Source organism: Xylanibacillus composti (genome assembly GCF_018403685.1).
Classification (GTDB): Bacteria; Bacillota; Bacilli; order Paenibacillales; family K13; genus Xylanibacillus; species Xylanibacillus composti.
In genome coordinates this window covers 1-100,617 of sequence record NZ_BOVK01000007.1, presented here as the reverse complement: position 1 = coordinate 100,617, position 100,617 = coordinate 1, and the positions used below count along the sequence as shown (strand labels likewise).

The following is a 100,617-nucleotide window of genomic DNA, read 5'->3' as shown; positions in this document are numbered from 1 at the left end:
GGAATTAGGGGGTCTGACCGTGACGAGGTGGGAATTACCCTCTACCATTAAATTAGGGTAGGAAAGTAATAAATTCGCACCATATAGTGATCTCCGAGGCTGAATTATTACCCTTTTACCATTATTAGTGGAAGCCAACGTAATAATAAATAGTAAATGGGTAATTCATGCGCGACTTTGGGTGATTTTCTCCGATATTAGTGAGATTCCTATCAATAATTAATGATAGTAGTATCATAATGATGTGAAAACGAGCAATGGTTCATGGATACGAGCCTTTCGCAGCGAACGGTGGCACGAAACCGCCGCAGGCCGCCCGACAACGAACGGTCGGAACAAGTCGCAGCAAGCATGCACTGTCTGAACAGGACGAAGCTCCACCCGGCCACAATGGCGCATGGACAAGAACAGGGCCGTCGGGCTTGCTTGCTATCGGAGAACTGCCAGTAGATAGACAAACTGTCCATATCGCGGGAATTCCATCCGGTGTGATATAATGGAGAGCGGATTACCAAGAGAGGGAGTGGCAGCATGCGTTATCGTGAATTGGGGAAAACCGGGCTCAAGGTCAGCGAGATCAGTTTGGGTTGCTGGGCGATCGGAGGACCTTCCTGGCGGGATGGCGAGCCGGTCGGCTGGTCCGGGAACAACGATGAAGAATCGATGGCCGGCTTGCGCAAGGCGATAGAGATGGGCATCAATCATTTGGATACGGCAGATGTTTACGGTGACGGGCATTCGGAACGCTTGATCGGCCAGCTGCTGAAGGAAGTGCCGCGCGATCGGCTGATTATAGCCTCGAAAGTCGGCTGGTTCAAGGGGACGGCGCCGCATGCGATGCATCCATTGCAAATCCGCCATCAGTTGGAGCAAACCCTTTCCAATCTGGGCACGGATTACGTTGATCTTTATTACTTCCATAATGCGAACTTCGGGCCGAATGACTGCTACTTGGAGGAAGCGGCCGAGCTGCTTCGCCAGTTCAAGAAAGAAGGGAAAATCCTACATATCGGTCAATCTGCCTATAATTACGCAGATTTCATGCGGGTTCTGCCCGTAACGCAGCCGGATGTGCTGCAGTTCAGCTACAGCGCTTTGGGCAGCGAGTATGATCAGGAGGAGACCAATCTGTTCCGCTGGGCAGACGAGCGCAATCTTGGCATGGTCTTGTTCCAGCCTTATCAGCAAGGCCTGATGCTGGATAAATTCGATCCAGACAACCCGCCGCAATTCGGCGAGGGCGATATCCGCGCATCGAACGGTCGCTTCACGCGGGAAAATCTGCTGGACATTCGCGAAAAGCTGAAGCCGATCAAAGAGCGGTTCGGCAGCGACACGCAGTCGCTTGCAGGCGTAGCGGCGCAATATGCGTTGGCGCAGTCGAAGCATGCCTGCGTCATTCCGGGCTTCAAGAACGCGCGTCAAGTGGAATCCAATGCGAAGGCTTCCGAAACGACCTTGTCCGCGGAGGACGTCGCTTTTGTCAAAAAGGCGATGCAGGGATAACCCAACCTCAGCGCATGGGAGCGCATCGCGATCCCTATTTAACGAGAGCGAGTTACCGGACTGCATAGCGGGCCGTTGATCGGGCATAAGCAAGCAGCAGGCGATGTCCGCGGCAGTGGCGGGCATCCGTGCATCCATGAATGTGTAGGCAAACATCCCGGCGAACCGCCTCTGTCGCGCGCGTCGGGATTTTTCTTGGATAGGAGAAAGGGGGAGCGTCCATGTCGTGGCGGTCCTGGAAATGGTTCACTGTGCTTGTGCCGACCTGCCTGATCGGCGGATTCGAGTTCGTCAGGCACGAGTATTTGCTGGAGCAGCTCTCGATGGAATACGGCAACCTGTTTATCACCTTGCTGACCTTTTTAATCTCCTGGCTGTTCGCCCAAGTGATGTTCCGGCGGCTGCGCATCATGAACGAGCGGGTATATGCCGAAAAGAACAGGCGCGCCATCCTGGAGGAAAGGGAAAGGATCGCACGTGAATTGCATGACCAGCTGGCGCAAAACCTGTTTTATATCAACACGATGCTAAGCCAGGGGAAAAAAGAAGAAGCGCGCGCAGCCGTGGCGGAGACCGATCAGCATTTGCGGCAGGCAATTTTTAACCTGCGAACTGGGACCGACAAGCCGTGCTCCTTGCATGAGCGGTTGCTTGGCTGGCTCGAGGAGTGGCAGCGCGCGTCAGGCATTGCGGTGACGCAGCAGATTGAACTGGAAGCGGGCATGCTTAAGCCGGATGAGGAAATCCAGCTGTTCGCCATCGTGCAGGAGCTGTTCACGAACATCCGCAAGCATTCTCATGCCGACCGCGCTTCCATCGTGCTGAAGCTGAATCGGCGGGAAGGACTCAGCCTGATAGTGGCTGATGACGGCCGGGGCTTGCAGCAGACAGACGGCGGCAAGGCGGCTTATGGCCTCTCGATTGTGCGCAAGCGGGCGGCTGAGCTGGGAGCAGAGCTGGACATCCGCGGCAATGCGGACGGCGGAACGACAGTGGAAATCAAAGGGAAGAGGGGGGTGGACGAATGATCCCGTATCGCGTGCTGATCATTGACGATCATCCGCTGGCCAGACTGGCCATTCGCAGCGTGCTGGAGGATTCGGAGAACTTTGAGGTGTGCGGGGAGGCCGCTACAGGCGAGGAGGGCATGGCTTGCTGCGAGCGGGAAGAGCCGGAGCTTGTGCTGATGGACATCCAGATGCCTGGCATGGATGGTTTGGAAACTGCAAGAAGGATCAAACGGCGCTTTCCGAACATCAAGATTGTCATGCTGACCGTATCCGACGATACAGCAGATTTATTCGCGGCGCTGCAATATGGGGCTCAAGGCTACCTGCTGAAAAATATGGACCCCGCAGAATGGACGGGGTATTTAATCGACTTGTGCGAGGAGCAGGGCAAGCCGACGCGCGAGTGGTCGGACCGATTGTTCAGGCGATTTCGCCAAGGGGATGCGCATGCCGATCCAGGACAAGCGGCATCGGATGAAGTGTTTCTCACCCAGAGAGAGCTGGAAATTGTGCAGCACGTCGCGCGGGGCGAGACGAATCGGGGGATTGCGGAGCGGCTCTGCATTTCGGAAAATACGGTGAAGAATCATCTGAAAAACATTATGGACAAATGCAAGGTGGACAACCGTACGCAACTGACGGCGTTTGCCGTTCGCAACGGCTGGGCGGAGCGTTGACAGCATGGGCTGGCAAGGCTCTGATTTTTTATGCCAAATCAAGAAAGCGCTCTCATTGTCGACCGGTCATCGAGAGAAAAAGTCGAATCTGCGCGAGTAATCTCGAATATACGCGGGGCTTGTCACAAATTATTCATGTCGGGCAAGGGGAAATGGCTCATTCGGGCTATTATCCTGAATCTGCAGCGTGTGTATAGTGAAGATGGAAAGCGTTATCAAGCTTATCCAGAAGAAAGGAGGTGAAAACGTGGAGCGAGCCAAATTGAATCAGCAGTCAGGCGGAAAGGAGGAGAGAAGCAGGAGGCTGGAAACGAAGCGAATGTCCGGCGCGACAAGGCGCACCCTTCCCGGCATGCGGGTAAGCGCAGCGGTGAGGGAAGCGAACGGACAAGAAAAAGGATCGGAGCAAAAGCTGCAAAACAAGGAGGGAAATAGAGAGACTACTATCACACATCACGAGACAAGACAGAATCGGCAGCGGTCACAAATCGTCTTTCTGAGAAGCCGGCTTCGCCGTCGCGGCGGGATGAGTCTGTGGCTGGTTGGCCTATTATTGTGCTGCTTGTACTGGGGCGCGGCATCGCCCGTGAGCGGACATGCTTATGTGACAGCCTCTAACCCCGAGCCCGGCAAGCGCTTGGAGCAAATGCCGACCGAGGTGTCGCTCACCTTCAATGAGCGGGTGGACAACAGCCTGTTCGAGCTGACGGTGCTGGACCAGCATGGCCGGAATGTAGCCGCCGATCCGGAACTGGACAGCAAGCGAGTGACATTGCGCGCCGAGCTGACCACCGATGCTGACGGCCTCTATACGGTGAATTACCGTGTCATCTCGCTGGACGGCCATCCGGTTGGCGGCACGTACGTCTTCGCGGCAGGCCTTGAAGCGAGGGATGGGGAAGATGCCGAATTGGAGGCATCGGGCGAGCAGGCGCATGACTCTTCCTCATCGGCTGCTCATAGCGAGAACGGCAGCCTGTCAGCTGTCCGCGGCGGCTACTTGGCTGCACTGCTGCTTCTGACAGGCAGCGTGTGGTGGCGGCGGCAGGATATGGCTGTGCCCTTGCGTCCGCAGCTGCTTACCGCGATTGTGCTGGTGCTGTACGCCGGAATGTTCGGCCAGCAATATGGCGCTTGGCTGCTGTCGCAAGGCGTCACCGAACTGGCCGCCTTCGCCGTCTCGTCTGCGGGCTGGCCTTGGACGCTGCAGCTGCTCCTGCTGGCCGCGGGATTGTGGCTGTCCGCCGCAGGAAGGACTATCGCGCTGGTGTGGGCAGGCGCGCTGCTCGCTGTCGAAAGCGTGCAGGGACACGCCGCCAGAGGACCAGCCGGCATGGGCTTTTTGGCCGATTTCGTGCATCTGGGGGCGGCCGCATTATGGACGGCCGGATTGGCCGGACTGCTCTGGACCTTGCTGCGCAAGCGCCAGCAGTGGCGCGAGCGGGCGTCTAAGTTTTCCCGGACTGCCGTATGGAGCATGGTGCTGCTTGTATTGAGCGGCCTTGTGCAGGGCGTGTTCATTTGGGGAGGCCGTTGGGACGAGCTGGTCTATACGGCATGGGGGCAGCTCGCCGTGCTCAAAGTACTGCTGACCGCAGCCGTAGTCCTGACCGCTTCCGCCATCTGGCTGCTGCTGCGCAAACGCTGGAGACCGACAGCGATCGGAGCTTTCGCGATCGATCTGCTGCTTATGTGCCTGTTGATCGGCACGGCGGCCGTCATGAGCTTTCGCACGCCAGCGCCCGTCAGCGAGCCGCTGCATTGGCACACCATGGCTGATCGGGTGCATGTCGAGATGCATATGGAGCCGAAGCGGTTAGGGGAGAACCGCATTGCCCTGTCCATTTGGGCTGACAGCGAAGTGCCGCTGCCGGAACAGGTAGGGCTGGTGCTTATTCATCTGGACCGGGAGGAGCTGCAGCCGCTGGAACTCGAACTGCAGCGGCTAGAAGTGGAGGAGTCCGAGGAGGAGGAGGAAGCCTCGGCATCCGTGCACACCCATCAATACAAAGTGGAAGAAGCGCTGATCCCGATGGTCGGCCGCTGGGAAGCAGTGCTGACCTGGACGGGAGAAGAGGGTGAGCCGGAGACGCTTCGCCAGCCGTTCCGGGTGTTTTCCGGAAAGTAACGGTTGCTGGCAAGAGAATGTGAATCATGAAAGGAGCAATAAATATGAGAAAAATGGGGGCGAACCAAACCATGAGAAAAAACACACGTTGGGGATTTACACTGGTGGCGGCTCTGCTGTTGTTCAGCATGATGGCGGGAATGGCGCAAGCGCACGTTGTCGTCTATCCGAGAGAAGCGCATCAAGGAACCTATGAGAAGTTTGCAGTACGCGTGCCGACCGAGATCGAAGCGCCGACTGTTCAAGTGCGTGTAGAGATTCCGGAAGATGTGGACATTACGCGCTTTGAACCGAAGTACGGCTGGAGCTACGAATTGGAGCGGGACGACAGCGAGAAAATCATCGCTGTCACCTGGAACGCGGAGGGCGAGGGACTGTCCGCCACAGAATTCGGCGAGTTCTATATGCAAGGGAGAATTGGCAATGAAGCAGGCGACCTCGTCTGGAATGCGATCCAAACCTATGCCGACGGAACGGTTGTGGAATGGACCGGGCCGGTGGACGCGGATCGTCCGGCTTCTGTGACCAAGGTGCATGAGTCGGCTGTTGCAGTGGACGGCCACGGCCACGGCGCGGCGGCGGATGACAATGGTGCGGGCACAGGCTGGCTCCAGTGGCTCACCTTGGCCCTATCGATCGGTGCTTTGCTGCTGTCGTTCATGGCAATGCGCCGCGCGCAACAGCGATAATCAGACGCGAAACGCCCGAAGCGGGCATAACCAAGCTGTCTCCTCAGTCTGCTAACAGACTGGCGGGACAGCTTTTTGCATGGGATCGAAAAGAACAGCGTCTTTGGCTGTGCAGCAAATGACATTCACCCAACAAGCCCCGGAACCATATGGTAGCAGTAAACGCGAAAAAGGAATGACGGTGCGCATGGCACATATTAACAATATTTACAACTTGAAGGTGAATGGGGTTGCGAATACCGGGTCCATCAACTTCGGGAACGTCATTCACAAAGGCCATCAGGCGAACGTCAAAGCCAATATCGGTTATCTTCAGCAAGGGGACAATATTAACAGTCCGCTGCAGTTCAACAATGCCAACCTGAGTACCGATCCAGATGTGCAAGATCAGGCGCAAGGCCAAATTTAGTCGGACGAAGGAGCCGTACATCATGATTCATATCCATATTCAAAATATAAGAATCAACTCCATCAGCACGATTGGGTCGCTGAACATTGGCAAGGCCGTGTTGTGCCACAACCAATCGTCCTATACATCGTATCCGAAAAGCGGCTGTGCGGAACAATCAGCCGACAGTGAAGAGGAGTCGGCGGGCCACGCCGCTGATGCCGAAGCGGAGAAAAAGGAGGATGGGAGATGAATCCAGGGGCGTTTGAATGGCTGCAGCAGTATCGTTGGCATATTCAGCAGGTGCAGGAGCGGTGCGAACGGCTGTGCAAGCAGCTGGAGGAACAGGAAGAGCGAATGCGCAAGCATGAGGAAGAGCTGGAAACGCGTTTGCAGCATCTGGAAGGCAAGCTGGAGCTGCTGAAGCCTGTTCATATTGAGACCATCAATTACAAAGTGCAGGAGCTGCATGTGCGGGAGCTTAGCGGAACTTTGGTTGCAGGCCTGTCCGCGTTGGCAGATGGGGAAGCCGTGAAGAAGTGGCTCGGAGAGGAAGGGGGCGGCGAGGTGCAGCTGGCCGACCTGGAAAGCGCGACACAGCCGCCGACCCATGAAGGCAGTGGAGCTTAATAGTGGAAAGAAGGTGGGCGCATGCCGGTAAGCCAGTGTGTGCGATGCGGGAACAAGCCGGAAAAGAATGAAAAATATTGCAAAAGCTGCGGCGCTCCGCTTGTGAATCGCTGCACCTACGACGGGGGATTGACGGGCGAGCCTTGTACGAAGGAAAATCCGGCCGACGCGGCCTTTTGCGTAGCATGCGGCCAGCCGACCATGTTCAACCGGACGGGGCTGCTGCAAACGGGGTATACCTCCGTTTCACCTGGCGAGGAATGGGAGGAATTTCATCATTTCACGTACCGGTTTTTCGAGCCGTGAGTAGTTTGAAGGCCATGCCGCACAAAGCTAGTGGATGGAAAAGGAGGAGAAGCGCATGGGAGGACAAGGGCGCGAAGAGTCGCCTATGGATTGGTCGAAGTTCGAGGAGTATTTCCAGCACATCTTTCCGAGCGCGCTGCCGAAGCAGAACGATTCGGCATGGTTGAAGGAATGGATCGGCACTTCTATGGGGAAGGGGCTGGAACATGTTCCGTTCGCATTTGCCGGCAGCCAGCCGGAGGTATTTGAAACGCATCGGCTTGTAGTCGTTCGGGCCAATGTGCCTGATCCGGCAAGGCTCGATCATATGCGCATCCGGTTGTCCGAGAACGTGCTGCTTCTGGAGGGACTAAGGCGGGAGGAAGTGCGTCTGCCGCTGCCAGCTGCAGTCAAGCCGCGGACAGCAAGAGCTGTTTATCGGGACGGGGTATTGCAAATTACGGCGCGCAAACGCTATGCGGACATCTCTTATCACGAGGTTCCTATCGCGTACTAGCGTTTGACCGGAGGCCGGTTGTGCTGCAGGCATGTTCGGCTATGCCGCCATGCTCAGATCCGGGCTGGACAGGCTCAGGGCCAGAGCGATTGGCTTGGAATGGTGGCGGAGATAGGCTCGGGCCTCATGCTATGGGAGAAAGCCAGGCTGGCTTACATATACCGCGCCTTCCGGGAGGGCGTTCTTGAGAAGCGCCAATATCCGGCGATAGGCATCGGGCTGGTACCATTCTTCCGCGTCCAAATCAGCGAAGATGGGTTGCAGGCCGAGCTGCTTGGTCCGCTTCCCTCCGCTGCCGTCGCCCATGAAGAAGTCGTCCAGCACGACCCGGTCCGGCGCGAGCCTGGCCAGCTGTCCGGCGAAGCGGTCCGTGCAGGGCAGAAGCGGAGAGACAGCAATCTGCAGTGGAATTCCCGCCTCGCGCAAGGCCAGGCAAGCCTGTCGTCTTGCAGCCAGCGGCGGGGTGCCAGGCGAGAAAGCTTGACGCACATCCTCGCGGTCCGTCTCGATTGTCATGCTTACCCGCACATGCGGCCGGAGTCGCCGGATCAAATCGAGATCGCGGGTGACGAGCGGACTTCGGGTCTGGATGAGGAGAAAGTCTGGCGGATCGGCAGCCATGGCCTCAAGGAGCGCGCGCGTCACTTGCTCCTTCGCCTCCAGACGCTGGTAGGGATCGGTGGCCGAGGACATGAAGATGCGGACAGGGCCTTTGCGCTTCTTGCGCGCGAGCTCAGCCGCGAAGCGGGACGGGTCTGCTTCCTTCACATCGACCCACTCTCCCCACGGCAATCCCCGAAACAGCGCGGGAGGCATGCGGCGCACATAGCAGTAGGAGCAGGCGAAATCACAGCCTGCATATGGATTCAACGTATGTGTATAGCCTGTCAAGTAACCGCCGGTTGGGGTCAGCCATTGCTTGGTCGGCCTGTGCCGGATAACGACCTTATTAGGCTTTGATGAACGCATCGCCAGATATCCTCCTTTGAGCGCAATAGCGCGTGCTTTCTGCGTCTTTGGCAAGTATAACAAATTTTTGTTGACATTCCTTAACACCCCGTGGTACATTACAGCATGTAAACTTTGGAAATACACATTGCGCCGTACTGCGCATGTATTCTGATTATTAGCAAATTTGCGAGAGGAGGTTTCCCGTCATGCGTATGTTGATTGTCATTTTGGGCGTGCCTTACGCCATGAATAACTGCATATCGTCAGGGGAACACTCGCAGCCATGCAGGACAGCTGTCTGAACAGCTGACCATACGCCAGGAATATGCAAGCGCAAGGTTGCCTGACAACGCAGCCTTGCGCTTTTTTGATGATGAATCAGACCTTGCGCAGCAGGTATATGTGCAGGGTCTTTTTCTATAGATCTATAGAGAAAAAAAGGAGGGGAACCCCAATGCTGGCAGTATTGCAAAAGCTGGGCTGGTTTTTCAAGCAGGAACAGAAGCGGTATATCACAGCGATCATGCTGCTGACGATTGTCGGCGTGCTGGAGATCATTCCGCCCAAGCTGATCGGGCATACAATCGATCTCATAAATGTCAATGAGCTTACCTCTGGGACATTGCTGCAAATCATCGTGTTTTACCTGGTGCTCCTGGCAATCATCTACGGCATCACTTATATATGGGTATACCAGCTGTTCGGCGGCTCCTTCGTCGTAGAGCGGCTGTATCGCTCGAAGCTGATGAATCATCTGCTGCTGATGACGCCGACATTTTTTCAGCGCAACCGAACCGGAGATCTGATGGCGCGCGCGACCAATGACTTGCGGGCAGTCTCCAACACAGCCGGATTTGGCGTGCTGACGCTGATTGACTCTACTGTTTTTTTGGCAACGATTATTTTAACGATGGGCTTTCTCATCAGCTGGAAGCTGACATTGGCAGCGATGCTGCCGATGCCGATCATGGCGATACTCATTCAGCTGTATGGCAAGATCATTCACAAGCGCTTTATGGCAGCGCAAAACTCGTTCGGGGAATTGAACGATCAAGTATTGGAATCGGTTTCCGGCGTGCGGGTCATTCGCGCCTATGTGCAGGAGATTGCCGATCAAGGCAAATTTCATCGCTTGACCGAAGAGGTGTACGGCAAAAATATGCAGGTGGCCCGCATCGATTCGTTGTTTGAGCCGACGGTAAAAATATTGGTCGGCCTCGCTTATTTGATCGGAATCGGTTACGGCGCAACCCTTGTGTTCCATAATGAGATAACCCTCGGCGAGCTCGTTTCGTTCAATGTGTACTTGGGGATGCTCATTTGGCCGATGTTTGCGATTGGCGAGCTGATCAACATTATGCAGCGGGGCAACGCCTCCCTCGACCGGGTGAACGAAACACTATCCTACAAGCCGGACGTGGACAATCCGAAGCAGCCGGCAGCGCTGGCTGAACCGCCGAAGGAGATCGTCTTCCGCCAGTACACGTTCCGCTATCCGACCGCGAATGCGGACAATCTTGCGGATGTGACGGTTACGGTGAAGCGCGGCATGACGCTCGGCCTTGTCGGGCGAACCGGCAGCGGCAAGACGACGTTTCTGCGCCAGCTGCTGCGCGAATATCCGATCGCGAACGGCGGCATTGCGGTAAACGGCGTGCCGCTGGAGCGCATCCCGCTGGAGCAATGGAAAAGCTGGATCGGCTATGTGCCGCAGGAACAAATCCTGTTCTCCAAGACAGTACGGGAAAATATCTTGTTCGGGGCGGGCATCACGCCAGAAGAAAGCGCAGTGGACGAGAGCCGCTTGCAAAGAGCGCTCGACATATCGTGCTTCACCAAGGATTTGCCGTTTCTCCCTGACGGCCTTGAGACACTTGTGGGCGAGAAGGGGGTCGCCTTGTCCGGCGGACAGAAGCAGCGGGTAAGTATAGCCCGTGCGCTGATCGCAGATCCGGAAATCTTGATCTTGGACGATGCGATGTCGGCCGTTGACGGTCGGACGGAAGCGGAAATTATCCGTCATATTCGGGAAGAGCGCGCGGGCAAGACGACCTTTATTTCCACTCACCGCCTAACCGCGGTGCGCCATGCGGAGTGGATCGTGGTGCTGGATGCGGGCCGTATTGTCGAACAAGGCACGCACGAGGAACTGTTGGCCAAGGACGGCTGGTACCGGGAACAGTATGAGCGCCAGCAGTTGGAGGCAGAGTTGGACGGACCGGCACCGTCAGAGAATCGGGAACAGAGATAAATGAGGAAGAAAGGCGGTGATGCCATGAGCACGGCATCGAGATTAGTGCAGTACGCCAAGCTGTACCAACGAACGATATGGATCGCGCTGACGCTGCTGACCGTATCCGTCTTCGCGGAGCTGGTCGGTCCGTTTATCGCCAAGCATATTATCGATACACATATCTTGGGCATTGAGAAGCCCTGGTATCAGGTAGAAGAAGCACAGGGCGGGGTGAGCTATAAGGGCGAGCGCTTCAAGCGACTCGACCATCTGGAGGAAGGCGAGCCGCATGGGCGCGAGGTGCGGATCGTCCAGGTCGGGCGCGGCTTCGCGTATGTAGATGGGCCCGTTCACCTGGAGGGCAAACGCGCTTGGAGGGACGGCCTGCTGGTCGTAAGCAGCGGCGAGCAAGAGCAAAGCTACGAAGCGGTGCCGTTAAGCCGCAGCGAGCTGTTCGCTTTCTTCGCGCCTCAGATCAAGCCGATCGTGCAGCTGCTGGCGATGTTCTTCGCCATAACGGTTGTGTCGGCGGTGTTCCACTATGGTCAGCGATATATGCTGCAAGGCGCAGCGAACCGGATTGTGCAGAAGCTGCGCGAGGATGTGTATGCCCAAGTGCAGCGCCTGCCTGTCTCGTACTTCGACAACTTGCCGGCAGGCAAGGTTGTCTCGCGGATTACGAACGATACGGAGACGATTCGCGAGTTGTATGTCACGGTGCTGGCCACGTTTTTTACGAGCGGCATTTACTTGACGGGGATCTTCATAGCCTTGTTCCTGCTGGATGCTCGGCTGGCCGCGATCTGCCTGCTGCTGATCCCGATCATGGTTTTGTGGATTGTGCTGTATCGGCGTTTTGCGACCCAGTACAACCGCGTCATTCGGGCAAGGCTGAGCGACATCAACGGCATGATCAACGAGTCGATTCAAGGCATGCCGGTCATTCAGGCGTTTCGCAGGGAGAAGGAGACCCGTCAGGAATTTGAGGAGATGAACGAGGATCATTTCCGCTACCAGAACAAAATGCTCAATCTGAATGCCATAACCGGCCACAATTTGGTCAACGTGCTGCGCAACGTAGCGTTTGTCGTTCTGCTCTGGTACTTTGGCGGGCAGTCGCTCGGCATTGGCACGGTCATCGAAATCGGCGTGCTCTATGCATTCGTGGACTACTTGAACCGTCTCTTCCAGCCAGTCATGAATATTGTGAATCAGCTGGCCAACATGGAGACGGCGCTGGTATCGGCGGAGCGTGTATTCGAGCTGATGGATGAACCGGGTGTGGATGTGGACCGGGGCACGCTGCCGCGTTACAAGGGACACGTATCGTTCGAGCAAGTGTGGTTCGCCTATAAGGGACAGGAATATGTGCTCAAGGATATCAGCTTTGAGGCGAAGCCGGGCGAGACGGTTGCTCTGGTCGGCCATACGGGCTCCGGCAAGAGCTCCATCATGAATGTGCTGTTTCGGTTCTATGACAGTCAGAAGGGGAGGATTCGCATTGACGGCATGGACATTCAGTCGCTGCCGAAGCAGCAGTTGCGCTCGCACATGGGAATTGTGCTGCAGGACCCGTTCCTGTTCTCGGGCACCATTGCGTCCAACGTCAGCCTCAACGACCCGGCTATCAGCAGAGATGCGGTAGAGCAAGCGCTGAAGGCTGTTGGCGCAGAAGGCTTGCTGCGCAGCTTGCCGAAGGGACTGGATGAGCCGGTTATGGAGAAGGGCAGCACGCTGTCTGCAGGGGAACGGCAGCTGATCTCCTTTGCGCGCGCGCTTGCTTTCGACCCGGCCATTCTGATTCTCGATGAGGCGACTGCCAGCATCGACACAGAGACGGAGGCGGTCATCCAGGAGGCGCTGGAGGTGCTCAAGCGAGGCCGAACGACGTTCGTGATCGCGCATCGCTTGTCCACGATTCGCAATGCGGATCAAATTCTGGTGCTGGACCGCGGTCAGATCGTGGAGCGCGGAACGCATGATGCGCTTATGCAGCGCAAGGGCAAGTATTATCAGATGTACCAGCTGCAGCAGGGAGCGCAGACGATCGCCGGATAAATATAAGTGAGTCGCACCAGGGCGCCTTCCCGGCGTTCGGTGCGGCTTCGCATGTCGGCAGCCAACTGCATATTGTCCAAATTTGGAAAGTGTGACTGGTCATATGACGGCAGTAACTGTTCAGCGCGAGGGGCGGTATTTATGATAGAGGGAGAGCGGGCAGCAGCGCTGCCGCTTGCGAAAGGAGAGATTAGGATGAATCCGTCCGGCACTGTTTATCGCAGCACTTCATTTTCGCCCGGTTTTCTCGGGGTGCTGCTTCACGCGCCGTCGTACTGGAATGCGCTTTATGCGCTGCTTGCGATGCCGCTCGGGATTGTATACTTTGTCTTTATCACTACAGGGTTGACTTTGTCTGCCGGCTTGGTCCCCTTGTTTCTGCTTGGGCTGCCGCTGTTCCTTGGCGTGGCGGCGGGGGCTGGCGGCATTGCGGCTTTTGAAGCGAATATCGCCGGCAGAATGCTGGGGGAACCGAAATTTTATCCCCCTGCCATTTCGTTGGAAGGAAGCTCATTCTTTGATCGTGTCCGTCGAGTGCTTGTCAATCCGGTTACGTATAAGAGCTTTTTCTTCCTTCTGCTGAAGCTGCCGCTCGGTCTCTTTCTGTTCGTGCTGGCCGTGCTCGCTTTCTCCGGCTTCGCGACACTGCTGGCGCCTATCGTATGGGTGGTGCTCAAGCAGACCATTCAGGTAGATATTTACGAGGAGCAGTACCTGTTCCTCTCCTGGTTCGGAATAGAAGCAAGCCCGCTCCTGCCCATGTTGCTCAACATTGGCATCGGCCTTCTGCTTAGCGCAGTAAGCCTGCATATGGTCAATCTGTTAAGCGTCATCCAGGCAAGACTTGCCCTATGGGCAGTCTCTCAAGAAGGGGACGAGAGCTGATCCTCAGGTTTCTTGGCTCATCGCGTCTGTCCCCTGGATTGCTTTTCACATGAGCGCTCCCGCAAAGGCAAAGCGGGGGCAGAGGCTTCGCCGATTAGCCGTTCCGCTCCAGGATGAAGGTTTCCACTACGTGGCAGACTCCATCCTCGTTGTTCGTGCGCGTGATGAAATCGGCGATTTCCTTAAGCGGCTCCACAGCGTTGCCCATAGCCACGCCGAGTCCGGCAACCTCCAGCATCTCCTTGTCATTCCAGCTGTCGCCGATGCCGATCACTTCAGACAAGGTGCATCCGAAATGCTCGGCCAAATAGGCAACGGCATGGCCTTTCGTTCCTTCCTTATGCATAAACTCCAAAAAATTCGGTTTCGATTTCGTTATATGCACTTGATCCCCCAGCTGGTTGGCCAGCTCCGGCACCATCGCATCAAGCTTGTCCGGCTCGTCAATGATAATGACCTTCGGCATAGGCAAGCTGCTTAGCTTGCCAAGATCCGGCTCGATCCGGTACGGCACGTCGGACAAGCGGGAATAGGCCTGAATCTTCTCATTGTCTTCCTTGACGTATAGCTCGTCGTCGACATACGCCTGAATGTGCAGGCGATGGCGTTCGGCATATTCGAACAGGTGCTGCACGGCCTCCTTCGGGACATGGCGTTCGTATAGAACGGTGTCGTCCTCGAGGTTTTTGATCAGGGCGCCCTGGTAGGAAATCAAGGGTACGTTCAGCTTTAACTGGGCTGCGATTTGCTTGGCGGACGCATGCATGCGTCCAGTGGCCAAGGTAACCTTGACGCCCATAGACAACGCTTCGGCCAAAGCCTGCCGGGTATTGGCAGAGATGCGCTTCTGGTCGTCTATGAGTGTGTCGTCCACATCGATAGCAAGCATTTTGTACTTCATGGGGCTCTCTCCTTTTTATCTGTAAGTATAGGTCTCGATTGCCGCTGCAAGCGCAGGATGCACGGGGGTGCTTGCGCGCGGCGGAAGCTGCTTATTATTGTACATGATTTCCCCGCTTCTGGCGATGTACCGCATAACGGTGGTACAATGTAGACGGGAGAGGAGAGTGGGAACTTTGAAATGTGTACTGATAGCGGGCTCCAATCGCAGACAAGCATCCAGCACGCTGCTGCTCCGCTATATGGCGAAGCGTCTGCAGGAAAAGGGTCACGAGGCGGAGGTTTTGGAACTCTTTCAATTGAAGCTTCCTCTATATAGTCCGGACGATGATTACGCGGGCAACCGGGAGGTTGCCGCATTGGACAAGTCGGTCGCGGATGCGGATGCGATCATCCTGGCTACGCCGGAATACCACGCGGGGATGTCCGGCGTGCTGAAAAATGCGCTTGATTTTCTCGAGAAATCTCACTTCAGCGGCAAGCCGGTATTGCTGGCCAGCTCAGCCGGCGGGGCAGTTGGCGTTTCGTCGCTTTCGCAAATGCAGACAATCATCCGAAATTTGCACGGACTGGTATCGCCGGAATGGGTATCGCTGGGCGGCGACGCGCGGCAGTTTGGAGACGACGGTGAACCTGCCGCTTCCGGCGTGAAGGAGCGGGTGGAACGAGCGCTTGAGGCGTTCGAGCAGCTGGCTGTCCGCATGAGCAGGTGAGCGTGGCTTCGGGCGGAATAATCGCGGTTTCTCCCGGGCATGTTACCTGCATGGAGGATGTGGCTGGCATTCGATCAATGCCATGCCAAGTCTCTATCAAGCAGAAAGGAATGTGCACGGGATATGCAACAGGAAACGGAGCAAAAGGTAAGCGCCTATAAGATCGGCCTCGGCCATATGCAGGAGCATCAGTCTGATGTCGTTCAGGCGTTCCATGCCTTCACCGGCGAGTGCTTTAAGGAAGGGCGGCTGGATGCGAAGCAAAAACAGCTGATCGCAATTGGCATCAGCTTGTTCGCGAATAACGAAGTATGCACCTTTTATCATGTGAGCGAGGCTTTGGAGCAGGGGGCCGACGCGGAGGAAATTATGGACACGGTCGCGGTTGCGGCGGCGATTGGCGGGGGGCACGTCATGTCCCAAGGCGCAACGCGTGTGCAGCAGGCGCTGGACCGAAGCAGGGCTCATTAGCCTATCGCTGTTTTTCGCGGATTTCAGCGCACAGCGTCAGGTTGTTTCGCACCGGACAACGCGAGTGAAACGGGAAGGAGCTGCAACCGTACAGGGAGCGGCTCCTTTGCTTTGCGACTTTCAAGGGAGCGCGCTTCTCCTAATCGTTTCGGATCACGAGGTAGACGATCAAGCCGAGAATCGGGAAGATCAGCGTAGCGACCAGAACGATGATGGCGTACTCTTTGCTCTTGCCTTTGCGAAGCGAATCCCGATAAGCCCATACGCTGGTGACGATGTTAAGAATGAAAAGAGCCGCTACCAGAAGCAGAAAAAAGATAAAGATAAATGCGAGGCCACCAAAAACATCCATGGAACAATCCTCCTTTGCAGCAGTCATACCAGTATCATATCATGACAGCAACGTGTGCGAAACATGACCGTGATCACTACAGTCACATGACTCTTTTTGTATATGATGGACATAACCAAAATAACAGCATCATGCATGGCGTGCTAGGCGAGCATGCGGCTGGGAGGGACGGGACATGAAAAACAATTATTTGGCAGGTGTTTTATTCGTGCTGGCAGGCGTTCTGCTGCTCGTATGGACGATAAATGGAAAGGTTTCTTTTTTTCAATGGCCGACCGGAGAGCGTGAGCTCCTGGAGAGCCGGGAATTTGACGGCGCTTTTCAGGAGCTGAACATACAGACGAACAGTACGGATGTGATCGTTCAACGCAGCGACGACGATGCGCTGAGAGTTGAAGTTTACGGTTACCGGAGTCAACAGAAGCATTACCGGCTGGAGATGGAGGATACCGGCGAATCGCTGCAGGTCCTGTATCGTCAGAACAATCGCGAAAGCTGGTTCGGGTTCAAGCGCGGACATCGGCTGGTCATTGCCCTGCCTGATCGGGCCTTTCGCGATATAGCCGTCCTAAGCTCGTCTGGCGATGTTTCCGTGGAGACCGCTTTGGAAGCAGACCGGGTGAAGCTGGAGACGTCGAGCGGCGATCTCCGCATCGGACATGTCCGCGCAGACATGTTTACAGTCACAACGAGCTCAGGCGATGTGTCGGCAGATGCAACGATCGATGCGGCACAGGCGGATTGGCATACATCGAGCGGCGACATATTCGTTCGCAGCATCCAGACAGGAGCTTTCACGGTCAGGACGAGTTCCGGCGAGCTGGAGGCCGGCACGATTACTGGAGATTCGGTGTCCATTACGGGATATAGTGGCGATGTGGAAGCCAGGAACTGCGAGTGCGGTCTTCTGCAGATTGAACTGACTTCTGGCGATGTGGATATTGATGCGATGTCAGGCATGGCGAATGTGGAGGTGAGCTCCGGATCGGTCGAGCTCAACAATTGGGACTTGACTGGCGACTCCTCCATCCGGGCAAGCAGCGGCGACGTAGACATCAGCCTGCTGAACGGGGAACAGGCAATGGAAATAGATTTGCGTGCAGGTTCAGGCAGCATGCAAGTGGCGCTTCCCGGCTTCGAAACGGTTGAGAAGACGAACAATCGGCTGACAGGCCGGATCGGCAACGGGGGACCGAAGCTCACCGTCCAGACCAGCTCCGGCGATATTTCAGTAGAATAATGCGACATGCGAAAGTTCCGTACATTCGCCGCTCGCTGTCACGCTAACGGGCGACAGCGGCGGCGGTTTTTTTTCAGGTTATCCGGTTATCTGGATCGCGCGGGACGTTCGGCATCGTCCTCTTCGGGGAAATACTTCTTGACCATATGATTAAAGTCCAGAATGTCGCCTTCAGAGGATTTGCCTGTCCACTTCATCTGAGCGTATTCGTTCAAGCGGTTGACGAAATCACGGTTGGAGGTGATAAATACCTCCAGTACTTGGGGATTGAGCTCCCGCACCTTCATGGCAATTTTTTGCTTCAGCTCGCTGGACAAATCGGAAGGAAGCGGCTGGGTATAGTAGGAGTTCGTATCCGTCACAACCTTGCGGGGATCGATATGCGAGGAGCCGTCCTTGATATCGTAGACGCCCTCCGATTCCCCTGCGTTGTTGACGTCGATCGCATTGCGCTTGCCGGTTGTGCCGGTAGCCGTTGCGTCTGTTACAACGCCGACATAGGCATTCCGGTCCGTCAGCATGACGTATGCCAATGCAACCCCATTCATCCGCCCGATCTCATCGCCAGTATCCAGGCTGAGCATCATTCGCCGATTGTCGTGATGCGGGACACCTTTCATTTGATACCCGTACATGCGGTCGCCTTTGGTCAGGATGTCATTCTGATTGCGGCTGCTCATATCATGGTCGCTCTTGCGGAATTGCTGCTCATAGTGGCCGCATCCGGCTGTAAGTACGGCAGCCGTACACAGGACAATGGCTGCCCGCAAACCGAACTTTCCCTTCAATCTAATGCTGGTCAGCATGATGAAACCTCCCAATCTTAAGCGATTAACTCGGGTCGCAGTGTTTTTCTTCAATATATAGAGTGGTGATCATTCAGGCGATTTTATGCGTGGATGAATAATCCAGCGGCAAGCTGGAAATAACAGTTAGGGCAGATTTGAGAACAATTTGTGAACTTGCCCAGGAAGATTGACAAAAAACTTTAACGTATTTATAGTAAATGAAGTGACTTTCCTCACTGTGGCAGGGCATGGAGAGTCTCAGATCGACAAAATACGAATAGATAATGGCGGGGATTCGCTGGCGAATCTCCTTCAATATTTTATTTCACTAAAGCGGGGTTGATAAATGTGAGTCGGTGGAAGGGAACAAGACGAATCATCCCATTGCTGGCGGCCTTTATGCTGTTATTGGCTGGCTGCGGCATCACGGGAACCGAGCCAAATCCGCTGGAGCCGAAGGGTTCGGTTGCAGAGGATCAGTTGTTCCTGATCAAGTTGTCCTTGGGTATTATGATCGGCGTACTAGTCATCGTGTTTGCTTTATTCTTCTATGTCCTCATCCGTTACAGAAAACGCCGCGGACAAGACGACATTCCGAAGCAAGTGGAAGGAAACCATATTTTGGAGATCGTATGGACGGTCGTTCCGCTTCTGCTGCTGCTTGTGTTGGCTGTGCCGACTGTTTATTACACGTTTAAGTTTGCAGAAGACTATCGGGAGCATCAGGACGCGCTACAAGTGAATGTAACCGCGCATCAATACTGGTGGGAATTTGAATATCCCGACTATGGTATTATTACAGCTCAGGAGCTGTACATACCGGTGAACAAGACGGTATCTGTCGATTTGATTTCGGCTGATGTCATTCACTCGTTCTGGGTACCTGCTCTGGCGGGCAAGATGGATACGCTGGTCGGAATGAACAATCACATGTACTTCGATGCAAAAGAAGAGGGCGTTTACAAAGGGAAGTGTGCGGAGCTGTGCGGCGCCTCCCACGCGCTTATGGATTTCAAGGTCATTGCAGTGTCGCAGGAAGAATTTGAAGCCTGGGTGGACAAAATGCAAAATCCTGGCTATGCGATTGCAGAAGACACTTCGCAAGGACAAGAGCTGTTCAAAAATAAGTGTATGGCCTGTCATGCGATTGATGCCGGTACGCCGGGTCTCGGACCGAACTTGACGAACTATGCAGACCGTGCGCTTGTTGCGGGCTTCCGTCCGAACGATTCGGAATGGCTGCATCGCTGGATTGACAAGCCGGACGAGATGAAGCCAGGCACGACGATGCCGGAGGTTCCTCTGTCAGAGGATGAAATCACGGAAATCGTCAATTATCTGCAAACCTTAAAATAATAATTCGCGGGTATGTAAAGAAGGAGGGTACAGCCTTGGCGCACGCGCACACGGTGAAACGATACAGTGGCTTGATGGATTGGCTGACTACCGTCGATCATAAGAAAATCGGCATTTTGTACTTGGCCGCAGGTGGATTTTTCTTTCTGATCGGTGGCTTGGAGGCTATTCTGATTCGGATTCAGCTGATGAAGCCGATGAATGACTTTGTCAGTGCACAAACATTCAATGAATTGATTACGATGCATGGTACAACCATGATTTTCCTGGCGGCCATGCCGATGATATTCGGTCTGATGAATGCGGTCATTCCGTTGCAGATCGGGGCGCGCGACGTCGCGTTCCCGTTCTTGAACTCGCTTGGTTTCTGGACATTCTTCTTTGGGGGACTGCTGGTCAACGTCAGCTGGTTCCTTGGCGGAGCGCCAGACGCGGGATGGACAGCCTACCCGCCGCTGTCCAGTGAAAGATATAGCGGAATGGGGATAGACTTCTATGCCATCGGCCTGCAGATTGCGGGTATCGGTACGCTGGTCGGGGGGATCAACTTCCTCGTCACGATCATTAACATGCGGGCTCCGGGCATGACCTTCATGCGCATGCCGATGTTCACATGGGCGTCTTTCGTCACTTCCATGATCATTCTGTTCGCATTTCCGGCACTCGCTGTCGGCTTGATTGCACTAACCTTTGACCGCTTGTTCGGCGGCAATTTCTTTGATGTCAGCGGAGGCGGCAACGTCGTGCTGTGGCAGCACATTTTCTGGATCTTTGGACATCCTGAAGTATACATTCTGATCTTGCCTGCATTTGGTATCATTTCTGAGATTGTTAGTACGTTCTCGAAGAAGCGCTTGTTTGGATACAGCTCGATGGTATTCGCAACGGTGCTGATCGGCTTCCTCGGATTCATGGTATGGGTGCATCACATGTTCACCGTTGGCCTGGGTCCGGTAGGCAACGCGCTGTTCTCGATAGCGACGATGCTGATCGCCGTTCCTACAGGCATCAAGATCTTCAACTGGATCTTCACGATGTGGGGCGGACGCATATCATTTACAACGGCTAGTCTTTATGGCATGGCCTTTATTCCGACCTTCGTCATGGGCGGCGTTACCGGCGTTATGCTGGCCGTTCCAGGCGCGGACTATCAGTATCATGATACCTACTTTGTCGTAGCTCACTTCCACTACGTTATTGTAGGCGGCCTGATTCTCGGTATCTTCGGCGGTATTTTCTACTGGTGGCCGAAGATGTTCGGACGCGTGTTGAATGAAACGCTGGGGAAAGCAAGCTTCTGGTTTTTCTTCATCGGCTTCCATTTGACGTTCTTCGTCCAGCATTTTCTCGGTTTGTGGGGCATGCCGCGCCGCGTATACACATACTTGGAAAACCAGGGCTGGGATGACCTGAACTGGATCAGTACGATTGGAGCCTTCGCTATGGGTGTTGGTACCTTGCTTGTGCTGATCAATATCTTTATCACTGGCCTGAAGCCGCGCAACGCAGACAGCGATCCGTGGGATGGCCGCACGTTGGAGTGGACGATTCCGTCGCCTCCGCCGGAATACAACTTCAAGCAGCTTCCGCTTGTTCGCGGTTTGGATGCGCTTTGGAAAGAGAAGAGTGCCGGCAACAAGGAAATGACGCCGGCGGAACCGATCGGTCCGATTCATATGCCGTCGCCTTCGCTGCTGCCGTTTATCATGTCAGTAGGCTTGTTCATTGCCGGTCTTGGCTTCATGTACAAGAACTACGACTTTACGAATGGATTCATGAGTATGCTGTTCGGCTACAATATCGTGTCCATCGGCGGATTGGTGATTACATTTGCATGCATGTTCTTGCGTTCGGTCTATGACGATCACGGCTGGCACATCGAGCCGGAAGAACTGCAAGATAAGGGGGTAAAAGCATGAGCCAGACACACGCTCACGGTCATCATGGACCGGAAACGCTCCCTCCGGAACCGGAGAAGGCGACCCTTGAAGGACGCAATAAGATTTTGGGTTTCTGGCTGTTCCTTGGCGGCGAGACGGTGCTCTTCGGCACACTGTTCGCTTCGTACCTTGCACTGCGCAATCAGATCAATGACGGACCTTCCGGGGAGCAGCTATTCTCCTTGCCGCTGGTTGCGGTGGCAACCTTTATTCTGTTAACGAGTAGCTTGTTCAGCGTTATGGCCATTCAGGCGCTGCATCGCCATGATCTGAAAGGCATCCAGTTCTGGCTGGGCGCAACGGTATTGTTCGGCGTGCTCTTCCTGGGCTTGGAGATTTACGAGTTTTTCCATTATGTACATGAAGGACTTACGTTTAGTACAAGTGCCTTTAGTACATCCTTCTACTCATTGGTAGGTTTCCACGGCGCTCACGTGCTGTTGGGCGTACTGTGGATTGCGTTGTTGATCGTACAGCTTTCCAAGAAAAAGCTGACGGTCGTCACCGCGCCAAAGGTGTATGTGGCTGCTTTGTATTGGCACTTTATCGACGTCGTGTGGGTATTCATCTTTACCGTTGTATACCTCATGGGAAAGGTGGGCTAATACGATGGAACAAACGAATGGACAGCAGCAATCCGGCAAGATCAAGCGCGGTCCAGCGCATGAAGGTCCGAAGAATCACTTCATCGCCTTTGCCATTTCATTGGTGCTGACGCTTCTGGCATTTGTTGCTGTTGCGAATCCGAATCTCAGCGCGATGTTCAAGATTTGGTTTATCGTCATATTGGCGATGGTCCAGGTCATCGTACAGCTGGCGTATTGGATGCACATGAAGGACAGGGGACATGGCTACGCAAGAGTCGGCTTGATATTTGGATTTGTCGTATTTCTTACAGCATTGGTGACCGTAACTTACTGGACTTGGTGGTAATCCGGTTGGGATAGCAAGGAGCAAAGTCGGGGGCGGACTAGTAGTCGTGAGCTCCCGGCTTTTTCATTAACTGTCAGAGACAATTCTTTCAGGAAAGGGGAGCATCACTGTGATCAGTTTTTGGGATTACTTTGATTTTCGTGCGATGTGGAGTCCATATCTGATGCTGCTTCTAATCGGGGTCTATGTAGTCTATTTGCTGATCACAGGCCCCTGGAAGCACGTGGTTGGCGGTACAGAACAGACAAGCTTGGGGAAAAAGACTTTGTTTGGACTTGGCCTGCTGCTGCTGTACACGGCGCTTGGCAGTCCGCTGGATCTGATGGCCCACATATCATTTAGCGCGCATATGTTGTCGATGGCCGTTGCCTATATTGCAGCGCCGCCGCTTCTGCTGCTGGGCATTCCGAACTGGCTGTATCAACGAATATTGAAGATACGGGGCATCTCGCGGCTCAGCTTTCTGATGCGGCCTATTTTTGCAACGATCCTGTTCAACGGCTTGTTTTCTCTCTATCACCTGCCGGTTGTGCATGACTACGTTATGACGAATTACTTCGTGCACACTGTGTATTACTTCGTGCTGCTGGTCACGGCCCTCATGATGTGGTGGCCGATTGTCAATCCGCTGCCGGACACGCACAGCCTGACGGATCTTCGCAAGCTTGCCTATGTGTTCATAAATGGCGTACTGCTGACGCCTGCCTGTGCGATGATTATTTTTGCTGATCAGGCGATGTATGCCACCTACACGAATGCGGAGTTATGGGCAATAGCAATGGGCTACTGTGTGCCGGCGGGCTCGGAAGCGATTTTGGCGAACTTCGGCGGTCCAGAGTTTTTCATGTCTTATGAGCCCCGCGCAGACCAACAACTGGGCGGCGTAATCATGAAACTGTCACAGGAGTTTATTTATGGCATTATCCTGCTGTACATCTTCATCAACTGGTACCGCAAGGAGAACAAGGAAGAACCGATTGAGGAAAGCTGGTCGAACGGCAATCTGAACCGGGCTTAAGCTAGAGTTATTGATCGAAGCATCTCCTACTTTGGGAGGTGCTTTTATTTTATTAAAGCGGAGACCGTGCTCTTGTTGGGAAACTTACAACTGAATCGTGCTCCTCGCTTCCGTTAGTGCCATCCCTATGTTGCGAGTGCTGTGGAGGGAGGTTGCGCATGAATGTTGGGAAAAAGTATTGCACACGTGGCAACACACTGTTATACTGTGCATATCAATATATACAGTATAAACACATCTCTGAAAGAAGGATGCTTATGTGGAGCAATATCCGATACTTAATCGGCATCGAGTACAAGCGCTTGCGGTTTGCCTATGTGTTCTGTCTGCTGTTCACCTTGCTATACGGCTGGCTGACCGCGCAAATCGCTTTGGGCGTTGATCATCGTGGAACGGATAGTACGCGGCTTGAGCTGGCCTGGAGCGTCATTCCCCAAGATATTTTCTTCCTGCTGGTCGTGCCGACAGTGAGCTTCTTGCTGCAGCGCAAAATGTTCGGCGTGTACTGGAAAACCGACATGTACAGCCAAAATCTCCAGTACATGAAGCGATTCCCCATTCATGCGAGGGAGATCGTCTACAGCCGATTGATCCGGCATGCCATCAATACTGTGGTGCTTCTGGCTATTTTCTTCACCGCTTACACATTGGGGTACAATGCGATGAGCGATCAGGACCTGTCTGTGGCGACAGCTGTCTCGTTTGGATGCATTTGGCTGAGTTATGCGTTGGTTGCAGGAGCAATGTTTGTGTACTGGGAAATGATGATGAACGGCAAGCAATACTTTCGATTGACCCTTTTGACGATGGTCATTACACCGTTGTTCATGATTCCGTTTTATCTGGGTACAGGTTATTCCATCGTCCATTTGACATTGGACTTAGCGAGGAGCCGGTTGCAGTTTGTGTGGAGCGGCTTGCTGCTGATGCTTGCTGCGGTATTGACGATGATCGCAGGAGTTGTTTTGGCCAATAAGCTGCAAAAGCGTGATTTTTGCTAGAAGGCGGGTGAGTATCCATGCGTATCCCGATTCATGTATCTCCTGACAGCCCGGAGCCGATGTATCATCAGATCGAAAATCAGCTGCGTTCGCTCATTTGGAACGGGCAGCTGGCAGCGGGATCATTGATGCCCTCCATTCGCGAACTGGCACAGGACTTGGCCTGCAGTGTCATTACCATTCGACGGGTGTATCAGGATTTGGAAGGAGAAGGGCTGCTGCGGACGAAGCAGGGGACGGGGACATTTGTGGTGGGAGTCAGTGAAGAGAAACGGAGCGGTTACCAGATGGAAACGGTAGTGAAAGCATTGGAGGATGCTGTGCGAACAGGCTTCCGTCTGCAGTGCACGTCTGAGCAGCTCCGACAGTGGTTTGAGCAAGTGCTGGCGGAACAAGGAGCTGCGGATGCGGGGAAAGGAGGAGCAGAGCATGCATAACGAAGCATTGCTGGAGCTTTCGCAGGCAACGAAGACGATTGGCGACTATCAATTGGGGCCGATAAACCTGCGTCTGGAGCCAGGAACGATTACCGCGGTGGTAGGACCGAATGGCGCGGGGAAGAGCACGCTGTTCAAACTTATGATGAATATGGCGCAGCCGGATAGCGGCACGGTGCATCTGTTCGGCGGTTCATACGAAGAAGATGAGGTGAAGCTGAAGCAGCGGATCGCCTACGTGCCGGAAACATTTTATCATCCGGACGATGGCATGACGGTACGCATGGAGACTTCCTTTGTGAAGCGCTGGTATCCGCGTTGGAATGAGGCGCTCTATCAGGAGTTGGCAGCCAAGTACGAACTGCCCCTGGACAAGAAGCTGAAGGATTGCTCCAAGGGCACGCTGCGCAGGATGGAGCTTGTGCATGCGCTGGCTGCGGAGGCGGATGTGCTGCTGCTGGATGAGCCGTCCTCGGGGCTTGATCCTTTCGTCTGGCGGGATTGGATCGATGATTTGCGAAGGTGGATGGAGCAAGGGGAGCGAAGCATCGTTATTGCTACCCACATGATGGAAGAGGTTAAGCGCTTGGCTGATTACATCGCCATTCTTCATAGAGGCGAGCTTCTCGATATCTATGAAAAGGATGCCTTGCAGGATGGCTGGCGCAAGCTATGGCTCGATGGGCCGCTTCCTGTCAACAATCTGCCGGGTGTGATGCATGTTCAACATGAGCCTGCGCCGATGGTAGTCACGAGCGATCAAGCTGCCATTGAGGAAGTGCTGCAGTCACTCGGCATCCGGGTGCGCCAACGGCAAGCGTTAGAATTGGATGAAATTTTCTCCTATATGATTCGTAAAAAAGATAGAAGATAAGAAAGAGGAAGGAGCTTGAGATGATGGTACCTTTACGTTTGGAGCAAGTATCGAAGCAGTACGGAGACAAAACAGCTGTGGACCGTATTGAGTTTGAAGTGCAGGAAGGCGAAATTTACGGGCTGCTCGGCGCGAACGGAGCGGGCAAAACAACGACGATGCGCATGGTGCTCGGTTTGATCTACCCGGATGAAGGACAGATTTCGTACAGCGGGAAGGGGTACAGCGAAGAGGTCATTGGCCAGCTGGGATATTTGCCGGAGGAGCGCGGACTCTACCCGAAGGTGCGAGTCTGCGATCAGCTCATCTATCTGGCACAGCTGAAGGGGATGAAGCGGAAAGACGCGGATCGCGAGCTGAAGAGATGGCTGGAGAAGTTTGAAGTTACGGACTATTACGGCAAAAAGGTCGAGGAGCTCTCAAAAGGGAATCAGCAAAAAATTCAATTTATCGCAGCGGTGCTCCATCAGCCGAAAATTCTTGTGCTGGATGAGGCTTTCAGCGGTCTTGATCCCGTCAATGTCGAGTTGCTGAAAGCAACAGTGAAGGAACTGAGGGACAGCGGCACAAGCATTTTGTTTTCCACCCATCGGATGGAACATGTAGAAGAGCTGTGCCAGCGCATTACCATCCTTCATCGCTCCAAAACGGTGCTGTCCGGTACGATCAAGACAATTAAGCAATCGTTCCCCAAAGAGAAAATTGTGCTGCGGACTGAAGAACCTGTTCAAGGTCTTGAGCAAATCGCAGGCGTGAACCGGATTGAGGACACCGAGCAGGGACGGGTCGTTTATATGGACCGGATAGACGCTGCACAGGAGGTGCTGCAGAAAGCGCTGGCGCAAAGCAGTGTGCACCGCTTTGAAATTATGGAGCCGACGCTGAATGAAATCTTTATCAAAGCAGTGGGGGGAGAAGCCCGTGAATAAGTTCTGGACAGTCTTGGCCTTTACCGTGGCGAATAAATTTCGTACGAAATCTTTTGTCGTCACTTCCTTGATTATTGCAATCGTCATTAGCATCGGTTTGAATGCGCCTTACTTTATCTCGAAATTTCAAACCGACGAAACGGTCAATGTTGGCGTCATTGAAGGCTCGTCCGAGATGCTGCCCTTGCTTGATCAGCATGTGGGAGGTCAAGAGCGAGCCGGGTTGGAGCTGGTAGTCGTGCCAGATCAAGGCTCTCTGGAGGACAATGAACGCGTATTGAAGGAACGCATCGCCGCTGGCGAAATCGCAGGCTACTTGCTGTTCGGAGAAGCGGATGCCAATGGCTTCCCGATGATGACCTACAAGTCGGAGAAAGCAATGGATTTCGGCACAGTCAACCAGCTGCAGCAGGCGCTGCAAGCGATCAAGGTGCAGGTTGTGGCGCCCGCGCTCGGGTTGACGGCAGAGCAGGTGAACCAGATCAATGCGCCCATTGCACTGAACAAGGTGCAAATCTCCGTTGGGGAAGGAGCGGGCAATGTAGGGGATGCAGGCAAGACAGAAGGGGAAATTGCCGTCGCAACCGGGTTCGTGTACGTGATGGTCATTGTGCTCTTTATCGGCGTTATGGCATCAGGACAGTTGATCGCGACGGAAATTACCGCAGAAAAAAGCTCGCGTGTCATGGAAATTCTCGTCACTAGCGTTTCTCCGCTGAAGCAAATGTTCGGCAAGATCTTCGGGATGTTTATAGTCGGCATCTCGCAGCTTCTGCTGCTGGGGGCAGTCGCGCTCGCGAATATTGCGCTGCCGCATAATCGCTCCCTGTTTGCTGATATGAACATAGATTTGAGCAGTGTAGGGTTTCTGCTTATTTTCTACGCCGTATTGTTTTATCTCATGGGGTATTTCCTCTATGCAGCGATGTTTGCTGCGGTCGGTTCGATTGTGAGCCGGACAGAGGATTTGGGGCAAGCGATCATGCCTGTGACGTTCCTGTCCATGATTGGCTACTTTATCGCGATCTTCGGAATATCCGCGCCGGACTCGACATTGATTACGGTTACTTCCTTCATCCCGTTCTTCTCGCCGTTCATTATGTTCCTGCGCGTTGGGCTGACTGATCCGGCAGTGTGGGAAGTATGGCTGGCGATTGGGCTGCTGGCGGCAACGATCTTCGTCACGGGGTGGCTGGCCGCGAAGATTTATCGCACCGGCGTGCTGATGTACGGCAAGCGGCCTTCCTTGAAGGAACTGCGCCGGGCTATGCGGGCGTATAAGATTTAAGGGTTGCGGGATGTACGTAAGCGGAGGAGGTAGAACATGAGCCAGACGAGTGCAGGGCCGGATGGCCGGCCACGCTGCCGCTGGTGCCTGGAGACGCCGGAGATGATTGCCTATCACGATGCCGAATGGGGATTTCCGGTCAATGACGACCAGCGCTTGTTCGAGAAGCTGTGCTTGGAGAGCTTCCAATCCGGCCTGAGCTGGCGAACGATCCTTGCCAAGCGGGACCATTTCCGCAAGGCATTCGATGCGTTTGCTCTCGACAAGGTTGCGGGCTACACGGAGCAGGATATCGAGCGCTTGCTTCGCGATGAAGGGATCGTCCGGCATCGCGGCAAGATCGAAGCGGCCATCAACAATGCGCGGCGAGCGCTTGAGCTTGTCGAGTGCGAAGGATCGCTGGCCGCCTTCTTCTGGCGCTACGAGCCCGATGCGAAGCCGCGGACGGCCTCGGTCTCGGCCTTGGCCGGGTCCGCGAAGGAGCAGCTGTCTGAGCCGCTGAGCATATCGGTCACAGCCGAGTCCGCGAAGGAGCAGCTGTCTGAGCCGCTGAGCATATCGGTCTCGGCCGAGTCTGCGAGGCTGTCGAAGGACTTGAAGAAGCTGGGGTGGACATTCGTCGGACCGACCACGCTGTACTCGTTCATGCAAGCGATGGGGCTGGTGAATGATCATGCCGAAGGATGCGTTATTCGCGCAGATGCCGAGCGGGCACGCGGGCTTTTTCAGCGGCCTGTGCGCTAGGGGCGGAGTTGTCTCTCAGTCATAAGCGGCTGGGAGGCAGCTTTTTTATTTGAATAGTCTCTGAACGTCAAATATGAAACAACATAGCTATTCGGTGTGTTGAGTGGCTGGGGATGCCGGCGAGTTCGCTGAACGTTGCGTCGCCTGCGCGAAGGTTCATACAGAGCTAGCCAGCTGCCGCGTTTGTACGATTTTTCATACAAAAAGAGTTCAACAAGGCATGATTCCACAACGTTTGTACGAAATATCGTTCAAATGCTGCGTTCTGAAGGGTGAAGCTGGCGCGTTTGTACGAAAAATCGTTCAAGTGCTGCGTTCTGGAGGGTGCGACTGGTGCGTTTGTACGATATTTCACACAAAAAGAGTTCAACAGGCATGATTCCACAACGTTTGTACGAAATATCGCTCAAGTGTTGCCTCCCGAACGGTGCGGCTGGGTTGAGTCAAACTTAGAATTGCGGCCTATTTCTGGCGCAACAGCAGGCCATCGAGGAAGCGGCAGTTCGGGCAGGTAGGGGACATATGGACAGGTAATAAAAAAGTAAATAAGTAATGACAGCAAAAAAGTGACGTGATGAGCGGCCAAGAAAGCGGAAATCGAACAAAATGTAATTGAATGGAAACAAAGCGGCGATGAGATGGACGGGCAAGGAAGCGAAATTCAGGCAGTAGAAAACTTCCTGAGCGGTCAAGGAATCGACAAGATGTGCAGGAAGTTGCATCACATGAGAATGAAGCAAACCGGAGCATGTTGAATAGATACAAGCAAAAAACCTTGGAACTGCGCAGAACATGCATATAGTGCCAAGGTTTTTTTATAGTACTGTTTGGGGGTTCCGCTACTATTGGCCGAAGCTAGCTTGCCTTCTGCCGCCGCAGCAGGTAAAGGAAGTAGGGGCCGCCGATGATCGCTGTAAGGAGGCCGCATGGAATTTCGGTCGGGGCGAGCAGGGTGCGTCCCAGCAAATCTGCAGCGAGCACGATCAAGCCGCCGACAAGCGCGGCAGCAGGAAGCAGCCTGGCGTGCGATACGCCAGTGAAGCTTCTGGCGAGATGCGGCGCCATCAGGCCGACGAAGCTGACGGTGCCGACAACGGCCACGGATGATGCGGCCAGACCGACGCTGGCGAGAATGATCAGGAAGCGCTTGAGCTCCAGCCTGATGCCAAGCCCGCCCGCAAGCTCATCGCCCAACGCCAGCACGTCGAGCTGCCGGGTAAGGGTGAAGGCCAGCAGCATAGATGCGACGAACCAGGGCCAGTAAGGGGTGAAGTGCTCCCATCCTTTGCCGTACAGGCTGCCAGTCATCCAAATTGTGGCCTGCGAGACGGAGCGGATTTGCCCGTATGTAAGCAGAATCGTAATCAGCGCCTGGCAGACCGCGGCGATGCCAATGCCGATCAGCACGAGTCGGATGGAGGACATCCCGTCCCGCCAAGCGAGCACGTAAGAGCATGCGGCGACCAGGACGGCACCGGCGAAGGCCGCGAACGGAAGCCAGGCGATCGGGACATCCGTGAAGGCGACGATGACCAGCACGGCCGCCGCCGCTGCCCCGGCATTCAGGCCCAGCACGCCGGGAGAAGCCAGCGGATTGCGTGTGAAGCCTTGCAGGAGCGCGCCGGATACGGCCAAGCCGGCACCGGTCATAAAGCCAAGCACAGCTCGGGGGAGACGGAGCGTGTGGACGATGAAATCGTGCTCCGCATTGCCAGCTCCGATAAGCGAGGCGGCTACCTCCCAGGGAGTGATGGTGAATTGCCCCAGCCCGATGTGCAGGAGGAAGACGAACAGGTTAAGCGCAAGCAGAGCGACGAGCAGGATAGGATAAGGCAACCGCTTCACAGGCTCCACACCTTCTTTCTCGCCAGATAGATGAAGAAGGGAGCGCCGAGGAGGGCGGTCATGACGCCAATCGGCACCTCGCCCGGATGAATGACCAGCTTGGACGCCATGTCTGCCAAAAGCAGGAGGCCGCCGCCGAACAGGGCAGACAGCGGGACGATCCAGCGATAGTCGGTGCCGGCGAGGGAGCGCACAATATGCGGTACGGCTAAGCCGATAAACCCGATCGGGCCCGCAATCGCGACGCTGCCTCCGGCAAGCAGCACGACAGCGGCGAAGGCCGCAAGCTTCGTGCCTCTGACCGACACGCCAACGCTGGTGGCTGCATCGTCGCCCAGCTGCAGCCGGTTGATCCGCCCGGCAAGCAGAATGGCCAGGATCAAGCCGAACGCGAGAAATGGCAGCGCCTGTCCGAGCTGACTAAGCTCCCGTCCGGCCACAGACCCAGCCAGCCAAAACCGCATCTCATCCAAAGATTGCTCGTGCAGGACTAGCACGCCCTGGGTGAGGGAGGAAAGCAAAATGGAGACAGCCGCCCCTGCCACGACTAGCCGGAAGGGCGTAATCCCTCCGCGGCTGCCGTCGCTGCCAAGCAGAAGTACGATGCCTGCCGCCACGGCCGCGCCGAGAAAGGCAAACAAGGAGTATACCCATACGTACGGGACCTGCAGCCAGAACATCGAAAGCACGACAAACAGGCCGGCACCGGCATGAATGCCTATCAGGTCAGGTGCGGCCAGCGGATTTCGCGTCAATGCCTGCATAACGGCGCCTGCTGCGGCCAGGCAGGCGCCAATACAGACTGCGATGAGGGCTCGCGGCAGCCGGATCGTCAGCACGACCAGCTCGTCTGTCGTCTGGCCGCCGTTCAGCAGCGCTCCCATGACAGTGGAGGGGGCAATCGGCCTGGCACCGGTCATCAAATCCAGCACAAAGCCTAAAAAAAGCACGAGAAGGCCAATGGCCAAGCAGAAAAGCCGCTTATGTCGCTTCCACATCTACATTCACCTACAACGAAGAATAAAAACAACGGTTGACAGAAAAATCAAACTGCGATTATACTCAAAAACGAAGAGAATGATAATCGTTATCATTCAGGGAAATCATATCATTTAGGGGAGTGGAGTGTCAATTGAGAATGGGGAAAAAAGGCATATTGCTTGTCATGCTGCTCAGCCTGGCGCTAGCATTGGCCGCATGCGGCGGCGGAAGCAATCAACAGCCTGATGCGTCTCAAGCGGGCAGTGAAGAAGGCAGTGCAAACGGGCACACGGAGGACGAGCATGAAGCTGGAGACAGCGAGGCAGCTGTTGGCCGGACGGTTGCCCATGCGATGGGTGAAGCGATCGTTCCCGAGCAAGCGGAAAGGGTGGTAGTGCTCGACAACGGGGCACTTGATAATGTGCTTGCCCTAGGGGTGAAGCCGGTGGGAGCGCCAACAGTGTTCCTGGACGATCCGTTTCCCGCTTACTTGGTCGATCAGACAGAAGGTATCCGGAATATCGGTTCAATCGATGAGCCGAATCTGGAAGTGATCGCCGAGCTGCGCCCAGATGTTATATTGGGCAGCAAGGACACGCATGAAGCGATCTATGACAAGCTGGATCAAATCGCGCCTACTGTATTTGTCGAAACCTTGGGCTATACCTGGAAGGAAAACCTGTATCTGCAGGCGGAGGCGATTGGCAAGATGCAGGAGGCGGCTGATGTGCTCCAGGCTTACGGAGAGCGGCTGCTGGAATTTCGCGAGCGGATGGGCGACCGTCTGACAGAGACAGAAGTGTCCATATTGCGCCCGAGATCCGATCATATTCGCATTTATTTGAAGCAATCGTTCAGCGGCACAATCGTGGAGGACGCCGGTCTGCCTAGGCCTCCGGCACAGGATAAAGCGGAATTCGCGGCGCAAGTATCCGAGGAGCAGGTGGAGGACCTGGCTGGCGACGTTATTTTCTGGTTCAGCAGAGACACGGACAACATCCTGAAGACGAAGCTGATGAACAATCCGATCTGGCAGCAGCTGGAGGCTGTACAGGCCGGCAAAGTAATCGAAGTGGACACAGAGACTTGGTTGAGCGGACTGGGTGTACAAGCGGCGAATCGCATTGTGGACGATTTGTTCGCGCATCTGGTTGAAGAATAGAAGCACCTGCAAGCGGGCCGACACGTTGGAAGAGTGTCGGTCTTTTTTTTCGCTATGGCTTCATTTTCATTAGGTCGATACAGGAGCATGTATGGAGTTGCTTGGGCCATTCGCGCGGACAGCTTGGCGGATTTCAAATTGGGCGCAGTGGCGGGTACCGGTTAGACGATGAGAAAAGGAGTCGTGGAAGAGGAATGGGCAAGAGAAAGCTGATCATTGAATACGCCATCCACACGGACGAGGATCAAACGCTGATCTCCCAGTTCAACCATCAGGTGCTGTCGGCGCTCTCGCACATGCAGCTGAGCGAGCCGATCAAGATGTACTGGGTGAACGGAGCGGATGAAGGCGGTGCGGCGCAAGCTTCGGGCGAACTGCCGCTCAGCAGGAGGCAGTGGGAAGTTGCCAGGCTTCTATGCAAGCATTATTCGGTGAAACGCATCGCGGAAAAGCTCCATATTTCAGAGAATACGGTGAAAAAGCACATGCAAAACATCAAGAAGGCGCTGCAGATCGATGCAAGCGGGGCGGATTTTCTTTATCAGCTATATGAAAAGATTAGCGATGCTTCAGATGGAGTATGAAAATCATCTGTTTCAATCATTTACGGCTGTCCTCGGATGGGTGTACGATTTGGATAGACAACATTGATAATCATTCTCACTGTTGTCCACATCCGGAAGGAGGATGAACATGCAGACGATCAAAGGGACCGAGCCGTCCATGGCTTGGCAGCTGGTGCATGAATCGGTTCGAAGCTGTGTCGGGAACACGCCGCTTGTCCGATTGAGCCGCCTGTTTCCGCAGGAGGGGCTAGAAGTATACGCCAAGCTGGAGTACATGAATCCGGGAGGCAGCATGAAGGATCGCCCGGCGCGGCATATGATCGAACAGGGGTTGCGCGAAGGGAAGATCCATGCCGGCAGCCATATCATCGAGAGCACATCGGGCAATCTCGGCATTGCCTTGGCGACGATGGCGAAGCTGTACGGGCTGGAGGTTACCTGTGTCGTGGACCCGAATATTGCTCCGACGAATTTGCGCATGCTGCGGCAAATGGGCGCGCATGTCGAGATGGTGCTGGAGAAGGATGTGAACGGCGGCTATTTGCTGACCCGCATTGCCAAGGTCCACCAGCTGCTGGAGCGCATCCCGGACAGCTACTGGATCAATCAATACGCCAATGAGTACAATTGGCGTGCTTATTACGAAGGGACAGGAGGGGAAATCGTGAATGCGCTGGATCGGCTCGATCTGCTGATTGCCGGTGTCAGCACATCAGGCAGCATCATGGGTACGAGCCGGCGGCTGAGAGAAAAGTTTCCGCATTTGAAGGTCGTCGCGGTCGATGCGGTCGGCTCGAGTCTATTCGGTGCCACACAGGGGATTCGCCGGCTGCCGGGCATCGGCGCAAGCCGCGTGCCGGAGCTGCTGCGGCGTGAGGAGATCGATCAAGTCGTCTATGTGAACGATTGGGAATCCGCCATGGGATGCAGGGCGTTGCTGCATCATGAAGGGATTTTTGCCGGCGGGTCTTCCGGCTCTGTCATCGCGGCTATTCAAAAACTCGTTCCTACCTGGGAAAAAGGCGTCTCTATTGTCACGCTGCTGCCGGACCGCGGAGAGCGCTATCTGGACATGGTTTATGATGACGCCTGGGTAGAGGCGCTGGAGGAGAAAGGAGCGGTTGTCTCATGAACCATTCTTATACTGTCAAGGATTGCCGGTCATCGGAAGCGTCCGTGCAAGCGGACACGCTGCTTTATCTGAGCCGCTCGCATCTGGAGCAGCTGGGTGGCGGCGGCTCCGCCCTGTATGTTCAGGCGCTGGAGGAAGTGCTGGCGCTTCATGCCCGGAAGCAATTCGTACAGCCGTTGAAGCCCTATTTGCGCATGCAGGAGGAGGGCGGCCATATTGCAGACCGGATTATTGCGATGCCGGCTTACATAGGCGGTACAGAACCGATCGCCGGCATCAAGTGGATAGGCAGCAAGCACGATAATCCTTCCCGGCTCGGGAAGGAGCGGGCTAGCGGCGTCATTGTGCTGAACGATCCGGATACGCATTACCCGGTTGCCGTGATGGAGGCCGGTCTCATCAGCAGCATGCGCACCGCGGCAGTGACGGTGGCGGCGGCTAAGGTGCTGGCGAAGCCGGATTTTGCGCGTATCGCAATCCTTGGCTGCGGCCTGATCGCAGAGCGTCAGCTGCAGGCGATGCTGGAGCATTTTCCCGCCATCCGGGAGGTCGTGCTGTTCGATCTGCAAGCGGAGGCTGCCAGCCGTCTGGCCGATCGCCTGTTTGCCCAATTCCCGTCGGTGCGTGCCACTCTAGCGAGGAGTGCGGAGGAGGCAGTGCGCCGCGGCGAAGTGATTATCACCTGCACGGTTGCGGATCAGCCTTATATTCCGTATGCATGGCTGTCCAAGGGAGCGTTCGTTAGCAATATTTCCATTATGGACTTGGAAAAGGATGTATTCCTGTCGGCGGACAAGGTAGTCGTCGACGATTGGGATCAGGCGAACCGGGAGAAAAAGGTGCTGCATCAGCTTGTGCAGGAAGGCAGGTTTTCCAAGGAACAGCTGCATGCGGAGCTGGGCGAGATCATAGCCGGTCAGAAGCCGGGCCGAACCAGTGAGGAGGAAATCATTGTCTTGAATCCGATGGGGATGGCCATCGAGGATATTGCCTGTGCCCGTTATTTGTATCGTAAAGCGCTGGAGTGCGGCGTGGGGGACCAGCTTCCGCTGTACTGAGCCGGCAACCGGGCGGTCCGGCTGCCTGATTGCTGCCACGTACATGCATGGGGAAAGGGGAAGAACATGAGGATTCGATTAGAACAGGAAGACTTGCAGGCTTCTGACCGGATTTGGGCCGGTGCGCTGGAAAGGGCGGAGCAGGAGGCGGCCGCCCGCATACTCAACTGCTACCTGCTGGAGAGCGGCCGAGCGAAGGAGGCCATCGACCGGCGCACGAAGCAGCTGAAGCTGGCCCTCTCGTTCCGTGAGATTCGCTTGACCGGCGAGCTTGAGCATGTGTCTGATATGGGGCATCATGCTTACCGGTTTCCGCTGTTTGAGGAGGAGGCGAGCGGCTTTCGCCGCGCGGTCACCTGCAGGAAAGCGGCGGAGCTGATTCTGCGGGAGCTGTGCGCCGCGCATGCGGCTCCCGATGCGGAAGCGCGCCGCTTGCGATTGCTTGATCAGGTGGACAACAGCATCGCGCATACCGCGGAGTTTTTGGCGCATGCGCAGCGGTCCATGCAGCTTCAGGAGCTGCCGTTGGCAGCGGCCGAACAGGCGTTGCGCTGCGGGCATCCGTTGCATCCGACGCCCAAGAGCGCGGAAGGATTCGACGAAGCGGCTCTGCAAGCCTATGCGCCGGAGCTGGGCGCGTCCTTCCGCCTCCATTATTGGGCGGTGCGCAAGGACGAGCTGGCCGAAGACTGGCTGCCGGGAAGGGAGGCGAGCATTCCGCCTGATGCCCTTGAAAGCGCCAGCCTGATATTGGGGGAGACAACGGAAAGCTACGCATTGCTGCCCGTCCATCCGTGGCAGTCGAACTACTTGCAGGTGAACCATGGCGAGCTGCGCGCCATGATCGGCGAGCGGCGGGTCGTGCCGCTCGGCGAGGCCGGGCCCCTCGTCTATCCGACGTCCTCTGTACGCACGGTATGGTCGCCCAATCAAGGCTGCTTCCTGAAGCTGCCGCTTCATGTGCGGATCACGAATTTTATTCGGGTGAACACGCGGGAACAGGTGGCGCGGACGATGGATGCCGCGCGCATCTGCGCTGCGGTTCGCGACGAGCTGGAGACAGGCCCGGCGCAGCTGCTTCTGGAATACGGCTGCCGCAGCGTGCGCCGTGACAGCCTGTTCGCGGAACTGGCGGTCGTGTTCCGGGAAAGTCCGCCCATGCTGCTGGAGCAGGGGAGTAGGTGGTTCCCCGCAGCCAGCTTGATGGAGAGAGAACCGGGAAGCGGCGAGCCGCTGTTGTGGCGGCATGTATTCTCTTCGGCGCCTGCCGGCATGCACGATTGGATAGCCCGTTACGCGCAGGTGTTTTTGGTCCCGATACTGGACGTGTTCGCCAGGCTCGGCATCAGTTTGGAAGCGCATGTGCAGAACAGTTTGATTCGGCTCGACCCGGAAGGAATGCCTGCCGCCTGCTTGATCCGCGATTTGGAAGGGATCAGCATTGATCGGCGGCGGGCGGCCGAGCTGGGTTGGATCGGCGAGCTTGTCCCCGCAGACAGTCCGGTGCTGTATGGAAGGGAAGCTGCATTCGAGCGGTTGTTGTACTATGCGGTCACCAATCACATGGGGCACGTGATCGCGACCGTGTCCCGGCATGCGGGATTGGAGGAACAGGCGCTGTGGCGGCGAGTTCGGCATGTGCTTGTTGAGGCAGCGGAAATTCGTAGAGATGCCGCTCCGTTCCAGACGGTTGTGGCATCCCTATTGGAGCGGGAAGTCCTGCCGGCCAAGGCAAATCTGACAAGCCAATTTTTTGAGCGGGGAGAGTCGCCTTCCTATGTGACTGTGCCCAACTTGCTGTGGGAAAGGGGAACGTTGACATGACCGCATTTATGCAAGAGCTTTTTGCGCTGACGACAAGCCCGATCGCGCGCGAGGTGCGCAGGCGCGTGAGCAGGCAACTCGTCGAAGCGCTGCTCCATGAGCGCATTGTGCAGGCGGAGGAAGCCACAGCTGCCGAGGAGGCAATGTTTGCAGCAGCTTGGGCGGCCGTTTCACTGCCGCAAGCCGCATCCGCCGGAAGCGGGGCACTGGCCAATACCGGCGATTTCTGCGCCGGCACTGAGGGAGTTGCCGCTTGCCGCGACGCAATTGGCGCCGGCGTCTCGGGATTCCAGCGGGAGGCTGGCGCAAACCGCACATGGAAACTGATCGGCAGGAATGAGCAAAATGAACGTGTCGTGTATGCGTGCAGAGGAAGGTGGATGCTTGGATTTGGCCGTTTTCGCTTGACGGCCGATCCGCTGCTGCGCGCTCACGACGGTCTGTTCGAGGAGGTATCTTCCATTTCGGGACTTGTGCGCGAGCTGCTGACGCATCTTCCTGGAACGGACGCTCACAAGCTTGCGGCTTTCACCCATGAGCTGGAGCAGACATGGCTGCATGATGCTTTTCTGCGTTTGCAGCGGGCGCGCGGCACGGAGACGAGATTGGCTGCGGATCAGCTTGCCTACGACGAGCTGGAGGGAGAGCTCGCGCACGGGCATCCCTACCATCCCAGCTACAAATCGCGCATTGGCTTTACATTGGAGGATCAGGTCCGGTATGCACCGGACTTGTTGCCAACCTTTTCCTTGCTGTGGGTAGGCGTGCATCGCGATTGGGTGCATGTGGGCCATTCAGCGGGGCTAAGGTATGAGCGCTTGCTGGAGAAGGAGCTTGGCGGCGAGCTTGCCCGTCTGAAAGAAAAAATTCCGGCAGCGGAACGGGAAAAATATGTGCTGATGCCGGTTCATCCCTGGCAGTGGCGCGAGGTAATCGCCAAGCATTACTTTCCGTACATGCAGGCCGGCATCGTAATTCCGCTCGGCGAAGGGCAGGATCGCTACAGGCCGCAAGCCTCGATCCGGACGCTTTCGAATGTAACGGACAGCGGCAAATGTCAAGTCAAGACATCGCTGAGCATTATGAATACATCGGCCAAGCGCATTATTCAGCCTTACCATGCGAAGGATGCTCCGGCCATTTCTGACTGGCTGCATGAGCTTCTCCAGGCAGACGCATTCCTGAAGGAGACATGCGGGCTTATTTTGCTGCGCGAGCAGGCAGGCGTTTCCTTCCGCTATGACCGCCTGCCTGCCCCTCTCGCCGAAAGGCTGCACGGCTCGCTCGGCGCGCTCTGGCGGGAAAGCCTGGCGGCACACGCAGGGGAAGGGGAGCAGGCCCTGCCGTATACGGCCGTCAGCGAGAGACGGGAAGACGTCCCTTATCTTGTGTCGTGGCACAGGCAGTATGGCGTGGAACGATGGTTTCGGCAGCTGCTGCGGGTGACGCTGCATCCGCTGCTGCACCTGCTCTACGCGTATGGGGTCGGCGTAGAAGCGCATGCGCAAAACATGGTTCTGATTCATCGGGGAGGCTGGCCGGTGCGCGCGGCATTGCGCGATCTGCCTGGCGGCATCCGCTGCTTGTCCGCTTGCCCGGCATACCCGGCGCTTCCCGAACTGACCGATTCCTCCTACTTGTCGACAGAGGTAGCGGAGCATGTGCGGGACTATTGGGCAGACGCCATCCTGCATATTCATCTGTATGAGTGGGCGCTGCTGCTCCATGAGCATTACGGCCTGGACGAGGGGGTGTTCTGGATGTGGACGGCAGAAACGATTCAGGACTACCAGGAGCAGTTCCCTGAACATGAGGCAGCCTATGTTCGGTTCGACCTGTTCGCCGAGCAGGTAGAGGTGGGCGAACTGGCCGCACGCAAGGTGTACGGCGAAGACGGGGAGCGCGATCAATATGCAAGCAACCCGCTGCATGCAGCGAAGATGGCGCTTGCTGTGAAGGAGGTGCGGGCATGATGCCGGCAGCTGCGCCGCTGTCCGCTTCCGAAAGGCGGATGAGGCGCTTCATCGCGTCCTATCAAGCGGAGGATAACCGTCCGCTGTGCGCCTACCTGTACGATTTGGCCGAGCTGCGCCGTCATGTGAAGCGGGTGATGGCCTGTCTTCCGCCGGGCTGCGAGATGTTCTATGCGATGAAGGCGAATGCCAATCCGCGGCTGCTGCGGGAAATAGGGGCGCATGTGCACGGCATAGAGACGGCCTCCATCGGCGAGGTGCGCAAAGCCCGGGGAATCCGGGAGGATATTCCTGTGCTGTTCGGAGGTCCGGGCAAGACGGATGGAGAGCTTGCGGAGGCGATCCGTCTGCAGGTGCGCCACCTTCATGTCGAAAGCCTGCATGAATTGCGGAGAGTGGAGCATATTGCAGCCAGCCTGGGAAGGCGCGCAAGCGTGCTGCTGCGCGTCAACCTGCGCGGCGCACTGCCTGCTGCGACGCTGCAGATGGGCGGTCGGCCCACGCAGTTCGGCTTGGATGAGCAGCTTATCGGGCAAGCAGCCGAGCTGCTGCGGGGAAGCGCGCATGTGCAAGTGGAAGGCTTCCATCTGCATTCGGTCTCGAATCAGCTGGACGCGCAGGCGCATTTGCAGCTGATGGAGCATTACATCGCCAAGGTGAAGGAGTGGTCGCATGCTTTCAACCTGCCGGTTCGGACCGTGAATGTCGGCGGCGGGATTGGCGTGAACTATCGGGATTTGGACAGCCCATTCGAATGGGAAGCGTTCTGTGAACAGCTGGGCAAGCTTCTCCAGGAGAAGGGAGACCCGGCGTGGAAGCTGGTCTTTGAATGCGGCAGATTCCTGGTCGCAGGCTGCGGCGCTTATGCGGCAGAGGTGCTTGACGTGAAGGAAAATCATGGCGAGGTGTTTGCGATCGTGCGGGGCGGCACGCATCATTTCCGCTTGCCTGCATCGTGGCAGCACAACCATCCCTTCGTGATCGTCGCCCGCCGCGAGTGGCCTTATCCTTTTCCTCGCACGGGCGCAGTCCGCAGAGCGGTGACCATTGCCGGCCAGCTATGTACGCCGAAGGACGTGCTGGCCCGTCAAGTGCCGGTGGAGGAAATACGAATCGGCGACGTTGTCTTGTTCCGCCATGCAGGGGCTTATGGATGGGAAATTTCCCACCATGAGTTCCTCAGCCACCCGCATCCGGAGATGATCTGCCTGGAAGAGGACTCTGAGTAGAGACCGACTTCGTGGGCCGAAGCAATTCAGCTAACGTGAAGCCCTTGATCCGTCAGCCGCTATGACGAGGTCAAGGGCTGCTCGCGTTCGATTTGCGCTAACGGAAGTGACGGGCACTATTAACCTCGTATTTGCCTCTTCGCGATTCTAACGGAACTCAGAGACCTTATTGCGATGAAATCCGAGTCACTTTGCTTGAATACCAGGAAATAAGGTCTGTCACTTCCGTTAAAAAACAAATCACTGCTAAATCTGAGCAATAGTGTCTCCTGGTTCCGTTAGATTCTGAACGTCTACATTACGTTCGGCCATACCGTCTAATCTCGCCGGTCATTCACGAAGTAGGCGGCTGCCGCAGATTGTCTGGGCTTTTTGCACATGCACGAACCACTATACTGCGCTAATCCGCTATGTACTTTTGTTGCCTCGAATTAGGCTCCATGCCCGCCCTCGAAACGGCCTCAGCCAAATGCAGCGGCACCTCCAACAAAAGCAGTTGACATCTCAACAAAAGCAGGTAGCACCTCAACCAATGCAGGTCACAACTCGAACAAATGCTGCTGACACCTGCAGCAAATGCAACGGCACCTCCAACAATAGCAGCCAGCACCTCGAACATACGCTGCCCGACCACAACCCGATCAGCATACACCTCCGAATGAAGCCCGCCTATTTCCATCAGAACTGCTCCGCAGCGCCGGTCCGTGGGAATTAGAGGCAGAGCGATCTCCGCCCGGGGCCCCAATAGTCAGATTATTTTTCCTTGACAGAAATGCATAAGGCGGGTTATATTCTAAATCGTAAATATTACGATTAGTGGCAGACGCATGTTTGCCGGGGAGGCAGGTTCCAAAGATGGCAAATCAAACTAGAACAATTCCCGTTACCGTGCTCAGCGGCTATCTCGGTTCAGGCAAGACGACGCTGCTGAATCATATTTTGCATAATCGGCAGGGATTGAAGGTCGCGGTTATCGTCAACGACATGAGCGAGGTGAACATTGACGCCGCGCTGGTTAAGCAGGAAGCGCACTTATCGCGTACAGAAGAGAAGCTTGTCGAGATGTCGAACGGCTGCATCTGCTGCACGCTGCGCGACGATCTCTTGAAAGAAGTCGAGCGGCTGGCTGCAGAAGGGCGATTTGACTATATCGTCATTGAATCAACAGGCATCAGCGAGCCGGTGCCCGTGGCGCAGACCTTTACCTATATGGATGATGAGACAGGCATCGACTTGTCCAAATATGCAAGGCTGGATTGCATGGTTACCGTCGTGGACGCATACCGCTTCTGGCATGATTTCGCCTCCGGAGAAAGTTTGCTCGACCGCCAGCAATCTGCTGGGGATAACGACAGGCGGGAGGTCGTCGACCTGCTCATTGACCAGATTGAATTTTGCAATGTGCTCGTGCTGAACAAGTGCGACCTGGTGAGCGAGGAAGAGCTTGACAGGCTTGAGGCGGTGATGCGCAAGCTTCAGCCGACCGCCAGCATCATTCGCGCTGTGAATGGACAGGTGCCGCTTGAGGCTGTCCTGAATACGGGCTTGTTCGATTTCGAGAAGGCGAGTCAGTCGCCCGGCTGGATGCAGGAGCTGCAAAACCCCGAGCATCAGCCGGAAACAGAGGAGTACGGCATCAGCTCCTTCGTTTTCCGCAGGAGGAAGCCGTTTCATCCGGCACGGTTGCTTGCATTTTTGGAAAACTGGCCGGAAGAGGTAGTGCGCGCCAAGGGCATGCTGTGGATTGCGACGCGCCATGAATGGGCCGGTATGCTCAGTCAGGCAGGTCCGTCGATTCAAATGGGGGCATCAGGCTATTGGCTCGCCAGCTTGCCGATAGAAGAGCAGGAGCAGCTGCGGAGAGAAGAGCCGGAGTGGTTCGCTTCGTGGGATGCGAAGTGGGGGGACCGGATGAATGAACTGGTCATGATCGGTGTTGATATGGACCGGGAAGCTGTCGAGCAAGCGCTGGACCTGTGCGTGCTGACAGAGGAGGAAATGAAGATGGATTGGAAGCAGTTCGCGGACCCGCTGCCAAGCTGGCAGACAGAGCCGGCACAGGAAGCAGCGGTTTTGTAACGGGCAACATGACGATTGAGCGGGATCATTCCATCGGCGGGTCATGCGGGCAGTTGAGCTGTGCCGAATGCGAAAGGGCTCTATATGGATGGGGCTTGGCGGCATGAGGATGGCAATGGGCGCAACAGGCCGGAGAATCATTCAGGCGAGAAGAGGAACAGAGCAGCAGCTCTTTTTTTACTAGCATAAATCGTAATTATTACTAATAAACAAAGAAGGAGGACTGTTCGGTCACTGATTAGCCAGACTTGCTGACAGAGCGAAATCGGTGTGCCGGGAAATTGCAGGGGTAGAGGCTATGTGAGGACGGCCGATATTCGGTCAAGCCATTGGCGCTCGTCCGCCAATAGAATAACAAAGGCGAACACGCCATGCATGAATTTTAATCATAGGAGGGGTATAATGGCACATTTGCTCATGATCGAAAGCTGGGTGGGAGCGAGCGGCAATTTGCTGCCGCCTCTGTTGAAGTCTTTGGGGCATACGTACACGTTCGTCACGCGAAAGCTGGAGCATTACCAAAGCTCGCTCAGTACGGAGAAGCATCCGGTTGTGCGCCACGCGGAAGAAGTGCTGGTTATGGAAACGAATGACACGGACAGCCTGATCGAGAATTTGCGTTCCTATCGGTTCGACGGTGTGATCACCGTATGCGATTACTACATAGACACCGTTCGCGAAGTGGCGAAGGCGCTGCAGCTCCCTTGTCCGTTCCCTACTGATGTCGCTGCGGTAAGGCACAAGCATCTGCTGCGGCAGGCTCTTGACCGTGCCGGACTGGCCAATCCATCCTACCGGCTTGCACATGTATGGGAAGAAGTTCGGCAAGCAGCCGCGGAGATAGGCTATCCGCTCGTGTTGAAGCCGGTTGATCTGGCTTCCAGCGCCTATGTCAAATTGATTCAGAATGAAAATGAGCTGCAGGAGGCCTATCAGGCGCTGGAGGCGTTCCCGCGCAACTTCAGGGACCAGGCCAGGGACTGCGCCTATCTGCTGGAAGCGTTCATGGAAGGCGAGGAAATCAGCGTCGAAAGCGTCTCCTATGACGGGAACACGACGATCCTCGGCATGACGGACAAATCGATAACGGGTACACCTTTTTTCATTGAAAACGGCCATATGTTCCCGGCCAGGCTGGACGAGGGGACGCAGGCTGCGGTTCGGGCATACGTGCTGGACGCGCTGAAAGCAGCAGGCTTCGACCATGGCATTGCCCATACAGAAGTGAAGCTGACTCCCGACGGTCCGCGCATCGTCGAGATCAATCCGCGTACAGCCGGCAACTATATCGTGGAGCTGATGCGCAGGGTTACCGGCATTGACCTGCTGGAGTCATTCGTCGCGCTTTCACTGGGCAGCAAGCCTGCGATCACGGCCAAGGATACCGGCGTTGCCAGCGCTGCCGTCATGTTTCTCGTGCCGCCGCAGGGCGGTACGCTGACTAGCCTTCAAGGAGTGGATACCCTTGATTCCGATGAACATATCGTCCGCTACAAAATCGAGAACTGCGAAGGCAAGTCCTTTGCCAAGCCGATCGACAATGCCTGCTATCTGGGTCATATCGTGACCCAGGATTCTAAGGGGCTGCAGGCAAGAGCTTATGCGGAGGCGGCATTGAAGCGCATTGCATTTGTATATGAGCCAAGCGGGGAAAAGGAATGATGCGGAAATCGCACCTTGCCCTGTTGCGTGCAGATGCATTGCGCGCATAGCCGGACTGGCACAGTGTGGTCATGGCAGAAAGCCGCGCTCATTGGCATCGTCATGCTGCTGGTTGAAGCGATCCGGGATCGCGGCGCATCTGCCTGCCTTATGATCGGCGCATGAACCTGGGAGCGGGCGGTTTTCGCCTCGGGCATTTTCGCCTCGGGCAGTTGGTCGATCAACCTGCGCCGCATGCGTCCCGCTTTGATCTTGACTCCCCGCATGCCCGCAGCGGCGAGTTAAGCGGCCCGCGCATGCAGGCTGTCGCTGGGGCGATATAGGGCAACAGCGTTGCTTATTACATTCGAAGAGACAGACGGAGGTTACGATGAAAACAAATTGGTTCCTATTGGTCCTGTCAGGCTTGCTCCTGACAGCAGCGTGCAGCAGTCCATCAGACGTCCCCGCTGCCGAATCCGGCAACAAAGGAGAGGGGCAACGGCAAGAACAAAAGCATGAACAAGAACTTATCATTGCCGATCAGCAGATTGCGACCAGTCTCGATCCTGTTGAGTCGCTGACGGCCAGCTATCTGGTCAGTGTAGGCGCAGCGGAAACCTTGTTCAAGGTGAACGCCGGGGGCGAGGTAGAGCCGGCTCTGGCGGCAAGCGCGCAGGAGCTTGATCCGATGCGCTGGGAAATCCGGCTGCGGGAAGGCCCGCGTTTCTGGAGCGGCAAGGAGATAGACGCCGACGCGGTTATCGCCTCGCTGGAGCGGTCCAGAGAGAAGGATCTGCAAGCGCAGCCATTTCTGGACGGCTTGCGCTTCGAGAAGGCCGACACCTATACCATTCATGTTCATACCGAGCGCAGCTACTTGCCGGTTCCGCTCAATTTGTCCTATTACCAGACAATCATTCACAATGCGGATGCGGCGCATGATGCTGTGGAGACAATGGATCTTTCGGGCATGTACAAAGTGGTCGAGTTTCTTCCCAAGCAGAAGATGGCGCTGGAAGCCCATGAAGGCTATTGGGGAACGCAGCCAGAGATTCGCCGGATTGTTCATGAAGAAATCGGCGATGAGCAGACGAGAGTGCTTGCCGTGCTGAGCGGCCGCAGCCACATCGCAGTCAAGGCTCCGGTCACGGCCCTGCCGCAATTTGCAAATAACGATGCAGCTGATATCGTAGCCTCTCCTGCTGCGAATACGCAGACCATCTACTTGAATTTGGCCAGGCCTCAATTGGCGGATGCGCGCGTTCGGCAAGCCTTGTCCTGGGCTTTGGATCGGGAGGAGCTGGTTATGCTTGGGGCCGAAGGGCAGAGCGAGCCGGTCACAACCTGGCTGGGCTCGAACCCCGCTTACGCCGAAGCCGGGAACAGTGTCTACACCGAATTCAGTCCGGACAAGGCCGCCGCGCTGCTGGATGAGGCGGGTTGGGTACTGGAAGCTGACGGCATCCGCTACAGGGACGGCGAGCCGTTGACGGTGCGCTTGATGACTTGGGGGGGCGACAAAGCGCTGGGTGAAGCGCTGCAAAGCCAGTGGATGCGGGCAGGCGTGAAGGCCGAGGTGCAGCACGGCGATTACAGCCTGATCCAAACTGCGCGGGAAACGGGCGATTGGGACGCTTCGATTGAAGCTTGGAGCACCTTCGGCGATGAATACACGCTGCTCTCCGGACAATTCTCGCCAGACGGCAGCGCCAATTATGGCGGTTTCGCCGATCCGGTGACGAACGAATGGCTGGAGGCACTGGCTGCGGCGACGGATGCATCCGAGCGGCGCGAATGGGCATTGAAGATCAATGAGCGTGTGGCGGAGCTGGCGCCGATCATCAGTCTGTTTCCACGTCCGCAGCTCACTGCGGTCAGCGCGAAGCTGGAGGGCTTCGAGGAGCATTTCAGGCAGTTCGAAAACATCGTGCATGCCAATCTGAAATGGGCTGCGGAATAGGAGAGAGCTAGATGCCAGCCGTACTTCTCCGCAAGCTGTCGGACGCTGCGCTGACTCTGTTCTGCGCGACGCTGGTGCTGTTCATTCTGATCCGTCTTGCGCCGGGGGATCCGGCCGTGCTGCTGCTCGGCCAGCCTGCCGAGGTAGCCGGGAGCCAGTCGCAGGCCTACGAGCGGAAAGCCGAGGAGCTGCGGGCGCAATGGGGGCTGGATCGGCCCGTATTCATGCAGTATGCCGGGTGGCTGGGACGGCTGCTGCAGCTGGATCTGGGCACTTCCTTGTACACGGGGAGACAAGTAAGCGAAGAACTGGCTGAACGGCTTCCGGCTACGCTGCAATTGTCGCTGGCTGCCTTGTTCATCCAGGTGACGCTCGGCATCGCGCTTGGGGCGGTATCTGCCCTGAAGGCGGGGGCAGCCAGCGACAATCTGATCCGGTTTGCCTGCGTAGCGTTGGCATCAACGCCAGCCTTCGTTACGGGCTTGTTCCTGCTGCTGCTGTTCGCCGTATCGCTTGGCGCATACGAAATCAGCAGCGAGGCGACTTGGAACCGGCTCTGGCTGCCAGCGCTGACAATGGGGCTCGCCAGCATGCCGCAGTTCGCGCGCATGGTTAGAGCGAATATGCTTGCGGAGCTCGGCCAAACGTACGTGCTGGCGGCCTTGTCTAGAGGATTAAGCCGCAGGAAGGTAGTCGCTCATGCTTGCCGCAATGCGCTGCTGCCGCTTGTGACGGTCGTCGCCCTCTCGTTTGCCGCCTTTCTCGGCGGCGCCGTTGTCATCGAAAGCCTGTTTTCCTGGCCGGGTATAGGCAAGTACGCGCTCGACAGCATCCTGCGCAAGGATTATCCGGTCATACAGGGGTATGCCTTCATCATGGTAGCCTTCGTCATTGTGCTGCACCTTTGCGTGGATGTGCTTTACGCGTATCTCGATCCGCGCCTCCATCACAAGCGCAAGCGGGCAGCAGCGGGAGTGGAAGAACATGCATAAATCGAACGTATCTGTGAGTCTGGTGTCCGGCTTGGTTCTTCTTGGCCTGCTGGCTGTGCTGATCGGGGGAGCCGATTGGCTTTCGCCCTACGACCCCGTGCAGCAGCACGCGGCCGAGCGGCTGGAAAAGCCGAGCTTCCAGCATCCGCTGGGCACAGACCGCTTCGGCCGGGATATACTGGCGCGCACGCTTCACGGCGGCAGAACGACCGTGCTCACCACGGTGGCGGCTTTAAGCGCGGCGCTGGCTATCGGTCTCGCGGCAGGCTTGGCTGCCGGCATGTTCCAAGGCTCATGGCTGGATCGCCTGCTGCTGCGAGTCATGGATGTGCTGCTCGCCTTTCCCTTTATGGTGCTGGCGATGGTGGTCGCGGCGTTGTTCGGCACGAGCCTGTTCCATCTTCTGCTTGCCGTCATCTCGGTGAGCTGGGTTTCGTTCGCGCGCCTCACCCGCAGCGTCGTGCTGCAAGCCATGCATGAAACCTCTTTCGCGGCAGCCAAGGTGTTAGGCGCCGCAAACGGCACGCTGATGCTCCGCGAGCTGCTGCCCAAAGCGTTGAGTCCCGTATTGATTCTGGCTACATTTGAGCTCGGGAGCCTGATGCTGTCCATAGCGGCGCTGTCCTTTCTTGGACTCGGGGCGCAGCCCCCGGCCCCGGAATGGGGCAGCATGCTGGCAGACGGGCGCGATCACTTCATGCAGGCGCCGCACATATTGTTAGGGCCAGGCCTGTTTATCATGCTCACCGTATTGGCCTTCAACCTGATCGGGGAGGGGCTGCGTGATCGGCTTGATCCGTATGAAAAGCCAGGATTATAAGGGAGGCTACAACTCGTGAAATCAAGGGAGACCGTCTTCGAGATTCAACGGCTGCAAGTAAGCTATCGGCATCAGGGGCAATCCGTTCCCGTCTTGCGCAACTTCAGTCTGGCTCTCCGCAAGGGTGAAATCGTGACGGTGCTGGGGGAGAGCGGTTCCGGCAAATCGACGATGGCCAAGGCCGTGACCGGCCTGCTTCCCCCCTCGGCGCACGTTGCCGGCGGCACACTGGCTGTCGGAGGCGACGTGATAGCAAACCTGTCCGCGGGCAGCATCCCGTGGGAGCGGATTCGCGGAACGGAGGTGGCCCTGCTCTTTCAGGACGCCCGGCAAGCGTTGAACCCGGTCATGACGATCCGGCAGCATTTCCGGGAGGCGCTGCTCCACCATCGCAGAGCCCCGGCGCACGAAGTCGCGACAATCAGCAGCCGCTTGCTTGGCAAGCTTGGTTTCGCTGATCCGGCAGCCGTTCTCGCCAGCTACCCGTTCCAACTGAGCGGGGGCATGTGCCAGCGCGTATGCCTGGCGCTCGCGCTCTGCCTCGAGCCGAAGGTGCTGATCGCGGATGAGCCGACTTCGGCGCTCGATACAGTGAGCCAGCGGGAGGTGCTGGCATTGCTGAAGCATGCGCAGGAGGAATTTGGCCTGGCCGTGCTGATGATCACCCACGATTTGGAGGTGGCTGGAGCAATCAGCGACAGGATTATCGTGCTGCACAAGGGCGAGTTGGTGGAGGAGGGCGAGGCGCGCACCGTTCTGGCCCAGCCGCAAGCCGCCTTCACCGGCCAGCTGCTGGCGACCCGCAAGCAAATTGCCGCCCCCGCTAAAGCAAACCGCCGGCGGCAAGCTGCCGCTCCCTTGCTGGAGGTGCGCCACCTGCACAAGTCGTTCCAAGCCGGCAGGCCTGTGCTGCGCGACGTTCATTTGACGCTGGAGCGGAATGAAATTCTCGGCATTCTGGGTCAAAGCGGCTGCGGCAAATCAACGCTTGCCCGGTGTATCACAGGGCTTGCGGCCGTTAGCGACGGGAGCATCCTGCTGAACGGCGCGGACATTACCCATTTGCGGGGCAGAGCGAGGCGGGCAGTGTGCAGGCAGGTGCAGATGGTTTTCCAGGATGCGAGAGCGAGTCTTCATCCGGGCCGGACCGCGCTTGAGCTTGTGCAGGAGCCGCTTCGGTACATGCGGCTCGGGAACAGGCAGGAGCGCGAGATGCTTGCGGCTTTTTACCTGAAGGAAGTGGGACTGGAAGGCGAGCTCCAGCATCGGAAGCCGCCCCGGCTGAGCACAGGCCAATGCCAGCGCATAGCGATTGCCAGAGCCTTGGTGTTAAAGCCGGACGCGCTGATCTGCGACGAGGCGGTGTCTGCGCTGGATATGCGCATTCAGGCCCAGATATTGACATTGTTGAAACGGCTGCACAAACAGCATGGCTTCTCCATCCTCATGATTTCCCATGATGTCCGTATGCTGCGTTCCTTCTGCCATCACATCGCTGTCATGCATGGCGGAACGTTCGCAGAAGGCAAGCAGGCCAGCGCCCGGCTGCACGAGAGCAGCCAGCCGCACACTCAATTGCTGCTGGCGTGTGCAGGCGATTGGAAGGATGGGCTGCCAGCTGCAGCCTTGGAGTGAATAGCCGTTACCGTTCGAAAATACCAATTCCCGGACGGATTTGTTCGATAGCCTGGAGGTGCCAGTCACCGCCTTGCAAATCAATGCCGAAGTGTGGCCGGACAACGGCATCAGCCGCTCGCATTGCTCTACATCGATTGAACAGCAGGCTTGGCCGTCTGGAGCGTATGTTCGTCCTTCGTTTCAAGGCTTCCCATATTTTTTGACGATTTGATCATAGACCGGGGGTTGTTCGCCGTTGCGTACTCACCGAGCCACTTCGTGGCCAATTTTGCGCCTATACGCCCTTGCCTTCCTCTTCTTCAGCGCGAACTCGATCCTGGCGGTCATCGTGCCCATCCGCAGCGAATCGATGGGAGCCAACAACACGATGATTGGCATGATTATGGGCACCTACATGCTCACCTGCATGTTTTTTCGTCCTTGGGCGGGGCATCTCGTCCAAAAGTACGGCCCGGACAAGGTGCTTCGGGTGCTGCTGCTGGTCAATGGGACAGCGCTGGTGCTCTATACAGTATCCGGGTTGGAAGGCTTTTTTGTTGCGCGCTTCATGCAGGGTGTCTCGACTGCTTTTTTCTCCATGGCCTTGCAGATTGGAATCATCGACTCGCTTTCCGAGGAGGAGCGCTCCCAGGGCGTCTCGCTTTATTCGCTCTTCACCTACATGCCTTCGATTGCCGGTCCCTTGATTGCGTTCGGCATCTGGGAATGGGGCGGCATGAACGCTTTTACCGTTGCGATGGTGGCCATTGCCGTAACGACCGGACTGTTCGGCTACAGCATGTCGATGCAGCCCGCGACCGGGGAGCAGCAGCCGAAGGAGGCGCAGAAGACCGCCTGGGTGCGGATGGTTGGCCAACCGTCGCTTGCCGTTTGCAGCGCGCTGATGCTCGCCGCCTCTGTCGTATTCGGCTCCGTGACGGTGTTCATCCCGCTTTATGCGAGCCAGGTGCCGTACGGCAATGCGGGCGTTTATCTCATGATTCAGGCGGGAATGATCGTGCTTGCGCGCTTTCTGCTGCGCAAGCGGGTGCCCTCCGACGGGAAGTGGCACCCGCGCTTTGTGACCGGCATTATGCTGCTGTCCTCCTGCGCTGCGCTGCTGCTGTCCTTGTCCGCCACGGCCGGCCCGCTCGTTCTGTACGCCTCGGCTGTCTTGATGGGCATTGCGCAGGCGCTGCTGTATCCGACCCTTATGACATTTTTGACGTTCGTGCTGCCGGCTTCCTCGCGCAATGTCCTGATTGGCCTGTTCATCGCCTCGGCGGACCTTGGCATTTCGCTCGGAGGGGTGGCGATGGGACCGATAGCAGACCGCTTGTCCTATACGGGCATGTACACAGTCTGCGCGGTTCTGGCCTTGGCGATGGCCGCCCTGGCCGCTGTATACCGGAAGAAGGCGGATGTTGCCGCTGTATAGGGTGGAGGAAGCTCCCCATATTCCCTTCCGATGACGAAACCTTTATACTGGATGAAGATGAAAAGCGCCGTTCGGCGCTTTTCGCCATGTTGGAACAAGAAAATGGACGCATTACCTAGATACATAGAGAGGAAAGAAGAGAAGATGGCATTGTGGGGAACGATTGTCAATACTGCGGCAATTATACTGGGGGGGCTGCTCGGGAGCTTGCTGCCGCGCGTGTCCGAGGGCGTTCGCCGGACAGTTATCCAGGGATTGGGATTGGCGTTAATGGTTCTTGGAGTGACGATGGCGCTGGAGACAGCCAACATCCTGATCGTGATTGCCAGTCTTGTGCTAGGCGGTCTCATGGGCGAGTGGATGAAGCTGGAGGACAGGCTGCATCGGCTCGGCGCCTGGTTGGAACAAACGGTGCAGCGCTTCACTAGGACAAAAACGGGTGAAGGCAAGGGCAGCATCGCCGAGGGCTTTGTCACGGCAACGCTCGTCTACTGCATTGGCGCAATGGCTATCCTGGGCGCGCTGGATGGCGGGCTGCGGCAGGACCATACGATTCTCTATACGAAATCGATGCTGGATGGCGTATCTGCTGTCATCTTCGCTTCCACCTTGGGCATAGGTGTCATCTTCTCATCGATCCCGGTCTTTCTCTATCAGGGCAGCATTGCGCTGGCAGCGAGCTTTATCTACTTGTTCGTGAGCGAGACGCAAATGCTGGGGCTGATTGCAGAGGTGACGGCTGTCGGCGGCGTGCTGATTGTCGGGATCGGACTGAACATTCTGGAGATCAAAAAAATCAATGTCGCCAACCTGCTGCCTTCATTACTGATCGCCATAGTCCTCGTATCAGCTGTTCCATATTGGAACGGCTAGCGCTTGCTGCGATGCAGGCATCCGTCATAGCCTGTGCCTGCACGATTCGGCGAGGGTTGCCTCGCCAAGCTGCTATTCCCGCACGCGAATGGGCTCATACTGGGCGGCCGCCCTTGATTTTGGCAGGCGAAGCTCCAATATTCCATCCCGCAGCAGGGCAGAGGCCTTGCCTGATTGAACGGGCTTGGGCAGCGGGATGACCTGACGCTTCTCTCCGGCGAATCGCACCTTGACTTGATGAGGGTTAACGGCAACGCGAATTTGGTCGCTCGTGATATCAGGCGGCGCGTGCAGGCGGAGTATGATGCTCCGATGTGTTTCGAATATGCGGAAGCTCTGATTCTCTTTGGCGCGAGGCGCGAAGCCGGCTGGCATGCTGCCCGAAGCCATCGCAGGCAGGCCTTCTGCAAGCACCTTCTGCATCAAATCGCTGATCCAAGACGGATGCTGGACCCGATTCCATGCGGGGAAGTCCTTGGGCAAGACCGGAAATTGCTGAAGCATCGCCGACTCGAATGCTCGCCAGTCGAATGGCTGCTTGGTTTTTTTGGGCATCGCTGTTCACGTCCTTTCAACCGCTTCTTCATTACTGTATGTGTCTGCATCGGAAGGGTTCCACCGGGCGATCTTGGCTTGATCTGCCTGTGCATGGCAGAGGATGCTTCGCAGTGAACGGACCCCATGATTGCATAAAAAAAGGGCTTGGATACAGCAACGCCGTGATATTCGCGGAACAAGTGGCTGGGCGCTTCATATACTGGAGGTAGAGGGAAGCGGAAAGGAAGGGGCGACCATGCCGGCTATCGTAGGAAATGTCAAATTCGTAAGCGTCGGCTCCAGCTCTGTGGTCCAGTTTGGCGACGCTTTGGTTTTGGCGCCGATCAGCACGACCAAAACGTTCGCAGGATCGGGTTCATTTATTACAGGCGATCTTCCGGTTACCAACAACGGACTAAGCAACACGTTGACGAATGACACTGATGCGATTGATACATCGGCGGGAAAGGGGTCTGGCATTGGGTAACGTGGTTATTCACCAGAACATCACCATTCATCATCTGCGTGTGGAGGGAATTAGCAACTCCTCTATCTTACAGATCGGCAGCGCGGGTTCCATCAGAGCCTTGGCCAATTTATACAATACGGGAAGATTTACAGAGGCAGCGCCGCTGCTAGGCCTGCCGGAAGAAGAAGCGAGCCTGGTGCCGTTTGCCCAAGAGACAAGGTAGGATTGCCATCCGTGCATGCTGCGGAACGACTGTAATTTCCAACCAAGTGCCTATCGCTGACATGAATCTGCATCTCCCCCCATATATTCTAGGTAAACGCTGGAGGGAGAGGCGAGGCAATGTGTACGAACCGAATATTTTGCAGGTCATGCTGCATCTCGTTCAACAGATGCATCACACGCTTTGCCTGCAGCATGAGCAGCTGCGCCGGATGGAGGCGGAGCTTGCCGCGATCAAGGAACAGCTGGCGAATCAGCAGCAGGCGCCCGGCACTCATGTCGAAAAGATTGAGTATAATTTCGAGCAGCTTAAGGTAGATACATTGGACGGCACGCTGGTGATCGGGATAAGTCCGAACGAAACGGGCAACATCGCCCAATGGGCTCTGCAGCAGACAAGCGGGGAGGATGCGGCTGTCGGTTCGTCCGAGGGACAGGAAGAGACGAATGCGAATGTTCGCGAGCGGATGGCGGCCTATATCCGCGACGCTGTGCCGCCAATGCTGGAGCAGATGAGCGAACAATCCGGCGTTCCTTTGACCGGAGAGAACAAGCGGGCGATCCTGGAAGATATGCTGCGCCAAATTGATGGACGCATCGCGTACTACTCCAAAAAAATGCCGTACAAGGAAGGGGCATCGGCGGCTTCGGCGGCCAATGAACTGGCCCAGGCGCTGCAAAACGATATTCATGCGGCGATCCAGGCATATGTGGAGCATTTCAGAGAGGAGCGGGAAGAAGATGATTGAACGCGGGCTGCATGTTGTCAACGAAGGCATTCGCGTAGGCGATATTCGGATCGTAGGCGTCGCCGCTTCATCTGTTGTGCTGATTGGCGATACCCACACGATCCAATGCGCTTCTATGTTTGATACGCCCCCGGAGTCGTTGATTGTCGGGCCGTTGGTGCCATTTATTACGGGTTCGGGCGCTTCCACGTAAGCGGATGATGCGCATATCCAGAGTCGGGCATGTCAAGGTGACGTCGAAGGAGTTGTCCTCCATTACGTTGATTGGCGATAGCGTTGCCATCACGCCTCGAACGAATGTTCTTGCTGTTCAGCGGGAACGACCGCATTATCTTGGCCAAGAGGGGGATTTGCAGCAATTTCCCTTCTATGAGCAGCCGATGCCCAAGCTCGCAGCCCGATCGGCCGGACCAGAGCTGTTCGCTCGAAACAACTCCCCGTTTATCGATGTAGGGAGCTTGCGCATTCTCGGCCTCTCTGCTTCAGCCGTCCTCCATATAGGCAGCACCAGCTTTATCGATGCGGAATCCCGCGTCAAGCACATCCGGCAGCTGTTGTCCGTAGAAGAATCCGAGCAAGAGGAGGCTTAAGAGCAGCAGTCCGGCGCTACCAACCCTCAGGGAAATAGCCGATGCCGGTGCCAGTCGGGCCGGCAAAGCGATGGGAGTGGCGGGGAATGGTCAATACCGTTTTGTAATAGCCTTCCCGGAATTGAAAGGGCTCTTCTTCCGCCTCCGCCTGAATCCAGTGGAAATGTGCGCCGCTCTCAAGCGGTATGGCGGGACCGGTATAGCCAGTTATGCGATGAAAATGCTCTGCGTCCAAATCCGTAGTGCCTTGAAATCTGTGCACATGGCCGTCGCCAGCGATGCCGTTCGCTGCGTAAACAAAGAAAGTCACTCTATGCCGATGTCCTAATGTGAAAGTGGTGAGGGCGGGGAAGAAATAGTGCGCATGGGGGGGGAGCAGGAGCATTTCGGTACATGGGCAATGTCCTTCCTGTGATTAGGTTATTGCATAAGTATGCCGATCCATTCGCAGGTATGCGAGAAGAATCGACGAGTACAGGATGTTCGATGTGACGACAGAGGCGGACGATTTGCATGCGAGGAGAATCTGTGGCGCTGCGAGTCGCAGGCGGTTTTGTTTGACGAACGGGTCCGCATCTTGCCAGTGGCTGGTCCGGCATCAAGTTCAGGGAGGGAACGCGATGATTGTGATTATGGGGGAGGGGCCTGCGGCCTTGCAGCATCTGGCCGTATCGGAGATGGAGAGGTCGGTCATCCGCGCGAAGCAGAGTAGCCCGGTTACGTACCGATATGGTTCACGGGATGCGCTGCTGTTCGAGTTGAGGATGCGCAGCCAGACCGTTAAAGCGGCTTTGGACCTGAATGAGAGTGGTGTTTCCTTCGAGACGTTCGCCGATTCTTATTGCAATGAGCAGCTTTGGAGGAGAACGCCGAACGGCGGGTTTCTGCTGAGGCCCGGAGTGGCGCCGGCAGTTGGCATTCGCGACATCTTCGAGAATGGCAGACTTTATGGCTTTGAGTGTGCGACAGCGATGGTCATCGTCGTATACAAAGCGATCCTGGAAGCAGCGGGAGAGCGGATGTTCAATACTTATTTTCAAGCCTTGTTTTTGTGGCAGTGGCAGTATGATCGCGATTTGCGGTTTTTGCCGACCACTCTGCAGGAAAGTTATCTCGGCGATATCGTCTACTTCAGAAATCCGGACCATGACCCTGCCCACCCGGAATGGCAGGGAGAGAACGCGATCATCTTGCCCGATCAGCTCTACTACGGGCATGGCTTCAGCATTCGAACAGCCGATCAGATGATTGCCGCGCTCAATGCGCTGCGGCGGCCAGGCAGCCAAGTTTCGGCGTATCTCACGCAGGATGTGATTTACCCGGATTTCGAGTATTTGCGGAGCCTGGCAGAAGGCAGATGGGTCGCGGCCAGGATCGGCGAGCGCTTTCACCGGGCTTGATGGAGCTGCTTGCCTGAGCAGCGAATGCCGGTCGGTTTATAGCGTACGATCCCTGCTTATGAAGCCGCCAGATGCCTGCGCATTCCGGCACGCAAGTCAGCTGCTGATCCGCTCGGGCTGTCTAGTACCTTTCCGCCTGGGAAGAGGACGGCGGTCGGGTTTATAGCTGCTTGGCTGATCTGTGTTACCGTGGAGCCGCTCCATCTATGGCAGAGAAGGCACCGGTCAATGACCGCTGGGTGCTCCTGATTTCCGCATCGCGGCTCTCCGTACGGACAGCAGCTGGAAAACGGAAAAGTGTGGTCTTATGTGTGGCGGGAGCTGTATGGTGTGTCCGCATCGCGGCTCTCCGTATGGCTAGTAGCCGGATAACGGAAAAATGTGGTCTTATGTGTGGCGAGAACAGCCCGGTGTGGGAAATAGCGGGAATGAATGGATTTATTCTTGGCCAGAGTTCAGGTTCCCCCTCGATTGGCTGCGAATAAAACCACTAGTTCCCGCTATTTGAGTTCAACACGATCTCAGATTTCCCATAGCGGTAATAATGTCCGCTATATAAATGGCATTGAGCGTTCATACGCCGATTGTTGCACAGCTGAAGGACTCCAGCGCCGCAATGCTACGTCCGCCGGAGGGCGGGATGCTGATACAACCGCCGCCGAGACGTACGGCGAGGGCAGCGATGTTGGTTGCAGTACCAGATTCCAGTCCGCCAGAGGAACGAAGCTGATTGCGGCGTGAAAGCCTTCCGCCGACGGGAGACGAAGCTGATTGCGACGTGAAAGCCTTCCGTCGACGGGAGACGAAGCTGATTGCGGCGTGAAAGTCTTCCGCCGAAGGGCAGCGATGCTGATTCGGCGAAAAGGACTTCCGCCGAAGGCCAAAGCCGATTGCGGCGGGGCGACTCTCCACCGCGAAAGGCAATGGCGCTGATTGCACCTCCGATAGGAGTCCGGACAACGCCGCTGCCGGCTCCCTCCAGTACTTGCCGGCTCCGACCGACCCTATTGCCGATCGCTCCCTAAATATGAAGCCACCAGATGCCCGCGCATTCCGGCACGCGAGTCAGCTGCTCATCCGCCACTTGGCCGGCGAGCGCTTCGCCGAAGAAGAAGCGCGTCAGCTCCTCGGCTTCTTGGGCGTCCTTGAACGTATAGTCTGTCCTGAGCCAGGTGTGGGAAAAGCCGTATTGCTCTGCCAAGGCGGTGTAATAGGGCTGCAGGAATTCGTACACATGCGGGGTCTCGCAGCCGGTTCCCAAGGTTTCGATCAGGATGATGGTGCCATTCGAGCGCAGGACGCGCTTCATCTCGCTAATGGCTTGATCCAGATTGGCCAACCCGTCCGGAACATGCGCGTTCACGGAATACGACAGGCTCCAGCCGGAGACAACCATGTCGATGGAATCACTTGCCAAGGGAAGCGGGAAATGCGAGGAGACTTCCGTTCGCCAATTGCGCAGGCCAAGTGCGGCAAGCTTGGCTTCGGCGACGCGCAGCATGGCCCCGGACGCATCGAGCGCGACAAGCGAACGTGCTTGGCGGGCTATCGGCACGCTTAGTCTTCCAGTGCCGGCGCCGATATCCGCCACATCCAGTCCCCCGTAGGGTCGAATGGCGGCAATAGCCGGGATGATGTCCTGTTGACGGGAAACCATGCGGTCATACGTGTCGGCTTCGTGCAGGTAAATGGCATTGTGGTCTGGCATTGTGTGGGTCCTCCTCTTTTTTCGTCATGAACAATACAAGTGTAAAGGTTGACGCAGCGAGAAGGTCAAGCATAGCTCTAAGCACGAATAGGAAGGGCGTAGACCAGGTGCAGCTGTTCGTTCATCTGCTCATGCTTGGTGGCATAATCGTGCTGCTCGAACCACCGCAGCAGGCGGGATGCGCTTGGATAAGCCGAAGCATCAGCGGGGCTGGCAGACGATACTTCCTCGCGGACCATAAGATCGACAAGGCATATTCGTCCACGGGGCTTGAGAACCCTGCGCATTTCTTCCAGCGCCAGAAGCTGCTGCTCTTCGTTCAGATGGCGGAAGGCGAAGCATGTTACCACCAAGTCGAACTCCGCTTCCAGGTAAGGCAGGGCGAGGAAATTGCCCAGACGGGTTTCCAGGGCGGGGAATTTCCGTCGGGCTTCCTTCAGCATTTCCCTGGACTGGTCCACGCCTGCCATCTGCGCCCCCTTGGCTAACAGCTTGCCGGCAGCATTCCCTGTGCCGGTCCCAATATCCAATCCTCTCTCTCCAGCTATGGGCGCAAGCCACTGGACCGCCAGATCGAGAGCCCGTTCATAATCCCGATACTTCGCCGCCGACCCGCCAGCCACTTGCTCATCGTGGAACTTTGCCCTTTCGTCATAGTTCCATTGGTCCCGCCACGAAGCGCGCTCCTCTCTCAGTCTTCTGGAGGATTGCGCAAGCTGGTAAATATCCTCGATGGGAAGCTTGTCCGCTTGAAGCAGCATGTGGATCATACGATCGGTTGTTTCGATCATTTGCTTGTATTCCAGCCATTGGCGAACCATGACCGCGCGCTGCAGCTCGAGGTACCCCAGCAGCTCCTTCGGATGCCTGTTCTCCACATCGTCCAGAGCCTCGCGCAGCGCAAGGATTGTCTGCAGACGCCACACCTCCTGCTCGGAGAAGCGGCGGTAGCCGTTGCCCTCCTTCGCGGGGGCAATCAGCCCCTTGGACTCATAGAAGCGGATCGTTCTCGGCGTAATCTTCAATTGTTCGGCCACATCACTAATCTTCAATGTCGGCTTTTCCTCCTTCACGCTGTCTGCGCCGCCTGCCTGCCGCAATTGCTGCTGCGAACATCAAATGCAGCTGCAGTAAATTCGACGCAGAACGCCGTTATTGCCATAATCATGTATAATTATAGCATGCGGTCTAATCGGCAGCGGACCTGCGCAACATTCGGTGTAGAAAGGCTGTGAGCATATGAAGCTTTTTACTTATTTAGACGGGGAGCAAGACCAGCTGGGTATTCATACATCACATGGAGGAATACCTGCGGCAAAGGCATGCAGAGCCTACGGCATCGATCCGGTGTGGACCTCCGTTCATGACGTAATCGAAGGGGGAACCGCAGCGGTTGAACAGCTCAAGCAGCTGGCGGATCGGGTGCTCGCCGACGGGCGGCGCGACCTGTTGCTGGATGAAGCTGCGCTGACGTGGCGGCCGTGCGTGCCGCGCCCGGAAAAAATCATTTGTGTCGGACTCAATTACCGCAAGCATGCGGAAGAGACGGGGGCGCCTGTGCCGGACTATCCGATCTTGTTCAACAAATTTGCGAATGCGCTTGCCGGTCATCAGCAGGAGGTGACGCTGCCAAGCGTGTCGGAGCGTGTGGACTATGAAGCGGAGCTCACAATCGTGATAGGCAAGCGCGCCAAGGATGTATCCCGCGAAGAAGCGCTCGATTATGTGTTCGGCTACTGCACGGGCAACGACCTGTCAGCCCGCGATCTGCAGAAGCGCACAGCGCAGTGGATGCTCGGGAAGACGTGCGACGGCTTTGCGCCCATCGGGCCGTATGTCGTAACCTCGGACGAAGTGGGCAATCCGAACAGTCTGGAGATTCAGACGATGGTGAACGGGGAGCGCCGCCAGCACTCCAACACCGCGGATATGATTTTCCATTGCGATGAAATTGTCAGCTACATCTCGCGGCACATGACGCTGCAGCCCGGGGATCTCATTATGACCGGGACGCCGGAGGGGGTTATCATCGGCATGCCGAAGGAACAGCGGGTGTACCTCCAGCCGGGCGACGTAGTGACCGTTGAGGTGGAGAAGCTGGGAGCGTTGACGACCCGATTCGTTGCGGGGACTTGAGCAAGCGGTTGCGTGCAGGCCGGACATGTTCGCACTTGCATTTGCAAAGCCTGTATGTTGGAGCTTTTCCTTCACGGTGAGCAACGGATGAACAAGACAGCCGATAGAGCGGCGGAGGAAACAAGGCAGGCAAGCGATTGGCGGAGGTCGGCGGGGAAACGGAAAGACAGGCTGCTGTGTAAAAAGAAAAGACGAATGACATTCAAGCGAGCACGGAATGGAGGGAAATGCCAGCTGCGCGCCGCCGGACGGCAGGCGCATCGCATAGGTTGGCGAGTGGAGCGCATACGTTGAAAGGAGGACTTCAGGCATGGGAGAGGCCTATATTCTTTCGATTGATCAAGGGACAACAAGCACGCGGGCCATCTTGTTCAATAAACAAGGGGAACTGGTGCATATGGCGCAAACAGAATTTCCTCAGTACTTCCCCCAACCGGGATGGGTAGAGCAGGATGCAGAGGAAATTTGGCAGTCGGTGCGGGCGGTCGTCACTACGCTGCTGGTCGATCACAAGATCAAGCCGGAAGCCATTGCGGCAATCGGCCTAACCAACCAGCGGGAGACGGCGGTCGTCTGGGATCGTCACAGCGGCAAGCCGATTCATCGCGCCATTGTCTGGCAATCCAGGCAGACGAACGCCTTGTGCCAGGAGTTGAAGGAGAACGGTCATGAGCAGATGATCACAGAAAAGACGGGGCTGGTGATCGACCCGTATTTCTCGGCGACGAAAATCAAGTGGCTGCTGGACGAAGTGCCGGGAGCCCGGGACAAGGCAGAGCGCGGCGATCTGCTGTTCGGCACGGTCGATACTTGGCTCGTATGGCGCCTGACAGGCGGGCGCGTACATATTACCGATTACTCCAATGCATCTCGTACGATGCTGTACAATATTTACGAGCTCGCCTGGGATTTGGAGCTGCTTCGCCTTTTGGACATTCCGGCGGCCATGCTGCCGGAGGTGCGGCCCTCCTCGGGCATCTACGGCCATACCGAGGAGAGCTTGTTCGGACGGGCCATCCCGATTGCCGGCATCGCCGGCGACCAGCAGGCGGCATTGTTCGGGCAGGCCTGTTTTGAGCCCGGCATGGCCAAAAATACATACGGAACCGGCTGCTTCCTGCTGAAGCATACCGGTCAGCAGCCGGTTCGCTCCAAGCACGGCCTGCTGACGACGATTGCCTGGGGGCTGGACGGAAAGGTCGAGTATGCGCTTGAAGGCAGCGTCTTTGTAGCCGGTTCTGCGATCCAATGGTTGCGCGACGGCTTGCGCATGATCGACACCGCTGCCGAAAGCGAGGAGCATGCCGGCCTCGTCGCATCCGCCGAGGGAGTGTATGTCGTGCCCGCCTTTGTCGGGCTGGGCACCCCGTATTGGGACAGCGACGTGCGCGGCGCCGTATTCGGGTTGACGCGGGGAACGACGAAGGCGCATTTCATCCGGGCCACCTTGGAATCCTTGGCCTACCAGACCAAGGACGTGCTGGATGCGATGAAGGAGGATTCCGGCGTGCCATTGAAGACGCTTCGCGCCGATGGCGGCGCCGTGCAGAATCAGCTGCTCATGCAGTTCCAGAGCGATCTCATCGGCGTGCCGGTTGAACGGCCGACGACGCTGGAGACGACAGCGCTCGGCGCCGCATACTTGGCCGGGCTCGCCGTTGGCTATTGGCAGGACTGCGAGGAGATTGCCAGCCAGTGGAAGCTGGAGCGGCGATATGAATGCCGGATGGAGGAGCGGGAGCGCCACCGGCTGTATCAAGGCTGGAAACGTGCCGTTCAAGCAGCTGCAGCCTTCAAGGAAGAATAGCGATGCTGACGAGGGCCGGAGCTGCGGACAAGGTGGATCGGTGGGCACCTTTGGAGTCCTGCCGCGGTCCAGACAAGGAAGGTCGGCCCTTACTGCAGCATGTACGCAAAGGTGCCAGAGAGTGCGAACTGCCTTGTCTTGTCACAGCTATAGAGAAAGCAATCGACCGCAGCATGCCGTCTGCCGTAAGCATACGGGAATGCTGCGGTTTTGGTTTGCCAAGGAGACCGCGCAAGTGTCGTCTGCGAATCGCTCTCAGTCGATGCAGCGCGCTGTAACGTATAGTCCATCTCCATTACAATCTTTAACGAAAGGGCGGGGAAAACGATGACAGCATGGATGGATGGGAGAAAAAGACCGCTCCTCTTACACCGGATGGAGCAAACAGTCTTCGATGTTCTGATTATCGGCGGCGGCATTACCGGAGCAGGCATTGCCCTGGATGCGCAGTCCCGGGGGCTTGCCACAGCGCTGATCGATATGCAGGATTTCGGGGCTGGCACTTCAAGCCGTTCCACAAAGCTGGTGCATGGCGGGCTTCGGTACTTGAAGCAGCTGGAGTTCGGGCTTGTAGCGGAAGTAGGCAAAGAGCGGGCAATCGTGCATGAGAACGGGCCGCATGTGACGAAGCCCGAATGGATGCTGCTGCCCGTCTACAAGAACGGAACTTATGGACGGCTGGCCACCTCACTTGGCTTGCGTATGTATGACTTTCTGGCCGGCGTGCGCAGAGAAGAGCGCAGGCGCATGCTAAGCGCAGCGGAGACTCTGGAGCGCGAGCCGCTACTGCGACGAGATGGACTGCTGGGCGGCGGCTATTATGCCGAGTACCGGACTGACGACGCCAGGCTGACGCTGGAAGTGCTGAAAGCGGCCGTGCAGCGGGGGTGTTATGCTGCAAATTACGTGAAGGCAACGGGGTTTCTGTATGAGAATGGGCGCGCAGTCGGCATTCGGGCAGAGGATCAGCTTACGGGACGAAAGTACGAATGGAAAGCCCGCAAGCTGATCAACGCTGCCGGGCCTTGGGTAGATACTCTTCGCGAGATGGACCGCTCCAAGACAGGGAAGAGGCTGCTGCTGACCAAGGGGGTCCATCTGGTGTTCGACCGCCGCCGCTTTCCGCTGCGACAAGCTGTCTACTTCGATGTGCCCGACGGCAGAATGGCATTCGCCATCCCGCGTGCGGATAAAACTTACGTGGGCACGACCGATACCGTATATTCCGGCGAATTGACGCATCCGCGCATGACAGCAGAGGACCGCGACTATTTGCTGCGGGCCGTTCGCGCGATGTTTCCGGAATTGGCTTTAACGGCTGCTGATGTGGAGTCAAGCTGGGCGGGACTGAGGCCGCTCATCCAGGAGACGGGGAAAGGCCCTTCCGACATCTCCCGCAAGGACGAAATATGGCGGTCCCCGTCCGGGCTGGTCACCATAGCCGGCGGGAAATTGACGGGTTACCGCAAGATGGCCGAAGCCGTAGTAGATCAGTTAGCGGACGAAATCAAGAAGGAAACAGGGGTCAAGCTGGCTGCATGCCAGACGCGCCGCATGCCGATATCCGGCGGAGAGGTGGGCGGGGCGGCCCATTTCCCTGCCTATGTGCGGGACATGACCGAGCTTGGCAAGCGCTTCGGATTCACGGAGATGCAAGCGGAACGGCTGGCACAGCAGTTCGGGTCGAACGCTGAGCAGGTTTTTCGCTGCGGCGCATCTGTTGCGGATGCAGGAAAGGCGGAGCTTCGCGGCCTTCCTCTTGAATGGCTGGCCAGCCTGCTTTACAGCATGCAGGAAGAATTGGCGATGACCTGCTCGGACTTCTTCATTCGCCGGGTGGGGGCGCTCTACTTCGACCTTCAGGCAGTCTATCGCTATCAGGATGCCGTTGCTGCCATAATGGCCGAGTGGTATGGGTGGAGCGATGGGGAAAAGAAGAGACAGCTGGAAGAGCTTAATCTGCTGATGCATAACGCTATGATCGCGGCTGACAGCTGAAGTTCAGACAAGGCAGGGCAGCGGATCGGTCCATGGCGAGCCCAGTCCGGTGTGGCCGGATCGCGCTCTCGACAGGTGGAGCTGGGGATGGGAACTCCAGTGGGGAGAGGTTGGCGGGACCGTTCTGCTACCGGGGCGAATTCAGCTGCCGTGGAGCTGACTCCGACTCAGATGAGGCTTGCTGCAGGTCACATCGATGGATGTAGGAGAGTCATGTAAGATGTGACCGCCATATGACGATTTTCACTAGACACATGTACAAACCAATCGTTACCATGTAGGAGGAGAGAAAAATAGGAGCGGAGTGAATCGAAGATGCATAAAAGAAAAGCGATCATCCTGGCCGCGGCTTTCGCGCTGCTGACAGCATGTGCAAGCCCGCAACTCCCGGCAGAAGGGGAGCAGGAAGTGGCAGCAAAAAAAGTAAAGGTGACAGAGGTCGCCGCCATCACGATGGGCGAGGCGATTCGCGTAGATGCGGCCATTCAGCCATCTTCCCGAGTGGATATAGCCGCGCAGGTCAACGGGGAAGTCTTGGCCAAGCACGTCAGCGTTGGCGATTCGGTATCATCCGGCCAAACTCTGGTTGAGCTGGATCAGGCCGACTATCGGGCGGCATTGTCCCGGGCGCAGCTGGCCAAGGAGAAGGTGCTGCTGCAGCTGGAAAACTACAAGGTTCAGTTGAGAGAAAACAGTTCCGGCCAGAACACTGAGATAGATATGCTGCAGCTCAGCTTGCGCGAGGCGGATCTTAGCATTCAGGAGGCGAACCGCAATCTGCAAAAGGCTGTGCTCAAGAGCCCGATTGCCGGAGTCGTTGTCGATATGCCGGATCTGGCCATTGGCCAGCAGGTGAATCCTGGCCAGCAGCTCGTGCAGGTCGAGCAAATTGATCCGCTGCATGTTGAAGCTGCTGTGAAGGAAAAGGACTTGCAGCTCATCCAGAACAAGGAGAGCTTGTCGGTGTTTGTGCCGGTGCTCGGCCAAACTTTGGAAGCGGATGTCGTGTACTTGTCCCCGTCCGCATCCAGCCAACAAGGAAGCGGTTTTGCGTTGAAACTGAAGATTGACAATCCCGAAGGGGCGATTCGCCCGGGAATGAGCGCGCAGGTCATCCTGGATGATTCCCTGGCTCAGACGGTTTCGGCGGTGCCGATTGCTTCTGTGCTTGAAGAAGACGGCACAGCTTATGTGTACACCGTTTCGGAAGATGCCGTTGCCGTGAAGACACAAGTGGAGCTCGGCCGCAAGAACAAAGAGTATGCCGAGATCGTGGCCGGCTTGCAGGAGCACGACCGGGTCGTGTCGGTTGGGCAGAGCTTGCTGGCTGACGGTGACTCAGTCGAAATCGTTGAGTAAGGGGGCGCTATCGAGAATGATGAAAATGTTGTTGCAGCGTCCGCTTGCCGTGTTTTTGGTTGCCGTGATGGTGCTTGTATCCGGGGTTGTGTCAGCGTTCATGCTGCCCATCAAGCTGCAGCCTAATGTCAGTGCCCCTTTCCTGCTGGTCAGCGCCAATGTGGAGCAGGACACCGACCTGGACACGATGGAAAAGGAAATAACGATACCGCTCGAAACCTTGGTCAAAGGCCACAGCATCGTGAACAACGTGCAGGCGACGACCACCACGAAGCATGTGAATCTGCAAATCATCATGAAGGATTCTGCCACTGACGATGAAATCGGCAAGCTTCGGGAAGAGCTTAACCAACGGCTGAACGCTGTTCCGCTCGACTTGTCGGGCAGCGATGTCCGCCAGTTCTCCACGAGCGATAATGTGATTATGGTTATCGCCGTCACATCTGACGATCCGGCGCAGGACAAGGTGCGCAGCGAGCTGAAGGACAGGCTGGTGCCGGCGCTGCGGGAAGTGAACGGCGTCAGCAAAATCGAGCATACGCTCGATCAATATGAGGAGAGCTTCAAGTTTGAGCTCAAGCCGGACCAGATCAAGAGTCTGCAGCATGCGTCCCAATTGGTCGACGAGCTGCGAGGCAGCTTCGCCTCCCCGTTGCTCGGTACGCTGGAATACGACGGCAGCCAGTATCGGGTGCGCAGTGAAGCGTCGATTACCAGCATGGATGAGCTGATGCAGCACCGCTTCCAGAGCGGCGAGCGCCTCGCGGATGTGGCGGATGTTGAAATCGATATGATCGCCAATCACCGGTACACGATGATGAACGGCGAACCGTATTACGAGATTAACGTTTTCGCTACCGATTCGGCCAGCGAGGTCAAAGTGTCCCAGAAGGTCAACGAGGTGTTGAACCGCATGCAGGCCGATCAGCAGACCCGATGGGAGTACTTGTACGCCTGGGACGCTTCCGCGTTCATCGGCACCGCCATAAGCGAGCTCGTTGTCAATATTATGTTCGGTGCGGGTTTGGCGTCGATTATTCTGCTGTTGGTATTCCGCAATCTGCGCACGATGCTGATTGTCGGCTTCAGTATGCCGATCTGCATTTGCGCCACCTTGATTGCCATGTCTGTAGCCGGATACAGCCTGAACATTATCACGCTTATGGGCATTGGCCTCGGCACCGGGATGATCGTGGATGCTTGTATCGTGGTCATTGAGAACATATACCGCAAGCTGCAGGAGGGCGGAAGCCGTCTGGACGCTGTCGTGCAGGGGACGAAAGAAGTGTTCGCTCCGGTGCTGGCGTCGATACTGACGACAATCGCGGTGTTCCTGCCGATCTCCTTCATCGACGGCATGATCGGAGTGTTCATGAAGCAGCTGGCTCTCACGATAACTGTGTCGCTTGCCGCATCGCTGGTCGTCGCGCTGACGGTCATTCCGATTCTGGCGAACAAGTGGATGAAGCTGTCCGAGAAGGCGGAGAAGAAGGACAGCCGGATTTTGGTCTTTTACGAGAAGCTGCTTCATTATGTGTTGAGAAGAAGATGGCGCACGCTGCTTGGCTTCGTGCTCGCGCTGGTCGTCGCGCTCTATTCTCTGATTGCCTTTGTGCCCAAAGGCTTTATTCCGAATGTGACAGACCGCAGCTTGTTCATCAATGTTGAAGTCGATGAGAATATCGATTACGAGACGAATTTGCTGATGATGGACGCGACGGCCGAGGCCATGCTGCCCATTGACGGCGTCAAGGAAGTGCTGTATTGGGGAAACGACGAGAACACCTCCAGCGGCGCGTTCATCGTGCTGTTCGAGGATCGCGCGGATATGGAGCAAACCGACGATGAGATGACGGCGGAGATCAAAGCGACGATCGATCGGATGATTCCGTATTCCTTCTTGAGTATTGGAGCAGGGCAAGGAGATACCTCCGGCCAAATGTCGATCGCCTTGTCCGCTTCAACGATGCAGGACCTGGTCAGACACGTGCCGGCTGTGCAAGATGAAATCGAGCTCATTCCCGGCGTAACCGGTACAGAAGCGTCACTGACCGAAGGCAGCAAAGAATGGGTCATTCATTTCTCCAAAGAGCAGCTTGCCTACTATGGGATAAGCCGTCAGGAGGTCGAGCAGTATACGAGTCTGATTCTGAATGGCGTGCCGGAGATCGATGTATCGATGGACGGCAAGGACACGACCGCTTCGATTGTTTTCCCGGCTATCTACCGGCAGAGCTCGGATGGTCTGGCCCAGCTGCCGATCCGCAGCGATTTGAACCTGACGATTGAAGATGTCGCCCGGTTGGAGCAAGTCGATGCCGAAGCGAGCCGTGTTCGCCGCGACGGCGAGTATGAGCTGATACTCAGCATTTATTTCGATTCGGAGCAGCGCAATGCGGTCATCAGCCAGGTCACCAACTTTGTCAGCGCTTATCAGGGCGAGCTGCGCGCCTCCTTGTCAGGGACACAGCAGCAGCAACAGGAAGGGTTCGAGAAGCTCCTGATCGCTGTAGCCGTCTCGTTCGCCGCAGTGTTCCTGATCTTGACCATTCAGTTCAATCGCATGCGTCTGCCGTTCCTGATCATGTTCTCGCTGCCATTTGCGATGATCGGCGTCGCTCTGGGCTTCCTGCTGACTGGACGAACGTTCGATCTGGTAGCGATGATCGGCATTGTTATGCTGGTCGGCATCGTTGTCAACAACGCGATCGTGCTGATCGACTTTATCAACAAGCACCGTGCGGAATACGATGATGTGATCACGGCGGTAGTAGAGGGCGCCAAGCTAAGGCTTCGTCCGATCTTTACCACCACGCTGACTACAGTAGGCGGCTTGATCCCGATGTTTATCGGGGGAAGCGAGGCGTCTGAATTTCAGACGCCGCTCGCTACGGCTGTCATCTTCGGACTCACGTTCTCGACGTTTGTCAGCCTCGTGCTGGTGCCGGTGCTTTACTACTTCTTCGAGGGACGCGCTGACCGGAAAAAAGATAAGGCGGAGAGAAAGCTGCAAAAACAATTGAAGAAGCAAGAGAAGCTACAGCAGAAGCAGCAGCCTGTGATCGAGACCGTTTAAGCGCTTGAACCTGCGGTGCGTCTGTGCCGAAGGCACGGCGGGTATCGCGGTGCGACAGGTGCAAGCGTCGGCACCGTACAGAGTTGCGCCGAAGACACAGCGGGTATCGCGGTGCGGCAGGTGATGCGACGGCATTGTACAGTGGCCCATAACAAGGGACCAAGACAGCGGCCTGCCAGGACCGACAGGAGCCGCGGACTGGCTCGCTTGGCACACAAATGTCCTCCCCATCTGCAACGGGACTGCAGGCGGGGAGTTTTTTTTGAGTTTGGGAGCACTCTTCGGCTCAGGGCGCAGGGGGGACCTGATTAGCGGGAATGAACGGTCTTATATCAGGAACTGAGTCAGGGTGCGTAAAAATTACGGAACTTATTGGTCCTAAATCCACCCAGCGCGCATGTTGTCTGCTCATTAGGCCAGTATAAGACCATTTTTTTCCGCTGTTTACACCGAAGCCGTATTTTCGAAGCGGATAAGACCACTTTTTCCCGTAAAATTAAACGGCTAAATGCGGCGCGCTAGGACACCCGTATATGTTCCATGCACCATGCAGAAAAAAGGGCCGGTTATGGCCCATCCGCAGCGTCGCCGTTTTTGGCGATTTCCTCCTCAATCAGCTGCTCCAGCTTGCGGATACGCCGTTTCTCTTTGCGGCGCAGCTCTCGGATCTCGCCTTGCAGCGCCTTGTGCGTGGAGAATACCATAAGCAGCAAAATCACGGCAAATGGCAGCGCAATCGTAATCGATGCCGTCTGCAGCCCGTTCAGTCCGCCGCTAAGCAGCAGCGCCGCCGCAATAGCCGAGACGAGCAGTCCCCAGATCAGCTTGACGCTGGTTTTCGGGTGCAGGACGCCCCGACTGGTCAGCATCCCGAGCACGAACGTGGCGGAATCGGCTGACGTGACGAAGAACGTCAGGATCAACAAGGTAGCAATCGTCACCAGGATCGTGCCGAGCGGCAGCTGCTCCAGAGTAATGAAGAGCGCCGAGGTAATGTCCGCATCCACGGCCTCGGCAATGTTTCGCCCTTCGAATATTTCGAAGAACAATGCCGTCCCGCCGAAGGTTGAGAACCAAAGCATGCTCAACGCTGTTGGCACAAAGAGCACGCCCATGACAAATTCGCGGATGGTGCGGCCTTTCGAAACGCGCGCAATGAAGCTGCCTACGAATGGCGCCCAGGATATCCACCACGCCCAGTAGAAAATCGTCCAGGCGCCAACGAACGTTCCCTGGGAGAACGGCGTCATGCGGAAGCTCATCTGGATCAGCTCTCCCAGATAGCTGCCGATCGTTGTTGTGAAGGCATCGAGGATGAAAAAGGTGGGCCCCGCCAGGATGACGAAGGCCAGCAGCAAAAACGCGACGGCCAAATTCAAGTTGCTCAAATAGCGAATGCCCCTGTCCAGCCCGGTTGAGGCCGAAATGAGGAACAGGATGGTCACGGTAAGGATGATGAGCAGCTCTACGAGCCGGTTTTGCGGAAAATCGACCAGGTAGCTCAGCCCCCCGTTGATCTGCATCGCGCCTAGCCCCAGCGAGGTAGCCACGCCGAACGCGGTGGCAATGGCGGCGAGGCTGTCGATCCCTTTGCCTAGCGGTCCATGGACCCGTTCGCCGAGCAAGGGATAAAAGGTCGAGCTGATCAGGCCGGATCGCCCTTTGCGGAATTGGGCATAAGCCAGGCTGAGCGAAATGACCGTGTAGATGGCCCACGGCTGCAGTCCCCAGTGAAAGTATACGTAACGCAGGGACGTTCTGGCCGCTTCAATCGTCTCGCCCTCCAGCCCTTCCGGGGGAGAAAGGTAGTGGTAAATCGGCTCCGCCACTCCCCAGAAGACCAGGCCAATCCCCATGCCAGCCGAGAACAGCATAGCCAGCCAGGTGAAAAAAGGATACTCCGGCTCATCGTCGTCCTGTCCAAGCCGGATGCGTCCAAACGGCCCAAAGGCCAGAATAAAGGCAAAAACCAGGAAGACGAAAGTAACCATCAGATAAAACCAGCCGAATGTCATGGTGATGAACGCAAGCGCCGCATTGGCCGCATCGTTCAGTTCCTCGGGAAACAGAAAGCCCCATAATACGAAGATCCCGACAATGCAGACAGACAAGTAGAAGACCGCGCCTAATCGATCCTTCTGTTCGCTTGGCATGTGCCCAATCCCCCTTGATCGCCAAATCTGTATGTAATCGTACAGCCATCCTAGTATGCCGCCAATTTCCAGAGTTTATGAAACATGGGGCATGCCAGCCATGTAGTCACGCAACCAACCCGATACGAGGACGAAGAGGACATGCAAATGAAGAGAAGTTTGGGAGTTTGTGTGGCGGCAGGGGTTAAATCGTGTTACTATTTATATAATTTGTGCTACATAGAGCGGGAGTGAGAGAGAAATGGAACTTTATAGAAAAATAGGGCTGCTGCTGGCGGTCGTTACGCTGCTTGCTGCGGCAAGCGGTTGTTCCGAAGCGGACAAGGGCGGAGAGCTCCCCTTGAAAGAGGAGTTAATCTTGGCCATAGGCGGGGAACCCGAGGAAGGGTTCGACCCGACAACAGGATGGGGGCGCTACGGCTCGCCTCTATTTCAAAGCACGCTGTTCAAGCGGGACCATGAGATGAAGCTCGTGCCGGATCTGGCTACGGACTATTCGATTAGCGAGGACGGTTTGCGCTGGACAGTAACTCTTCGGGAGGATGTTCTCTTCACAGACGGAGAACCGCTCACGTCAGCGGATGTCCAGTATACCTTCGAGCAAGCGGCATTGAGCGGCTCGACCATCGATCTAAGCAATCTCATGGCAGTGGAGGCGCCGGAGCCGTACACCGTTGTGTTCCGGTTGGCGGAGCCGCAGTCTGCTTTTCTCCACATGCTTGTAGCTACGGGGATCGTACCGGCGCATGCGCATGACGAGCGCTACGCCCGGCAGCCGATCGGCTCGGGACCGTACAAGCTTGTTCAGTGGGACAGAGGACAGCAGCTGATCGCGGAAGCGAATCCGGACTACTACGGGACGCAGCCGAATTTCAAGAAGCTCGTATTCCTGTTTCTTCCCGAGGATGCGGCGTTTGCGGCGGCTCGGGCGGGACAGGTTGATATCGCTGCCATACCGCCGGCCTTCAGCAAGCAAGAGGTGCCAGGCATGCGCCTGGAAGCGATCCGCAGCGTAGACAATCGCGGCATCATGTTCCCTTATGTCCCGGCAGGCGAGGAGACCGCTGCAGGGTACCCGATCGGCAACGATGTCACGGCGGATCGGGCAATTCGGAGGGCGATCAACGTGGCGCTCGACCGGGCAGCTCTGGTAGACGGCGTCCTGGAGGGCTACGGCACCCCCGCCTATACGCTGAATGACGGCTTGCCCTGGTTCCAGGAGGAGGCAGTCATCGAGGACGGCCGTCCGGAGGAAGCGCAGAAGCTGCTGGCCGAGGCGGGCTGGGTCGATACAGACGGCGATGGCGTGCTGGAGAAAGGCGAGCTGCAAGCAAGGTTTCGCCTCTTGTATCCGGCCGGCGACGTCACCAGACAATCGCTGGCGCTTGCGGCCGCGGACATGATTCGGCCGATTGGCATCGAAATGGAAGTGGAAGGCAAGAGCTGGGACGACATCCGCAAGCAAATGCATGCGAACGCAGTTCTGCTGGGCTGGGGCAGTCATGATCCGCAGGAGATGGCGGCCGTTTATGGCAGCTCCTTCCGCGGTGTGGACTTTTTCAACCCCGGTTATTACAGCAATATGGCGGTCGATGCGTATATGCGCGATGCGCAGCATGCGACTAGTGAAGAAGAGGCGATTGCGTTCTGGAAAAAAGCTCAGTGGGACGGCACCACCGGCTTGAGCGCGAAGGGAGACGCGCCTTGGGCATGGCTGGTCAATTTGGACCATCTGTACCTGGTCAAGGAGGAACTGGATATCGGCCGGCAGCAGATCCATCCGCACGGCCACGGCTGGCCGGTAACGGACAATATTGAGGAATGGCAGTGGCGATGATGCGTTTCCTGCTGTCCTTTGCGCTGGCCAAAGGCGTCCGGCTTTTATTGCTGCTTGCAGCTGTCAGCGTGATTTCATTCGGGCTCATGGAGCTGTCGCCGATCGATCCAATCCAAGCCTATATTGGCGCAGATATGATGCGCGTCGGCGAAGCCCAGCGCGAGGCCATCGCAGCATATTGGGGTCTGGACCGGCCGCCGCTCGAGCGGTTTGGACGATGGCTGGGCTCGCTGCTGCAAGGAGATCTGGGCGTCTCGATGATCTACCGGATGCCTGTGGCGGAAGTGCTGGCAGAGAAATTCGTTGCGTCCATGTGGCTGATGGGGGCGGCTTGGCTGCTTTCGGGCCTGATCGGCTTCGGCGCGGGCGTGCTTGCCGCGATGAAGCAGGGCAGCTGGATAGACAAAGCGATTCAGTGGTACTGCTACACACTTGCCTCAACGCCGCCGTTCTGGCTGGCCATCCTGCTGCTGCTGGCCTTCTCCGTATGGCTTGGCTGGTTTCCGGTTGGCCTTGGCGTTCCGGCCGGTCTGCTGCGGGAGCAGGTGAGTGTGTGGGACCGCCTTCACCATATGGCGCTGCCGGCGCTGACGCTGAGTCTTGTCGGCATCTCCGCGATTGCGCTCCATACCCGCCAGAAGCTGATCGAGGTGCTGGAGAGCGACTATGTGCTGTATGCGCGTGCGCAAGGAGAACGCGGTTGGCTCCTCGTCCGGCGGCATGGCTTGCGGAATATCGCGCTGCCAGCCATCAGCCTGCAGTTCGCCTCCTTCAGCGAGCTGTTCGGCGGAGCGGTCCTAGCTGAGCAGGTGTTCGCTTACCCGGGGCTTGGACATGCAACGGTTGAGGCCGGTCTGCGCGGCGATGTTCCGCTGCTGCTCGGGATCGTCCTGTTCAGCGCAGTGTTTGTGTTCTGCGGCAATGCGCTTGCGGACTTGCTCTACCGTCTCGTTGATCCGCGCACGAGGGGGGAGAAAGCATGGTGAACGGATCTGATCGGAACAACCAGTCCGACTTGGCCGATTCCGCCAATTCGTCCTCCGGCAGCGCCGGCTTCCCCGTAGGGAGAAGATCGAGCGGCTCCACGCCGCAGGGAGAGGAACGGCCGAACCACTCGCAGGTGGAGGAACGCCCTTTGTCCCGAATGGTGCAGGTTTGGATGCGGTTGGCTGGCCCAGTCCTCATTCTGCTGCTGTTCGGATGCGGCGCGTGGTGGGCGAGCGGCCAGTCGGTTGCAAGCGAGCTTGGGCTGCGCAATCTGCCGCCGTCGCTTGCGCACTGGTTCGGCACAGACTGGCTGGGAAGAGACATGCTGATCCGCACGCTGCAAGGCTTGAAGCTCAGCCTGCAGGTTGGCATTGCCGCCGGCTTGCTAAGCACGGCCATTGCCGCCATCCTCGGCTTGCTGGCGGCAGCGGGAAGATGGGCCGACCGTGCGGTTTCCTGGCTGATCGATCTGTTTTTGAGCGTGCCTCATCTGGTGTTGTTGATCCTGATTTCCTTTATGCTTGGAGGAGGCGCGAAGGGTGTGCTGCTCGGCGTGGCCCTCACCCATTGGCCAAGCCTGGCGCGGGTAATTCGGGCCGAAGTGATGCAGCTCAGGCAGGCGGAATATGTTCAAGTGTCCCGCCGCCTCGGCAAAAGCCGCTTGTGGATCGGCCTGCATCATCTGATGCCGCATCTGGCGCCGCAGCTGTTGATCGGTCTTCTGCTGATCATCCCGCATGCCATTCTGCATGAAGCAGGCGTCACCTTTCTCGGATTAGGGCTCTCCTCGCAGCAGCCGGCAATCGGCATCATTCTGGCCGAATCGATGCGGTATTTGTCGACAGGCATGTGGTGGCTCGCCTTGTTCCCCGGACTTAGCCTGCTGATTGTTGTGCGCTGCTTCGACCGGCTCGGCGATACGCTGCGCCGACGGATAGATCCCCGGCATGCGCATGAATAGACGTATTATACCAAGGTGGTGATCATCCGATGACCTTGCTGGAAGTGAACGACTTATCCGTGTCTTTTGTGCAAAATGAAGGCTGGTTTCGGCGCCGCCGCATGCCTGTGCTGCAGCAGCTGCGGCTGACAGTAAATACAGGAGAGGTTGTCGCTGTGCTTGGCGCGAGCGGAGCGGGCAAGAGCTTGCTGGCGCACGCCATTCTGGGCATCCTTCCGCGTCACGCGGAGGTGAGCGGGTCGCTTCTGTACGCGGGCGAACGGCTGACACCGCAGCGGCAGGCGGAGCTGCGCGGCCGGGAAATCGCGCTGGTGCCGCAGTCTGTCACCTATCTCGATCCGCTAATGCCTGTTGGCCGGCAAGTCCGGCATGCCGTGAAGCGAGGCGACAAGCGCGAGGCGCAGCGGGAGAGCTTCCGGCGGTATCGGCTCGGCGAGAAGGTCGGGCGGCAGTACCCGTTCCAGCTGTCGGGCGGCATGGCCCGCCGCGTGCTCGTTGCCGCAGCGACTGCCAGCGGCGCCCGGCTGCTGATCGCAGACGAGCCTACGCCGGGGCTGGACCCGGCGGTGATGCGCGAGGCGCTCGGACGGTTCCGCGAGTTGGCGGACGAGGGCTGCGGCGTGCTGCTCATCTCGCATGACATCGCTTCAGCCCTGACCATTGCCGATCATGTCGCCGTCATGTATGCCGGGACGATCGTCGAAATTGCGCGCGCCGCCGATTTCACAGACGAGCCTGCGGGTCTGCGCCATCCGTATACGCAGGCGCTTTGGCGCGCGCTCCCGCAAAACGGCTTCGCCCCGCTTGCGGGAGCGCCGCCGCAGCCCGGCGAGCTGGCGCACGCTTGCGCCTTCGCGCCCCGCTGTCCCGCCGCGACCGAAGCCTGCTTGCACGAGCTGCCGCCGGCGCGCGAGCTGCGGCATGGCCTGGTGAGGTGTATCCATGCTTCTTGAAACACGAGACGTCAGCTTTCGTTATGACAGGGAAGGCGACTGGCTGCTGGAGCGGGTGAACCTGCGCATCGCAGCAGGCGAAATCGTCGGACTGACCGGGCCGAGCGGTGTCGGCAAGTCGTCCCTGGCACGGTTGCTCGCCGGGTATGCGAAGCCCGGGCAAGGCGAGATTGTGCTGGACGGCAAGCCGCTGCCAGCGTCCGGCTGCCATCCGGTCCAGCTTGTGCTGCAGCATCCGGAGAAGGCCGTCAATCCGCGCTGGCGCATGCGGCGCATCCTGCGCGAAGGCTGGGAGCCGGATGCGGAGCTGTGCCGGATGCTCGGCATTGCCGGGCAGTGGCTGGACCGTTGGCCGAACGAGCTGTCCGGCGGCGAGCTGCAGCGTATATGCGTAGCCCGCGCGCTTGGACCCGGCACGCGGTTTTTGATCGCCGACGAGATGACGACGATGCTGGATGCGCTGACCCAGGCGCAAATCTGGGCGGCGGTTATGCAGATGGCAGAAGCGCGGCGTATGGGCGTGCTCGTTATTAGCCATGACGCTCACTTGCTCAAGCGGCTTTGCAGCCGCACGCTGGACATGGATGAGATTCAGGGCCGCTGACTGTCCGCTTCGCCCCGAATCCGGTCAGCCGGCGACAACAGGCCGAATACAGCAGCCCACGGCATGGCAGACAAGCCATGCGAACGGCCGCGAACAGGAGGAGGGATAATCTTGGAGAAGGACGCATTAATCCGCTTCGGCGTTTCTATGCCGGAGGAATTGATGAAGCAATTCGACCGCTACTTGCTGGAACAGGGGTACACGAACCGATCGGAAGCGATTCGCGATCTCGTGCGCCGGGCCATGCTGGAGACTGGGCGTCTGAAGTCCGACCAGCATGTAGCCGGCACCATCGTACTGGTGTATGACCACCATGTGCTCGATTTGCCGCTTACCCTCATGGAGCTGCAGCACAATTATCATCATCACATCAACTCGAATATGCACGTCCACCTGAACCACGATCAGTGTCTGGAAGTGATCGTTGTGCGCGGGCAGCTCGGCAAGCTGCGCGAGCTTCATCAGCGCATGCAGGTGCTGAAGGGCGTTACCTATGCCGAGCTCTCCGTCACCTATGCAGACGGCGAGGCGCACCCTGAACATGCCCATTCGCATTCATCGCAGCCAATGGGTGAGCCCGATCATGAACAGCAGGCCAAGGATGAAGGCGAACGTCGCTGATCGTTCATGCCCGTCGCCGTGGCTTTCCGGGATCAGCTCCTTATAGACGACGAACAGCATTGCCCCTGCCGCGAATGCGAGACCATACGGCACGATGCCATGGAAGCTCTCGGAGAAGTGAAGGCCGGCCAGGGCGGCGGCCCATTCCAGGACGCCGGTCAGCGCGGTGAGCAGGAAGGCCTTCACCCGGGAAATTTGCTGCGTGATCAGAAACAGCGCAATCAGGAATCCCTCCGGAACGTTTTGCACGCCGATTGCGAAGGAGACCAATGTGCCCAGCTCCGCGTCGCCGCTCGCATAGCTTACCCCTACGGACAACCCCTCAGGCAAGTTGTGAATGCCCATGGCAACCAGAAACAGCACAGCCCGCGACTCATCCAGCACCGGGCGGGCATGATCGAAATCGGCATGGGGGAGCAGCAGCTCCAATAAGGTGAGCACCAGCGTCCCGAGCAGAATGCCGATGGTCAGTACATAAAAATTGGACAGCTTCATGGCGGAAGGGATCAGCCCGTAGGTGGAAGCGGCAACCATGATCCCCGCCGTGTAAGCGAGCAATATATCCTTGCCGCGATGCGAAAGATGGCGCAGCGCCATGACAGGCAAAGCCCCGATCGCCGTCGCCATAGCGGCTGCACCGATTTCGAATGAAATGGAACCCATAACTCCTCCTTGCCCAATCTTCATCTCCGTTTTTTCGGCTTTAGCCCAGAAGCCTTCTCCTTCCTTCCGTATCCAAGCCTACTATGAAAGAATATGTACAAGTATGGAAAAAATGAGTGCGATCCGCTGATCGATATGACAAACATCATATAGCCTCACTGACGTTTATGACTTATACGCCTCGCGTGGATTTCCTATACTAAGAGAAGATACTTGCACAGGGGCATACTACGTCCTTCTGCAAAAGACAACGGAGGAGGAACTAACTCGATGGCCCAATCCAAAACGATGGAGCTGAAGCGAGCGGTCGCCCCATTCGAGCAAATTGACCCGAAGGCGAGCATCAAGCAGATCGCCAACACGATTCCGCCATTGCTTGTGCTCTGGGCGGCAGCGTACTTTAGCCTGTCTGTCTCCTATTGGCTGACCTTGCCTATCGTCATCGCCGCTGCCGGCTTTATGGTGCGGACCTTTATTTTGTTTCACGACTGCTGCCATCAATCTTTTTTCAAGAACAAGCTGGCTAACGATATACTTGGAACGATTACAGGCGTCCTGACATTGGTGCCTTACGAACAGTGGAAGCGGAGTCATTCGATCCACCACGCTACAAGCGGCAATCTCGACAAGCGCGGCATTGGCGATGTCTGGATCATGACCGTGCAGGAATATGCGGACGCTTCGCTCTGGACGAAAATCAGATACACGATTTATCGCCACCCGCTCGTGCTGTTCGGACTCGGCCCGATTGCGCTCTTCCTGATTCAGCATCGCTTTAACGACAAGGGCGCGCGCCGCAAGGAACGGTGGAATTTGTACCTGACGAACATGTTGATCGCCGGTCTGTACAGTTTGCTGATCTGGCTCGTCGGCTGGCAGGCGTTCCTGCTCATTCAGGCGCCGATCTTTTATCTGGCAAGCGTTATGGGCATCTGGCTGTTCTACGTGCAGCATCAGTTCGAGGACTCCTACTTCGAGAATGAAGAGGAGTGGAGCTATGTGCAGGCCGCAGTAGAAGGGAGCTCCTATTACAAGCTGCCTCGTCTGCTGCAATGGATCAGCGGCAATATCGGCTTCCATCATGTGCATCATCTGAGTCCGCGCGTGCCGAACTACAACCTGGAGAAGGCGCACGAAGCGGCTCCGCCGCTGCAGATGGCGACGACGATTACGCTTTCGACCAGCCTGAAGGCGCTCCGTTACCGGCTGTGGAATGAAGAGACACGGACATTCATGAGCTTCCGCGAAGCGAGAGCCTATCTGGTTAAGAAGCGAGAGGCGCAGGCGCGTTCGGAGGCGATTGCCCTGGCAGCTCAAGCGGAAGAAAAAGCCCCGGCAGCTGCCGGGAAGTCCAGACTTGCGGCTATCCGTCCCGGCCTGCAAGGGGACTAGCGGCGTCCTGCTTTTGTGATACAATAGAGACAGCAAGAGAAGGGAAGGGGATCGGGATTGTTGAACTTAGGTGAATTGTCCCGCCGCAATACGGGGCTCAGTCCGTATGTGTGGGTCGTTTTTTACATCCTTCCTTTCTATTTCATCTTTCGCTCCACTTCGCCGTATACAATCGCCATCGGCATTACGCTGATTACCGTGTTTTTTATCTGCTATGTGCTGTCCTTTGTTTCCAAGGGATGGCTTGTTTACTTTTGGACCAGTGTGCAGGTGGCGATCTCGGTCGCGATGAGCCTGATATACGGCTATGTGTATTTCTCGCTGTTCTTGGCCTTTTTCATCGGGCATTTGAAGAACCGCGTCGCCTTTATCACGCTGTATACGATCCATCTGATCAGCACGCTCGTCACAATCAACTACGGGTTCGTCACGCAAAACCAGATGATGATCACCCAGCTGCCGTTCGTCTTCCTCAGCCTGATCGCCGTTGTGCTCCTGCCTGTCAGCACGTACAACAAGAACAAGGAAGACCGCCTGCAGGGCCAGCTGGACGATGCCAACAAGCGGATCTCCGAGCTCGTCAAGCTCGAGGAGCGTCAGCGGATCGCCCGCGACCTGCACGACACGCTCGGCCAGAAGCTGTCCCTGATCGGACTGAAGATCGATCTGGCGTCCAAGCTGATCAGCCGCAACCCGCGCCAGGCGAAGGCCGAGCTCAAGGACGTGCGGCAAACCGCGCGCGTCGCGCTGCAGGAAGTGCGGGAGATGGTGACGCAGATGCGCGGCAGCAAGCTGGAGGATGAGCTGTACCGGATTGAGCAGATTCTGAAGGCTGCCGACATCGCCTTCGCGCTCGAAGGCGATCCGAAGCTGACCAACACCTCGCTCATCGCGGAGAACGTCATCAGCATGTGCCTGAAGGAAGCTGTTACCAACGTCGTGAAGCACAGCGAGGCCAAGCACTGCCGCATCGAGCTGATTCCTTCCCGCACGGAGCTTGTCGTGCAGGTGCAGGACGACGGGGTGGGCATCCCGCCCGGCGTCAATCACTTCCGCGGGAACGGCTTGCGCGGCATGCGCGAACGGCTTGAATTCGTGAACGGCAGCCTGGAGATCGTGTCCGGTCAGGGTCAAGGCCACGGAACGCTGATCAAGATGAAAGTGCCATACGTATCGGTCAAACCGAAGGAGGGAGAAGGAGAATGATTCGCATCGTCATAGCGGAAGACCAGAAGATGCTGCTCGGGGCGCTGGCCGCGCTCATCGACCTGGAAGACGACATGGCCGTAGTCGGCCGAGCCGGAAATGGCGAGGACGCCGTCAGGCTCGTGCGCGAGCTCGAACCGGACGTCTGCATTATGGACATCGAGATGCCGCGCATGAGCGGCCTGGAAGCGGCCGAGGCGCTGAAGGGATGCAGCAGCAAGCTCGTCATTCTGACCACCTTCGCCCGTCCCGGCTACTTCGAGCGCGCCGTCAAGGCCGGTGTCGACGGTTACCTGCTGAAGGACAGCCCGAGCGAGGAGCTAGCCAGCTCCATTCGCAGTGTGGTGGCGGGCCGGCGCATCTATGCTTCGGAGCTTGTCGACGAAGCGTACAGCGAGGTCAACCCGCTGACCGAACGCGAGAGCGAAGTGCTCGTGCTCATGGCCGACGGCAAGAACACGAAGGAAATCGCCAATCAGCTCTTCTTGACTACCGGCACCGTCCGCAACTATATCAGCGTCATTCTCGACAAGCTCGATGTCACCAACCGCATCGAGGCGATCAAGCGGTTCAAGGAGAAGGGCTGGTTTAAGTGAGGGGAAGAGACAATCTATTGGAGAGCTTCTCAAGCGTTGCTGCTTCTTTGTCTCTGCATTCCGCCAACGAATCGATAATTTTTTGAAGCAGGCGCGTATCCTTTGAAATGCTGTATTTGATCGTAAGATTTCTTATTGCGACCATGGCTTTCTCTAATTCTTGCAATGAATCCAGAATGTGTGGTTCGATCTCTACGTTCATTGTTGCATGCAAAAAACGAGCCTTTCTTACCAAGCATTTTTTATGTTCATACAGTACGCTGACCGGTCTATAATCAATAGCAGTTTGGTTGCGGGATAGAGCAGAATAGTATTCCATTACTTTTCCATATGTACGGATGCCATAAACCATGGCAGCATCATGATGCAAAGGATTGGTCGATGCAAGGTAGTTGGACAAGCAGATAGTGAATCTCTCCATGTTAAATTCGGGGATGCTATAGTTAACGTCATACTTTAACAATCTAGCATATTTGGACCAGTAATAGTGATGCTGCACACCGTAGAAAGCTTGTAGCATTTGCTCGAAGCTAACCTCACAGGTATTATAGGTGTCTGTTGTATAAAAGCGTGCAAGAAAATATGCTTTCTCCAGGTTATATCCAAAGATGAGCATATTTGTATCCATATGCGTTTTTTGATAGTAAATAGACGGCTCCATCTCATACTCGTTTGCAACCAGTTCCACATAATAGCCTTCATTCAGCTGATCCTTCAAAAAAGTCAAGAGTCCACCTTCATAACGTTCTATAAACGTTCGGTGGAATCTTTGAATATCCAAAAAGTCTTCATAGATTGACGTGAATGTTTCGTGGCAAAAATCCAGCTGTGATTCTCTGTTTGTACTTAAATCCAGGGGACACTGCAGTTGTATGAAGTTATGTGAGAACCAAGGTTCAAATGTACTCGAATTCCCGCACTCCAGATCGATTATGGATAGCATATTGGCATGATGAATATAGGATGCGATCGGAGGAGTGAAAACGTCTAATTGCATTTCCATCTGAAAACCTCCTGTTAATTTGAATGGAATGGCGGGTTATTGTTTTGTGCAGATGATATAATAACGGCCTTTTTCGTCTTTGAAACCAAATTCTTTTTCTGCCTCGTAGAAATGAATGTCATGGAAGTTTGCTGATTCGAGCGCTTCAATTATCTCAGGTTGCGTGTAGCACTTTTCTACGATGGTGATATCCATGCGCTCCCAATGATTTCTGAATGCAAAGAGTGTGACGTTATTCGTTCCGATTCTTGAGTTTGGATCGTATGCCATCCGGTCGATACATACATGGTCAGGTTGAATAATATGGAAAACTTTATCGTTCCAACGCTCTAAATATCCGGCCTCCATGTTTAGATCAAAGAGGAATTTGCCGTGTTGCACCATGCGATCGGAAATGTTCTTGAAAACAGCTTTTAGATCTGCAAAATCGACGATATGGTTAAGACTGTCGAAAAATGAGCATGCCGCATCGATCTTCTGGCTTGTATTCATCGGTAAACGGATATCTTGAACATGGAATTGTCCTTGGGGACAGTTCATTTGTGCATAGCGGATCATTTCATGCGATCCGTCAATGCCAATGGAGGCGAATCCTTCCCGTTCAATTAATTTCAACAGTTGTCCTGTTCCGCAACATACATCCATGACAAGACTGCCGCGGGGCAAATCTTTCAAAAGCCTATTTTTCACAATAGGCAGAACTTTCCTAGCTGACGTTCTTCCCCAGTACTTATTCCAAAACCAAGCATAATGATCGTATACATCGTAGTTGTTTCCTCCGATTTGCTGATCTGCTGATCGATTCATAGTATCCTCCCTGATTGATAATTTAGAAATTCTTTTCCTCATGAGTCCAAAGCTTCTTCATTTCCATACAATTCTCCAGCAAGTTATCCAAAGTTCCCTGAGATGCCACTTTTCCATCCTTAAGCACAATGATCCAATCTGCATGTTTCAGGCATTCTTTTCTATGCGATGCAACTAAATAAGTGTTCTCTCCCTTGTGTTGGGCGATTCTTCTCCATAGTGTTCTTTCGGTGACCATATCAAGTGCGCTGGATATATCATCCATCACATAAAGCTCCGCTGGTTGTGCGAACATTCTTGCTATGCTTGCTCTTTGTTTTTGTCCTCCGGATAAAGTAGTTCCATTGGGCCCGACAATAGTGCGTAGTTTCTCAGGGAACAGCTCCAGATCTTTTTCTAATACAGCAAGAGAAGTGGCTTCATTGATGTTCCTTGCGGTTTCCCTATCATCAAACAGTATATTTTCTTCCAAGGTCCCGCTAAATAGCGTGGCCACTTGAGGGGTATAAGCAGAGATTGGGGGAGTGAAAAAAGATATTGGCTGATTAACTTCTTGGTCATTCCATAGTATTGTTCCGCGCTGCTTGGGAAGATGACCAAGAAGCACCCGCAATAATGTCGTTTTGCCAGAACCGATTTTACCCGTAATGACTGTGAAAGTTCCTCTTCTGATTTGTAAGGAGACATCGCTTATTCCTTTATTCGTTTCGGAATATCGAAAGGTTAAGTTATTCACCTTCAGCATGCGAAGAGGAAGATGCTGTCTGTGACTGTGTTGGCGTGAGATGTCGGGCGTTTCTTCGTTCAAGTACAACGGCGTATGATGAACTAGTTGATGAGAATCCGGAGTTGCAAAAACATTTGCCATTCTCTTGAAAGATACGCCTGTTTGCTTATAGTGAGCCAAGAAATTCCCGAAAAACTGGGTGAAATCTGTAACGAAGGTCAGGTAATACATAAATAATGCGATATCACCAACAGTAAAGGAACCATTTCTTACTGATCCCGCCGAGAGAATCAGGATCAAGCCAGTGCCGATATTGATCGTGTTCGAATAAATAGAATCAAGAAGTTGGGTCAGTACTTTATCTTTGATGTCTGTCTTGCGGCGTTCCTGGTTTTTTTGATCGAAACGATCAAGAACCCGGCTTTCAGAGGCAGCCATCTTGAATATTTGGGATAAGTTGGCGATCTCATTAATCATAGAGGCGACAGATGAAGCAGCGCGCCGGTTCTCCATTCTGTACTTTTCAATTTTTCGATTGGCGAAATTAGTTATGATGATGATTAAAATGAGAGGGATAAAAACCAGTGAAGTAATTCTTGCATCGATCATAAAGAGCAGAATGAATGATACAGTGGCGAACAGAAACTTGCCGATCACATCCAAAGTCCAGCTGATTGAATTCTCTGCTTGTTCAGCATCATCCCGAAATCTGACGATGGAATCTCCCGTATGCAATTTTCCTTGATGGCTATGCAATATATAGTCTAGGAGGTTCTTGCGGATTAATGAGCTTATGGAAAATCTGTGCAGTACATCAGTAAAAACCCCGGTGATAACAAGTAATATACGCGCAGAGGCGATACCAATAATGAAGGCGATAAAAACAAGAATGGCGGATGAGCTCATGCCATCGTCAAGCTGGTTAAAGAAATCTCTAATAATCAACCCAGGGAAGAGAGGAGCTAAGTGTATGAGTGTCCATACGATCCCATTCGCAGCATATAGCCAGGGACGATAGCAAATTAGCCTCCAGATATAATGATAGGTACTCATCATTTTCCACCCATCTCAACGTTTTGTAAGTTTCTAAAGAATGATGATGCATGATCCGCATACAGTTTGCTTCTAGGCCCGTATTCCACAATACTCCCCTCATCCAGAACGATAATCTCGTCTGCAATTTCTAAAGTGGATAGACGATGCGCAATGATGATGGCAGTTCGTTCCGACAACAAACGATGCACAGCACGTTCAATCATTTTCTCTGTATTGTTGTCTAGCCGGGATGAGGCTTCGTCAAATATGACGATACCCGGGTCATTGAGGAATACGCGCAGCAGGGATATCAGCTGAGCTTCACCTGCAGAGACATCAAAATCATGACTAAGTATTTGCGTATCGAGTCCATGAGGCAAAGAATCATACCATTCACGCAGACCTGTCTCTTCAATGATTCGCAATAATTGATCATCCGATATACTTGAGTCGTATAAGGTAATATTGTCTCTTAATGTAGACTGCAGCAGCTTGACGTCTTGACTGACAAATCCGATTCGCTTCCGAAGCTCGGTAAGGTTGAACAATCGGATGTCGCTTCCGTTTATTTTTATCATGCCGGAGGCAGGTTCGTATAATCGCATCAAGAGACGGGCGATGGTAGATTTTCCGCTTCCTGTACGACCGACCAAGCCGACCTTCTTCTTGTGATCGATTTGGAACTGAATGGATCGGAGTATAGGGGAAGCAGGATCATAATGAAAAGACACGCGATCAAATTCTACTCGCAGCGAACCTGGCCCAATATTTGTGATTTCCCCTGTTTTAATCTTAGAACTTGTGTTCAGCATTTCCAGCACGCGCGAAATGCTGGCGTTGGCCTTCTGCAAGTCATCTACTTGCTCTCTTATTTTTTCAATGGGGTGAATCAAGAGGTCGAGAAATTGGAAAATCATGAACAGTGTCCCGATCGTTAATGCGCCATCCAAAAATTGGATTCCGCCAATTCCAAGTACAATAGAGGTACCAACGGCCAGAACGAATATAGTTGTCATCCACATGGAATATCCCAATAGTTGGGCTTTGCGGAGCACTGGCAGCCAGGAGCGAAGGATATAATGGAACTTCTTCAGGAAATAACCGGAGCCTCCGTTAGAACGGATGTCTTCTTTGCCTTCGAATATAGAACTTAAAAAACCAAAAAAACGTGAATTGATTTCTCTTGCCTGCTTCCAGAAAGGTTCAGCCAGCATTCGAATTTTGTCAATTGCAAAGAAGGCAAGAAGTGTAAAACAGGATAAAGAAAGCCCGATTCGCCAGTTGACAGAAAACAGAATAATCAGAACACCAATTATAATCAAAAAATTTGCAAGCAGCTTTATAAACAGATGAGAAAAGAAGTTCTGCAAGATGCTAATATCCCCATCTATTCTTTCAACTATTTCGCCGGATGTAAACTTGTTCTGCGTTTCGGTGTCCAAGGACAGGTAATGGCGGGCAAGTTGCAATCTAAGCGAATTTGTTGCTTTCCAGCCGATCACTTCTCCCGTATACGTTACGATCAATGTTAAAAGCTGTTGCAGGATCGATATCCCGATAAAAACCAGCGCGCAGTATATGAGGTATGTTTCAGACCGTCCTTCGGTTGCTCCATCTATAAACATGCGCAAAACGAACGGATTATAGAGCTGTAAGCCGATTACGCCAAATAACACAAGTATAAGTGCAGATAATTTCAACTTATTAGGTCTGAAAAAGGAGATGACTAAACGCCAATACCGTTTTCTGTAGGATTTATTTGATGTCATAAAACCTTACCTGCCTTTGTAAAGTAGGTGTTTTTATAGAAAAAAATTCTTGTAAATACTTAAAAATACATGGTAATATCTAATTGTATTTAGAAAATTCACCGGAATTCACGAGAAGTTAATTCAAAATTATAAGTGAAAAAAGGAGGAATGGCAATAATATTCTGAAAATTCACAAAAATCTAACATGGGATGTGAGGAAATGCAAAAAGAATTTGATTTTATCATGAGAAACCACTTCATGACCTTAGAACCGACGTATAAGAAGGAGATGCGGCAGCAGTTTGCAGAAAACCATGTAGTCATATTAGATTCTTTGTTGCCGATTCCTTTACAAGTTGCATTGGCAGCTGAAGCAAAAAATTTGATGTACGAGCATGGCAAGCGCAGAGATTTGACGATGAAAATTAGCGGGAATACGCCAAGACATTATTACAGTGTCGGAAGAGACAAGGTGAATGAATATGGCAAATTGATACCGGCTTTTTTCCATTCTGAAACAATTAGAGAGTTTTTGACTTATCTTAACAATGACTTGCCTGTGCATAAAGTTCCCTACGAGGCTGAGGAATTTATTATCAACAGACAAGGGAATATTGGAGATACACATGGGTGGCACTGGGATGACTACACGTTTGCTCTTATTTGGATGGTGGAAGCTCCGAAGGAAGGAGATGGCGCTCTGATTGAATTTATCCCGCGAACGGAATGGGATAAATCAGATTATGATAACTGTGTGACGAAGGTGCTGGAAGCTTCTGATGTAAGCAGTATGTATGTACCTGAAAATTGTTGCTACTTCATGAAAGCTAACACCACATTGCATAGAGTGACACCGCTTACCGGGGATTCCAGAAGAACAGTCATTGTGTTTACGTATGCTTCGGATGAAGACTATCATTCTGAAATAACCCATGAGTCTATGGAAGAAATATACCCTGAAGATACTCGCGTGGTGTAATTGAAGTGCATCTTATGATGGAACAAGGAGTGATGTCGTTGAATAAACCTGTCGTTTGTATTGTAGATGCGTTCTCTACTGGAGCAGAATTGCCAAGTGAATTTTCCAAATACGGCTATGACAGCATCCATATTCAATCGTCTGCTGATGTTGACAGCGAATTAAGGAGTACTTTCAGGGAGACAGACTTCATCAAGCACTGGATTTACGAGGAAGTGAAGGAAAACGACATTTTACTGGAAATCAGACGATACAATCCGAGTTTTGTCATCGCTGGAACCGAAACAGGTGTAATTCTGGCTGATAAACTTGCCCATGTCTTAGACTTGCCAGGCAATGATCCCCGAACCTCAAGTTTACGGAGAAATAAATATGACATGAATGAGGCTATTCGGGAAAAAGGTCTGCCTTCTGTCAGACAAGCGAGGTGCGCAACCGTGACAGAAGCGTTAGAAGCAGCAAAGAAGATGGGAGGATGGCCGATTGTCGCGAAACCACTGGATAGTGCGGGAACGGATCATGTGTATTTTTGCAGGAGTGAGAATGAGCTAACTGCCGCATGCGAGCGGATTCTTATGCAGGTTAATCGTATGGGCAGTTTAAATGAATATGTTCTCGTGCAAGAATGCCTGGAAGGACAGCAATATTTTATCAACGCGGTAAGTCTTGAGGGCAAACATATTTTCACTGAAATATGGAAGGATACTAAAAAATCCGTTGAAGGCGCAGGCATGATATGCGACCAGGAGGAGCTACTCCCATACGAGGGAAATGTACAGGAACAAATCATGAATTATATGAAGCAAGTTTTGGACGTATTGGGCATACGAGACGGGGCTTCTCACAGCGAGCTTATGTTTACAGAACGGGGGCCTGTGTTAATCGAGTCCGCAGCCCGCATGCAGGGAACCATTTTGCATGAAGCGCTGATAGCCGCTATCGGAGACAGCCATGTGACGACAACAGTGGAGAGATATGTAGATCCGGATAAATTTATGAGTCGTATGCAGACTCCCTATACGTTGCGAAAGTATTTGTTCTGCATAACGCTGTCATCCCATGTATCTGGCGTAGTTGTCGAGAATAGGGTGGAGGCGTTGACATCTGCCTTGCCATCGTTCTTTGCCGTTTTTCACACACCGCAAGCAGGCGAGAAGATAGAGCGAACCGTGGATCTCTTTACAAATCCGGGAATCCTCTATTTGCTGCATCAGAACAGAGACCAGATCATTGAGGATTACAATCAAATCCGTCAGTGGGAGAGGGAACAGGCCTTTTTTGAGGTGGACCGTATACTATCAGCCGAAAGGTGAATTGAAATTGGAACTGCGTACCTTAATAATAGTCAATCGCTTGTCTGAACGATATAGGGAGTTTGAAGCATTCATTCTCCCTTATCTCAAGGTGTTCGGCGTTCCGATGCGCATCATGGATAGGTCAGATCGCCATTTGGCCCAATCCATCCTCGCGCATCCACTCATCATTATAGGGCATGAAGATATACAGGCACAAGGGGGGGGATTCATGGTCGACTAAAGAGGAAGATGCTTTCCGTGAAGCCCTGCAGGCAGGCTGCGGGATTGTGAATTTCGATCCGGCTTCCATGGAGACGTTTGGAATCGGATCGAGATTAGCGGGATGCGAGATAGTGAGTAAGCTGAAATTCTCTACTACGAGACATTATATTACTCTTCTTCATGAGGAGGACATAAAGCTGAAGTCGCACGCTGAGGAAAATCTATTGCGTCTGCCAGTCGTTGCGCCTGATTCCCAAGCGGTGAAGTTGCTGGAAGGGGAGCAGCAGCCTTTATTGATGGCAAAAAACGACGGATGCGGTCGAATTGTACAATGGACGAGTTATCAATGGATAGCGGAGTCTATACTGGGAACTATTGCAGGAATGGATGACCTAATGTGGAGAAGCTTGGTGTGGGCTGCTCGCAAACCGTTTGTCATGAGGGAGATTCCCCCATTTGCAACGTTACGCGTTGATGATTGTGTTGGCCAGTGCGGCCATTATAAAAATGATCCATTTGGTTGGGTGGACATAGCTAATAAATACGGATTTAAACCGTGGCTTGGATTTTTTTATGAAACCATCACGGATGCAGCGGTTGATAAAATGAAGCAATTAACAAGGGGAGGGATGGCATCTGTTCAGTTCCATGGCATGTACTTGTTCGGTACTGTCTACAAACCCATTGAGACTGGCGCAGAAATTATACGTCGCATTATGCAAGCATGGATGGAGGAGCATCAGTGGAAGGAACCGTTGTCTATTTATTTTATCCCCCACAACTATGATATAAGTGAAGATGCCTTGACTGTCATACAGGAATTTGGCGTGCAAGTCATTGGTTTGCCGTACCAGGTCAATAGCGGGGGAGGAGCCAGAGACCCGAATAACAAGTGGCTTCAGTCTGGTCCATATCGGTTGCTTGCAACAGGCACAGATGGGATTCCGTGGTCGGGTAGGAAGCAAAGCGCTTCTATTTATTATTCGGATTGGCTGTCCACTCAGGATCGAAGACATGGGACGATATTTAATGTGCTGACTGAAATCAGGGATGTAAACGGATACGAATGGTTTAATTATGGAGACTCGAATGAGCAATACGAAGATATAGATGCTGCCATTAAGCGAGGAATAGATATCTTCAAAAGATGTTATGAAAGCAAGATAATGGGAAATTTATTTACGCATGAGAACACCTGGAGAGGAAAGTTTATTGCCAATATCCCGCCAGATTCATGGGAGAAGATGCTGGGCGGCATTGCAGCATACCTATCTCTGTATCGTCCGCGGTTCGTTTTGCTAGATGAAGCGGTTCAGTATATCAAGGCCTTGTATACTTCCGCGATCACCGAGATTTATCTCCAAGATAAGGATATGTTGAAGATTAGCGTTGCTGGTGAATGTCCTGTTTCAACGGAGCTGGCAATTTATGATGAACGAGATGGGGTTATTCTCAAAGAGTGGGCAACATGCCCGCCTTTTGAAAGAGAACAACAGTTTTCTATACCATTGCCAGTCAGACAGCCCCCAATGACAGATTCGCTGCTGAATGACTTACAACCGCATGAGATTGTATATGAAGAAGAAGATTTGTTTAGAGGATTCGAATTTGAAGTGATGGTGGAATCCATTGTTGACGCGATCAAGATGTTTGTCCCTTCAACGAGCAATCACGAGCATCACATTGAATTGTGGCATGTTGATGAGCGGAGGCCTCTATACACGGCAAGCTGGAAAATCAACCAGGACGCCCAGGGGTGGCAACGTACTGTGTTGAGTGAAGAAGTTGTGCTTGTTCCCAACGTTAAATATGTTCTGGCTATAAGCTCGTCTTACAAGCAACCAGAAGGGTACGGCTTTGCGGTACATCCTCATTTATCACGGTACCCATTAGATAAATTGTACTTCATGATCGGCCATAATCACGGGATTACCTATCCGCGCCATCATTTTCACTTACGGCAGCGGACCCCCAAATGTTTTTTTAGAGACATCAGTGTTCGTCCCCAATTCGTCAATGTCAAGCATGAGGAGAAATGAACATGCTATCTTTCAAGTCCATTTGCAATGCTAATCAAACAAACTTGTTTATGATCGAGCCATTCACTGGAAGAAAGGTAACGTATCAGGAATTGGATAATTGTAGCGGGATACTTGCTGCACGACTTCTTTCAAGGGGAATTAAACCGCGCGATCACGTTATTCTGAGATTTGACAATCGAATGGAATATTCCATTTCACACTTCGCTTTACTGCGGGTTGGTGCGGTAGCTGTAATTGTTTCCCATGCTATGCCGGACGACAGCCTTCTTGGAATTGCGCATGAAGTCAATGCTAGCATGATATTGGCATATGACGATGTTCCAGGCTCCTTCGCAGAATTACAAAATAGGTGGCTTAGGGTTTGTTTCGAAGATCTTATCGGGAATGTCCACATAGATGAGTATCAGCATAGCAGCGATGAGCTTGCCGCTATTGTTTACACATCAGGCACAACAGGTAAGCCTAAAGGGGTCATGATTACATTAGCTGGAGCAATAGCAAACTTCCGTGAATATGGTTCAGCGCAACAATTTGACTCATCTTCGCGTATGATTCTCTCCCTACCGCTAGATCACGCAGACGGTTGGTGCTTTTCAGTTTTGCTTCCATTTCTATTTGGCTCAGGGGTCATTCTGCTGCCGCCTTTTAGTGCGAAAGTGGCTGTACAATTTGACAAGCTGATTTTAAGGGATGGCGGCAATATTTTCATCGCTGTACCATCTATGATGCAAGCAATATTCTCCATGAAATTCCGATATGACCCACTTGTGCGGAACAAACTCAAATCTGTACTCTGCAGTTCCGCTAAGCTGCATCCAGAATTCATGCAAGAATTTGAGAGTTTCTTTGGAAGATGTGTATACGAATTCTATGGTACTACTGAAACCTTGTTAATTTCGTATTATGCTCCGGGAATGGCGTATAAGGAGAATTCCGTTGGCAAGTTGTCTCCGCAGGTTTCGGTAGCTTTTTCAGAAGATGGAGAAATGCTTGTCCATAGTCCTTTTTTGTTCAAAGGCTATTATCAAGATGATCGGACCAAGTATGTCTACGATGGAACCTGGTATCGGACTGGCGATATGGCATCATTGGATGAAGATGGTTATGTATTTCTACAGGGACGCAAAGAATACATGATTAACAAGTCTGGCATCAAGCTTGATCCTAACACGATTGATCGTTGTTTGTTGCAGGTAAATCATGTTGCCGATGCAACAACAATGGGCATGGACAGTCATTCACATGGAGAGCAGATCATAAGTTTTGTTGTGTTGAAGGAGCACGTCGAAAAAATGGCGATTTATTCCCGTTTAAGAGAGAGCCTCCCTACTCATTTACTGCCGCAACATATCCATATTGTCAATCATATACCACGCACACCGATAGGCAAGGTAGATAGAAAAGCACTACTGGAGCATGTGAGCCAAAATTGGGAATAAGGAGGGGAGCGTTCATGTCTGAAGCGTTTTACGAAGCAGTTCTAGACAGAGTAAGAATGGTTGTCGGGAGAACAGATATAGAATTGGACCAGCGCATGCAGGAGGATCTGCTTGTGGATTCTATGACCTTCATCCGATTAGTCGTTGATTTGGAAACAACTATGAACGTTGTGTTTAGAGATGAAGACCTGGATATCGAGAACTTCCCGACTGTGAGAGATTTGGGCATATATCTGGCTTCTACCAGCGATGCTTAGATGCTTTTCGGCGTTGAACTCAAGTACAGAGGAGCGGGATTGGACATGGACAGTATTCGCACATTAAGAGAGGACGAGTTGGAGGACAGCATACAGGTAACTGCAACAGCCTTTCATGTTCCATTGGACGAAGAACAAGTGAATGAACGCAAACGCATTCTTGATCCTAATACTATAATTGGGCTGTTCTATCAAGGAAAGCTGGTATCCAAGTTATCTTTGTTGCCCCTGCATATCTGGCTAGGGGGAGAGATGTTCCCGATGGGGGGGGATTGCCTCTGCCGCAACATTGCCTGAGCACCGTCGAAAAGGCTATTTTCAGAAGCTGTTGTATCATTCAGCGTGCGAGATGAAAGAGAAGGGCATGATGTTCTCATATTTGATGCCTTTTTCTTATTCTTACTATAGAAAGTTTGGATGGGAAGTCATACAATCATTCAAAGAGTTCAATCTTTGTCCGAATGATTTGAGACATGGCGCAACATTGAGGGAATATGTATACACTAGAGGAAAGTTGAAATGGCACGAACTGAATCCCGTCTACGAGAAGTATGCCCAATCCTTTACTGGCATGTTGACTAGAGAAAGATGGTGGTGGGAAAGTTATTATTCCTTTTACAAAAAAGGTGAGGTCGTGACTGTTTCAAATGCTGATGGGATTCAGGGATACCTGGTTTATGATATTCATCAAGAAAGTAAAACGATGACAATACATGAAATTATTCACCTCAATGAAGAGGCGAGGCTAAGCATGCTAGATTTTTTGGCTAATCATGATTCCGTCATTGACCGGGTGATACTGAGAACGCCAGTGCAAGATGAGATGTCTTTTCTCCTAAGGAATCCTGCCGTATCTCAACAAATAAAGCCTGGGTTTATGGGAAGAATTATGGATGTTCGCTCCTGTCTAAGCAAGTATCCGTTCATCAAGACGGGCAAATCATTCGATTTCATAATGAAGATTACGGACCCTTTTTTAAGTTGGAATGATGGTATAATAAGGGTGCTTGTGAATGAGGATGGAGAGGTATATATTATGGACATGACTGATACAGACAAAGAGTTGGATCTATCCTGTGATATCGGTGCCTTTACCGCCATTTTATTCGGCTATCAAAATCCTTTATTTCTCAAAGAGACTGGACGAATCCAGGCAAGTGACATGCTCCTGCATTTTTTTAATGAGGCTATTCCACGAAAAATCCCCTATGCAGTTGATTATTTCTAAGCATAGATGCGTTTACAATAGAACCAGATGGCAGCTGCAAGTTGATTTTACTCCTACTCTATAGTGATGAGTGATGGCCGCGGATAAGCGGCCCATTTATTTAAGACGATTAACTGGATAAAGGTCGAAAATCTTACAAAGCCCCAGAAAAAGCATAGACTTTTCCCGGTTGTTGAAGCTAGAAAGTCACCTTATACTAAAAATAGAAGAAATCATTGGGTAAGACCGTATGCAGAGCGAACAAGGAAGACATCCAGCAGGAGGTGGCTTGAATAATGGGGAAAGTGGCTGTAGTAACCGGCGGGGCGTCCGGTCTGGGGCTTTCCGTAGTGGAACGTTTCGCGCGTGAAGGCTATAAGGTCGTGATTGTTGACCTCGCAACCGGGCAAGGCGAAGCGCACGCCAAGAGACTGAGTGAAGAGGGGCGGGATGTCCACTTCATCTCGGCCGATGTGTCGCGGCAGGCGAATGCGAAGGAAGCGGCAGAACGGATCTACCAGCAATTCGGCGGCATCCATGTGCTGGTGAATTCGGCCGGCATTATTCGGCGCAAAGCCAATGTCGATGTGCCGGATGAAGAGCTGAACGCGGTATTGAACGTCAACCTGAACGGGACCGTATACATGAGCCAGGCGGTTCAACCGTACATGGCGAAAAGCGGAGGCGGAGCGATCTGCAACATGGCCTCGATGCTGGCACACTATGGAAGCAAAAATCTGCTTTCCTACGCGGCCTCGAAGGGCGGCGTTGTCCAGGTTACGAAATGCTTGGCCGTTGACTGGGCCGAGCATCACATTCGGGTGAATGCGGTCAGTCCCGGCTATATCGAGACGCCGTTGTCATCGGGCGCCACAAGGGACCCGGCCTTCAACGAGCGGATTTTGTCGAGAACGCCGCAGCGGCGATACGGCAAGCCGGAAGAAGTGGCCGCCGCCATCTATTTCTTATGCTCCGATGAGGCAAGCTTCATCACGGGCGTCGTACTGCCGATAGACGGCGGACTGTTGGCTGGCGATCCTTCCCTGTTCCCGCCAGCTGCTCAATAAACTATCTATGGAGGGAATCCCATGCAAATTCCAAAAGACCTCAATGCCTTTACCCAATTAGCAGGATTGCCAGATCAAGCGATTGATATCGACAAGCTGCCCTGGGTGCCGCAATCCGATCGTGTCTGGTTCAAGCCGGTGCGCTTTGATTTGTCAACCGGACGGTGGATCAACCTGCTCAAGGTTACGCCAGGCGGCGTGGTGAATCGCCATCGCCATACAGGCGGCCAAGTGATGGCCTATACGATTCAGGGGAGCTGGCGTTATCTGGAAAGGGAATGGGTCGCGAAGCCGGGCACATTCGTCTATGAACCGCCGGGCGACATTCATACGCTGGTCGTAGAAGGCCAGGAGGAAATGATCACGTTGTTCATTCTGGAAGGTACCGTTCAATATTTGGACGATGAGGATCGCGTATTCTATCAGGATGATGTCTTCACGAAGCTGAAGCTCTATCAAGAATACTGCCGAGAGCAAAATATTCCTGAAGTGAATCTGCTTTACTGAGATATAAAGCTCTAATTATCCCGGTTCGGATCTGCGAGCCGGGATTTTCTTTTCGTCGATAAGTCGGAGGCGTTCCGTCCCAGGTTGCATCGGGGCCATGGTTGTTGTACATTGATAAATAATGCGTGAAACAGATAGGGGTAAGGGAATACGATGAACCGAAAAACAGGATGGACGATAGCAGGATTGGGCGTTGCGGTGCTGGCGATCCTGCTCATCACGGCAAGCCTTCAGAACGGAGACGAGCAAACGGTAGATGTGAAGCAGCTCGTACAGGATTATAGTTTGGGCAAAATCCAGAGCCACTCTGCCTCCATCACCTCGCATCAGCTGATTGTGATGGACAGCGGTAAGAGTCAGGTGACCTATGATCTGCCGGAGGAAGAATTTTTCGTCTCGATTGCGCCTTATATCACAGAAACCCACTCTTGCGCGATTCACAGCTTGACCGGCTGCCGCGGCGAGATGGCGAACGAAACGTTCCAAGTCTATATAGAGGATGAGGCCGGCAACGTCGTGCTTGACGAGACGATGCAGTCTTATGCCAACGGATTTCTGGATTTGTGGCTGCCTCGCAACCAAACCTTCCGCGTGGAGATAACCCATGACGGCAGAACCCAAACTGAGGTGATTTCCACCTACGAAGGAGACGACACCTGCATCACCACGATGCAGCTGATCTGACAGTTGCAGCATATGACATCATTTCCGACACATTCGCTTGGGGCGCATGTGTCTTTTCTTTGGAATCCGTAGAGAGGATGATTACGCAAATAAGGCTGCTTAATGCTGCTGCCTCATAAAAAACCGCCAGAGCACTTCTGCCCCGGCGGTCCTTTATACGCGCGTATTTCCATTATTGGATGAAATATCCTTTGGATCTGCCTTGCTGCCCAGTTTTATCTTTGACCCTTCATTCTTGTTGAAGGTTACTGGTTTAATCGCCATAGTGAGAACCTCCTTTATCCTGCTGTGATACATCAATCATAGTAGAGGCGGTAAAGATTGTCAATGAAAACGCTCTACGTATTGTCTCACATCGTCTAAAGAAGCAGTATAGAGGTTCATGTTCAACACATCGTTCATGTCTCGACCGGTCAACTTGGCGAATTTGGCATACAAGCGGTTGTTGCGGCGGTGGTTCTCTGCAGCGGCCAGTGACAGATGAACGATCTCCGGATGTCGATCTTGAATGGTTCGTACCAGAATCCCGAGTCCTTGTATAAAGAATAGCGAGCCTTGACGCGAAAGCGGCATCAGGCAGTACTCTACATAAGCGGTCTCCCGATCTTCGTACTCCTGCTGGGGAGAGCCCAGCGTGTACCCGACAATGCCAATCACAAGGCCTTGCTCATCCTCGAACCGAATCAACGTCCCGTATGTGAGCACGCGCAGCATCGCGGCATAAGCATCCGCCGTTCGAAGTCCGGGATCTGCCGTGCGTTTGGTTTGCAGGATAAAGGTCATGCAGCGCCTGAAATCCACATCCTCTTCACAGATATAGGTGCGAAATGGCTCCATGTCAGTTGCTCCCTCCGTGAAACTTATGCCGCACGCCCCGACATCGCGATGTGTATTGGGCGAAGTCTGCCGCGGACGTCTTGAATAGATCAATGCGCCCATAGTCCTTGACGCTTGTCCGAACGAGCTGGCTGCACTTCCCGAACAGCCTGCGCAAGTCCTCACGATCCGCGGGCGACCAGAATTGGATGGTTTCGACTAGCGGTGCCCGCTCGGCCAGGTAAGCAGACAACGCTTGGAGCAATCGGTACAAGGTTGAAGCATGCCGAACCTCCTCCCTGAGGTATAGCGCCTCCACTTGGCACACCCGTGCGGCGGCAGGCGCATCGTCAGGGAAGATGAAGCCAATCGCGCCAGCTGTGCGGCCGTCAGCCTCGCGAACGAGCAGCGCATCGCCCCGGACGATCGGATCCCCGATAAAGCTGAACGCTACAGGGAAGCCGTAAGGGAGCGACAACCCGGGATATTGCTCCATCAGCAATAGAAAGTACTCGTCCCATAGCGCATCATCTTCTCCGCAGCTTACAAAGGCTAATGATGCCATCTCATTCACTCCTCTCTGTTCGTCTGAGCGGTTAGCGCAGCGTATTCAGAATGACATCAATGGCCTTGTCGAGTTGCGTGTCGTTTTCTTGTATTTGACGCTTAAGCTGGTCTGACATCGCAAGGACGGTGTCCGCATCGAGGAGTCCATTCACTTCAATCGCTTGATCTTCCTGGAACTTTGCAACGGCATCCGCTGTCACAGCATCAAATACCCCATCCGTACGGCCGGGTTCATACCCCAAGGCTTCCAGGTATTGTTGGAGGATACGGATTTCCTGCCCTTGATCGCCATTCCCGTAAGTCTCTGTCAGCTGAAGGTGCGGCAGTGTCGCATAATCGGGAAGTGTGACCTCGATGTCTGGTGTTAGACCGATATGATGAAAATGTGTGCCTTTCGGGTTCAACATTTCCACATCGGTATATTTCATCATGGAGCCGTCAGGAAAAAAATGAGCAGTCTGTCCGACACCCTTGCCGAAGGTCTGACTCCCGATAAGAGGGAGGCCTGCAGATTCACGCAATGCGCCAGCCACCACCTCAGCGGTACTCGCGGTTCCTTCGTCAACCAGTACTGCTGCAGGGATATCCACCGTTGATGGTCGGTTCGAAACAAAGCGTTCCATCTCGCCCTCGCGATTCGCCTGCAGCGCAATGAGTTCGCCCTCCGGCACAAAATGGGAGGATACGGCGATCCCTTCATGGAACAAGCCGCCGGGATTCATTCTTAAATCCAGGATGAGTCCACTGATCTCCTCTGTCCGTAAGTTTGCCATCACTTCGTCAAATTGTTGCCCAGTCGTTCCGGCAAACTCGCTGATTCGTATAACGGCAATGTTGTTAGGCAAAGTCTTAACCGTGACGGTTTCGGTGGGGATCGTATCCCGGATCATCGTCAACGTAAAATCATGCTGCAGCCCATTCCGTCGTACCTGCAGGCTTAGTTCAGAACCTTTCGGTCCGCGGATATATTTCGCCGCTTCCTCAACACTTAAGCCTTCTAAACGGTAGTCGTCTGCCGCAAGCAGGATATCATTAGGCAGCAAGCCAGCCTTCGCAGCGGGAGATCCCTCCACTGGGGAAATGACAACAATATGACCGCCCTCTGCTCGTATGTCAGCCCCGATGCCCTCGATTTCACCGAGAGCGGTCTCGCGATGATCCGCTGCTTCATCCGCATTCGCACGGATGTAAGTGGAATAAGGATCCTGCAGTGTCGCAAGCATGCCTTGAATCGCTCCATCTACCAGCTGTTCTTCAGGTATAGGCGTCAAGTAGTGGCTATACACCCAGTTGAATGATTGATAGGCTTTATAAAATGGTGATTGAAACGTCAATAATTGAAATGCCATTAAGATTGCGAGTGTAAGGATGCTCCCTATAGCGGCGATGCCAATAATCCGAAATCCTCTAAAAACAGTATGTTTCATGATGATGTGCTAGCCTCTCTCTTGGATTGGAATCGAAACGGTTAGATCGGAAAGTCTTATTTTCCTGAAAATCGATCCTTCAAGGATTGTTCCAGTACGCGGCGAATGACCGGGAATTGCTGTGACAGTCCATGCAGTTGATCGCTGCGAAGGGACAGCAGCAATGTGGGGGTCTGCGTAATCACATCCGCCGTGCGCGGGACATTGCGAAGCAAGGCAATTTCGCCGAAATGATCGCCGTCTTCCAGTACAGCGACCCGGGTTTCATCAATGACAACAGACACTTGGCCGCGAACGATAATATAAAACTTATCTCCGGGGTCATGCTGCCGAATGACCGTTTGCGCCGCCTCATATTTCTCCGCAACGAACAATTCCGAGATGGAGTCCAGCTGTTCAGAGGGAATCCCTTGGAAAAAGGAAAGCTTGGCCAATCGTTCCCCTGTAACCTTCGCGTGAAATCCGTCTGCTGTCAGATGGAAGCCCTGCTGCTTGTCCCACATTTCTTGATAGATGCCGCCTTGTGCAATTAAGCTGTCATGCGTGCCGACCTCCGCGACGCGTCCTTTATGGAATACGATGATTTGGTCAGCGTTCTTAACAGAGGCCAGGCGGTGGGTCACGGTGACGATCGTGCCGGCTCCTCTGAAGCCTTCTATTAAAGTATTGATTTCTGCTTCTGTAGAGGGGTCCAAGGCCGAAGTGACTTCATCGAGAACTAGCAATTCCGGATTTCGCATGAATGCGCGAGCGATTGCCATTCGCTGACGCTGGCCGCCCGACAGATTCGCGCCGTAGTCTTGGATCTGAGTGGCATATTGTTCGGGCAAGGCCATGATAAAATCATGGATTTGCGCAGATTTCGCCGCCTCACGCACCTGGCTGTCGCTTGCATCCGGATTCGGCATGCGGATGTTGTCCGCGATCGTCGTGTTGAACAGGAAGGAATCCTGGAACACGATACCGGTCTGCTGGCGAAATTGCGCCTCATCTATATGGCGAAGGTCCGTCTCCCCGATCCGAACAGCTCCTTTCTGCGGATGATAGAATCGGATCAGCAGCTGCAGCGCTGTGCTTTTGCCTGAACCGCTCGGACCAACAAATGCAGTCAGCTTGCCCGCAGGAATGTGGAACGATACATCATCCAGCGCCTTCACATCCGAATTGTAACTGAACGTCACATGATCGAACCGGATGTCTTGCTTGAGCGTTGTCAGCGGTATTCGCTTCTGTGCATGATCTTCGTCTGGACCCGTGTAATCCAGAATGTCATCCAGTCTGCGGAAGCTAACTTCTGCCTCCATGAGAGCAGGAAACAATTGCGAGAGGGACGAAACGGCATTGCCAACATTCAAGAAGATTGTATAAAACGCAATAAATTCGCCAACCTGCAAATCGTCGCGAAAAATCAGAAAACCGCCGGTAATAATCACGCCTACATTCAGCAGCATAAAGGCCATGATCGGGATACGGTCCAGCAGTGCGTAATGATACGTTAAGCGAAATCCTTTGTCGAACATGCCCTGCAAGCGTATCTTGACGCTTTCCGCCATACTGTTCTGTAAATTCAACCCCTTGATGACACGGTGTCCTCTAAGCAGTTCATCGACTGTTCCCATGTAAGCATCTTGCTCCTTGCGAAAGGCGATGGTGCTTTGTTCAGCCTTCTTCGTCATGAGCTTTGGACTGAAGAACAGCAGCGCAAAGCCGACAACCATCATCGAAGCCAGCTTCCATTCCAATTGAAACAAGAGGAACAACCCAACCATCAGGCCAAATAGACCCTTAAAAACACTCGGTACCACGCCGGTCATCACGCGGTCTACGGTTAACACATCAGCGGTTAAGCGGCTCATAAGCGTTCCGTGGTCATAAGCTTGATAGAAGGGGATTGGCATATGAAGCATCTTATCGAATAATCGCTTGCGCAATTGAAATATCGCTTTTTCATTCACAAGGGCCATCAAGTGTTCCCCGAACAATCCCGCCCCAAGAGCCAGCAAGCCGCCAATTAGAAGCACGATGAGAATGAATCCAAACATGCGTATATCTTTAGGATAGAAAGCATCATCAATTAAATACTTGAAGCTCATTGGAGTAAGCGCGCTATATGCACTTTCCACCAGCAAACAGAGGAAAAATACCGACATGATCGGCCAATAAGGCCTGGATAATTTCAGAATACTACGCAAAACATACAACGCACTTCACTCCATTAGTCATCTAGATGATCGACTGCAAATAACAACTATTATCCAATTATATCATTAAGGTCTTTTTATTTTCAGGATTCTTTTTCAGCCGACTTTAGTAGAGTTAGCTAGAAGCGGCCTTTTTTTACAAATTACGCGATCTTTTAATAATATCGATCTGGTTGATCGGTATGGCTGACCACATACCGATAACATGACATGGAAGCGCGTATGGATGATAAGGAATTGTTTGAGCTTTGTATGGATTCTTTATACTCAAGTGCTCGAACTATAAGGCAAATAGGGAAAGTGACCGTGTATCGTTGGATATGTATTTTTGGGATAATGGGTTACACCTCGTGCTTGAAACCTTTGATTGGCCACCTGGCCTTACGGGGTTTCCTTTTATGTAGCGGTTTATTAATGAAGATAGTT

The 100,617-nt window shown here is 54.6% G+C and carries 92 protein-coding genes and 1 pseudogene; 73 read left to right on the top strand and 20 right to left on the bottom strand.

Features of this window, described 5'->3' with window-relative positions; genetic code table 11:
* Nucleotides 1-531: 531 nt before the first annotated feature.
* The 10 genes from XYCOK13_RS03435 to XYCOK13_RS03390 all read left to right on the top strand — a co-directional run bounded on the left by XYCOK13_RS03435 (nt 532) and on the right by XYCOK13_RS03390 (nt 7,830).
* Nucleotides 532-1,506 (top strand): aldo/keto reductase, encoded by a 975-nt coding sequence (locus XYCOK13_RS03435; protein WP_213410516.1) that lies wholly within the window; start codon nt 532-534, stop codon nt 1,504-1,506.
* 221 nt (nt 1,507-1,727) lie between these two features.
* Nucleotides 1,728-2,534 carry a sensor histidine kinase gene (locus XYCOK13_RS03430; protein ID WP_213410515.1) on the top strand — a complete coding sequence of 269 codons (807 nt, stop codon included), beginning with the start codon at nt 1,728-1,730 and terminating at the stop codon, nt 2,532-2,534.
* Nucleotides 2,531-3,193, top strand: coding sequence for a response regulator (locus XYCOK13_RS03425; RefSeq protein ID WP_213410514.1), 663 nt, complete (start codon nt 2,531-2,533; stop codon nt 3,191-3,193). The genes XYCOK13_RS03430 and XYCOK13_RS03425 overlap by 4 nt, the downstream gene beginning before the upstream one ends.
* A gap of 247 nt (nt 3,194-3,440) precedes the next feature.
* Nucleotides 3,441-5,321 (top strand): copper resistance CopC/CopD family protein, encoded by a 1,881-nt coding sequence (locus tag XYCOK13_RS03420; RefSeq protein WP_213410513.1) that lies wholly within the window; start codon nt 3,441-3,443, stop codon nt 5,319-5,321.
* 44 nt (nt 5,322-5,365) lie between these two features.
* Entirely contained in the window at nt 5,366-6,010 is a 645-nt protein-coding gene (locus XYCOK13_RS03415; RefSeq protein WP_244864973.1) for a YcnI family copper-binding membrane protein, read from the top strand.
* A gap of 187 nt (nt 6,011-6,197) precedes the next feature.
* The gene (locus XYCOK13_RS03410) at nt 6,198-6,419 is read left to right on the top strand and encodes a spore germination protein (protein WP_244864972.1); all 222 of its coding nucleotides are present in this window, start codon (nt 6,198-6,200) and stop codon (nt 6,417-6,419) included.
* A 22-nt stretch (nt 6,420-6,441) separates the two neighbouring features.
* On the top strand, nt 6,442-6,651 hold the full coding sequence (locus XYCOK13_RS03405) for a hypothetical protein (RefSeq protein ID WP_213410511.1): 210 nt from the start codon (nt 6,442-6,444) through the stop codon (nt 6,649-6,651).
* Complete coding sequence (locus XYCOK13_RS03400) at nt 6,648-7,028, top strand: hypothetical protein (protein ID WP_213410510.1); 381 nt, start codon at nt 6,648-6,650, stop codon at nt 7,026-7,028. Before XYCOK13_RS03405 ends, XYCOK13_RS03400 begins: the two co-directional genes overlap by 4 nt.
* A gap of 21 nt (nt 7,029-7,049) precedes the next feature.
* Nucleotides 7,050-7,334 (top strand): hypothetical protein, encoded by a 285-nt coding sequence (locus XYCOK13_RS03395; protein ID WP_213410509.1) that lies wholly within the window; start codon nt 7,050-7,052, stop codon nt 7,332-7,334.
* 55 nt (nt 7,335-7,389) lie between these two features.
* Nucleotides 7,390-7,830 (top strand): Hsp20/alpha crystallin family protein, encoded by a 441-nt coding sequence (locus XYCOK13_RS03390; RefSeq protein WP_213410508.1) that lies wholly within the window; start codon nt 7,390-7,392, stop codon nt 7,828-7,830.
* A 129-nt stretch (nt 7,831-7,959) separates the two neighbouring features.
* On the opposite strand, the gene XYCOK13_RS03385 is transcribed toward XYCOK13_RS03390, so the two are convergent.
* The gene (locus XYCOK13_RS03385) at nt 7,960-8,799 is read right to left on the bottom strand and encodes an SPL family radical SAM protein (protein WP_213410507.1); all 840 of its coding nucleotides are present in this window, start codon (nt 8,797-8,799) and stop codon (nt 7,960-7,962) included.
* 436 nt (nt 8,800-9,235) lie between these two features.
* On the opposite strand from XYCOK13_RS03385, the gene XYCOK13_RS03380 reads away from it, so the two are divergent.
* The 3 genes from XYCOK13_RS03380 (at nt 9,236) to XYCOK13_RS03370 (ending at nt 13,957) form a co-directional block, all read left to right on the top strand.
* A complete protein-coding gene (locus XYCOK13_RS03380) occupies nt 9,236-11,032 on the top strand; it encodes an ABC transporter ATP-binding protein (RefSeq protein WP_213410506.1) in 1,797 nt (598 codons plus the stop codon).
* A 24-nt stretch (nt 11,033-11,056) separates the two neighbouring features.
* A complete protein-coding gene (locus XYCOK13_RS03375) occupies nt 11,057-13,072 on the top strand; it encodes an ABC transporter ATP-binding protein (RefSeq protein ID WP_213410505.1) in 2,016 nt (671 codons plus the stop codon).
* 141 nt (nt 13,073-13,213) lie between these two features.
* Entirely contained in the window at nt 13,214-13,957 is a 744-nt protein-coding gene (locus XYCOK13_RS03370; protein WP_213410504.1) for a sensor domain-containing protein, read from the top strand.
* Between the two features lie 94 nt (nt 13,958-14,051).
* Here XYCOK13_RS03370 and XYCOK13_RS03365 read toward each other — a convergent pair whose 3' ends face one another.
* Nucleotides 14,052-14,858: a Cof-type HAD-IIB family hydrolase gene (locus tag XYCOK13_RS03365; RefSeq protein ID WP_213410503.1), complete on the bottom strand. Its 807-nt coding sequence runs from the start codon at nt 14,856-14,858 to the stop codon at nt 14,052-14,054.
* A 175-nt stretch (nt 14,859-15,033) separates the two neighbouring features.
* Here XYCOK13_RS03365 and XYCOK13_RS03360 point away from each other — a divergent pair, with 175 nt between their 5' ends.
* Together XYCOK13_RS03360 and XYCOK13_RS03355 are read left to right on the top strand one after the other, a co-directional pair.
* Nucleotides 15,034-15,570, top strand: a complete 537-nt coding sequence (locus tag XYCOK13_RS03360) for an NADPH-dependent FMN reductase (protein WP_213410502.1) — start codon at nt 15,034-15,036, stop codon at nt 15,568-15,570.
* 123 nt (nt 15,571-15,693) lie between these two features.
* Nucleotides 15,694-16,041 carry a carboxymuconolactone decarboxylase family protein gene (locus XYCOK13_RS03355; RefSeq protein ID WP_213410501.1) on the top strand — a complete coding sequence of 116 codons (348 nt, stop codon included), beginning with the start codon at nt 15,694-15,696 and terminating at the stop codon, nt 16,039-16,041.
* A 139-nt stretch (nt 16,042-16,180) separates the two neighbouring features.
* Here the strand turns inward: XYCOK13_RS03355 and XYCOK13_RS03350 are convergent, their stop codons facing one another.
* Entirely contained in the window at nt 16,181-16,393 is a 213-nt protein-coding gene (locus XYCOK13_RS03350) for a PLDc N-terminal domain-containing protein (protein ID WP_213410500.1), read from the bottom strand.
* 175 nt (nt 16,394-16,568) lie between these two features.
* On the opposite strand from XYCOK13_RS03350, the gene XYCOK13_RS03345 reads away from it, so the two are divergent.
* On the top strand, nt 16,569-17,633 hold the full coding sequence (locus tag XYCOK13_RS03345; RefSeq protein ID WP_213410499.1) for a DUF4097 family beta strand repeat-containing protein: 1,065 nt from the start codon (nt 16,569-16,571) through the stop codon (nt 17,631-17,633).
* Between the two features lie 86 nt (nt 17,634-17,719).
* On the opposite strand, the gene XYCOK13_RS03340 is transcribed toward XYCOK13_RS03345, so the two are convergent.
* Nucleotides 17,720-18,439, bottom strand: a complete 720-nt coding sequence (locus XYCOK13_RS03340) for a hypothetical protein (RefSeq protein WP_213410498.1) — start codon at nt 18,437-18,439, stop codon at nt 17,720-17,722.
* 330 nt (nt 18,440-18,769) lie between these two features.
* Here XYCOK13_RS03340 and coxB point away from each other — a divergent pair, with 330 nt between their 5' ends.
* From coxB to XYCOK13_RS03285, 11 genes are all read left to right on the top strand, one after another.
* Nucleotides 18,770-19,777: a cytochrome c oxidase subunit II gene (gene coxB / locus XYCOK13_RS03335; protein ID WP_244864971.1), complete on the top strand. Its 1,008-nt coding sequence runs from the start codon at nt 18,770-18,772 to the stop codon at nt 19,775-19,777.
* Nucleotides 19,778-19,812: 35 nt separating this feature from the next.
* A complete protein-coding gene (gene ctaD, locus XYCOK13_RS03330; protein WP_213410497.1) occupies nt 19,813-21,696 on the top strand; it encodes a cytochrome c oxidase subunit I in 1,884 nt (627 codons plus the stop codon).
* Nucleotides 21,693-22,322 (top strand): cytochrome (ubi)quinol oxidase subunit III, encoded by a 630-nt coding sequence (locus tag XYCOK13_RS03325; protein ID WP_213410496.1) that lies wholly within the window; start codon nt 21,693-21,695, stop codon nt 22,320-22,322. Before ctaD ends, XYCOK13_RS03325 begins: the two co-directional genes overlap by 4 nt.
* Before the next feature lie 4 nt (nt 22,323-22,326).
* Nucleotides 22,327-22,650 carry a cytochrome C oxidase subunit IV family protein gene (locus XYCOK13_RS03320; protein ID WP_213410495.1) on the top strand — a complete coding sequence of 108 codons (324 nt, stop codon included), beginning with the start codon at nt 22,327-22,329 and terminating at the stop codon, nt 22,648-22,650.
* A gap of 109 nt (nt 22,651-22,759) precedes the next feature.
* Complete coding sequence (ctaG, locus tag XYCOK13_RS03315) at nt 22,760-23,668, top strand: cytochrome c oxidase assembly factor CtaG (RefSeq protein ID WP_244864970.1); 909 nt, start codon at nt 22,760-22,762, stop codon at nt 23,666-23,668.
* 257 nt (nt 23,669-23,925) lie between these two features.
* Nucleotides 23,926-24,669, top strand: coding sequence for a hypothetical protein (locus tag XYCOK13_RS03310; protein WP_213410494.1), 744 nt, complete (start codon nt 23,926-23,928; stop codon nt 24,667-24,669).
* 17 nt (nt 24,670-24,686) lie between these two features.
* A complete protein-coding gene (locus XYCOK13_RS03305; RefSeq protein WP_213410493.1) occupies nt 24,687-25,106 on the top strand; it encodes a GntR family transcriptional regulator in 420 nt (139 codons plus the stop codon).
* Nucleotides 25,099-25,980, top strand: coding sequence for an ABC transporter ATP-binding protein (locus XYCOK13_RS03300; RefSeq protein ID WP_213410492.1), 882 nt, complete (start codon nt 25,099-25,101; stop codon nt 25,978-25,980). Before XYCOK13_RS03305 ends, XYCOK13_RS03300 begins: the two co-directional genes overlap by 8 nt.
* A 23-nt stretch (nt 25,981-26,003) precedes the next feature.
* On the top strand, nt 26,004-26,909 hold the full coding sequence (locus tag XYCOK13_RS03295; RefSeq protein WP_213410521.1) for an ABC transporter ATP-binding protein: 906 nt from the start codon (nt 26,004-26,006) through the stop codon (nt 26,907-26,909).
* Nucleotides 26,902-28,197, top strand: a complete 1,296-nt coding sequence (locus tag XYCOK13_RS03290; protein WP_213410491.1) for an ABC transporter permease — start codon at nt 26,902-26,904, stop codon at nt 28,195-28,197. Before XYCOK13_RS03295 ends, XYCOK13_RS03290 begins: the two co-directional genes overlap by 8 nt.
* Before the next feature lie 36 nt (nt 28,198-28,233).
* The gene (locus XYCOK13_RS03285; RefSeq protein WP_213410490.1) at nt 28,234-28,941 is read left to right on the top strand and encodes a DNA-3-methyladenine glycosylase I; all 708 of its coding nucleotides are present in this window, start codon (nt 28,234-28,236) and stop codon (nt 28,939-28,941) included.
* A gap of 855 nt (nt 28,942-29,796) precedes the next feature.
* Here the strand turns inward: XYCOK13_RS03285 and XYCOK13_RS03280 are convergent.
* Both XYCOK13_RS03280 and XYCOK13_RS03275 read right to left on the bottom strand, forming a co-directional pair.
* The gene (locus tag XYCOK13_RS03280; RefSeq protein WP_244864969.1) at nt 29,797-30,786 is read right to left on the bottom strand and encodes a FecCD family ABC transporter permease; all 990 of its coding nucleotides are present in this window, start codon (nt 30,784-30,786) and stop codon (nt 29,797-29,799) included.
* The gene (locus XYCOK13_RS03275) at nt 30,783-31,784 is read right to left on the bottom strand and encodes a FecCD family ABC transporter permease (RefSeq protein ID WP_213410488.1); all 1,002 of its coding nucleotides are present in this window, start codon (nt 31,782-31,784) and stop codon (nt 30,783-30,785) included. The genes XYCOK13_RS03280 and XYCOK13_RS03275 overlap by 4 nt, the downstream gene beginning before the upstream one ends.
* Before the next feature lie 140 nt (nt 31,785-31,924).
* Between XYCOK13_RS03275 and XYCOK13_RS03270 the strand changes: the two genes are divergently transcribed.
* The 15 genes from XYCOK13_RS03270 (at nt 31,925) to XYCOK13_RS03200 (ending at nt 52,134) form a co-directional block, all read left to right on the top strand.
* The gene (locus XYCOK13_RS03270; RefSeq protein WP_244864977.1) at nt 31,925-32,929 is read left to right on the top strand and encodes an ABC transporter substrate-binding protein; all 1,005 of its coding nucleotides are present in this window, start codon (nt 31,925-31,927) and stop codon (nt 32,927-32,929) included.
* 194 nt (nt 32,930-33,123) lie between these two features.
* Nucleotides 33,124-33,513: a response regulator transcription factor gene (locus XYCOK13_RS03265; protein ID WP_213410486.1), complete on the top strand. Its 390-nt coding sequence runs from the start codon at nt 33,124-33,126 to the stop codon at nt 33,511-33,513.
* 109 nt (nt 33,514-33,622) lie between these two features.
* Nucleotides 33,623-34,627, top strand: a complete 1,005-nt coding sequence (gene sbnA, locus XYCOK13_RS03260) for a 2,3-diaminopropionate biosynthesis protein SbnA (RefSeq protein ID WP_280520869.1) — start codon at nt 33,623-33,625, stop codon at nt 34,625-34,627.
* On the top strand, nt 34,624-35,685 hold the full coding sequence (gene sbnB / locus XYCOK13_RS03255) for a 2,3-diaminopropionate biosynthesis protein SbnB (RefSeq protein WP_213410485.1): 1,062 nt from the start codon (nt 34,624-34,626) through the stop codon (nt 35,683-35,685). The genes sbnA and sbnB overlap by 4 nt, the downstream gene beginning before the upstream one ends.
* 66 nt (nt 35,686-35,751) lie before the next feature.
* A complete protein-coding gene (locus XYCOK13_RS03250; RefSeq protein WP_213410484.1) occupies nt 35,752-37,509 on the top strand; it encodes an IucA/IucC family protein in 1,758 nt (585 codons plus the stop codon).
* Nucleotides 37,506-39,482 (top strand): IucA/IucC family protein, encoded by a 1,977-nt coding sequence (locus XYCOK13_RS03245; protein WP_213410483.1) that lies wholly within the window; start codon nt 37,506-37,508, stop codon nt 39,480-39,482. The genes XYCOK13_RS03250 and XYCOK13_RS03245 overlap by 4 nt, the downstream gene beginning before the upstream one ends.
* Nucleotides 39,479-40,711, top strand: coding sequence for a type III PLP-dependent enzyme (locus XYCOK13_RS03240; RefSeq protein ID WP_244864968.1), 1,233 nt, complete (start codon nt 39,479-39,481; stop codon nt 40,709-40,711). The genes XYCOK13_RS03245 and XYCOK13_RS03240 overlap by 4 nt, the downstream gene beginning before the upstream one ends.
* 855 nt (nt 40,712-41,566) lie before the next feature.
* Complete coding sequence (locus tag XYCOK13_RS03235) at nt 41,567-42,790, top strand: GTP-binding protein (RefSeq protein WP_213410482.1); 1,224 nt, start codon at nt 41,567-41,569, stop codon at nt 42,788-42,790.
* Between the two features lie 402 nt (nt 42,791-43,192).
* Nucleotides 43,193-44,452 (top strand): ATP-grasp domain-containing protein, encoded by a 1,260-nt coding sequence (locus XYCOK13_RS03230; protein WP_213410481.1) that lies wholly within the window; start codon nt 43,193-43,195, stop codon nt 44,450-44,452.
* 370 nt (nt 44,453-44,822) lie between these two features.
* A complete protein-coding gene (locus XYCOK13_RS03225; RefSeq protein WP_213410480.1) occupies nt 44,823-46,394 on the top strand; it encodes an ABC transporter substrate-binding protein in 1,572 nt (523 codons plus the stop codon).
* Nucleotides 46,395-46,405: 11 nt separating this feature from the next.
* Nucleotides 46,406-47,386: an ABC transporter permease gene (locus XYCOK13_RS03220; protein WP_213410479.1), complete on the top strand. Its 981-nt coding sequence runs from the start codon at nt 46,406-46,408 to the stop codon at nt 47,384-47,386.
* Nucleotides 47,379-48,206, top strand: a complete 828-nt coding sequence (locus XYCOK13_RS03215) for an ABC transporter permease (protein WP_213410478.1) — start codon at nt 47,379-47,381, stop codon at nt 48,204-48,206. The genes XYCOK13_RS03220 and XYCOK13_RS03215 overlap by 8 nt, the downstream gene beginning before the upstream one ends.
* 15 nt (nt 48,207-48,221) lie before the next feature.
* Nucleotides 48,222-49,841 carry an ABC transporter ATP-binding protein gene (locus XYCOK13_RS03210; RefSeq protein ID WP_213410477.1) on the top strand — a complete coding sequence of 540 codons (1,620 nt, stop codon included), beginning with the start codon at nt 48,222-48,224 and terminating at the stop codon, nt 49,839-49,841.
* 238 nt (nt 49,842-50,079) lie between these two features.
* A complete protein-coding gene (gene cntE / locus XYCOK13_RS03205) occupies nt 50,080-51,261 on the top strand; it encodes a staphylopine family metallophore export MFS transporter CntE (RefSeq protein ID WP_213410476.1) in 1,182 nt (393 codons plus the stop codon).
* A 144-nt stretch (nt 51,262-51,405) separates the two neighbouring features.
* Entirely contained in the window at nt 51,406-52,134 is a 729-nt protein-coding gene (locus tag XYCOK13_RS03200; RefSeq protein WP_213410475.1) for a DUF554 domain-containing protein, read from the top strand.
* Nucleotides 52,135-52,206: 72 nt separating this feature from the next.
* On the opposite strand, the gene XYCOK13_RS03195 is transcribed toward XYCOK13_RS03200, so the two are convergent.
* Complete coding sequence (locus XYCOK13_RS03195) at nt 52,207-52,689, bottom strand: Hsp20/alpha crystallin family protein (protein WP_213410474.1); 483 nt, start codon at nt 52,687-52,689, stop codon at nt 52,207-52,209.
* 238 nt (nt 52,690-52,927) lie between these two features.
* On the opposite strand from XYCOK13_RS03195, the gene XYCOK13_RS03190 reads away from it, so the two are divergent.
* The 5 genes from XYCOK13_RS03190 (at nt 52,928) to XYCOK13_RS03170 (ending at nt 54,701) form a co-directional block, all read left to right on the top strand.
* Complete coding sequence (locus tag XYCOK13_RS03190) at nt 52,928-53,158, top strand: spore germination protein (RefSeq protein ID WP_213410473.1); 231 nt, start codon at nt 52,928-52,930, stop codon at nt 53,156-53,158.
* On the top strand, nt 53,151-53,363 hold the full coding sequence (locus tag XYCOK13_RS03185; protein ID WP_280520868.1) for a spore germination protein GerPB: 213 nt from the start codon (nt 53,151-53,153) through the stop codon (nt 53,361-53,363). The genes XYCOK13_RS03190 and XYCOK13_RS03185 overlap by 8 nt, the downstream gene beginning before the upstream one ends.
* Before the next feature lie 121 nt (nt 53,364-53,484).
* Nucleotides 53,485-54,111: a spore germination protein GerPC gene (gene gerPC / locus XYCOK13_RS03180; protein ID WP_213410471.1), complete on the top strand. Its 627-nt coding sequence runs from the start codon at nt 53,485-53,487 to the stop codon at nt 54,109-54,111.
* Nucleotides 54,104-54,304 carry a spore germination protein GerPD gene (locus XYCOK13_RS03175; protein WP_213410470.1) on the top strand — a complete coding sequence of 67 codons (201 nt, stop codon included), beginning with the start codon at nt 54,104-54,106 and terminating at the stop codon, nt 54,302-54,304. Before gerPC ends, XYCOK13_RS03175 begins: the two co-directional genes overlap by 8 nt.
* Nucleotides 54,305-54,311: 7 nt before the next feature.
* The gene (locus tag XYCOK13_RS03170) at nt 54,312-54,701 is read left to right on the top strand and encodes a spore germination protein GerPE (protein WP_213410469.1); all 390 of its coding nucleotides are present in this window, start codon (nt 54,312-54,314) and stop codon (nt 54,699-54,701) included.
* Nucleotides 54,702-54,717: 16 nt separating this feature from the next.
* Here XYCOK13_RS03170 and XYCOK13_RS03165 read toward each other — a convergent pair whose 3' ends face one another.
* Entirely contained in the window at nt 54,718-55,011 is a 294-nt protein-coding gene (locus tag XYCOK13_RS03165; protein WP_244864967.1) for a YmaF family protein, read from the bottom strand.
* A 310-nt stretch (nt 55,012-55,321) separates the two neighbouring features.
* Between XYCOK13_RS03165 and tgl the strand changes: the two genes are divergently transcribed.
* Entirely contained in the window at nt 55,322-56,101 is a 780-nt protein-coding gene (gene tgl, locus XYCOK13_RS03160) for a spore coat transglutaminase TGL (protein ID WP_213410467.1), read from the top strand.
* A gap of 1,021 nt (nt 56,102-57,122) precedes the next feature.
* On the opposite strand, the gene XYCOK13_RS03155 is transcribed toward tgl, so the two are convergent.
* Together XYCOK13_RS03155 and XYCOK13_RS03150 are read right to left on the bottom strand one after the other, a co-directional pair.
* Entirely contained in the window at nt 57,123-57,809 is a 687-nt protein-coding gene (locus XYCOK13_RS03155; protein WP_213410466.1) for a class I SAM-dependent methyltransferase, read from the bottom strand.
* Nucleotides 57,810-57,886: 77 nt separating this feature from the next.
* On the bottom strand, nt 57,887-58,861 hold the full coding sequence (locus XYCOK13_RS03150) for a MerR family transcriptional regulator (protein WP_213410465.1): 975 nt from the start codon (nt 58,859-58,861) through the stop codon (nt 57,887-57,889).
* A 187-nt stretch (nt 58,862-59,048) separates the two neighbouring features.
* On the opposite strand from XYCOK13_RS03150, the gene XYCOK13_RS03145 reads away from it, so the two are divergent.
* The 5 genes from XYCOK13_RS03145 (at nt 59,049) to XYCOK13_RS03125 (ending at nt 68,185) form a co-directional block, all read left to right on the top strand.
* On the top strand, nt 59,049-59,945 hold the full coding sequence (locus XYCOK13_RS03145; protein ID WP_213410464.1) for a fumarylacetoacetate hydrolase family protein: 897 nt from the start codon (nt 59,049-59,051) through the stop codon (nt 59,943-59,945).
* Nucleotides 59,946-60,255: 310 nt separating this feature from the next.
* Nucleotides 60,256-61,752 carry a glycerol kinase GlpK gene (glpK, locus tag XYCOK13_RS03140; RefSeq protein ID WP_213410463.1) on the top strand — a complete coding sequence of 499 codons (1,497 nt, stop codon included), beginning with the start codon at nt 60,256-60,258 and terminating at the stop codon, nt 61,750-61,752.
* A 327-nt stretch (nt 61,753-62,079) separates the two neighbouring features.
* Nucleotides 62,080-63,750 carry a glycerol-3-phosphate dehydrogenase/oxidase gene (locus XYCOK13_RS03135; RefSeq protein WP_213410462.1) on the top strand — a complete coding sequence of 557 codons (1,671 nt, stop codon included), beginning with the start codon at nt 62,080-62,082 and terminating at the stop codon, nt 63,748-63,750.
* A gap of 315 nt (nt 63,751-64,065) precedes the next feature.
* Nucleotides 64,066-65,109, top strand: a complete 1,044-nt coding sequence (locus XYCOK13_RS03130; RefSeq protein ID WP_213410461.1) for an efflux RND transporter periplasmic adaptor subunit — start codon at nt 64,066-64,068, stop codon at nt 65,107-65,109.
* A 16-nt stretch (nt 65,110-65,125) separates the two neighbouring features.
* Nucleotides 65,126-68,185 carry an efflux RND transporter permease subunit gene (locus XYCOK13_RS03125; protein WP_213410460.1) on the top strand — a complete coding sequence of 1,020 codons (3,060 nt, stop codon included), beginning with the start codon at nt 65,126-65,128 and terminating at the stop codon, nt 68,183-68,185.
* Nucleotides 68,186-68,751: 566 nt separating this feature from the next.
* Here the strand turns inward: XYCOK13_RS03125 and XYCOK13_RS03120 are convergent.
* On the bottom strand, nt 68,752-70,338 hold the full coding sequence (locus XYCOK13_RS03120) for a glycine betaine uptake BCCT transporter (RefSeq protein WP_213410459.1): 1,587 nt from the start codon (nt 70,336-70,338) through the stop codon (nt 68,752-68,754).
* 241 nt (nt 70,339-70,579) lie between these two features.
* On the opposite strand from XYCOK13_RS03120, the gene XYCOK13_RS03115 reads away from it, so the two are divergent.
* The 6 genes from XYCOK13_RS03115 to nikR all read left to right on the top strand — a co-directional run bounded on the left by XYCOK13_RS03115 (nt 70,580) and on the right by nikR (nt 76,301).
* Nucleotides 70,580-72,175, top strand: coding sequence for an ABC transporter substrate-binding protein (locus XYCOK13_RS03115; RefSeq protein ID WP_213410458.1), 1,596 nt, complete (start codon nt 70,580-70,582; stop codon nt 72,173-72,175).
* Nucleotides 72,172-73,161 carry an ABC transporter permease gene (locus tag XYCOK13_RS03110; protein WP_315910909.1) on the top strand — a complete coding sequence of 330 codons (990 nt, stop codon included), beginning with the start codon at nt 72,172-72,174 and terminating at the stop codon, nt 73,159-73,161. Before XYCOK13_RS03115 ends, XYCOK13_RS03110 begins: the two co-directional genes overlap by 4 nt.
* A 197-nt stretch (nt 73,162-73,358) precedes the next feature.
* A complete protein-coding gene (locus XYCOK13_RS03105) occupies nt 73,359-74,123 on the top strand; it encodes an ABC transporter permease (RefSeq protein ID WP_373314315.1) in 765 nt (254 codons plus the stop codon).
* 29 nt (nt 74,124-74,152) lie between these two features.
* Complete coding sequence (locus XYCOK13_RS03100; protein WP_213410456.1) at nt 74,153-75,076, top strand: ABC transporter ATP-binding protein; 924 nt, start codon at nt 74,153-74,155, stop codon at nt 75,074-75,076.
* Nucleotides 75,066-75,680: an ABC transporter ATP-binding protein gene (locus XYCOK13_RS03095; protein WP_213410455.1), complete on the top strand. Its 615-nt coding sequence runs from the start codon at nt 75,066-75,068 to the stop codon at nt 75,678-75,680. The genes XYCOK13_RS03100 and XYCOK13_RS03095 overlap by 11 nt, the downstream gene beginning before the upstream one ends.
* Nucleotides 75,681-75,791: 111 nt before the next feature.
* Entirely contained in the window at nt 75,792-76,301 is a 510-nt protein-coding gene (nikR, locus tag XYCOK13_RS03090; RefSeq protein ID WP_373314313.1) for a nickel-responsive transcriptional regulator NikR, read from the top strand.
* Here the strand turns inward: nikR and XYCOK13_RS03085 are convergent.
* On the bottom strand, nt 76,236-76,964 hold the full coding sequence (locus XYCOK13_RS03085) for a ZIP family metal transporter (protein WP_213410454.1): 729 nt from the start codon (nt 76,962-76,964) through the stop codon (nt 76,236-76,238). The genes nikR and XYCOK13_RS03085 overlap by 66 nt on opposite strands.
* A gap of 270 nt (nt 76,965-77,234) precedes the next feature.
* Here XYCOK13_RS03085 and desA point away from each other — a divergent pair, with 270 nt between their 5' ends.
* Genes desA through XYCOK13_RS03070 form a run of 3 tightly spaced genes read left to right on the top strand, consistent with a single transcriptional unit; the run spans nt 77,235 to nt 80,158 of the window.
* Nucleotides 77,235-78,356, top strand: a complete 1,122-nt coding sequence (gene desA / locus XYCOK13_RS03080) for a Delta(5) desaturase DesA (RefSeq protein ID WP_213410453.1) — start codon at nt 77,235-77,237, stop codon at nt 78,354-78,356.
* Between the two features lie 57 nt (nt 78,357-78,413).
* Entirely contained in the window at nt 78,414-79,562 is a 1,149-nt protein-coding gene (locus XYCOK13_RS03075) for a sensor histidine kinase (RefSeq protein ID WP_213410452.1), read from the top strand.
* On the top strand, nt 79,559-80,158 hold the full coding sequence (locus tag XYCOK13_RS03070; RefSeq protein ID WP_213410451.1) for a response regulator transcription factor: 600 nt from the start codon (nt 79,559-79,561) through the stop codon (nt 80,156-80,158). The genes XYCOK13_RS03075 and XYCOK13_RS03070 overlap by 4 nt, the downstream gene beginning before the upstream one ends.
* Here XYCOK13_RS03070 and XYCOK13_RS03065 read toward each other — a convergent pair.
* From XYCOK13_RS03065 to XYCOK13_RS03050, 4 genes are read right to left on the bottom strand one after another with little or no spacing between them, the layout of a single operon-like run.
* Entirely contained in the window at nt 80,151-81,161 is a 1,011-nt protein-coding gene (locus XYCOK13_RS03065) for a hypothetical protein (protein ID WP_213410450.1), read from the bottom strand. The two genes, XYCOK13_RS03070 and XYCOK13_RS03065, sit on opposite strands and share 8 nt — an antisense overlap.
* A 36-nt stretch (nt 81,162-81,197) precedes the next feature.
* Nucleotides 81,198-81,968 carry a class I SAM-dependent DNA methyltransferase gene (locus XYCOK13_RS03060; protein ID WP_213410449.1) on the bottom strand — a complete coding sequence of 257 codons (771 nt, stop codon included), beginning with the start codon at nt 81,966-81,968 and terminating at the stop codon, nt 81,198-81,200.
* Nucleotides 81,969-81,990: 22 nt separating this feature from the next.
* Nucleotides 81,991-83,748 carry an ABC transporter ATP-binding protein gene (locus XYCOK13_RS03055; RefSeq protein WP_213410448.1) on the bottom strand — a complete coding sequence of 586 codons (1,758 nt, stop codon included), beginning with the start codon at nt 83,746-83,748 and terminating at the stop codon, nt 81,991-81,993.
* The gene (locus XYCOK13_RS03050) at nt 83,748-85,499 is read right to left on the bottom strand and encodes an ABC transporter ATP-binding protein (RefSeq protein ID WP_213410447.1); all 1,752 of its coding nucleotides are present in this window, start codon (nt 85,497-85,499) and stop codon (nt 83,748-83,750) included. The genes XYCOK13_RS03055 and XYCOK13_RS03050 overlap by 1 nt, the downstream gene beginning before the upstream one ends.
* A 202-nt stretch (nt 85,500-85,701) precedes the next feature.
* Between XYCOK13_RS03050 and XYCOK13_RS03045 the strand changes: the two genes are divergently transcribed.
* From XYCOK13_RS03045 to XYCOK13_RS03000, 11 genes and pseudogenes are all read left to right on the top strand, one after another.
* Complete coding sequence (locus XYCOK13_RS03045; protein WP_213410446.1) at nt 85,702-86,460, top strand: HalD/BesD family halogenase; 759 nt, start codon at nt 85,702-85,704, stop codon at nt 86,458-86,460.
* 38 nt (nt 86,461-86,498) lie between these two features.
* On the top strand, nt 86,499-87,773 hold the full coding sequence (locus XYCOK13_RS03040) for an ATP-grasp domain-containing protein (protein WP_213410445.1): 1,275 nt from the start codon (nt 86,499-86,501) through the stop codon (nt 87,771-87,773).
* 335 nt (nt 87,774-88,108) lie between these two features.
* Nucleotides 88,109-90,016, top strand: a complete 1,908-nt coding sequence (locus tag XYCOK13_RS03035; protein WP_213410444.1) for a DUF4082 domain-containing protein — start codon at nt 88,109-88,111, stop codon at nt 90,014-90,016.
* A 2-nt stretch (nt 90,017-90,018) separates the two neighbouring features.
* Entirely contained in the window at nt 90,019-91,458 is a 1,440-nt protein-coding gene (locus tag XYCOK13_RS03030) for a class I adenylate-forming enzyme family protein (protein WP_213410443.1), read from the top strand.
* A 14-nt stretch (nt 91,459-91,472) separates the two neighbouring features.
* Entirely contained in the window at nt 91,473-91,715 is a 243-nt protein-coding gene (locus XYCOK13_RS03025; protein ID WP_213410442.1) for an acyl carrier protein, read from the top strand.
* 45 nt (nt 91,716-91,760) lie between these two features.
* Nucleotides 91,761-92,012, top strand: coding sequence for a GNAT family N-acetyltransferase (locus XYCOK13_RS03020; RefSeq protein ID WP_213410441.1), 252 nt, complete (start codon nt 91,761-91,763; stop codon nt 92,010-92,012).
* Nucleotides 92,005-92,082 (top strand): annotated as a pseudogene (locus XYCOK13_RS22290) (hypothetical protein); the annotation flags it as partial. The gene XYCOK13_RS03020 and the pseudogene XYCOK13_RS22290, both read left to right, overlap by 8 nt.
* Before the next feature lie 147 nt (nt 92,083-92,229).
* On the top strand, nt 92,230-92,943 hold the full coding sequence (locus XYCOK13_RS03015) for a GNAT family N-acetyltransferase (RefSeq protein WP_244864964.1): 714 nt from the start codon (nt 92,230-92,232) through the stop codon (nt 92,941-92,943).
* A gap of 275 nt (nt 92,944-93,218) precedes the next feature.
* Nucleotides 93,219-93,989: an SDR family NAD(P)-dependent oxidoreductase gene (locus XYCOK13_RS03010; RefSeq protein WP_213410439.1), complete on the top strand. Its 771-nt coding sequence runs from the start codon at nt 93,219-93,221 to the stop codon at nt 93,987-93,989.
* Nucleotides 93,990-94,010: 21 nt separating this feature from the next.
* Nucleotides 94,011-94,496, top strand: coding sequence for a 2,4'-dihydroxyacetophenone dioxygenase family protein (locus tag XYCOK13_RS03005; RefSeq protein ID WP_213410438.1), 486 nt, complete (start codon nt 94,011-94,013; stop codon nt 94,494-94,496).
* Between the two features lie 153 nt (nt 94,497-94,649).
* Nucleotides 94,650-95,180, top strand: coding sequence for a CueP family metal-binding protein (locus XYCOK13_RS03000; RefSeq protein WP_213410437.1), 531 nt, complete (start codon nt 94,650-94,652; stop codon nt 95,178-95,180).
* A gap of 324 nt (nt 95,181-95,504) precedes the next feature.
* Here the strand turns inward: XYCOK13_RS03000 and XYCOK13_RS02995 are convergent, their stop codons facing one another.
* Genes XYCOK13_RS02995 through XYCOK13_RS02980 form a run of 4 tightly spaced genes read right to left on the bottom strand, consistent with a single transcriptional unit; the run spans nt 95,505 to nt 100,140 of the window.
* Nucleotides 95,505-96,017, bottom strand: a complete 513-nt coding sequence (locus XYCOK13_RS02995) for a hypothetical protein (protein WP_213410436.1) — start codon at nt 96,015-96,017, stop codon at nt 95,505-95,507.
* A gap of 1 nt (nt 96,018) precedes the next feature.
* On the bottom strand, nt 96,019-96,561 hold the full coding sequence (locus XYCOK13_RS02990; protein WP_213410435.1) for a hypothetical protein: 543 nt from the start codon (nt 96,559-96,561) through the stop codon (nt 96,019-96,021).
* 31 nt (nt 96,562-96,592) lie between these two features.
* Entirely contained in the window at nt 96,593-97,990 is a 1,398-nt protein-coding gene (locus tag XYCOK13_RS02985) for a S41 family peptidase (protein ID WP_213410434.1), read from the bottom strand.
* A 56-nt stretch (nt 97,991-98,046) separates the two neighbouring features.
* Nucleotides 98,047-100,140, bottom strand: a complete 2,094-nt coding sequence (locus XYCOK13_RS02980; RefSeq protein ID WP_280520870.1) for an ABC transporter transmembrane domain-containing protein — start codon at nt 100,138-100,140, stop codon at nt 98,047-98,049.
* Nucleotides 100,141-100,617 lie beyond the last annotated feature (477 nt).

What these genes read in the sequence shown, in the direction of transcription:
- XYCOK13_RS03350 (WP_213410500.1), bottom strand. Translation starts at nt 16,393, where the DNA reads ATGGATGTTTTTGGTGGCCTCGCATTTATCTTTATCTTTTTTCTGCTT.
- XYCOK13_RS03425 (WP_213410514.1), top strand. Translation starts at nt 2,531, where the DNA reads ATGATCCCGTATCGCGTGCTGATCATTGACGATCATCCGCTGGCCAGA.
- sbnA (WP_280520869.1), top strand. Translation starts at nt 33,623, where the DNA reads ATGCAGACGATCAAAGGGACCGAGCCGTCCATGGCTTGGCAGCTGGTG.
- XYCOK13_RS03145 (WP_213410464.1), top strand. Translation starts at nt 59,049, where the DNA reads ATGAAGCTTTTTACTTATTTAGACGGGGAGCAAGACCAGCTGGGTATT.
- XYCOK13_RS03400 (WP_213410510.1), top strand. Translation starts at nt 6,648, where the DNA reads ATGAATCCAGGGGCGTTTGAATGGCTGCAGCAGTATCGTTGGCATATT.
- XYCOK13_RS03085 (WP_213410454.1), bottom strand. Translation starts at nt 76,964, where the DNA reads ATGGGTTCCATTTCATTCGAAATCGGTGCAGCCGCTATGGCGACGGCG.
- XYCOK13_RS03170 (WP_213410469.1), top strand. Translation starts at nt 54,312, where the DNA reads ATGCGCATATCCAGAGTCGGGCATGTCAAGGTGACGTCGAAGGAGTTG.
- XYCOK13_RS02995 (WP_213410436.1), bottom strand. Translation starts at nt 96,017, where the DNA reads ATGGAGCCATTTCGCACCTATATCTGTGAAGAGGATGTGGATTTCAGG.
- XYCOK13_RS03275 (WP_213410488.1), bottom strand. Translation starts at nt 31,784, where the DNA reads ATGTGGAAGCGACATAAGCGGCTTTTCTGCTTGGCCATTGGCCTTCTC.
- XYCOK13_RS03300 (WP_213410492.1), top strand. Translation starts at nt 25,099, where the DNA reads ATGCATAACGAAGCATTGCTGGAGCTTTCGCAGGCAACGAAGACGATT.
- XYCOK13_RS03250 (WP_213410484.1), top strand. Translation starts at nt 35,752, where the DNA reads ATGAGGATTCGATTAGAACAGGAAGACTTGCAGGCTTCTGACCGGATT.
- XYCOK13_RS03355 (WP_213410501.1), top strand. Translation starts at nt 15,694, where the DNA reads ATGCAACAGGAAACGGAGCAAAAGGTAAGCGCCTATAAGATCGGCCTC.
- XYCOK13_RS03070 (WP_213410451.1), top strand. Translation starts at nt 79,559, where the DNA reads ATGATTCGCATCGTCATAGCGGAAGACCAGAAGATGCTGCTCGGGGCG.
- XYCOK13_RS03325 (WP_213410496.1), top strand. Translation starts at nt 21,693, where the DNA reads ATGAGCCAGACACACGCTCACGGTCATCATGGACCGGAAACGCTCCCT.
- sbnB (WP_213410485.1), top strand. Translation starts at nt 34,624, where the DNA reads ATGAACCATTCTTATACTGTCAAGGATTGCCGGTCATCGGAAGCGTCC.
- XYCOK13_RS03410 (WP_244864972.1), top strand. Translation starts at nt 6,198, where the DNA reads ATGGCACATATTAACAATATTTACAACTTGAAGGTGAATGGGGTTGCG.
- XYCOK13_RS03390 (WP_213410508.1), top strand. Translation starts at nt 7,390, where the DNA reads ATGGGAGGACAAGGGCGCGAAGAGTCGCCTATGGATTGGTCGAAGTTC.
- XYCOK13_RS03385 (WP_213410507.1), bottom strand. Translation starts at nt 8,799, where the DNA reads ATGCGTTCATCAAAGCCTAATAAGGTCGTTATCCGGCACAGGCCGACC.
- XYCOK13_RS03370 (WP_213410504.1), top strand. Translation starts at nt 13,214, where the DNA reads ATGATAGAGGGAGAGCGGGCAGCAGCGCTGCCGCTTGCGAAAGGAGAG.
- XYCOK13_RS03345 (WP_213410499.1), top strand. Translation starts at nt 16,569, where the DNA reads ATGAAAAACAATTATTTGGCAGGTGTTTTATTCGTGCTGGCAGGCGTT.
- XYCOK13_RS03340 (WP_213410498.1), bottom strand. Translation starts at nt 18,439, where the DNA reads ATGCTGACCAGCATTAGATTGAAGGGAAAGTTCGGTTTGCGGGCAGCC.
- XYCOK13_RS03225 (WP_213410480.1), top strand. Translation starts at nt 44,823, where the DNA reads ATGAAAACAAATTGGTTCCTATTGGTCCTGTCAGGCTTGCTCCTGACA.
- glpK (WP_213410463.1), top strand. Translation starts at nt 60,256, where the DNA reads ATGGGAGAGGCCTATATTCTTTCGATTGATCAAGGGACAACAAGCACG.
- XYCOK13_RS02980 (WP_280520870.1), bottom strand. Translation starts at nt 100,140, where the DNA reads ATGTCGGTATTTTTCCTCTGTTTGCTGGTGGAAAGTGCATATAGCGCG.
- XYCOK13_RS03265 (WP_213410486.1), top strand. Translation starts at nt 33,124, where the DNA reads ATGGGCAAGAGAAAGCTGATCATTGAATACGCCATCCACACGGACGAG.
- XYCOK13_RS03195 (WP_213410474.1), bottom strand. Translation starts at nt 52,689, where the DNA reads ATGCCCAAAAAAACCAAGCAGCCATTCGACTGGCGAGCATTCGAGTCG.
- XYCOK13_RS03430 (WP_213410515.1), top strand. Translation starts at nt 1,728, where the DNA reads ATGTCGTGGCGGTCCTGGAAATGGTTCACTGTGCTTGTGCCGACCTGC.
- XYCOK13_RS03270 (WP_244864977.1), top strand. Translation starts at nt 31,925, where the DNA reads ATGGGGAAAAAAGGCATATTGCTTGTCATGCTGCTCAGCCTGGCGCTA.
- XYCOK13_RS03375 (WP_213410505.1), top strand. Translation starts at nt 11,057, where the DNA reads ATGAGCACGGCATCGAGATTAGTGCAGTACGCCAAGCTGTACCAACGA.
- XYCOK13_RS03220 (WP_213410479.1), top strand. Translation starts at nt 46,406, where the DNA reads ATGCCAGCCGTACTTCTCCGCAAGCTGTCGGACGCTGCGCTGACTCTG.
- XYCOK13_RS03025 (WP_213410442.1), top strand. Translation starts at nt 91,473, where the DNA reads ATGTCTGAAGCGTTTTACGAAGCAGTTCTAGACAGAGTAAGAATGGTT.
- XYCOK13_RS03000 (WP_213410437.1), top strand. Translation starts at nt 94,650, where the DNA reads ATGAACCGAAAAACAGGATGGACGATAGCAGGATTGGGCGTTGCGGTG.
- XYCOK13_RS03245 (WP_213410483.1), top strand. Translation starts at nt 37,506, where the DNA reads ATGACCGCATTTATGCAAGAGCTTTTTGCGCTGACGACAAGCCCGATC.
- desA (WP_213410453.1), top strand. Translation starts at nt 77,235, where the DNA reads ATGGCCCAATCCAAAACGATGGAGCTGAAGCGAGCGGTCGCCCCATTC.
- XYCOK13_RS02990 (WP_213410435.1), bottom strand. Translation starts at nt 96,561, where the DNA reads ATGGCATCATTAGCCTTTGTAAGCTGCGGAGAAGATGATGCGCTATGG.
- XYCOK13_RS03230 (WP_213410481.1), top strand. Translation starts at nt 43,193, where the DNA reads ATGGCACATTTGCTCATGATCGAAAGCTGGGTGGGAGCGAGCGGCAAT.
- XYCOK13_RS03120 (WP_213410459.1), bottom strand. Translation starts at nt 70,338, where the DNA reads ATGCCAAGCGAACAGAAGGATCGATTAGGCGCGGTCTTCTACTTGTCT.
- XYCOK13_RS02985 (WP_213410434.1), bottom strand. Translation starts at nt 97,990, where the DNA reads ATGAAACATACTGTTTTTAGAGGATTTCGGATTATTGGCATCGCCGCT.
- XYCOK13_RS03065 (WP_213410450.1), bottom strand. Translation starts at nt 81,161, where the DNA reads ATGGAAATGCAATTAGACGTTTTCACTCCTCCGATCGCATCCTATATT.
- XYCOK13_RS03100 (WP_213410456.1), top strand. Translation starts at nt 74,153, where the DNA reads ATGACCTTGCTGGAAGTGAACGACTTATCCGTGTCTTTTGTGCAAAAT.
- XYCOK13_RS03310 (WP_213410494.1), top strand. Translation starts at nt 23,926, where the DNA reads ATGTGGAGCAATATCCGATACTTAATCGGCATCGAGTACAAGCGCTTG.
- XYCOK13_RS03010 (WP_213410439.1), top strand. Translation starts at nt 93,219, where the DNA reads ATGGGGAAAGTGGCTGTAGTAACCGGCGGGGCGTCCGGTCTGGGGCTT.
- XYCOK13_RS03365 (WP_213410503.1), bottom strand. Translation starts at nt 14,858, where the DNA reads ATGAAGTACAAAATGCTTGCTATCGATGTGGACGACACACTCATAGAC.
- XYCOK13_RS03190 (WP_213410473.1), top strand. Translation starts at nt 52,928, where the DNA reads ATGCCGGCTATCGTAGGAAATGTCAAATTCGTAAGCGTCGGCTCCAGC.
- XYCOK13_RS03305 (WP_213410493.1), top strand. Translation starts at nt 24,687, where the DNA reads ATGCGTATCCCGATTCATGTATCTCCTGACAGCCCGGAGCCGATGTAT.
- XYCOK13_RS03200 (WP_213410475.1), top strand. Translation starts at nt 51,406, where the DNA reads ATGGCATTGTGGGGAACGATTGTCAATACTGCGGCAATTATACTGGGG.
- XYCOK13_RS03045 (WP_213410446.1), top strand. Translation starts at nt 85,702, where the DNA reads ATGCAAAAAGAATTTGATTTTATCATGAGAAACCACTTCATGACCTTA.
- XYCOK13_RS03285 (WP_213410490.1), top strand. Translation starts at nt 28,234, where the DNA reads ATGAGCCAGACGAGTGCAGGGCCGGATGGCCGGCCACGCTGCCGCTGG.
- XYCOK13_RS03060 (WP_213410449.1), bottom strand. Translation starts at nt 81,968, where the DNA reads ATGAATCGATCAGCAGATCAGCAAATCGGAGGAAACAACTACGATGTA.
- XYCOK13_RS03020 (WP_213410441.1), top strand. Translation starts at nt 91,761, where the DNA reads ATGGACAGTATTCGCACATTAAGAGAGGACGAGTTGGAGGACAGCATA.
- XYCOK13_RS03380 (WP_213410506.1), top strand. Translation starts at nt 9,236, where the DNA reads ATGCTGGCAGTATTGCAAAAGCTGGGCTGGTTTTTCAAGCAGGAACAG.
- XYCOK13_RS03030 (WP_213410443.1), top strand. Translation starts at nt 90,019, where the DNA reads ATGCTATCTTTCAAGTCCATTTGCAATGCTAATCAAACAAACTTGTTT.
- XYCOK13_RS03415 (WP_244864973.1), top strand. Translation starts at nt 5,366, where the DNA reads ATGAGAAAAATGGGGGCGAACCAAACCATGAGAAAAAACACACGTTGG.
- XYCOK13_RS03435 (WP_213410516.1), top strand. Translation starts at nt 532, where the DNA reads ATGCGTTATCGTGAATTGGGGAAAACCGGGCTCAAGGTCAGCGAGATC.
- XYCOK13_RS03405 (WP_213410511.1), top strand. Translation starts at nt 6,442, where the DNA reads ATGATTCATATCCATATTCAAAATATAAGAATCAACTCCATCAGCACG.
- XYCOK13_RS03055 (WP_213410448.1), bottom strand. Translation starts at nt 83,748, where the DNA reads ATGAGTACCTATCATTATATCTGGAGGCTAATTTGCTATCGTCCCTGG.
- XYCOK13_RS03215 (WP_213410478.1), top strand. Translation starts at nt 47,379, where the DNA reads ATGCATAAATCGAACGTATCTGTGAGTCTGGTGTCCGGCTTGGTTCTT.
- tgl (WP_213410467.1), top strand. Translation starts at nt 55,322, where the DNA reads ATGATTGTGATTATGGGGGAGGGGCCTGCGGCCTTGCAGCATCTGGCC.
- XYCOK13_RS03110 (WP_315910909.1), top strand. Translation starts at nt 72,172, where the DNA reads ATGATGCGTTTCCTGCTGTCCTTTGCGCTGGCCAAAGGCGTCCGGCTT.
- XYCOK13_RS03115 (WP_213410458.1), top strand. Translation starts at nt 70,580, where the DNA reads ATGGAACTTTATAGAAAAATAGGGCTGCTGCTGGCGGTCGTTACGCTG.
- XYCOK13_RS03050 (WP_213410447.1), bottom strand. Translation starts at nt 85,499, where the DNA reads ATGACATCAAATAAATCCTACAGAAAACGGTATTGGCGTTTAGTCATC.
- XYCOK13_RS03235 (WP_213410482.1), top strand. Translation starts at nt 41,567, where the DNA reads ATGGCAAATCAAACTAGAACAATTCCCGTTACCGTGCTCAGCGGCTAT.
- XYCOK13_RS03175 (WP_213410470.1), top strand. Translation starts at nt 54,104, where the DNA reads ATGATTGAACGCGGGCTGCATGTTGTCAACGAAGGCATTCGCGTAGGC.
- XYCOK13_RS03135 (WP_213410462.1), top strand. Translation starts at nt 62,080, where the DNA reads ATGACAGCATGGATGGATGGGAGAAAAAGACCGCTCCTCTTACACCGG.
- XYCOK13_RS03320 (WP_213410495.1), top strand. Translation starts at nt 22,327, where the DNA reads ATGGAACAAACGAATGGACAGCAGCAATCCGGCAAGATCAAGCGCGGT.
- XYCOK13_RS03395 (WP_213410509.1), top strand. Translation starts at nt 7,050, where the DNA reads ATGCCGGTAAGCCAGTGTGTGCGATGCGGGAACAAGCCGGAAAAGAAT.
- XYCOK13_RS03125 (WP_213410460.1), top strand. Translation starts at nt 65,126, where the DNA reads ATGATGAAAATGTTGTTGCAGCGTCCGCTTGCCGTGTTTTTGGTTGCC.
- XYCOK13_RS03155 (WP_213410466.1), bottom strand. Translation starts at nt 57,809, where the DNA reads ATGCCAGACCACAATGCCATTTACCTGCACGAAGCCGACACGTATGAC.
- XYCOK13_RS03095 (WP_213410455.1), top strand. Translation starts at nt 75,066, where the DNA reads ATGCTTCTTGAAACACGAGACGTCAGCTTTCGTTATGACAGGGAAGGC.
- XYCOK13_RS03295 (WP_213410521.1), top strand. Translation starts at nt 26,004, where the DNA reads ATGGTACCTTTACGTTTGGAGCAAGTATCGAAGCAGTACGGAGACAAA.
- XYCOK13_RS03130 (WP_213410461.1), top strand. Translation starts at nt 64,066, where the DNA reads ATGCATAAAAGAAAAGCGATCATCCTGGCCGCGGCTTTCGCGCTGCTG.
- XYCOK13_RS03240 (WP_244864968.1), top strand. Translation starts at nt 39,479, where the DNA reads ATGATGCCGGCAGCTGCGCCGCTGTCCGCTTCCGAAAGGCGGATGAGG.
- XYCOK13_RS03005 (WP_213410438.1), top strand. Translation starts at nt 94,011, where the DNA reads ATGCAAATTCCAAAAGACCTCAATGCCTTTACCCAATTAGCAGGATTG.